The organism is Comamonas kerstersii, from assembly GCF_002056725.1.
Taxonomy (GTDB): Bacteria; Pseudomonadota; Gammaproteobacteria; order Burkholderiales; family Burkholderiaceae_C; genus Comamonas; species Comamonas kerstersii.
Genome location: NZ_CP020121.1, coordinates 1,733,984 through 1,849,326, shown reverse-complemented (window position 1 = coordinate 1,849,326; position 115,343 = coordinate 1,733,984). Strand labels below are relative to the sequence as shown.

The window sequence follows — 115,343 nt, the reverse complement described above, 5'->3', positions numbered from 1 at the left end:
ACGCAAGGCAGGTCTGGCTCCGCTGGGTCTGGCCATGGATGGCCTGCAGCAGCTGTTCACCCGTACCGAAGCGCCCTTGCAGACACTGCGTAACTGGGGCATGCGCAACTTTGAACGCAGCGGCCTGCTCAAGGACTGGGCTGCCCGTCAGGCCATGGGGCTCATGCGCTGACCTGCAAAGCTTCTTTCAGGAACCTTTTGCACGCTTCGAGCCCCAACCACCATTTACTTCTTTTTTGCATTGGAATCTTTGCCATGAAATTCTTTGTGACGGCTTTGATGGCGACCGCAGCCTGGGGTTGTGCCATGGCTGCTCAGCCTCAGGACACAATTGCCAAAACCCTGGCAGAGCGTATTCCGCAGCTGCAGACCGTGGACGAAATCACTGCAACCCCCATGAAGGGGCTGTATGAAGTGCGTATTGGCAATGACGTGTTCTATTCCAATGCCACCGGTGACTACCTGATTCAGGGCGAGTTGATTGACACCAAGGCACAGCGCAACCTGACCGAAGACCGTATCAACCAGCTCACAGCCATTGATTTCAAGCAGCTGCCGCTGGAAGACTCCATCAAGATCGTGCGCGGCAATGGCGAGCGCCAAATCGCCGTGTTCGAAGACCCCAACTGCGGCTACTGCAAGCGCTTTGAGCGTGATCTGCAGAATGTGGACAACGTTACCATCCACATGTTCCTCTACCCCATCCTGAGCCGTGACTCCGTCGAGAAGTCGCGCAACATCTGGTGTGCCAAGGACCAGAACCAGGCCTGGCATGACTACATGCTCAAGGACAAGGCCCCCGCTGCCGCCAGCTGTGACATTGATGCCATCCAGCGCAATCTGGCACTGGGCCGCAAGCACAAGATCACTGGCACACCGACCCTGATCTTTGCCGACAACACACGTGTGCCCGGCGCCATTCCCGCGACCGAGGTCGAAAAATACCTCGCCGCAGCGCACAAACAATAAACCCGCAACAGGCTGCCCAGGCAGCCTGTTTTGCTTTCAATACCTCTGTTTTGTTCTGACTTCAGACCTTCATGCCCACACTGACCGCCAGCCTGCACTACCACGTTGAACTGCACCACCTGCATGCCCACCAGTACCGCGTCACGCTGCGCATTGCTACACCTGCCGCGCAACAGCTGGTGTCACTGCCCGTCTGGATTCCCGGCAGCTATCTGGTGCGTGAATTTGCCAAGAACCTGCAGGAGCTGAACGCCCGCCAAAACGGCCAGCCCATTGCCGTGCAGCAACTGAGCAAGCACCAGTGGCAGCTGGACTGCAGCGCAAATGCGCCTGTGGAGCTGAGCTATCTGGTCAATGCCTACGACACTTCCGTGCGTACCGCCTGGCTGGACCAGCGCCGTGGTTTTTTCAACGGCACCAGCCTGCTGCTGCGCGTGCATGGCCAGGAGGCACAACCCCACCAGCTGCGCATCAGCCCATCGGCCCAGGTGCCGGACTGGAAGCTGGCTACCGGCCTGAGCGCTGTGGAGGTCGATGCACAGGGCTTTGGCACCTACACCGCAGGAAACTACGACGAGCTGGTGGACTGCCCCGTAGAGATGGGCAACTTCTGGAGCAGCAGCTTCACCGCACGCGGAGTGCCGCACCGCTTCGTGGTTGCTGGTGCCCCTGCATCCTTTGACGGCGAGCGCCTGCTGCGTGATGCCCAGAAGGTCTGTGAGGCAGAAATCGACTTCTGGGGTGTAGCGCCACACAGCAGCTATGTCTTCATGCTCAATGTCACGCATGATGGCTACGGAGGTCTGGAGCACTGCAATTCCACCGCCCTGATCTGCAGCCGCAGCGATCTGCCGCGCCAGGGCGTGGACAAAGCCAGCGACGGCTACGTACAGCTGCTGGGCCTGATCAGCCACGAGTATTTCCACACCTGGAACGTCAAGCGCCTGCGCCCTGCAGAGCTGGTGCCCTACAACTACGATCAGGAGAACTACACCGAGCTGCTGTGGTTCTTCGAAGGCTTTACCAGCTACTACGACGACCTGCTACTGCGCCGCGCAGGGCTGATCGACAACGCCACCTACCTCAAGCTCATCACCAAGACGCTCAACCAGGTACAGCAGACCCCGGGCCGTAAGGTGCAGTCCGTCGCCCAGTCCAGCTTTGATGCCTGGGTGAAGTATTACCGCCAGGACGAAAATACGGCCAATGCCACGGTGAGCTACTACACCAAGGGCGCACTGGTCGCCATGAGTCTGGACCTGAAGCTGCGCCAGGAAGGTCAGACCACGCTGGACGCCGTGATGCGTGCCCTGTGGCAGCGCTGCCAGGGCAGTGCCATGAGCGAGGCCGATGTGCTGACCGTGCTGCAGGCACTGACTGGCCGCAGCTGGGAAACCGAACTCCAAGCCTGGGTGCACGGCACGCAGGAGCTGCCTGTCACCGAGCTGCTGGCTGCCCACGGCGTAGCCGCAGATGCCGACCAGCCCGTGCCGGCACAGGCGCTGGGCCTGCGTGTTCAGGAGAGCCATAGCGTGCTGATCAAGCAGGTGCTGCGCGGCGGCCTGGCCGAGCAGGCCGGCATGATGGCAGGCGACGAATGGTACGGCATCGAGATCGCAGGCCAGGGCTGGCGTCTGGGCAAGCTCGAAGAGCTGGCCATGTATGCGCCCCAGGGCACGACCTCCATCACGGCGCTGGTCGCACGCGACAGACAGCTGCTGCGTCTGACGCTGCCCCTGCCGCAGGCCAGTGCACCGCTGTCCAATTACAAACTCCGTGTGCAGGACGAAGCGGCTGTGAACCGCTGGCTGTCAGCGTAAACCGTAAGCCAGTCTGCGGGCTTGCTTGGGTATAGTCATGTGCTGGTTTTGCACACACAAGACGACAAGGAGAACAAGCCCATGGCATACGAAACCATCGAAGTCCGCGTGGAGGCGGACAAGGTCGGCATCATCACCCTAAACCGCCCCAAGCAGCTCAATGCGCTGAATGACCAGCTCATGAACGAGCTGGGCGAGGCACTCAAGGCCTTTGATGCCGACGAAAACATTGGCTGCATGATCATCACCGGCAGCGAGCGCGCCTTTGCTGCGGGTGCTGACATCGGTGCCATGGCCAAGTACAGCTTTGCTGATGCCTACAAGGGCGACTACATCACCCGCAACTGGGAAGCCATCCGCAGCATCCGCAAGCCCGTGATTGCAGCTGTCAGCGGTTTTGCACTGGGTGGTGGCTGCGAACTGGCCATGATGTGCGACTTCATCATTGCGGCGGACAACGCCAGATTTGGCCAGCCCGAAATCAAGTTGGGCGTGATTCCCGGCGCTGGTGGCACACAGCGCCTGCCCCGCGCTGTGGGCAAGGCCAAGGCCATGGACATGGCACTGACTGCGCGCATGATGGACGCCACCGAGGCCGAGCGCGCTGGCCTGGTCAGCCGCGTCGTGCCCTACGACAAGATGATGGAAGAAGCCCTTGGTGCAGCCATCACCATCTGTGGCTTCTCGCAGATTGCCGTCATGGCGGCCAAGGAATCGGTCAACCGTGCCTTTGAGGGCAGCCTGAGCGATGGCGTCATGTTCGAGCGCCGCCTGTTCCATGCGCTGTTCGCCACCCAGGACCAGAAGGAAGGCATGGACGCCTTCATCAACAAACGTCCTGCAGTTTTTTCCAACCAGTAAAAAAATTGATATACAATATCGGTCTCTTGGTCGTATAGCTCAGTTGGTTAGAGCGCAGCATTCATAATGCTGATGTCGTAGGTTCAAGTCCCACTACGACCACCAGAGTTAGGTCGTATAGCTCAGTTGGTTAGAGCGCAGCATTCATAATGCTGATGTCGTAGGTTCAAGTCCCACTACGACCACCAAAATTCAAAACCCCGCAGCACGCAAGTGCTACGGGGTTTTTCTTTGGTGCATCAAGGCCTGCACTTCTGCAACTACTGGGACTTTCCGCCATCGAGCTGATTTTTCTCTCCATCACCTTGCGCACTGGTAATGCCCTGTGCCATACCCGACGCTGGGTTGGCTCCGCCCTGGGTTTCTGCTGCCTCGCCCGTACTGGCATCAGGCTGAATCACCTCGATATTGGCCTGTACCACGGTCAAGGGCACGGCAGGCGGCAAGGGCTCACCCAGATCGGGTTTGGACGGCGGCATGACATCATGACTGCGCAGGTACTGATCGGAGCCAAACAGCGGCTGCTTGGGAGGAGGCTGGTCAAAGCGTGAGATTTCAGCCATAGGAAACGCATTACTCTGCGGACTGCCATCACAGCCAGCCAGCAGCAGCAAAGCCGCTGCAGCACCACACAGAGACAGACGAAACGCTGGTTGCACAGACATGGCAATGTCCTCCATCAAAACATGCCGCCATGGTGCGTGACACTTCTGGCTGTGTCTATCAGGCAAAACCTACAGCACACGCAAGCACTGAAACGCGCACGCTCTAGGCAAAAATGCTGCGCGCCTCGGTAAAGCGTTTGGCGAAATATGGGTTGTCCATGCGCACGCGCTGCACGGTGCCGCCCTTGGATGGCGCATGCACAAACTGGCCATTGCCCACAAAAATGCCCATGTGCGAATAGCGCCCGCCCATGGTGTTGAAGAACACAAAGTCTCCGCGCTCCAGCCTGCGGCCTTTGACAGGCACGCTGGACTGCGCCCACTGCGCCGTGGTGCGCGGCAGGCGCCCTTCATGAATGCCACGCACGGCCCACTGGATCAGCCCACTGCAGTCAAAACCGCCTTCAGGCGTATTGCCACCATAGGTATAAGGTGTATTGACCACCAGCATGGCGCGCGCCAGCAGGGCTTCGCGCAAGTCGCCTTGCAGGCGCAAGGGCTGAACCGGTGCCACGCTGCCTCCCCCACCACCACTGCCGCGTGGCGCACTGACTGCACTGCTGCGTGAACTGGAAGCAGAGCGCGGTGCACTGGAGCAGCCAGCCAGCACGACGGCAGCAGCGGCAGCGACCGCCAGCCCCAGCCAGGCCCGGCGCGCCTGCAGTTCAGAAGAAAACGAAGAAGTGGTGGTAGATGCACGCATAGGCCGGATTATGTGCATGTTGTGCGCGCTCACAAAAAGATGAGCTGCCTGTGCTCATCAATGCTTGATTTGAAGGTGATTTATATTTGAAATGCTTATAAATCAAGCGCAGAAAGCTATATTTTTCATAGTTTCAGAACATAAAAAACCGCATGGCCTGAGGCGCATGCGGTGGTTTCATGCACTGCAGCGCAGACTTCAGAACGGCAGCTTGGGCATGCCACCGCCACCCATCATGCCCTTCATGGCTTTCATGCCGCCCATGCGCTTCATCATCTTCATCAGACCGCCGCCCTTCATCTTCTTCATCATGGTCTGCATCTGCTCAAACTCCTTGAGCAGGCGGTTCACGTCCTGCACCTGCACACCTGCGCCGTCGGCAATACGCTTTTTGCGCGTCGCCTTGATGAGGGCGGGGTGCTTGCGCTCCTTGAGCGTCATGGAGCAGATGATGCCCTCCTTGCGGCGGATTTCGCGCTCGGCCTTGTCCATGTCCACCTGACCGGCCTTGGCCGTCAGCTCAGTAGGCAGCTTGTCCATCAGCGTGGACAGCCCGCCCATTTGCTTCATCTGCTGCAGCTGGGCCAGGAAGTCATTCAGGTCAAAGCCGTCACCGCTCTTGAGCTTTTCAGCCATCTTCTGCGCGGCTTCCATGTCCACGCCCTTGGTGACCTGCTCCACCAGCGCCACGATGTCCCCCATACCCAGCACGCGCTGTGCGTGGCGGTTGGCATCGAATACCTCCAGGCCATCGAGCTTTTCGGAAACACCGGCAAACTTGATGGGCGCGCCCGTGATCTGGCGCACGGACAGTGCCGCACCACCGCGCGAGTCACCGTCGAGCTTGGTCAGCACGATACCCGTGAGCGGCAGTGCTTCCTTGAAGGCCTTGGCCGTATTGATCGCGTCCTGACCCTGCATGGCATCGACCACAAACAGGGTTTCCACCGGATTGAGCGTGGCGTGCAGGTCTTTGATTTCCTGCATCAGCACTTCGTCAATCGCCAGACGACCGGCCGTGTCCACCAGCAGCACGTCAAAGTAGTGCTTCTTGGCATAGTCCAGTGCCGCCAGCGCGATATCGCGTGGCTTCTGGTCTGGGGTGGATGGGAACCACTCCGCACCTGCTTGCGCGGTCACGGTTTTGAGCTGCTCAATCGCCGCAGGGCGGTACACGTCACCCGATACGGTCAGCACCTTCTTCTTGCGCTTTTCAATCAGGTGTTTGGCCAGCTTGGCAGTGGTGGTGGTTTTACCCGCACCTTGCAGACCAGCCATCAGGATGATCGCTGGGGGCTGCGCATTCAGATTGATGTCTGCTACGCCTTCGCCCATGGTGGCGGCCAGCTCCGCATTCACAATGCCGACCAGCGCCTGACCGGGCTTGAGGCTGCCCAGTACCTCCTGGCCCAGCGCCTTTTCCTTCACCCGCGCGATGAAGTCACGCACAACGGGCAGGGCCACGTCGGCTTCCAGCAATGCCATGCGCACTTCGCGCAGCATGTCCTGCACATTGGATTCAGTGATGCGGGCCTGGCCACGCATCTCCTTGACGAGTCGCGAGAGTTTGTCGGTAAGTGCGGATGCCATAAGCAGGTGTGTCCGATGAGAGAAGCTGCGCCGATTGCGGCTTGGCCTGTACAGGCCCGGCGCTTGGATCAGGGGGCGGCACTGCTGCCTGCCCGTGCTGCGTGCCGCGTGCAGCCCTGTACAAACGAGGCGTTCATTCTACCTGCTGTGCACATGCTGCGCCCCTTCAACGCCAAGAGCACACAAGCACTGACAAGGCGCAAGGATGGACGGCCGCAGCGCCGCCATGCCACAGGGCAGACCGCTATGATTGCGGACATGGAGTCTTCCACCCATTTTTTTGCAGGCACACCGGTCTGGACCTTGGCGCTGGCCCTGGCTGCCATCGTGGCCTATCTCATTCCCGCCTTGGGCGCGCATCGGCTCAGCGATGCACGCATTCGCCTGGCCATGCGCGCTGCATGGTTCCTGCATCTGCTGACGCTGGCCGATGGTCTGCTGGCCGAGCCCGCACGCTTTGGTTTTGCGCCTGCCCTATCCATGACGGCATGGCTGATGCTGACCGTCTATGCCATCGAGCAGCAGCTCTACCCCAAGATGCGCGTGGTGGGCGTGCTGTCCATGCTGGGGGCACTGGCCGTACTGCTGGCACAGCTGTTTCCGGGCAAGCCCATGGCCGTCTCGGCATCGGCATGGCTGCCGCTGCACCTGGCGCTGGGTATTGCCTCTTACGGCCTGTGTGCGGCAGCCGTGGTGCATGCCGGACTGATGTCACGCGCAGAGCGCCGCATGCGCAGCGCCAGCCAGGAGGAAAACGGCATGCCGCTGCTGATGCTCGAGCGCCTGACTTTCCGCTTTGTCACCGCCAGCTTTGTGCTGCTGACGGCCACCTTGCTCGCCGGCTGGTTCTTTGGCGAAGTCCTCTATGGCCGCGCCTGGCACTGGGACCATAAAACCGTGTTCTCGCTGCTGGCCTGGTTTGCCTTTGCGGGCCTGCTGATTGCACGCTCACGCTTTGGTCTGCGTGGCCGCCATGCCGTGCACCTGATCTATGCAGGTGCAGCTCTGCTGCTGCTGGCTTATGCAGGTTCCCGTTTTGTGCTCGAAGTGGTGTTGCTGGGTCGTCATCTATGAAGTATTTGCTCGTCGCCCTGGTCGTCATGATTGCCATTGGCATCTGGCGCAACAACCGCCGCAAGGAAGAGGATGTACCACCACCACGCCGCAGCAAGCAGCGCCAGGTGGAGCAGATGGTGACCTGCGCACACTGTGGCCTGCACCTGCCAGCCAGCGATGCCGTCGCCAGCAAGGATCAGCTGCACTACTGCTGCAGCGAGCACCGCCGCCTCGGTCCCCACTAGAGATCCACTCCATGCTCCCTGCCTGACGTGACCACACTTCCCCATCACAGTGCACGCCGGCTCTGGCAGGCCTTTCTTTCGATCCGCATTCTGGTGGCAGTGTTCTTTATTGCACTGCTGGCCACACAGACCTGGAAGTCCAACGGGCTGCAGCCCAACTCCTACTGGCTGTGGCTGTGCCTGGGCTGCTATCTGCTGGTTGCATTCTTTGGCTGGGTGCTGCTGCACAACAAGACACCGGACAAGTTCTGGCACCAGCCATGGCTGCTGCTACTGGCTTCTGACGTCTTTGTCGTCTGTTTTCTGCAGGAAGCACAGACCGGCAAGATGCAGTTCACACCATTGCTGGCGCTGCCGATTCTCACGGTCTCCGTGCTTGGCACCATGCGACTGGCGCTGGCCACCACAGCCAGCATCACCTTGATTTTGCTCGGCATCGATGTGGTCCACGCCTGGTACGGCCACCCCATTCCCAGTGACGACTTTGTGCAGACCGCACTGGTGTGCGTCGTGTTCTTTGTGGTGGCCTACCTGACGCACCAGCTGTCACTACGCCTGGCACAGCAGGAACTGCAGGCCCAGCAGCACCGGCAGGCAGCGCGCATGCAGGCGCTGGTCAACAGCCTGATCATTGATCACCTGTCCGAAGGCGTGGTTGTGGTCGGCCAGGACTATCAGGTACGCATGACCAACCCAGCAGCCTGCGAGCTGCTGGGCCTGCCCCAGCCTCTGGGCCTGTACGACCTGCACCATCCAGACTGGCAGGCGCTGCGGGACCTGGTCGACCAGACCTATGCCAGCGGTCAGCCTCAGTGCCAGCAGCTGCAGATCATGACCCTGAACCAGAGCAGCGCAGGGCTGCATGTACGCACCTGTCTGGCCTCGCACCAGGAGCAGGATGCCGCCGCGGCACTGGCCCACAAGCTGGCTGAGCAACAGCCCACCGACACCTGGCTGTGCGTGATGTTTCTGCATGATCTGCGCGAAGAAGAAGCACGTATCCGCACCGAAAAAATGGCGGCCATGGGGCGCATGTCTGCCGCTGTGGCCCATGAAATCCGCAACCCGCTGGCTGCCATCATGCAGGCCAATGCCCTGCTGGCAGAAGACCTCAGCCACCCGGCCCAGCAACGTCTGAGCCAGATGGTGGAGCAGAACGCCCAGCGCCTGGCACGCATTGCCGAAGATGTGCTGGACATTGCCCGTGCACAGCAGCAGCAGCTCTCACACGGTGAGGCACGCCTGCTGCCACTGGATGCAGAGCTGCAGCACATCTGGCACGAATGGCGTGCGCAGAACGCCACCGTGCAGCAAGGCTGCTTCCAGCCTGACTGCGCGCACATGCATATTGCGTTTGACAGCGAACACCTGCGCCGCATCGTCATCAATCTGCTGGACAATGCCGCGCGCCACTGCCAGGGCTGCCATGAAGATGCGCTGCAACTGCTGTCGGGCGTCGACGCGCAGCAGCAGGCCTGGTTGCAAGTATGGAATGAAGGCCCGCCGCTGGAAGCTTCTGTGCACAAGCACCTGTTCGAGCCATTTTTCTCTTCCCAAAGCCGCTCTACAGGGCTTGGCCTTTATATCTGCCGTGAACTCTGCCAGCGTCATGGGGCCACCATCGAGTACTCGCGCTGCGAACGCTGGACCGCACGCGGCATGCAGATGGGCCATGCCTTCACCGTGCGTTTTCGCAGCCAGCAGCTGCCATCCAGCCCTTCCTTGTTCTAGCCAATTGTGATCTGATCACGCCTATGGGAACCTCTGTTGCATCTATTTTGGTGGTCGATGACGAGCCAGATCTGCGCATGCTCTACGAGCTGACCTTGCTGCGCGAAGGTCACCGCGTGGAGACTGCTGGCTCGCTGGCCGAAGCACGCGCGCATCTGCAAGTCTGCCGTTTTGATGTGCTGATCACCGACATGCGCCTGCCCGACGGGCTGGGCATGGAGCTGCTGCATGATCTGCGCAGTCAGCAGCGCAAGGAACGCGCCATTGTCATGACCGCCTATGGCTCTGCAGAAAATGCGGTGGAAGCCTTGCGCTACGGGGCTTTTGACTATTTGACCAAGCCAGTGGACCTCAAGCAGTTCCGCGCCGTGGTGGCTTCTGCGATGGAGCAGCAGCCCTCGTCTGCCGCCCCCGGACTGCGCAGCGCAGCGCCTGCCTCCCTCGGCGGTAGTTCCCAGCTGCTCAATGCGTCTGCTGCACTGGATCGACTGGTGGGCACATCCGCCGTCATGCAGCAGGTCAAGCAGCGTATCCAGAAAGTAGCCCCCAGCATGGCGCCTGTGCTCATCACAGGCGAATCCGGCACAGGCAAGGAACTGGTGGCACGCGCGCTGCATGCCTGCAGCCATCGCGCCAATGCCCCTTGGGTCGCAGTGAACTGTGGCGCCATTCCTGAGCACCTGCTCGAAGCCGAATTCTTTGGCGCCCGCAAAGGTGCCTACACCGGCGCTACAGCAGACCGCGAAGGTTTTTTCAGTGCTGCACGCGGCGGCACGCTGTTTCTGGATGAAATTGGTGAGTTGCCGCTGTCCATGCAAGCCAAGCTGCTGCGAGCCATTCAGGAGCGCTGCATCCGCCCCCTCGGTGCTACACAGGAAGAGGCTGTAGATGTGCGCATCGTCAGCGCCACACACCGTAATCTGGCGGTGGATGTACAAAGCGGCCGTTTCCGCCAGGATCTGTACTACCGCCTCAATGTGATCGACATTCCCATTCCTCCGCTGCGTGAACGCAGGGAAGATATTCCCGCGCTCTGTCATGCCCTGCTCCAGCGTATTGCAGGGGAAAGCATGAGCAGCGTGCCTGCCCTGTCGCCACACGTGCTGCAGCAGCTGCAGCAGCACCCACTGCATGGCAATGTACGTGAACTGGAAAATCTGCTGCACCGTGCGATTGCACTGAATGACGAGCTGGAACTCACACCTGCTGCATGCTGTGACGACAGCGATCCCGCCCATGCGCAGCTGAGCAACGATGAGCTGCCGCATGACCTGCAGGCCTGGCTGGACCAGCAGGAGCGCTGCATGCTGATTCGCGCCCTGCAAGCTTATGGCTACAACCGCACCGCAGCCGCCGCGCGTCTGGGCATCAGCTTGCGCCAGATGCGCTACCGCATCGAACGCCTGCAGATTCCTCTGTCACCCGAAGAGATACACAGCCACAGCGACAATGTGCTGTATGACGCACAGCACTGATTTTTCCGCAGCTACCTGGCATCAGGGCTGGCTGTCCTGCGCACGCCAGCAGCCCTCCCCCAACTTTGGCCCACGCCCAGCTGATACGCCCATCACGCTGGCCGTGGTGCACTCCATCAGTCTGCCTCCCGGCCAATACGGCACTGGCTGCGTGCAGCAGCTGTTCGCCAACCAGCTCAACTGGGATGCGCACCCCTACTTTCAAGGCATTCGCGGGCTTGAAGTTTCCTCGCACTTTTTCATCACCCGCGAAGGTGAGCTCTGGCAGTTTGTCAGCTGTGACGACCGTGCCTGGCATGCCGGCAAATCGCAATGGTGTGGCCGTGAAAACTGCAATGACTATTCCATCGGCATCGAGCTGGAAGGGCTTGAAGGCCTGCACTTTGAAGCTCCGCAATACCAGACCCTGAGCCAGCTTTGCATGCAGCTTGCAGCACACTATCCACTCACGCACATCGCAGGGCATGAACACATTGCACCGGGCCGCAAACAAGACCCCGGTGCAGGCTTTGCCTGGGAGTTGCTGCATGCACAGCTGCAGCACCTGCCATTGCAGTTTCCATAGATGGTTTTTCTGCATGCACAGACATGGCACCGCAACTGCATCACACAGCATGCACGGACCATGAATGAGAAAGAACGTAACTTCTTGGAGACAAGGGTGATCGAATACCCATGCAACGGCTTACTTTCTGGGGGTTAGTCACCACAAAGCCTCGCAAACTCTCTCAATGGAATTCATAATGCGCCCCATGCCATCACAAATATTTTTCTGTGCTGGCATGGGGCGTTTGTATGTCCATGCGTCGAACTACTCCACGTCGCAATGGCCAGTGATCGCACTTCGGTGAGAACACGAAAACGCTGTGTACAAACCGATAAAGGAGAAAACGATGGCAACTGCAAAAAAAGCGGCTGATAAAAAAGCCACCCCAGCAAGCAAGGCTGATACCGCCAAGACCGAAACAACCAAAAAAGTAGCTGCAGCCACCAAGACTGCAACTGCTGCCAAGAAGACAAGCACAGCCACCGCCAAGAAGGCTGCTGCTCCTGCCAAGAAAGCTGCAGCAAGCACTGCCAAGGCTGCAACTACTGCTGCCAAGAAGCCAGCAAGCACCACCGCCAAGAAGGCTGCCGCTCCTGCCAAGAAGGCTGAGGCAAGCACCGCCAAGGCTGCAACCACTGCGGCCAAGAAGCCAGCAAGCACCACCGCCAAGAAGGCTGCCGCTCCTGCCAAAAAGGCTGAGGCAAGCACCGCCAAGGCTGCAACCACTGCGGCCAAGAAGCCAGCAAGCACCACCGCCAAGAAGGCTGCTGCTCCTGCCAAGAAGGCTGCAGCAAGCACTGCCAAGGCTGCGACCACTACAGCCAAGAAGGCTGCTGCTCCCGCCAAGAAGGCCGCTGCTCCTGCGAAGAAAGCTGCAGCCCCTGCCAAGAAGGCCGCTGCCCCTGCAAAGAAAGCCGCTGCCCCCGCCAAGAAGGCCGCTGCCCCTGCAAAGCAAGCTGCTGCTCCCGCCAAGAAGGCCGCTGCCCCTGCAAAGCAAGCTGCTGCTCCCGCCAAGAAGGCCGCTGCTCCTGCGAAGAAAGCTGCAGCCCCCGCCAAGAAGGCCGCTGCTCCTGCAAAGAAAGCTGCGGTTCCCGCCAAGAAGACCGCTGCAACCACTGCACCTGTCGCACAAACTGTGCTGGCACCTCAAGCGGCATGGCCATTCCCTACCGGCAACAAGCCCTGAACAGGCCTGGTCTGCTGACATAAAAAAACCGGCTGCGTGCCGGTTTTTTTATGTGCGCTGCGCAGCCGGAGGCTGGGGCTTGTTCCACGGCCAATCATCACGCAGCACGATGGCATCGGCATAGACCGCATCCTGCTTTCTGACCCACAGCCCCACAGGGCTTTGCTTGAGTACCTCCAGCTGAGCCTCTTCCCAGCGCATGGGAGCTATCACCTGTTCACTGCTGGGCAAGTGCGGGCTGGCTGTGGCGTCATCTGTCTGGGTATCAGGCGCAGGCAAACCTGTGTCTATCCACGTCACGCCTTGCTGTGCATTCCAGGATTGCAGCACTGGCAGATAGGCACGCAGCTCCAACGTCAGCACCTCATGTTTTTTGGGCCGCAGCCAGTGCACCTTCCAGTGATTGGCTTCATCATTCTGACCGCGAGCCAGCCACTCCAGCACCAGCCAGCCATCACCCGCATAGTGCGGGCAAATGCTAGGACCAACCCCACAGAGCACGGCCCCGGACTGCGTCACCAGCACACCTTCACAACGCGGTGCCTTAGGGCGCCACTGGCTGCTCATGGTGTTATGCAAGCCACCCCACCACCACACGGCATCACGCACTGCTGGATAGCGCCAGACATAGTCTCCGTCTGCGCTGGGGTGCTGAATCTGCTGCACCTCACGCCAGCGAGGCAGCAGCTGCCAGATGCCCTGTGCATTGACAGCCAGATCGCGCCACTCATAGGCCGGCATCCAGCCCTGTTTGCTCAGATTGGTGGCATCGGCCAACTGCAGGGGCCAGCGCCACAGACCACTGCTGCTCAGATTGCTGTTGTCGGGGCCACACCCCACAATCACCAGCGCCTGTGCATGCCCTGGCTTGACATGTGGGCGCATGCGCAGCACAGGCCAGTTCATTTCAATGGTGTTGAGCTGTTTGCCATCCCAGACCCAGGGCACAGGCTTGCCACCCCTGAGGGGTGACTCCCCCCATGGGCACAGCAGCGCCCAGCGGCCATCCACCACCACATGTTCCAGCTCCCACAGGCCTGGCAGCTGCTGCTCTCCCCACTGCACGGTATAGGCCGCCGTCGCACCCCGTTCATCCTGCGCGTCGTGCACCAGCGTCCACAGCAGCGGCAAGCCTGCGACGGGCTCACTCTGCGCTACCCAGTTATTCGGGTGATGCAGATCCCTGCGCCAGAGAAACTGGCGTGCAGGAATGGGCTTGAGCCTGACACGCCCGTCATCAAGGTGTCTGGACGTTGCATACAGCTGAGACATGACACAGCTCAGATGCCTGCCGTCATGCAGCCGCTCCAGTTCCGGCGTATCCATTTCCACGCGCTGCAGCAGCTCGCCGACATCCCACATCAGGGCAGGCAATGCCTGCTCGGTTTCCGTTTCTGCTGGCAGGCATGGCATCACAGCCCAGGGCTTGCGATCCTGAGGTAGCCATTCCGACCATTGCTGCCCACCAAATGCCTGGCTCCACACCCCCAGACGCAGACTGGGTTTTCGCCCATCCTTGGTGATGGGATAGCCATAGCAGGCAAAGGCCTGACCATCGGGACGCCATACACAGGGGCTCTTGCAGTCAATCACCCACGATTGCGTCTCGCCATTGATCTGCAGTTGCCAGTAAGGAGTAAACAAGGGCTCCAGCGGATGCTCCAGCTCGCGCAGGGAAGCAGGCCAGAATCGCTGTACCGTCACCTGCACCACGGCATTGTCTGGCTGTGGAATCTGCAGTGCGGGGGCCTGTGCCTCGTCAGGGATGTATTCCACAGGCACCCACAGATCACACACTGGCACCAGTGCCTGAGCTTTCTGACTGACATGCTTGCTCAGCCATGCTTCAAAGGCGGTATCCGTCAGCACACTGTGCGTATCTGCAGCAATGCCATTGCCCCCTTCGCTTTCTCCACTCCAGCGCGGCAGGCGCCAGTGCAGATCGTCCACCAGCGCAGCTTCTGCCACACTGAGCTGCCAGGAACGACGGCTTTTGCGATCGAGCAGGCGCGGCGTTGCCCCGCCGTACGAGCCTGTACGAATCCAGCGTCCATCAAAGGAAGTGTGGAAATCAGACTCCCAAACCTGTGGCAGATACACCCCATCGCTGCACAGCACATCACCATAGACAGGGCCACCCATACCGCGCTCACCCTGCATGCGAAACTTCACATCGGCAGGCATGCTGCTGGGCTCTTCAGGCTCCGGCGCCGAGGCTGCAGCGTCCTCAGTCTCTGATTTCTGGATTAGAGGCTGTTTTGCCTGGGTCTGAGCTGTGCCCTGCTTGCTGTGGCGACGAAGTTGCCTCCAGCCCCACAGCAGCAAAACAATGATCGCCAGAACAATAAACAAAACTTGCATCCCTGCATGCTAACCAAGCTGGACCTTTGTGCACGATAAGCTGTTGCACAAATAGGCCATTACCCATACCAGTGCCCATGCACACCACGAAGGTGGCGGGACGCTGCCATAAAAAAATGCCGCTCACCCCGCGGAGTGAACGGCATGTCATGTCTGCGCATTGCGCACATCTGCTGCTTATGAGGCTGTCAGGTTGAAGAAAGCTACCGACCGCTGCAGGCTTTGTGCCCGTGCATTCAGTGCTTCCGCCGAGCTGGTGGACTCTTCCACCAGCGCCGTGTTCTGCTGTGTCATCACCTCGAGCGAAGCCACAGCCTCATTCACATGCGAAATACCCAGTGACTGCTCGCGCGTGGCCAGGCTGATCTGGTGCACCAGTTCCCCCACACGCTCCACCGCTTCGACCATGCCTTCAATGGTCTTGCCCGCAGCCTGCATGCGTGCATTGCCGTCATTGATGCCGTCTACCGTATGGTTGATCAGCGCCCCAATTTCCTTGGCTGCGCTGGCGCTGCGCTGCGCCAGTGCGCGCACTTCCCCGGCCACCACGGCAAAGCCACGGCCTTGCTCGCCAGCACGCGCCGCTTCCACCGCGGCGTTGAGCGCCAGCAGATTGGTCTGGAAGGCAATGCTTTCAATCACACCAATGATTTCGCGCATGCGGGTCGAGGACTGGCGAATACGCTCCATGGCCACGCCCACTTCCTGAATGGCTTCGCCGCTGCGGCTGACCACTTCTTTGCTCTGGTTACTTTCCTGCTCCATCTGCTGCGCCATGTCAGCCGTATGCAGCACGGTGCCAGCAATCTGTTCCATCGAGGCAGCGGTTTCTTCCAGATCAGAGGCCTGCGCTTCCGTGCGCTTGGCCAGGTCCTGGTTGCTGCTACTCATCTCATGGGACATGGCCGTAAAGCCACGCACTTCGGAGAGCACATCCCCCACCACGGCCAGCAGGTTGATCTGAATCTGCTGCAGGCGCGCCATCAAGGTGCCTACCGCGCCGGTGTAGTTATGGTCGTAGCTGCTCGTCAGATTACAGCTGGCCATCTGTGCGGCCCAGGCATTGGCCTTTTCAATGCCATCTACACAGCGGGACTTGAAGCGCCATGCAATCCATGCGCTGCCCAGCACCAGTGCCGCTAGGCGCAGCCCCCATGCCTGCACACCCTGCCAGCCCAGCAGGTCTGGCAGCATGGTCACCAGCGCCATGATGGCCAGCATGAGCACCATGCGTGGCAACAGATCGATATCGCTGAGCTGTGCGCCCAGCCCCGCCAGCCCCAGTCGCCGCACCTTGCCAGCACGCAGGCGCATGGTCAGATGGCCGGACTTGGCCTCTTCATTCATATGTGCATACAGCGCCTGCGCGGCCTGCACTTCCTCTGCCGCAGGCTTGGTTCGCACCGACAGATAGCCCTTGGGCTTGCCGTTTTCCATGATGGGGGTGACATTGGCCTTGACCCAGTAGTGATCACCGTTTTTGCGACGGTTCTTCACAATGCCCGACCAGGGATAGCCATGCGCAATGGTGCGCCACATGTCCTTGAAGGCAGCCTCCGGCATGTCTGGATGCCGGATCATGTTATGGGGCTGCCCGATCAGCTCTTCATACTGATAGCCGCTGACGCGAATGAACGCGGGGTTGCAGTGGGTAATTTCGCCTTTGGTGTTTGTCACGGACACCAGCAATTCATCGCCCGGGAAATCGTAATTATTTTGGGTTACGGGGAGGTTCAAACGCACACACATCTCCAAGCTAACGGCGTTCATGCATCGCAAAGATGCAATCGGCAAGGCCGCAGATCATCCCATAAACAAAGACACATTCGCTCACAAGCCTTTATTCCCAGATACCTCACCAGCTTTCTGCACAAACCAGCAGGAAATACCCACAAACCACACTAAGAGCAATGGAGGTGAGGAGGCGATCGCCAAGCCCTGTGCAGACTGGCCCAGCGCCATCTGCCAGCATCAATGCTCGTCAAACAGCGGCAAAGTCAGCGGATCGGTTTTTCCTGCAGTTCTGCGGCTTGCGGTGGCCACTTCGCCCTCTGCCTGCTGCGTGTGCGCATTCCAGTGCACGAGGCTGCCTACGCGCACGCCCAGCAGCCGGATGCTTTGCTCCAGTGGCACACGCTTGAGACACTGGCCTGCCACCTGGCGGATCAGGCGCGCATCCTGCGTGAAGGTATCGATGCTGATCTCCCGCGTCACACTCTTGAAGCTGGCATAGCGCAGCTTCACACCAATGGTGCGCCCGGCATAGCCCTTGCGCTGTAAGTCTTCGGCCACGCGTTCGCACAGGTGGGTAAAGATGGTGCCCAACTCTGCCCTGTCGTGCACGGCATGCAAGTTCCGCGCAAACGTGGTTTCACGACTCATGCTGACGGGCTCGCTCTCCGTCACCACGGGGCGCGCATCCTGGCCATGGGCTGCCGCATGCAACCAGGCACCGTAGGACTTGCCAAAGTGCTGCACCAGCCAGGGCAGGCTGCACTGGGCCAGCTGCCCAATGGTGCCAATGCCCAGCGCCTGCAGCTTGGCCCCGGCCTTGGGGCCTATGCCGTTGATCTTGCGGCACGGCAGCGGCCAGATCAGCGTTTCCAGATCCTGCGGCTGCACGATGGAAATACCGCGCGGCTTGTTGAACTCGCTGGCCATTTTGGCCAGCAGCTTGTTTGGTGCAACACCGACGGAGCAGGTCAACTGGGTACGCGCATGAATGGCCTGCTGGATACGCGCTGCCAGCACGCGGCCGCCTTCCTCTTGCCCGCCGGGTACATGGGTGAAGTCGATATAGACCTCATCAATGCCGCGATCTTCCATGAGCGGTGCCATGGACAGAATCACGTCCTTGAACGCGCGTGAATACTGGCGGTAGCGCACAAAGTCGATGGGCAGCAGGATGGCCTGCGGGCACAGGTGTGCTGCCTTCATCATGCCCATGGCCGAGCCCACACCAAACTGGCGGGCGGCATAGGTGGCGGTGGTGATGACGCCGCGCCCCACATAGCTGCCCAGCTTTGGAAAGGCTTGCACCGGAATGCGATCCAGCGCCCCCCAGCGCGCTATCAACTCCGCTTCGTGCTCAGGCGTGTGGCGGCTGCCGCCAATGACCACGGGCAGGCCCTGCAGCTGCGGATAGCGCAGTAGTTCCACGGATGCAAAAAAAGCATCCATGTCCAGATGGGCAATGCGGCGGGGCAGATCAGGCAGGGTCACGCTGCCTATTGTCTTGCCTTAGCCCCAGCCCTGCAGGCAGATGAGCACCAGGCCCAGCACCATCAGCCCCATGCCCAGCTTTTCGGCCAGGCTGAAGCTTTCGCTGAAGATGCGCCGCGACACGATGTAGCTGAACAGCACTTCCACCATGCCCAGTGTGCGCACCACGGCGGCATCCTGCATGGCATAGGCCGTAAACCAGGCGAGCGACGCCGCTGCGCCCATGGAGCCAGCGAGCAGCGACACCTTCCAGGCACGCAGCACGGGGCGTATGCCCTGCGGCGTCTTCCACGCAACCCACACGCCCAGCACCACACTTTGCATGGCCTGCGCCACCGTCACGCCCCAAGCGCCAGACAGCCAGGGCGTTTCGGCCTGCAGCGCCAGCGCTGCACCGCGAAAACCAATCACGGCAATGGCAAAGCAGGCCCCGCACACCAGACCATACAGGGCCGATTTGCTCAGCCACGCCTGCAGCGAAAGCAGCTGGCCACGTGGCGGCAGTGACAGCAGCAACACGCCCACGGTGGCGACGACCATGGCCAGCAATGCCAGTTGGCTGGGCAGCTCACCCAGAAAGACCGCGCCGAACAGAGCCACCTGCAGGATTTCGGTCTTGGAAAAGGTCACGGCCACGGCAAAGTTGCGCTCTTTCATGGCCAGCAGCAGGGCTGCCGTGGCCGCCACCTGAAACAGCGCACCTATGCTGATCCACCACGCATAAGCCAGGCTGAAATGCGGCACAGCCGGAGGCTGATCCGGCACGGCATACAGCAGCACCAGCACCAGTGCCGCAAACGGCAGACCAAAGAGAAAACGTACCCAGGTGGCAGAGAGCGTGCCCACCTCCGCCGTCAGCGAACGCTGCGCGGTGTTGCGCACCGTCTGCGCCAGCGCCGCAAATACGGTGAAGGGCACCCACAGCCATGCCCACGAAACCATTGCATCAGTCATGTCCAGCAGCATACGAAGCCCGTGCGCCAGCGTCTCGCGCTGAATGGCGAAGATAGGGGCTCTGGCTGACGATACAAACAAAACAATAGCTGCCAGCGCTTGAATTTCAATGAATTCAGATAGAAAACTATCTGAAATCCATATATTTCAAGCGCTGGCAGCTATAAAAAAAAGCCACAGCCTTGACGGACTGTGGCTTGCTGCATGCAGCGATCAGACGTCCAATCCGTTCACAGCAGACGCTTGCGGATTTGCAGCACCACGATTTCCGCCAGTGCCACCACGGCAAAAATCGAAATCAGCACCAGTGCCACGCGGTCCCACTGGAACAGGTCGATGCAGGTGTTGAGCACCACACCGATACCACCCGCACCGACCAGACCCAGCACGCCGGACTCACGCACATTGATGTCCCAGCGCAGCAGCGTGACCGACCAGAAGGCGGGTTTGATCTGGGGCCAGTAGCCATACCACAGCTGCGAGAACTTGCTGGCACCGGCGGCCTGCAGGGCTTCGATAGGGCCCTTGGGCATTTGCTCCAGCGCCTCACCGACCAGCTTGCCCACAAAGCCCACAGAGCGCAGCGCGATGGCAAACATGCCGGCCAGAGGACCGGGGCCGAAAATAGCCACAAACAGCATGGCCCAGACCAGCGAATTCACCGAGCGGCTGGTCACCAGAATCACGCGGGCAATCACGTTCAGCAGCTTGCTGCGCGTGACATTGGGAGCCACCATCACGCCCAGCGGCAGCGCCATGACCAGCGACAAAATCGTGCCCAGCGTGGCCATCTGGATGGTTTCCATCAGGCCGATATGCACGTCCGGCTGGTAGTACGCCCAGTCCACGGGCCACATGCGGCTGAGCATGTCCGCCATCTGTTCCGGCGCGTCGTACAGGAACTCTGGGATGATTTCGATCGAAGCGGCCGACTGCACGATGGCCCAGACGCAGAAGATCCATAGCGCATAACGCAACATGCGCTGACCGAAGGTAAACCGCTCCCACTTCACGGGAGCGGTGGCAGCAGCCAAAGTGGGCATCTCAGACATTGAGGGCCTTTCGCACAGCGCCCACCACCAGTTCGCCCACCACAATGATGGCGATCACGGTGAACAAAATGGTGAACACAAAGTTGTATTCGTAACGCAGGAAGGCGGCAAACAGCACGCCACCAATACCACCGGCACCCACGATGCCGACCATGGTGGAGTTGCGCAGGTTGGAGTCGAGCTGGTAGGTAGAGAAACCCACAAAGCGGCTGATCACCTGGGGCAGCACACCAAACAGCACCACGTTCATGAAGGAAGCGCCCGTCGCACGGATGGCTTCAATGGGCTTGGGCGAGATTTCCTCAATGGCATCCGCAAACAGCTTGCCCACAAAACCCACGGTCGCCACCACCAGCGCCAGAATGCCGGCCAGCGGACCAAAGCCCACGGCCTTCACAAACAGAATGGCGCTGATCACAGGGTGCAGCGCGCGGCACACGGCAATGATGGTGCGGCCCACGGCACGCACAGGGGCGGGAGCCATATTCGAGGCTGACATCAGGCCCACAGGCAGACTCAGCAGCAGACCGATGACGGTGGCCAGCACAGCAATCTGCAGGGTTTCCTTGATGCCCTGCCACAGCTCCTCCATCTTGCCCATCTCAGGCGGAAACATCTGCGCGATAAAACGCGCACCCTGCACCCAGCCTGCAGACAGACGTTCTGCCGACACGCCCATGGTGGACAGCGACCACAGCACATAGACCACAGTCAGCGCAATCAGCGCCTTCTGGCTCCAGCCCAGCGTAAAGGCCTTGCGGCCGGTGTCGTGACGACTTACTCCAGCCATGCTTTGCCACCGTAAATGGTTGTCAGGTGATCTTCGGTCAGACCTTCTGGTGCACCGTCATAGACCACATGGCCGCCTGTCATGCCGACAATGCGGTCCGAGTACTTGCGTGCCAATTCCACGTCGTGGATATTGACCATGACGGGGATGTTGCGCTGCACGCCCTGCTCACGCAGCAGCTGGATGATTTCGATGGAAGTCTTGGGGTCCAGCGACGAAGTAGGCTCGTCCGCCAGCAGCACGGAGGGGCGTTGCATCAGCGCACGGGCAATGCCCACGCGCTGGCGCTGGCCGCCACTCAGGGCATCGGCACGGCGGTTGATGAAGTCGCCCAGGCCCACTTCCTGGAGCAGCTGCTCGGCATCGGCAAAGTCCTGCTCGTCAAATTTGCGGCGCCATGCGCGCCAGGCCGACAGATAGCCCAGGCGGCCGGTCAGCACGTTTTCCATCACCGTAAGGCGGTCCACCAGGTTGTACTCCTGGAACACCATGCCGATATGGCGGCGTGCCTGGCGCAGTTCCTTGCCCCTGAGCTGAGCCATATCTACGCGCTGGCCATTGAGGTTCAGCCAGATGCTGCCCGAGGTGGGATCCACCAGGCGGTTGATACAGCGCAGCATGGTGGACTTACCCGTGCCCGAGGGGCCAATGATGCTGGTCAGGCCGGTGTTGGGAATGGTCAGGTCAATGGACTTGAGCACGGGCTGGCCGCTGCGGTATTCCTTGACCAGGCGCTGGATTTCAATCGCGCCGGAAGCTTGGGAGGGGGACATAGCAATTTTCTCTGGGGCAGGTGCTCACAGGCACCCTGACAAAAACGACAAAGCGGGCCGACGCGCTGGAGACGTCGGCCCGCTGACAAGCTGTCAAAAATTATTTTTTCTTGGCCGACTTGTCGAAGGCTTCACGGGTGAAAGATTCGCCCGAAGCTTGCGCCACGGTACGCACCAGTTCCCAGTCCTTCTGGTAGGTAATAGGCAGGAAGCGGTCGCCACCCAGGCCCTTGGCCATCTCGGCGGGTACCTTGTATTCAAAGAAGCAGGACTTGATCTTGTCCTGCAGCTCAGGCGCCAGGTTGTGGGCGTAAGCGTAGGCGTCGGTCGGGAACATCTCGCTGGTGTAGAGCACGCGGAACTCGTCCTTGCCCACCACGCCGCGCTCGGTCATGTGGCCCAGCACGTCGCTGGCCACAGGAGCGGCGTCGTAGTCACCGGTCTTCACACCCAGAATGGACTGATCGTGCTTGCCCGAGTACACCACCTTGTAGTCGGTATCAGGTGTCAGGCCCAGCTTGGGGAACAGCGCACGAGGTGCCAGGTTGCCGGAGTTGGACGAAGGCGATGTGTGCGCAATGCGCTTGCCCTTCAGGTCTTCCAGCGACTGGTAGGGGCTGTCCTTCTTGACGATCATCTTCAGGTGCATGCCCACGGGGCCTTGCTCATTGCCACGGATGGCAAAAGGCACAGCGCCAGACAGGTTCACGGCAAAGTTCACGGGGCCGGGCGAGAAAGCCGCAATGTGCAGACGGCCCGAGCGCATGGCTTCAATCTGCGCAGCATTGGACTGCACAGGGAAGAACACGACCTTCTTGCCCACACACTGCGACAGGTGGCTCATGAAGGGGCGGAACAGCTTTTCGTAGATCGCGGGGTCTTCCACGGGGGTGAAAGCAAACACCAGCGTGCTGGGGTTCTTGAGCTTCTTGGGATCGGTAGGGGTGTCGGCAACCAGATCCTTGTTGGCGTCGCAATACTGCGCGTCCAGATCACCACGGTTGGGGCAGGCATCCTCGGCCGCGTAGGCCGCGAAAGAAGCCAGCACAGCTGCTGCGGCCAGAGCACCACGTGTCGTAGATTTGAGGGTCATCACTATGCGCTTTGAGCGGGTGGTTTTGAAACTGCCGCAACTATAAAAAGGACAAACCGCACTGAAATGGGCTTTCTTTCCTGCTGCCTTCACCTAACTTTCAGATTACTTTCAAAATACCTGTTTTCACCTTTTTGGGCGGCTTTCCCGGTAACTTCTCTGTAACTACGCAACGGGAACGATACAGTCTCTGCCCAGCCCTCTGTGCCCCCCATGAAAGTTTTACTGGCCGAAGATGATCTGGACCTCAGCACAGCCTTGCTGCGCGTGCTCACCCGCCGAGGCATGGTAGTTGAGCACTGCAGCGACGGTGCCCAGGCGCTGGAACGGCTGGCCACCGAACAGTTCGATGTGCTCATGCTGGATCTGGGGCTCCCTGTCGTTGATGGTTTGCACTTACTCCTGCGCATTCGTGCGCGGGGATTGAATCTTCCCGTGCTGGTAGTGACCGCACGCGGTGGTGTGGGTGACAAGGTAGCAGGCCTGAATGCAGGCGCTGATGACTACCTGGCCAAGCCCTTTGACCTGGATGAACTGGAAGCGCGCCTGCGTGCCCTGTGCCGCCGCGCGGGCTCTGGCTCGGCCCATGCCAACTGCGGCCCCCTGCGCCTGGACCGTGCCACGGGTGTGTGCTATGTGAACGATTTGCCCCTGCAGCTGACCCCGCGCGAGAACGCTTTGCTCTGCGCCCTGATGGAGCGCCCCGGTTACGCAGTTACCAAGGAGCGCCTGACTGCCCTGGTCTTTCCCGCAGGCCACTACCCACAGACCGATGCCGTCGAAGTCGTCGTCCACCGGCTGCGCAAAAAGCTGGACGGCACCGGCGTGCAGCTGACCACCTTGCGCGGCCTGGGCTATCTGCTGCAAGCCACCACACCAGGCGCCGCTGTCCATGCCTGAGCGCACGCCCAGCATGCGCCAGCGCCTGCTGGTGTGGGTGGCCATTCCTTTGCTGGCGCTGGTACTGATCAATGCCTGGGCCTCATACCGCGCAGCCTTGCAAACAGCCCAGACAGCGTATGACCGCCTGCTGGTGACAGCCGCCCATGCGCTGGCAGACCTGATCTGGCTCGAAGATGGAGAACTGCAAGTCACCCTGCCCCATGCCGCGCTGGAGATGTATGCCGATGCCCTGCCCGGCAACACGGCCGCTGCGGAGCGCAGCCCGCTGATCTACCGCGTGAGTTTTCTGGATGGCAGTTTTCTGGCCGGTGAAGCCGCCATTCCGCCCTATCAGGGACTGCCTGCGTTTGACAATGGCCACGCCGCACGCCTGAAGCTGTACGACACCGAGCTGCATGAGCAGCCCATGCGCATGGCCGCACTGTGGCAACCGGTGGAATCGGCACAAGGCCTGCAATACGTGGTGGTGCAAGTGGGCGAGTACGCGGCACACCGCTATGCCATCGGGCGGCAAATTCTCTGGCAGAACCTGTGGCAGCAAAGCGCATTGCTGCTGCTGGTGCTGCTGACGCTGTGGGTGGGTAGCACCATGACGCTGCGCCCCCTGCACCAGCTGGCGCGTCGGCTAGAGCAGCGCAAGGCCGATGACATCACCCCGCTGCCCGAGCAGCAAGCCCCACGGGAAATGCAGCCCATGGTGCAGGCTTTCAATGGCCTGATTGCCCGCATCGGGCTGGCGCGCCAGCAGCAGCAGCGCTTTGTGGCCGATGCCTCGCACCAGATGCGTACACCGCTGGCCGTGCTGCAGCTGCATGCGGAAGCAGGCCTTAAGGGCGATATTTCCGCCCAGGAAGCCCTGCAGGACATTGCCAGAACCACACAGCGCACCACCCGCCTGATTCACCAGCTGCTGATGTGGAACCGCGCCCAGCAAACCGCGCACGCGGCAGCCGACACCGTGGATCTGTGCGCCCTGCTGCAGGATGTGGTGGTGGAACAATCCCCGCTGCTGGCCCAGAAAGGACTGGACTTTGCGCTCGATGCACAGCCCCTCACCTGGTATGGCGAAGCCTGGATGCTGCAGGAGATTGTGATGAACCTGCTGCGCAATGCCATCACGCACACCCCTGCACAGGGTGCGCTGGGCATACGCCTGACCCTGCAGGAAAAGGCCGTTGCAATTTGCGTGTGGGACAGTGGCCCCGGCCTGTCCCCTCAGATGCAGCAGGAACTGTTCACACCCTTTGTGAGCGAAAGCCACCAAGGCGTGGGGCTGGGCCTGACCATCAGCCGTGATCTGGCGCAGGCCTGCGGCGGCAGCCTGGTGATTCGCAACCGCGTGGTGCAGGGCAAGATCGCAGGCGTCGATGCCATGCTCTGGCTGCCCCATACCGCACGGGCTTAACGTGCTTCAAACGGGGTGGGGTAGGTACCCGGCACCAAGATGTTCTTATCTACCGTATTGATGTTGGTATGGCCACAGAAAGCCATGGAGGTATCAAGCTCCTTCTGGATGATCTGCAGCGCCTTGCTCACGCCCGCCTGACCAAAGGCACCGAGGCCGTAGAGGAAACTGCGCCCGATCAGCACCCCCTGCGCACCCAGTGCACGGGCCTTGAGCACATCCTGCCCGCTGCGAACGCCGCCATCCATCCAGACTTCCAGATGCTCGCCGGCCGCTTCCACCATGCTGGGCAGGGCATCAATCGAAGCCGGTGCGCCATCCAGCTGGCGACCACCATGGTTGCTCACCACCATCGCATCCGCTCCGCTCTGCGCGGCCAGGCGTGCGTCCTCAGCATCCATCAACCCCTTGAGGATAAGCTTGCCGCCCCAGCGCTGCTTGATCCACTCCACATCGTTCCAGTTAAGGGTGGGGTCGAACTGATCCGCCGTCCAGGACGAGAGTGAGCTCATGTCTTCCACACCGTCTACGTGACCCACGATGTTCCCGAAGCTGCGACGCTTGGTGCCCAGCATGCCCAGACACCAGCGGGGCTTGGTGGCCAGGTTGATGAGGTTTTTCAGTGTGGGCTTAGGCGGCGTGGACAGGCCGTTCTTGATGTCCTTGTGGCGCTGCCCCAGGATCTGCAGGTCCAGCGTCAACTGCAGTGCCGAGCAGTTCGCAGCCTTGGCACGGTCAATCAGGCGCTCCATGAAAGCCTTGTCGCGCATCACGTACAACTGAAACCAGAAGGGGTGGCGGTCTGTGTGCTCGGCAATATCTTCCAGCGAGCAAATGCTCATGGTGGACAGGGTGAAAGGAATGCCAAATTCCTTGGCCGCTTTGGCCGCCAGAATCTCTCCATCCGCATGCTGCATGCCGGTCAGCCCTGTGGGCGCTATGGCCACGGGCATGGCCACGTCTTGACCAATCATGGTGGTGCGTGTGCTGCGCCCTTCCATGTTCACGGCCACACGCTGGCGCAGCTTGATCTTCTGGAAGTCCTGCTCATTGGCGCGGTAAGTGCCTTCGGTGTAGGAGCCGGAGTCTGCATAGTCATAAAACATGCGCGGCACGCGCCGCCTGGCGATCACGCGCAGGTCTTCGATACAGGTGATTTGGGAGAGGTTGACCATGGCATGCATTGTTTCAAAAAAAAGCCTGGGGCTAGGCATTTGGCAAATTGGTCACACCAATAACCCAGGGAAAACCACATATTCAGGCACAAAACCCTACTTCTACAATCCAAACCGCCTGGAAATCGTGTAATTGATCCTACCAATTTCTGTGGTGCGGGTTTTATGCGCCGCATCCCTGCGCCCCAAATGCCACCGCGGCTTTGGGGCGCTCTGTTTGCGCACATCCTGCCCGGGTCTGTTGAAACCCATTGCGGGAAGACGCTTGGAAGGCCGGGCCGTTTTCCCATCTACGCCATCCAGCTCAGGAGATTCAAGGTAATGCAAGAAATATGGTCACAGAACTATGACCCCGCAGGGAATGTGTGGGTCTCGGCGCTGGTTGCGCTGATCCCCATCATTTTCTTTTTCCTCGCGCTGACCAAGCTGCGCATGAAGGGTTACATCGCAGGCACCATCACGGTGGCGCTGGCACTGGCGGTGGCGCTGCTGTTTTACCGCATGCCTGTGGCAAGTGCGCTGGCATCGGCGGTCTATGGCTTCTTCTACGGTCTGTGGCCGATTGCCTGGATCATCGTGGCCGCAGTGTTCCTGTACAAGGTATCGGTCAAGACCGGGCAGTTCGACATCATCCGCTCGTCCATCCTGTCAGTGACGGAAGACCAGCGGCTGCAGTTGATCCTGGTGGGCTTTTGCTTCGGCGCTTTCTTGGAAGGCGCAGCCGGTTTCGGCGCACCCGTGGCCATCACGGCGGCGCTGCTGGTGGGCCTGGGCTTCAAGCCGCTGTATGCCGCCGGGCTGTGCCTGATCGGCAATACCGCGCCCGTGGCATTTGGCGCCATGGGCATTCCGATCATCGTGGCGGGCCAGGTGTCGGGCGTCGATACCATGGAGATCAGCCAGATGGCGGGCCGCCAGCTGCCTTTCATGACCATCATCGTGCTGTTCTGGCTGATGGCCATCATGGATGGCTGGCGCGGCGTGAAGGAAACCTGGCCCGCCGTGCTGGTGGGCGGCGGCAGCTTCGCGGTGGTGCAGTTCCTGACGGCCAACTACGTCGGCCCCGAGCTGCCGGACATCACCTCGGCCATCGTCGCACTGGTGGCGCTGACCGCTTTCCTGAAGTTCTGGCAGCCCAAGACCATCTTCCGTTTTGCGCCTGAAGCTGGCACCAACCCCGTGGCCGATGCCGCCAAGGCAAACCTGGCCGCGCCTGCCGTCAAGCTGACAACCGGCGTGGTGCTCAAAGCCTGGTCGCCCTTCATCATCCTGACGGCCATGGTGACGCTGTGGAGCATTCCGCCCTTCAAGGCGCTGTTCGCCGCTGGCGGCCCCTTGGCCGACACCATCATCAGCATCCCCGTACCCATGCTGCACAACCTGGTGGAAAAAATGCCGCCTGCTGTGGCCAACCCCACAGCTTATGGCGCGGTCTATGCCTTCAATTGGCTCTCGGCCACCGGCACGGCCATTCTGATTGCTACGGTGCTGACCATCGTCTATCTACGCATGAAACCCGCCGAGGCCATCAAAACCCTGGGCGAGACGTTCAAGGAACTGGCCCTGCCCATCTACTCCATCGGCATGGTGCTGGCCTTCGCCTTCATCGCCAACTACTCGGGCCTGTCCACCACGCTGGCGATTGCGCTGGCGCACACCGGCAAGGCGTTTGTGTTCTTCTCGCCCTTCCTGGGCTGGATCGGCGTGTTCCTGACAGGGTCTGACACCTCGGCCAATGCCTTGTTCGCCGCACTGCAAGCCACGACGGCAGCGCAGCTGGGCCTGCCCGAAGTGCTGGCCGTGGCCGCCAATACCACCGGCGGCGTTACGGGCAAGATGATCTCGCCCCAGTCGATCGCCATCGCCTGCGCGGCAGTGGGCCTGGCGGGCAAGGAGTCGGACCTGTTCCGCTTCACCGTCAAGCACAGCCTGGCTTTCCTGGTCATCATCGGCATCATTTGCACATTGCAGGCCTATGTGTTCCCGTGGATGATTCCGGGTTTGTAACCAACATCCCGGGAAATTCCATGTCCACCCTACGCCTGTCCGATCGCGTCGCCTGCCAACTGCTGGAGCTGGTTCAAGAGCGCCAGCTCCAGCCGGGCGCGCGATTGCCGACCGAACGCGCACTGGCCGAGCAGATGGGCGTTTCGCGCACCGCGCTGCGCGAGGCCATCCAGCGGCTTTCCAGCCGGGGCGTGCTGGAAAGCCGTGTGGGCGCAGGCACCTTTGTCTGCGCCCACGCGCCGTTGTGGCACGAGCAGGCCGTCGCGCCGCTGGCCTCTTTGCTGCGCGACGACCCCCAGTACCGCTACGACGTGCTGGAGGCGCGCCAGGCGCTGGAGCTGAGTACCGCCTGGTACGCCGCCCAGCGCGCCACCGATCAGGACCGGGACCGCATCCGGCGCTGCTTTGACGACATGCTGCGCCACCAGCAGGCCCAGGACGCGGTCAACGCCGCCCGGGCCGATGCGCAGTTCCATCTGGCGATTGCCGAAGCGTCACACAATGCCGTGCTGGTGCAGATGATGGGCAGCCTGTTCGAGCTGGTGCTGGGCACCGTGGCGCAAAACCGGCGGCTGATGTTCGTGCACAGCGAACCCGGCACCCTGGACCGGCTGACGCAGCAGCATCACGCGCTCATGCAGGCCATCATCGACGGCGAACCGGAGCAGGCCAGAGCCGCCATCAGCGATCACCTGTCCTACGTCCACCAACGCCTGACCCAGGCCGACGCCGATGCCGCCCGCCGCCAGCGGCTGCAGCGCTTTTCCTCTACCGCAGAGAGTTTTTCATGATCATCTCCTCCACCACCGATTACCGCGCGGCCGCCCAAAAGCGCCTGCCGCCTTTTCTTTTCCACTACATCGACGGCGGTGCTTACGCTGAAAAAACGCTGGCACGCAATGTGGATGACTTGGCGGACGTGGCCTTGCGCCAGCGCGTGCTCAAAGACATGAGCCAGCTAGACACCAGCATTGAGCTGTTTGGCGAAAAGCTGGCCCTGCCCGTGGCGCTCTCGCCCGTGGGTTTGACGGGCATGTACGCCCGCCGCGGTGAAGTGCAAGCCGCCACGGCAGCGGATGCCAAGGGCATTCCGTTCACCATGTCCAGCGTCTCGGTCTGCCCGATTGAAGAAGTGGCGCCCAAGCTAGGCCGCCCCATGTGGTTTCAGCTGTACGTGCTCAAAGACCGCGGCTTTATGAAAAACGCCTTGGAGCGTGCGCAGGCAGCGGGCGTCTCGACCTTGGTGTTCACCGTCGATATGCCGGTGCCCGGCGCGCGCTACCGCGATGCGCATTCGGGCATGAGCGGCCCCAACGCTGCCATGCGCCGCTACCTGCAATCGGTCACGCACCCGCAGTGGGCTTTGGATGTGGGCCTGCTGGGCCGCCCCCACACGCTGGGCAATATCTCGACCTATCTGAGTAAAAACGTGAGCCTCGAAGACTACATGGGCTATCTGGGCGCGAACTTTGACCCTTCCATTTCTTGGAAAGACTTGGAGTGGATTCGCGACTTCTGGAAAGGGCCCATGGTCATCAAAGGCATTCTCGACCCTGAAGACGCCAAAGACGCGGTGCGCTTTGGCGCGGACGGCATCATCGTCTCCAACCACGGCGGCCGCCAGCTCGATGGCGTTCTATCCTCGGCCCGCGCGCTGCCAGCGATTGCCGATGCGGTCAAAGGCCAGATCAAAATCTTGGCAGACTCCGGCATTCGCAATGGTTTGGACATCGTGCGCATGCTGGCCTTGGGGGCAGACTGCACCATGATTGGCCGCGCCTACATCTACGCCTTGGCAGCAGAAGGCGGCGCTGGCGTGACCAACCTGTTAAACCTGCTGGAAAAAGAAATGCGCGTGGCCATGACGCTGACCAGTGTGAAAAACGTGGCTGAAATTACTGGCGACCTGTTGGTGCGCGAGGGCTAACAAGCTGCAGCCTTTACGGTGCTGCACGGGCTGCAGCACCGCGCACTTCCAGCTCTACGCTGTCAAGCACGCGGCCTGCAGCATCTTGCAACTCTAAACGATGCCGCCCCGGCCACGGCAACCAATCGACGGAGTTGCCGCGCCCAATCTCTTGGCGCGCAGGCTGCGGCTGGCGCGTCACCAGCACCCAACGCACACGTTGGCTCCCCGTCTGCGGTGCTTGGGCAGCGCCCAACCAACGCAGCTGCAATGGCACGCGCTGGTGCTGCGGTGGAATGTCTGGGTCCAGCGCCAAAATCGTGCCGCTCACAGGTTGCGTGATCTGCGCGCGCAAGAGGCTACTATCTTTTTTAATAGCTACTATGGCTGACACATGCTGGTTTTCAGCTACAAAACCATTTGAATTCCTTGCTGATGCAGCGCTAGCAGCTTTTTTATTAATAGCAAATACCGACTGCTGTGTACCGTCAATGAACCACTCTTGGCGCGCTGGCTCCAGTGCTTGGGCATGGCTGTCACTGACAAAACGCACCGCTTCGCGGCGCACGCTTTGCGGCGCTTGAGGCGCGTGGCTGCCCTGCTTGGCATGCAGCCCGGCCATGATGTCGGCCCAAATGGGCGCTGCGCCGCTGCTGCCACTCACGCCATGCATGGCTGCGCCCGAGGCATTGCCCACCCACACGCCCACCGTGTAGCGCTGCGACCAACCTACCGCCCAGTTGTCGCGCATGTCTTTGCTGGTGCCCGTCTTCACGGCAGTCCAAAAGCGCGTTGCCAGCACACTGTCCAGACCAAACGTCGGCGCGCGTGCGTGCGGGTCCGACAAGATATCGGCGACGATAAATGCTGCTTGTGGCGACACAGCTTTCACCGCTGGTGCCTGCGTACCCAGCCCTTGCAACGCTGGCGCTACCGCAGAAAACTGCCCGCCATTGGCCAGCGCCCGGTAGGCATTGGTCAGGTGCAACAGCGGCACCTCGGCACTGCCCAGCGCCAAGCTGTAGCCATAAAAACCCGCGCTCTCGCGCAGCGGCAGCCCCAGCGCTTGCAGTTGCTCAAAGAAAGCATCGGGCGTCACCATCACCAGCGTGCGCACGGCAGGCACATTCAACGACGATGCCAGCGCCATGCGCACCGACACCCAGCCCTTGAAGCGCCGGTCATAGTTCTGCGGGATATACAGCCCCGCGCCTGTTGCAATCTGGGCTGCCGAGTCTTCCAACAAAGAGGCGGCGGTCAGCCGCTGCTCATCGAGCGCCTGTGCGTACAGAAAGGGCTTGAGCGTTGAGCCAGGCTGACGCCAGGCCAGTACACCATCAACTTCCATTGCCTGACTCAGGCCGCCCGAAGAGCCCACCCATGCCAGCACTTCGCCACTGCGGTTGTCCAGCACCACCGCCGCTGCATCTTCCACATTGCGGCCCTGCAGCTCACGCAGATGGCGCTGCACACTCTCCAGCGCCAGGCGCTGTACCGCGGCACTGACTGTGGTGCGCATGCCCGATGCGGGCGGCGGCGCTGCTGAATCACGCGCCGCCCAAACGCGTTGCGCCCAGTGCGCAGCCATGCCTTCGCTGGCAGGCCAGCGCCTGGCCTGCAGCAGCTGTGGTGTGCGCCACTGCAAGGCGGCACAGTCTGCCTGAGACACGATCAGCTTTTGCGTCACCAGCTCCTGCCACACCTGGCAGGCACGCTGTGCCACCACCTGTGCACTGGCATTGGGGCCTCGCACCAGTGCTGCGGCGATGGACGCTTCCATGGCATCCAGCCCATGCACGGCCTTGCCAAACAGGGTACGACTCAGCGCATCAATTCCCACCAGCTCACCACGAAACGGCAGCAGATTGAGATAGGCCTCCAGAATTTCATCCTTGCGCCACTGGCGCTCCAGCTGCGTGGCTCCCCAGGCCTGGCTGATTTTTTGTCCTACGCTGCGCCCTTGATTGCGCGCACGCAAGTCCTCTTGCAGCAGCCCGACCAGCTGCATGGTGATGGTGCTCGCCCCCCGCGTTTTCTGGTGCCAGACATTGGCCCACGCAGCAGCGGATACCGACTTCCAGTCCACCCCGCTGTGGGCATAAAAACGCTGGTCTTCACTCACCAGCAGTGCCAGCAGCAAGGCTGGAGATACATCCTGGAGTGCGATCCACTGTCCACGGCGCACACTGAAGTCCGTGCGCTGTCGCTGCAGCACCTCGCCTTCTCGCGAAAGAAACAGTGTTTCGGAGGACTGATGGCTGCTGCGAACCTCTTGGAACGATGGCAGCGCACTCACCAGCAAAGGCCAGCACAGGCCAATGACCAGAGCAAGGCGGCGCATTGCCATCCCCCCCATTCAGCCGCCGATCACCACGCGAATAGGCTGATGGTCCGAAGCCTGTGTCTGCGTATCGACCTGCATGCTGCGAATCTGGCTGCGCAGGCTGTCGCTGAGCCAGACAAAATCACAGGCCATGGGCTCAGGTGCATACGTGTTGTCATACACACCAAAAGTCGGTGCATGAGGCTGCTGCGCATGCAGCACCGTCCATGCATCGTGCCAGCGTGCGCCCACCACGCGCTCCGGCCAGCCTGCTTCCAGACACTCCATGGGCTGCGCCTTGGCCATGAGCGCTTCGTATTCAGCTTGACCCACCCCAAAGTTAAAGTCACCGCACAGTACGGCATGACTGGTATGCGCCTTGGCCTGATAGGGCGAGCCATCCTGCGCAAACTGCGGCTGGGAATCAGTGTGTGACAGCGCTTCAAAATGCATGCGTCGCAGGTAGCGAGCCTGAGCCAGACGCTGGCACTGCGAGTGGTATTCCAGATGCGTGGTCATCACCCGCACCGGGCCAAGTTTGGGGTCTTGTACGGTCACCACCGTGCACATGCGCGGCATGCTGCGAATGTTTTCGTCCGCGGGATACGGCAGAGGATAGTGCTGCACCTGCAGTACGGGCAACTGCGTCGCAATCAGATTGCCGAACTGCTGCTCGCCTGCGGCAGTCCACTCATGTACGGAGGGACCAAAGCAGAACGACCAGCCGGGCAGCAAGTCCTGCAACTGCTGCAGCTGGTGCTCAGGACCGCCTTGCAGCTTGGGGTAGTTGACAGCTATCTCCTGCAAGCACAGCACATCAAACGCACCCATTGCCTGTGCGGTTTGCACAATACGCTCTGGGCTGACGACTCCGTCCACTCCACAGCACCATTGCGTATTCCATGTGACCAGTTGCATGAAAAGAGCTTTCTAGAAAAGATTCCTACATAACGTCAGCAATTTCTGACAAGAGCGCCAAAGATAGCGGCTCTTTTGCGCAATCCCAAGTGTTAAGCCTTTATCTGCATAATTTTTCACAATTTACCTACAGGCCATAAATATAGAGCCACCAACCCTCACATAATCAAAAGTTTGCCTGCATCTTCAGCAAGCACCAAATATTGCTGAAGTGCAAACATTTACACACAAGCTTACTGTGCGTCCTCAACTTTCCAGCGTGCATTGGGCAACTCGCCAAACATCTCCGGGGCATACAGCGCTTCTGCACGCGTAGGCGGCAGCACAAAATCGCCCGCATTATTCAGACGCATGGTGTATTGCGCCACTGTCGTGCCTTGTGGCAGATAGTCCCAGTACACGCGATAGCCATCCTGCGCACGCTCCACAAATGTGGGACTCACCCCTTGCCCATCGCTGCGTTCCTGCGCCTGCAATGCGATGGCGGAATCCCGCCCCAGGCCGCCGCCCAGAATGCTGGCTCCTGCCGGGATGGGGTCATTGAGCACCACCCAGGTCATGTCAGCGCTGGCCTGCAGCTCCAGGCGTACATGCACGATATCGCCGCGCTGCCAGCGCCCTGCTTGCGCCCCCGGCCCCGCCGTCAAAGTCTTTCGGATGGCATAGCCCGCCTGCACAGGCTGTGTGCGAGGAACAGCCGCTACAGACTGGAAAGCCATCCAAGGCTGACCTGCCCCACGGTGCTGCACGCTCAATGACGCGGTGCGTCCTTCACCCCACGGAAAGAACAGACTGCGCTGCGGCTCTATGGGCTGCGGCAGTGCACTGCTACTGGCAGATCCCTCCTGCGTGGACACCTCTGCCCAGTGCACGGTCTGTGTTGCAGTTTCCAGCAATGCCGTGGTGTTACCAGTCACGGCATCACGCTCATAGCGCTGCGAGAACTGCCGCAATGCCAACCCTGCCCAGGTGTTGGCCACCGTGGTCTGCCAGCTGCCCTGTTTTTGGCGTGCCAGCAGGCCTGTGACCAGACGTGCCCGCTCGGCCGCCCACTCCGGCTCCTCCATGGTGGTCAGCAGCAGCCTGGCCACATTCACATCCGTGCCCTGCATCAGCCACCACCAGTGGTCGCTGGCATCAGTGCGAAAACCTACTTGTGAGCCGGTATAGAAAAGGCGCGTCTTGAGCACCTGCTGCGCTTGCGCCAGATGCTCTGCCTGTCCGGGCAATTGCGGCATGCGCTGCAGGATGCGCAGCCAGTCAATCACCGCATGGGTCGGCCAGTCCTGAGGGGCAATACGGATGCTCTCCAGCATGGCAGGGCGGGCCTTGCCGCTGTCAGCCAGTGCGGCAATGGCGGCGAGCTTGCGTACATCCAGATCCTGACGCGGGCTCCAGAAATCGCGCTCAATACGGCCTTGCACAAAAGCCACCAGCCCAGCCTCCATACGGTCTCGCTCGGCCTGCGGCAACTGGAACCGCGGGTCTATGGACTGCAGACTGCGATCCACTGCCAGCAAGTAGGCGGTGAGACTGTCGCTACCCCGCGCCTGATGCGCACGCTGCGGCGGGAAGTACATGGCCAGCCCGTCATCGTCCAGATAGGTGGGCAGCGCAGCCATGGTGCGCTCCCACAGCGCCATATCCCCCAGACCAATGGCCTTGCCCACGGTCTGCTCCAGACACACATAGGGGTAAGCTGCCCACCAGTCACGCAAACCGGGCACGCCCTGCACAGGGTCGGCCAGCTTGTCGCTGAAGGTCAGGCGCACGCCACCCTGCCTGGGCAGTGCCTCTCTGGGCCACTCGAGCTGCTGCATCCAGTGCCCGTCAATCTGCACCAACGCCGCCTGTTGCACGCCCAGCGGCACGGCAGGCAACAGACGCAGGCTCAGGGCCAGGCTGTCCTGTGCACCAGAGACGGTATCTCTGGCATCCAGCTGCCACGACCATTCAACCTGCGCAGCCTGCTCCAGCAGCGTAGGCACGGTCACTTCCCAGTTCAGCGCACGCGCTGCATGCGGGGGAATCTCCACCGTCTGTTCCGTCAGGCTCACACCTGTGGCCTTGGGCTGCAGCTGCACACGCATGAGGGCGTCCGTGCTGTTGCGCAGCGTCAACATGGCCTGGAACTGATCGCCCTCGCGCACCACAGGCGGCAGACCGCTGATGAGCTGCAGATCTTGGGTGGTTGCAATGTCTACACTGCCGGTGCCAAAGCGCTGTACGCCATCGTCGGCCACCGCCACGATGGTGAAACTGCTCAGTGCGTCATTCAGTGGCACTTCGATCTCTGCTCGCCCCTGGGCATCAAGCTGCACACGCGGCTGCCACAGCAGCAAGGTGTCCAGCAGCTCACGCGTAGGAGCACCAACCCCACCACCACCGCCCGGCGCTGCCGCCTTGCGCCCGTAGTGGCGACGGCCCACCACTTCCATCTGCGCAGTGGCCGTTTCCACGCCCCAGTCGCGGCGCTGCCACATGGCATCACGCAGCTGCCAGCTCAGATTGGGCGACAGTTCCAGCAAAGCCTTGTCCACCGCCGCCACCACCACTTCGGCGTGCGCAGCAGGCTGGCCACCCGGCAGCGTGGCACGGATGGTGACCTTGGCCTTGTCCCGGATCTGGTAGCGCGGCTTGTCTGCTTCTACGCTGACCACCAGCTGCTGCGACTTGTCTTGCACCTGCAGCTCTGCCACGCCAAAGCGGAACGAAGGCTTGCTCAGATCCACCATGGCCGTAGGCGCCACATATTCCTTGCCGCCATGCCAGAAGGCATTCCACCACTGGCGCGGTGCCTTGTAGCCCCAGGTGAAGAAGCTGTACCACGGCACTTCATAGAGCCGCCCACGCAGCGCCAGCACACTCACATAGACGTTTGGCCCCCAGCCAGGCTGCACTTTCAGCTCGATGGTGGGGTCCTTGCCCTCCAGCTGCACCACTTCCGTGTGCAGCACGCCTTCGCGCTCCACGCTCACCAGCGCCGTAGCTTCACGGAAAGGCATGCGCACCTGCAGCCTGGCGATGTCGCCCGGTGCATAGCTGGGCTTTTCTGCCAGCACATCCATGCGGTCATGGTCCTGACCACCAAACCACAACTCGCCCTGACCGGTCACCCAGACCGTATCGGATGCCTGCGATGTGCGGCCCTTGCTGTCTTCGGCAGAGACAATCAGTTCGACCTCTCCAGCCTCCAGCACCTGCACTTCGCACAGCAACAGGCCGCGCGCATCGCTCTTGCCGCTGCACACCTGGCCCAGCGATTTGCTGCTGCGCTGGTTGTCATAGCTGTAAAAACCGCCTACCAGGCGCTTGCGTGTGCTGGTGGTGGTGTGGTGAATCGCCTCCACCTTCAGTGGCACATGGGCCTGCGGATTGCCAGCCACGTCCACGGCCAGCGCCTGCATGCGCATCTTGCGTCCCACAGACATCCAGCCCTCCGTGCGCAAGCCTGCCACCACCGCCGCAGGCCAGACGGTGTGCGTGCTGCGCAGGGTCTGAATTTCACCGTTAGGATCCGAAAAACTCGCCTCCAGCAGCAATTGCTGTGCGGCTTTGATGGCGGGAAAGTGCTGCAGCACCACCTGGCCCTGCCCCTGCTTGTCCAGCGTCAGTGGCAGCTTGTCGGCAATCAGGCGGGAGCTGTCGCTGGCAGCTTCTGCCTCACGGTCTGCCTGCTCGGGTGCACGCGGTGCGCTGAAGCTGTAGCCACTCCAGCGTGCAAAAGACACGTCCTGCGTGCGCAGCAAGGCACTGAGCTGCACCGGCGTACCGCTGGCTGCACCGCCGTTGATAAAGCTCAGGTGCACATCCACAGCGAGCTTCTGCGGTGCAATCAATGCACCCTTGCTGAGCGGCTGCACGCTGCCCTGGAACACGGGCAGGCGGAAAGCCTCTACGCGGAAGCTGCCGGACTGCTGCACACGCTGGCCGCCATCGGCCGACTCAGGCCAGCGCAGCTCCACCGTGTACTGTCCCAGCTTCGCCGCAGGCGGTACGTCAAAACTGCTGGTGGCATTGCGGCCACCGTTGTGGGTATCGCTCCACTGCAGGCGCTGCTTGTACTGCTGGTTGCTGCCCACGTGGGTGATCAGCACTTCCACCGGCCAGTCTTCAGGGAGCGCCAGCCCCTGCAAAGTCTGGGCACGCACAAAATGCTTCATGGACACGGTCTCGCCCGCACGCACCAGATTGCGGTCCAGCACGGTGTGTGCCACCAGCTCCGGCCCACTGCCCCAGGATGTGGGCAGATTGAAGCGCCAGGGCTCAATGCCACGCTGCCAGTCGCTCCACACAAAAGCCACATCCTGCACGCCGTCATCGGTGTGGCGCGCGCTCACAAACCACTGGCCGCTGCCTTCATGGCCATCACAGCGCGGCGCTTCCTTGTCCAGATTGGGCAACAGCAGCACACCATCAGCACCCGTGATGCCAGAAGCGTGCACACGCCCTCTGCAGTCCGACACCTGTACTTTGGCACCTGCCACAGGCTGGCCTTTGTCCAGCGACGTCACCCACACGGCCGAACCTTCGCGCCCGAGCTTCAGATGCACCGCCAGATTGGTCACCAGCGCAGAGGTACGTACAAACATGCTGCGTGGCGAGCCCAGTCGCTCGTCCAGCAGCGCTGCCCCCAGCCGGGGAGACTCAGCCTCCACCACATAAAAGCCCGGCGCAGCCAGCGGAATGCCTACCACCTCAAAAGGACGTGGATCACCAGCATCCGCCCTGGGCAGCTGCTGATCCTGAACCTGAGGCTTGCCTTTGAGCAGCGACAGCATGCGCGTTTCCACGGAACTGCTGTCCTGCTCCAGCCGGGGTGGCAGTGCCGCGGACAGTTCTCGCTGCGCCTGCTTGCGGCCGATCCAGCCACGGTCATAGCGCTGCACCAGATCCCACCAGTGGATGATGTCGGCGTCACTCTCCAGCCGCAATGTGCGCAGCTTTGCCTTGCCATCCTGCGCCTGATGCTGACCGTCCATGGCCTCCACCTTGCGCACCGTCACAGGCAGGACGGCCACACCATCCTCCCCTTCAGCAAAGCGTTCCAGCACGCCAAAGGGGGCTGCAGCAAATTTGAACAGTGGCGGTGTGTCACCCATCTTTACCTGCAAGGGGAAAGAAGCCGCATTGGCCAGGCGCCGCTGCGCGTCGTCTTCCAGGTCTGCAGGAAGCACCAGCTGGTAGGTGGCCAAAGGCACAAAAGGCTGCTTGAAGCGCAGTTCGCTGACGGCGTCTGCCGTCTCCTGCGTCAGGTCTGGTGCAATCTTTTTGCCATCGTGCTGCAGATACACCTGCGCTGCCTGCGCCTTGGGCACAGGTGCGGTGAAAGACAACAGCACGTCGCGGATGGGCAGACAGCCCGCATTCGCACGCTCGCGCTGGCATTGCAGCTGGGCGGTAAAGGCTTCGCGCACCTGGAAGTCAAAGGTCTGCGTGCTGCCATTGCGCACGCCATTGGCCATGGCCACACCTTCGCCGTAGACCAGCTGCATGTCTGTGCCTGCCGTCAGGCGGCGGTTGCAGCTCAGTGCGATGTAGTGGCCGCGCTCCTCGATCTGCAGCGCCTGAAGCAGCTGCTGGGTCTGTGCGGCATCCTGCACCCGCACGGGGATGCGCTCACCCACATCCTGCGCGCGGCAGTAGACATGCTGCTGCAGGCTTTCTGTCGTCGGCTGACCATTGAGCTGCAGCACAAAGGTCTGCACCTCATCAATGGCGGCATATGTGCCAGGCCAGGTGTTGAGCACCGCAGGCCCAGGCACAAAAAACTGATAGCTGCCAGCGCCCGTCAATGCTGCGCCAGAGGGCAATTTAAAGCCTGAATTACGCGCTACGGTACAGCGCGAACCCGCAGGCAGCGGCTGCGCAAACTGCCAGACCCACTCCCGCGCATCATTCCAGCGGCCACTGCCTTGGGCAGCAGCTTCTGGCATGCACTGGATCTGCACGGGCGCGGTGGCTTGCGGGTTGCCCAGGCGCACGGCATCTGCACTGGTCTGTACCACCACCTGCTGCACATCCGGACTCGCCCCCTGGGGTGTCACTTGCGAGATGCTGGCTGCATGCACAGCGCAGGCTCCCACCATCCCCCCGAGACCCAGCCACCACGATCGAGATAAAGAAAACTGCGCCACGCTGCAACCTCACGTCTGATGCGAATGCCACAAGCCTAACACTGCCTGCCAGCAGGCCTGTCATCAGGCAGGCGACACCCACCGCCAGATACCGCAGGCCGCCGTGCCGGTTTCTGCATCATTTGCGTGCGCAGCACCTACACTGCGCACGCCAGCGTCTGTCGCGCTGGCGCATGGCTTGATGTTTTGACGCAATCGGAGGTTTTTGCATGCAGCACCATACTGGCAGTTTTTGTGACCAAGCCTGGGAACGCAATCTGCTCCTGTTCCAGGCCACACTGGATCTGCCCTTTAACCGCGAACTGGCCGCTGGCACGCTGCCGCGCGATGTCTTTCGCCACTACATGATTCAGGATGCGCACTACCTGGTGGCCTTTGGCCGTGCGCTGGCTGCCGCTGCCGCCAAGGCCGATGATGCCGACGGCGTGGTGCAGTTTGCCGCTGCTGCCCAGGAAGCCGTGGTGGCCGAACGCGAACTGCATCACAGCTTCATGCGTGAATACGCCATCACGCCCGAGGAATTTGCCAGCACGCCGCTGTCACCCACCTGCCACCACTACTGCCACTTTCTGCAGTCCGTCGCCTGGAGCCGCTCCTACCCCGTCGCACTGGCTGCCCTGCTGCCCTGCTTCTGGATTTATGCCGAAGTCGGCGTTGACCTGCAAAAGCGCACGGCCGCTGCCAACCCGTACCAGAGCTGGATTGATACCTATGGCGGCGAAGACTTCCATGCCCATGTGCGCGCCGTGCGCAACACCATTGACGCTGTCGCCGCACAGGCCGATACGCGCACCCTGGCGGAAATGCATGCCGCCTACACCGATGCTGCGCGGCTGGAGTGGATGTTCTGGGACAGCGCCTACCGCATGCAGACCTGGTCCTGCTAAATAATTCATAGCTGCTAGCGCATATATATAAAGGACTTCAGATAGTTTTCTATCTGAAGTCCTTATTTTTCAAGCGCTAACAGCTATTGTTTTTTAATCGATGCTTACTGAGGCTGGAAACCACTTTCGACAATGATGCGCTTCCACACTGCCGTGTAATCACGCTCACGCTGGTGCAGCTGTGCAGGCGTCATGGGGTCGACGACCAGCCCGATGGCTTCGAGCTGCTCACGGATATGGGGTTCCTGCACGCTGTCTGCCAGCGCGTGCGCAAAGCGCTGCTGAAACGCTGCAGGCACACCCTTGGGCGCGTAAATACCGTAGTACGGCATGTCTTCCAGCCCCTTCATACCCAGTTCGGCAAAGGTAGGCACTTCGGGCAGCAGGGGCTGGCGCTTGCCGCCCAGCACGGCCAGTACGCGCACCTTGCCTTCCTTGTGGTAGTTCACAAAGTCCTGCACCGAGCCAATGCCCGCCTCGATCTGGCGGCCCAGCATGTCACCAATCATGGGGCCACTGCCCTTGTAAGGCGCAGAGATCAGATCCAGCTGGTAACGCTGCGCCAGCTGCTTGACCAGAAACTCGGGCGTCGATGCAGGTGCAGGAATGCCCACGGCGCTGCGGCCCTCCGCGTCTTTGCGCACCCATTGCAGATACTCCTCAAAGGTCTTGGCGGGGTGCATGCCGGAGACGGCAAAGGTGTTCACGAACGAGGCAAAACCGCCCATGGGCGTGAAGTCCTGCTCGGGGTCAAAACCTGCATGGCGCACCACCTGCGGCAGGATGGAAATGCTGTGGTCGTGCGTCAAAAACAGCGTTGTGCCATCGGCCGGAGAACTTTTAAGCAACTGGGCAGCAATCTGGCCACCAGCGCCGGGTTTGTTTTCGATGATGACCGTGCGGCCCAGGCGCTGGCTCAGCGGCTCCTGCAGCAGGCGCGCAATCACGTCCGTGCCACCACCGGGAGGAAAGCCCACCAGAATGCGAATCGGGCGCTCCGACGCCCACGACCAGCGCCAGCCTGCCACGCTGGCGGTAGCCAGCACTGCTGCTTGGGAGGCAGTTTGGGCGAGGAAGCGACGGCGGGAGGGATGGGTCACAAATTACTCCGGTAGTGAAATAAAGAAAAAGCCATACACGGCCATCTGCCAGCCTACCGGACGAAATGCATCGAAAAATGAATAAACACCAAGCATATGGCGATGCATCACATCGTGAACACCGCAGAAAGACAAAGAAAAAGGGACGCCGAGGCGTCCCTTGATGGCGTGCAGCACAAGCTGCCAGAAGCACTTTAGGCCAGGCGTGTGCGGTGCTTGGCCAGCTGGATACGCACCTGCGCAGGCGCAGTACCACCCAGCGTATTGCGCGCGTTCAGCGAGCCTTCCAGGCTCAGCACCTCAAACACATCGGCCTCTACATTGGGGTTGAACGATTGCAGCTCTTCCAGTGGCAGCTCGCTCAGGTCCACGCCCTTTTGGGTTGCCAGCTTCACGGCGTGCGCCACGGTTTCGTGGGCATCGCGGAAAGGCAAGCCCTTCTTGACCAGGTAGTCAGCCAGGTCGGTGGCCGTGGCATAGCCCTTGAGCGCAGCAGCGCGCATATTGGCGGCGTTGACGGTGATGCCGCCTTCCTTCTGGCCGGTGACAGGGTTGAACTGGCCGCCAATCATTTCCGCAAAGATGCGCAGGGTGTCCTTGAGCGTATCGACGGTGTCGAACAGCGGCTCTTTGTCTTCCTGGTTGTCCTTGTTGTAGGCCAGCGGCTGGCCCTTCATCAGGGTGATCAGGCCCATCAGGTGACCCACCACACGGCCGGTCTTGCCGCGCGCCAGTTCAGGCACGTCGGGGTTCTTCTTCTGGGGCATGATGGACGAGCCGGTGGTGAAGCGGTCGGCAATCTTGATGAAGCCAAAGTTCTGGCTCATCCACACGATCAGCTCTTCCGACAGGCGCGAGATGTGCACCATGCACAGCGAGGCAGCCGAGGTGAATTCGATCGCAAAGTCGCGGTCGGACACACCGTCCAGCGAGTTCTGGCACACGCCTTCCATGCCCAGCGTCCTGGCTACACGCTCACGGTCCAGCGGGTAGGTGGTGCCTGCCAGCGCCGCAGAGCCCAGCGGCAGCACATTCACGCGCTTGCGCACGTCCAGCATGCGCTCGGCATCGCGCTTGAACATTTCCACATAGGCCAGCAGGTGGTGGGCAAAGCTCACGGGCTGCGCCACTTGCAGGTGGGTGAAGCCAGGCAGGATCACGTCCACGTTCTTTTCGGCCACTTCCACCAGCGACAGCTGCAGCTCCTTGAGCAGGCCTTCGATCAGGTCGATCTCATCACGCAGCCACAGGCGCACGTCGGTAGCCACCTGGTCGTTGCGGCTGCGGCCGGTGTGCAGACGTTTGCCAGCATCGCCCACCAGCTGGGTCAGGCGTGCCTCGATGTTCAGGTGCACGTCTTCCAGATCCAGCTTCCAGTCAAAGGCGCCGGATTCAATTTCCTGCTTGATCTGCGCCATGCCCTTCTGGATGGCTGCGTAGTCGTCCTGGCTGATGACGCCCTGGGCAGCCAGCATTTCAGCGTGGGCCAGAGAGCCTGTGATGTCGGCCTTCCACATGCGCTTGTCAAAAAAGACGCTGGAGGTGTAGCGCTTGACCAAGTCGCTCATGGGCTCGGAAAACAACGCAGACCATGCCTGCGCCTTGGCATCGAGTTGGTTGTGGGAAGGCTGGGTGGTGTTATCAGACATGGGAGGGCAAAATTTCCAGAAATGACAGACACCCGGAATAGCCGGATGCCCTATGCACAATCCGCAAATTCTATCGAGCCAATCCACTTCCCCCGCATCTTCCGAGCAGACGACCCCTCAGACTGCTTCAGCGCCCCCGGTGCTGATCTTCGATGCCTGCCATCTGGGCGTGGTCTTGCGCGCCGTGCTCGGGGTGGAATTGACGCTGGCCATTGCCGCCCTGTACACCAGTGCAGACGCACAGGACTGGCTGCTGCACATGGCCTGGCTCACCAGTGGCGGCCTGCCCGGCACACTCGTCTGGCTGCTGCTGGCCTGCAGCCTCAAGCGCGTGCTGCACCGCATGGATGCCCACCTGCAATACGCCAGCGGCGTGGGGCTCGGGGTGGGGGCCGGGCTGTATGCCAGTGCCATGCTGGCCATCTCCGGCGAGATCACAGCCTTGCACTGGCTGGCCAATGCCATCGTCGGCGGCCTGTTTGCCGCCGTGCTGGTCGGCTACCTGGTGCTGCGCGCCGAAGGCAGGACTCCTGCTGCCACCACCGCGCAACTCACGGCGCTGCAGGCACACATCCGCCCACACTTTCTGTTCAACGCCCTCAACAGCGCGGTGGCACTGGTGCGCGAGCAGCCCTCCAAGGCCGAGCAGCTGCTCACCGATCTGAGCGACCTGTTTCGTGCCACCTTGCGCAATCCACGCAGCACCATTTCCCTGCAGGAAGAGATCGAGCTGGCCCAGCGCTATCTGGATATTGAGCAGGTACGGTTTGGCGACCGGCTGCAGGTGGAATGGCTGCTCGACCCGGCTGCTCTGCACGCCCGTCTGCCCCCACTTCTGCTGCAGCCCTTGGTGGAAAATGCGGTCAAACACGGGTTAGAACCCTCAGAAATTGGCACAAAAGTAACAATTTCAGCGCAGTTAACGCGAAAAAAATTCATTTTGCTCACGGTCACCAATACACTGCCCCAGGAGGAGCACCGAGGAGACAGAGCCGCCAGCCGCCTTGGCCAGGGCATGGCGCTTGCGAACGTCGAGCGGCGTTTGCGCTTGTTACATGATGTCCAGGCCACTTTCAGCGCAGGCCCCAAAGACCGTGTCTTCGAGGTCAAGATTTTGCTTCCATCCAGTTAACAGACCACTCGGAGATAAGCCATGCATGTGCTGATTGTCGATGATGAATTGTTGGCTCGAAACCGCCTGCGCGTCCTTTTGAGCGAATGTGAAGATCCCGCATCACCCTTTGTCATTGAAGAGGCTGCGAGCACCGCTCAGGCGCTGGAATTCCTGCAGCGCAGCCCCATTCCAGTAAACATTCTCTTTCTCGACGTGCAGATGCCTGGCCCCAACGGCCTGGTGCTGGCACAGACCGTGCGCAGCATGAGCAAGCCACCTGCCGTCGTCTTCGTCACTGCCCATGCCATGTATGCAGCCAACGCCTTTGAGCTGGAGGCAACGGACTACCTCACCAAGCCCGTGCGACTGGAGCGCCTGCAGCAGACGCTGGCCAAGATACGCCGCATTCGCGCACTGGAAGGGCTGGGTGATGCTACGGATCACCTGCCAGCGCTGGTCATACGCGACCGTGGCCGTGCCGAGCGCGTGCCGCTGCACCAGATCATTTATTTCAAGGCCGAACAGAAATACGTCACGGTGCGTACTGCCTCTCGCACCTACATCTACGACAACTCACTGAGCGAGCTGGAAAACCGCTTCCCCAGCCAGTTCGTGCGCATTCACCGCAATGCACTGGTGGCGCCATCACAGATGCGCGCGCTGGACAAGCACTACACCGATGACGACATGGAATGCTGGGTGCTGCGCCTGCACAGCGTGCCAGAGACGCTGCAGGTGTCGCGCCGCCAGCTCGCATCTGTGCGCCATGTGCTGCACAGCATGAGCCACTGCGCAGCCACGCCCCAGGCCGAGCCAGCCTGAGACCTGGACATAAAAAACGGCACCGTTTTCTGGTGCCGTTTTTTTTGTGCCTTCAGCCTTCAGTGCGCATGCCCGCCATGGGCCAGCCCACTGACTACGGTGACCAGGACAATGCCCATCACCAGCCAGGCGATCTGCACCAGACTTTCACGCGCAGACAGTCGCTTTTGCAGTTGCGGAATCAGGTCTGACAGCGCCACATAGACAAAGCTGCTGGATGCCACGGTCAGAAAGTAAGGCTGCCAGTCTTCCAGGTGGCCGACGAGGAAGTAACCTGTCACGCCGCCCAGCGCCGTCACCGCACCTGCCAGCGAAACTTTGAGCACCGCCAGACTGCGGTGGCTGCTGTTGCGCAGCACCACCAGATCGCCAATGTGGTGAGGCACTTCGTGGGCCAGCACAGACACGGCGGCAATCATGCCCAGACGCATGTCTGCCATGAATGCCGAGGCGATCAGAATCCCGTCGCCAAAGCAGTGCACGCTGTCGCCCGTCAGCAGCGACCAGCCCTTGCTGTGTACGTGGTGATCATGATCATGGCCGTGCCCATGTGCGTGTACATGGTGGTGATGCCCATGTGCCTCATGGCTGTGCTCATGGCCGTGGTGCCACAGCTCCGCCTTGGTCAGCAGAAAGAAGAACACCACACCGATCAGCAGCGTCATGAACAGGTCATGTGCGCTGGCCTCGCTGTTAAAGGCTTCGGGCAAGAGGTGCATGAAGGCCGTGGCCAGCAGCGCACCTGCGGCCAGACTCAGCAGTCCCTGCTGCCCACTGCCTGTGTGGCCCTTGCCAAAACCAAGCTGCAAAAGAAAGTTAGCCACCCAGACGCTGCCGATACCAGCAGCAAGGGTGGCCAGAATGATGGCGACCAATGTCATAGCTCACTACGATGTTCTGTGGTCAGACAGGGCTGACCGATGCCTGATTGTCCATGAAAGCCCATGCGCGCTTTGCGAGCTTTTCGGACAAACTGCATTGCCTGCATGGGTGCTTGCGGGCTTTCAAGAACGCCCTTATCAAAACACGCTACACCACCTGTCAAGCCCCTGGGGATCCCCCAGCGCATCAGTGCTTGACCGAAGCCTTGCGCCGCCAGGCGTCAACCACATGCTCATCCAGCAAAAACTGCTCGACCATCGCCCAGCCGCTCACAAAGCGCTCAAGGTAGATGCGAGATGCACCGGGAGATAAATCAGCGGGCTCAAAACCCGCCAACTTGAGCTCATCGCGCATCTTTGAAGTGCTAGCAATGCGCTGCAAAGCCTGCTCCATCACGGATCGTTCTTGCTCAGGCACCGCTTTCGGAACAAACAAAGCCGTCCAGCCATGCTCAAACGGTAGCCAGCCTGCCTCTTCAAATGTCGGCGTCTCCGGCTGCTCCGCGAATGGCTTTCTGCCACTTTGCACCAGTGCTCGCACCTGTGTGCTTGAGGCACCTATGCGATCACAGCGCGCCAATGCCAGGTCTGCGCCTTGCTCCAGCACCGCTGCAAAATCGCCGTTGACACTGTAGGGCTGCACCTGCCATGCATGATTGGTGGCATGTTCCATGCCATGCACCCACAGCTGCATACGCCCTTCAGAAAACGGCAATGCAATGCGAACAGGACGGTCCAGCTGCGCTACCCAGCTGTGCAATTGCCCAGCAGCTTGCAAGGGCGATTCCGAAGGCACAAACGCGCACCAGCGCTTAAACCCAAGCAACAGCAAAGGCTCAAAATTGGCAATATGGGCAGGGTGTGCCAAGCTGGACGTACTCACTCGCAGAGATTCCTCGGGAGCAACCAGTACAGCGTACTGTTGCGCTGCAACTGACAAGCTCCAGCGAAAAGCTGCATCACCCTGGCCACGAGTTGCAGCATCCACCACGATCTGCCGCCCCAACATGCGTGAAAGCTCATGAGCCAAAGCTTGTGCTGTATCAAACCGGAAGCCCTGAGCAAACGCGGGTTGCACGATCACCCAGTTTGCTTGGCTCTGCAGGGGCTGTCCGATGCTGAGCTTCTCCTCTGCACAGACATGTGAAGCAAGCGCTGCAATGGATAGACATGCGGCCCTCGCACGCCAACGCGTCCATACATTCATGGAACTGAACATGTATCCCCCCTTGCAGACACTCAGCTTTATAAGCAAAAACCCTTACTGCCTATCAGCGCAAGCGTAATTTTGAAGAAATTGTTATATCCGAACCCATCGCCATAATGCAGCAGTTACGCCCCCCAGCACCACAACCAGCAAAAATGGTGCACGCAGCAGCAAAGCGATGGCGGCCACCACCAAGGCAGCCAGACGTGCATCCAGCGCCAGCGCCTGCCCTGCGGCAAAGGTATTCATCACTGTCAAGGATGTCAGCAAGGCCACCGTCATGCAGGCTGCAATATGCGCCATGCGCGGGTTCTGCAGATAGCTCGCCGGAATCGCATAGCCCAGAAACTTGGTGGCAAAGGCTACGGCGCAGGCCAGCAAAATCCAGTGCCACATGCTCATGCCTGCTCCCTGATCAGGCGCGCGCTGCGCCACCAGCCCCATGCTGCCCCCACAACGGCCGCCACCAGAATGGGCAGCCCCGGTGGCAGCAGCGGAACGGCGAGCATGGTCACAACGCCGCACAGCACGGCCAGCGCCACCGGCTCACGCTGCCTCAGGCGTGGCCACAGCAGGCCCAGGAATGCCGCCACAGCAGCACCATCCAGTCCCCATTTGCGCGGATCACCCAGCGCATCGCCCAGCAAGGCTCCCAGCAGGGTGAAAACATTCCACAGCACAAACACCCCCAGCCCTGCCGTCCAGAAGCCGCGCTGCTGCTCCTGCGGCTCCAGCTGGCCAGATGCCGTGGCGGCAGACTCATCAATCGTCAGTTGCGCCGCCGCAGCCTTGCGCCAACCATGTGGCTGCAGCATGCGGTTCATCTGCATGCCATAGACGGCATTGCGCACGCCCAGCAAACTGGCGGCCCCCAGTGCCGCAGCACCTGTACCGCCACCGGCGATGACGCCAATAAAAGCAAACTGCGAGCCGCCGGTGAACATCAGTGCGCTCAGCGCCATGGTCTGCCAGAGATTCAGCCCGGCCCCCACTGACAGCGCCCCAAAGGAGATGCCATACAGACCGGTGGCAATCGAAATGGACAGCCCCATGCGCATGGCAGGCGTCCAGGATGATGGTGCGATCACTTGTCCCTCTATGTTTTTTCTATAGCTTCCAGCGCTGATAAAACAAAGGTTTCAAATAGAAAACTATCTGAAACCTATGTAAATCAAGCGCTAGCAGCTATTTTTTCAATAGCCATGATTAATGGGCTTCTTCCCAATTGTTGCCTATGCCTACCTCCGCCAGCAAAGGCACAGACAGCTGGGCCACGCTGGCCATGACCGCCGGGATGCGCGCACGCAGCCAGTCGGCATCCCCTGCGGGCAGCTCAAACACCAGTTCGTCATGCACCTGCATGATGACTTGGATCTCAGGCTTTTCGGCATCGAGCATGGACTGCACGGCCACCATGGCCTTTTTGATCAGATCTGCTGCCGTGCCCTGCATAGGCGCGTTGATCGCTGCGCGCTCTGCCGCCTTCTTGCGCGGGCCGTTGCCGCCGTTGATTTCCGGCAGATACAGGCGGCGGCCAAACACGGTTTCCACATAGCCTTGGCTATGTGCCAGCTCCACGGTTTCGTCCATGTAGCGCTTCACGCCGGGGTAACGCTGGAAGTACTTGTCGATATAAGCCGCTGCGGCCTTGGTCTCAATGCCCAGATTCTTGGCCAAACCAAAGCTGCTCATGCCGTAGATCAGGCCAAAGTTGATGACCTTGGCATAGCGACGCTGCTCGCTCGTCACGTCTTCCACGCTCACGCCAAACACTTCGGCGGCTGTGGCCTTGTGTACGTCCAGCCCTTCGCGGAAGGCCTTGAGCAGCGCCTCATCGCCCGAGAGGTGGGCCATGATGCGCAGCTCAATCTGTGAGTAGTCGGCGCTGGCAATCAGCCGGCCTTCCGGTGCCACAAAGGCTTCGCGGATGCGACGGCCTTCGGGCGTGCGCACGGGAATGTTCTGCAGATTGGGATCGTTGCTCGACAGCCGCCCCGTCACGGCCACAGCCTGCGCATAGTGCGTGTGCACACGGCCGGTGCGCGGCAGCGCCATCTGCGCCAGCTTGTCGGTGTAGGTGCCCTTGAGCTTGGAAAGGCTGCGGTGCTCCAGAATCTTGGCAGGCAGCGGATAGTCTTCGGCCAGCTTTTCCAGCACTTCTTCGTCCGTGCTGCGCGCGCCGGTGGCGGTTTTCTTCACCACGGGCAGGCCCAGCTTGTCGAAAAAGATTTCGCCCAGCTGTTTGGGAGAAGCCAGATTAAAGGGCTGGCCTGCAATCTCATAAGCCTCGTTTTCCAGCTGCAGAATGCGCGCCCCCAGATCATTGCTCTGGCGAGCCAGCTCACCGGCATCAATGCGCACACCATTGCGCTCAATACGGAACAGGGCTTCGCTGGTGGCGATCTCCAGTTCATAGATATGGCGCAGCTTGGCGTCTGCCTCAATCTGCGGCCACAGCACCTCGTGCACGTTCAGCGTCTGGTCCGAGTCTTCGCAGGAGTAGGCTGCCGCCTTGTCCACCGGCACCTGGGCAAAGGGGATCTGGTTCTTGCCCTTGCCACAGAGGTCTTCGTAGCTGATGCCGGTGCGGCCCGTATGGCGCAGTGCAAGACTCGTCAGGTTGTGCGGGCGATGCACTTCCAGCACATAGGACTGCAGCATGGTGTCGTGCGCATAGCCGCGCACGGTGATGCCGTGGTTGGCAAACACGTGCTGGTCGTACTTCACATGCTGGCCCAGCTTTTTCTTGGAAGCGTCTTCCAGCCAGGGCTTGAGCTGCGCCAGCACCCAGTCCATGGGCAGCTGCTGGGGCACCTCCATGCCTTCGTGGCGCAGCGGGATATAAGCTGCTTCGCCGACCTTGACGCTCAGCGAAATGCCAACAATCTGCGCGCGCATTTCGTCCAGCGAATCGGTCTCGGTGTCAATGGCCGTCAGCCTGGCCGCGTGGATCTTGTCCAGCCAGCTGTGGAACTGCTCTTCGGTCAGGATGGTGGTGTAGACCACATCGCGCTGCTGGGCAGCCACGGCCACTTCCGTGCTGGCCGCATCATCCAGATCAAACATATCACCCTGGGCGGACGCAGGCTTGGCTGCGGTCGACGGCGTCTCTGCGGCTGGCACAGCATGGCTGGCCAGAGCGCGCGCCAGGCCCTTGAAGCCATATTGCTCATAAAACGACTGCAGTCTGGCGTTATCTGGCTCGTCCAGTGTGATGTCATCAAAGGCAGGGAGACCAGGAATGTAGTCAGCCAAGTCGCAATCGGTTTTCATCGTGACCAGCTGGCGGCTCAGCGCCAGCTGGCCCGAGGCAATCGCCTCGCGCAGGTTGTTGCCAGCCACGCCCTTGATGGCTGCGGCGTTGGCAATCAGATTGTCCAGCGTGCCGTATTCTTCCAGCCACTTGGCAGCGGTCTTGGGGCCGACCTTGGTCACACCAGGCACGTTGTCCACGGTGTCACCAATCAAGGCCTGGTAATCAATCATCTTCTCGGGCGGCACACCAAACTCGGCGGTGACACCAGCCACGTCACGGCGCTTGCCGTTCATGGTGTCGATGATGGTGATGCGCTCGTTCACCAGCTGCGACAAATCCTTGTCACCGCTGGAGACGATCACCTCCATGCCCTGCGCTGCGGCCATGTGTGCCAGCGTGGCAATGACATCGTCGGCTTCGACCCCGGGCACGGCCACCACCTTCCAGCCCAGCATGTCCACCACGGCGTGGATGGGTTCAATCTGGCTGCGCAGGTCATCCGGCATGGGCGAGCGCGTGGCCTTGTACTGGTCGTACATGGCATCACGGAACGTGGGGCCGGAGGCATCAAACACACACACGGCGTAGTCTGCCGTGATGTCCTTGCGCAGCGACTGCAGCATATTGATCATGCCGCGAATGGCCCCGGTCGCAGGGCTGGAAGGATCTCCGGGCACGGCACGCAGATCGGGCATGGCGTGGTAGGCGCGGTACAGGTAACTGGAGCCGTCTACCAGCACCAATGTCTTGGAATTCGTCATAGCTGCTGATTGTGCCTGCACGCTCCGCTGCAGGAACAGACATGGTTTTGCAGGTGTCACAAATTCGCCTGCTGTGCGTAACAGAAATACAATGCAGCCATGCGCGCAGCCACCCTCCTCCTCACCGCCCTGTTCATCTCTGCCCCTGTGCTTGCACAGGAGGGCAGCGACGCAGCTTCTTCACCCTCTGCGGCCCAGCCCGAAACAGCTGCAACGCAAGAGCCTGCCAAGCAAGGCGACCGCCACAACCAGCGCATTGAGCGCATTCAGCACGAAGACGGTGGCAGCCGCGTAGACGAACTGCGCGTAGGTGGTGAAACCAAGAACATCACGGTGCAGCCCAAGGTGGGCAACCTGCCCGCCTATGAGGTTCAGCCCCAGAATATCGAAGGTGCTGACGGCACCAATGGCCGCCGCGTCTGGCGCGCCATCCAGTTCTGATACCGCATCCCTTTCTCTGACTGCTGCATGACTGCAGCAGCTGGACTTTTTTAGCCCAAGCATGGCCGTTTTTACCGAAGTCTCCGACAAAGACGCGCGCGAGTTGCTGCGTCGTGTTCCCCTGGGTCAGCTGACCGAACTACGTGGCATTCAGGGTGGTATTGAAAACACCAACTACTTTCTGACCACCGACCAGGGCGAATGGGTGCTGACCCTGTTCGAGCGCCTGCGCGCCGAGCAGCTGCCCTTTTACCTGTATCTAATGCAGCATCTGGCCCACAAAGGCATTCCTGTGCCTGCACCCCAGGCCGATGCCAAAACGGGCGACATCCTGCACAAGGTCTGCGGCAAGCCAGCAGCCATCGTGCAAAAGCTGCGCGGCAAGAGCCAGCTGCAGCCCGGGCCCGTGCACTGCGCTGCCGTAGGCGACATGCTGGCCCGCATGCATCTGGCAGGGCGTGACTATGAACGCGAGCAGCCCAATCTGCGTGGTCTGGCCTGGTGGAATGAGACCGTGCCCACCGTGCTGCCCCATCTGAATGCCGAACAGGCTGACCTGCTGCAGGCCGAGCTGGCCTTCCAGAACCACACGGCAGCATCCAGTGCCTACAAGGCCCTGCCACGCGGCCCCGTGCATGCCGATCTGTTCCGCGACAACGTCATGTTTGACGACGAAGAGCTCACAGGCTTTTTCGACTTCTACTTTGCAGGCTGCGACACCTTTTTGTTTGACCTGTGCGTCTGCCTGAATGACTGGTGTATCGATCACGCAACCGGCGCTCACCACGCGGCCAAGGCACAGGCCATGCTCGATGCCTACCAGGCCGTGCGGCCGCTGGAGGCGGCCGAGCGCCAGCTGCTGAACGCCATGCTGCGCGCCGGTGCACTTCGCTTCTGGATCTCGCGCCTGTGGGACTACTACCTGCCGCGCGAGGCCTCCATGCTCGTGCCTCACGACCCCGCCCACTTTGAACGTGTGCTGCGTCAGCGCCTGCACCACCCCATCAGCCTGGACTGAGTCATCAGCCCCCTGCAAGCCATGCCGCTCACATGCATGGCTTGCCTCCACGCTCTCTGCCCCTGCCCGCAGCTGGACGAGCGGATGCAAATACCCCGGTGATACCACCCTTCTCCGGGCAGCATCACCCCCAGCCCTGGGGTACAGTGGAGCCTCCTGCAAGCGCTGCGCCCTGCAGCTTTTTTCTTGCGTTTTCACCACTATGAAACTTCATATCGTTCCCGCCAGCACTGGAATACACTGGGTCAAGCTGGGAATACAGACGTTCTGGCGCCAGCCCATGGCGCTGACGGCCCTGCTTTTTCTGAGCATGGCAGCCGTATCGCTGATTGGTCTGTTTCCCTTCATTGGCACCTATGTTGCGCTGGTGTTCATGCCCACCGTGTTCCTGGTGATGATGCTCGGTGCTGCCGAAGCCCATCAGGGCCGCACGCCCCATCCCGGGCTGGTGCTCGCCCCCTTCAAGGCTGGCAAGTCACGCATCCAGGCACTGGCCATTCTGGGTGTGTTCTACACGGCAGGCATCTTGCTGATTGCCGCGCTGACCTCGCTGTTTGATGACGGCACACTGGCCAAGCTCTCACTGGGCAATGAGCCCATGACACCCGAGCTGGCGGAGCAAATCGTGCAGCAGCCCGGCTTTCAGATTGCGCTGTGGGGGGGCTTTGTGCTCTACAACCTGCTGGCCATGCTGATGTGGCATGCCCCTGCGCTGGTGCAGTGGCACGGCGTGTCTCCCGTCAAGGCCATTTTCTTCAGCATCGTGGCCTGTCTGCGCAACTTCCGCGCCTTTCTGATGTATGCCCTGGGCTGGTTTGGCCTGACCATTGCGGCAGGTCTTGCGCTGTCTTTGCTCACCCTGCTGCTCTCCGGCCTGATCGGCAGCTCCGCCGCCATTGCGGCCAACATTCTGACCATCATGCTGGGCATGGCCCTGGTGACCATGTTCCTGAGTTCTGCGGTGTTTACCTTCCGCGACTGCTTCTCGCCACCGGATCAGGAGCGCAAGCTGCATGTAGACGATGTGACGTACGACTACAAATAAGCCGTAAGCTGTATCAAAAAAAAGGGACGCTATCTGCGTCCCTTTTTTGTTGAAGTGCCTCACTCCACAATGGTCAGCTTGGCAATCGCCAGCGCCAGCCACTTGGTGCCATGGCGTGGGAAGTTGATCTGGGCGCGCGCATCATCGCCCGTGCCTTCCACGGCCAGTACCTTGCCTTCACCAAACTTGGTGTGAAACACCGTCTTGCCTTTGGTGATGCCATGCGCAGGCGCAGCCTTTTGCACCGGCACTTCCGGGCTCTTGAAGACTTCTGGCCCTTTGGGCGAATATGAGCCAAATTGACCTCTGGCGCCCGTCCCCCAAGCGCTGGAAGCTTCACTCTTAGGCGCAAAACTACCAAAACCGCCCTTGGCGCTGAGCCACTTGAGTGCGCCTTCCGGCAATTCATCAATAAAGCGGCTGGGCAGGTTAAAGGTGGTGCGCCCGTGCAGCATGCGGCTTTGCGCATGGCTCAGGTACAGGCGCTTACGGGCACGGGTGATGGCCACATACATCAGGCGGCGCTCTTCCTCCAGCCCCCCCCGGTCGCTCATGGAGTTCTCATGGGGGAACAGGCCTTCTTCCAGACCGCCAATAAAGACGCAGTCAAACTCCAGCCCCTTGGAGGCGTGCACGGTCATGAGCTGCACGGCGTCCTGCCCGGCCTGCGCCTGGTTGTCACCGGCTTCCAGTGCGGCATGCACCAGGAAGGCCTGCAAGGGCGACAGCGTCTCACCCGTTTCAGCATCGGTGCCATTGAGCGGGGCATCCAGCACGGGCAGCGAAAAATCCAGCCCCTGGCTGGCTGGGCTCTGGGTCAGCGCCTGGCCGGTTTCATCCACGGGCAGCGCCACGGCATCCTTACCAAAGCCTTCCTGCGTGACAAAGCTCTCGGCTGCGTTGATCAGCTCCTTCAAGTTTTCAATACGGTCCTGGCCTTCTTTTTCCGAGCTGTAGTGGTCGATCAGACCGCTGACTTCCAGCATGCGCTCAATGGTCTGGCGCAACGTCTTGCCCTCGGTCTCTTCGCGCAGTACCTGGATCTTGGCCACAAAGCCCTGCAGCTTGGCACCAGCCGCGCCGCTCACCGCCGTGACCGCATCGCTGAGCGAGCAGCCTGCGGCACGCGCGGTTTCCTGCAGTGTCTCCACACTGCGTGCACCAATGCCACGTGCGGGGAAGTTCACCACGCGCAGGAAGCTGGTGTCGTCGTGCGGGTTCTCAATCAGGCGCAGATAGGCCAGTGCATGCTTGATTTCCGCACGCTCAAAAAAGCGCATGCCGCCATACACACGGTACGGAATGCCTGCGTTGAACAGCTTGGACTCAATCACCCGGCTTTGCGCATTGCTGCGGTAGAGCACGGCAATTTCCTGGCGGCTAAAGCCGTCGTTCTTCACCAGATCCTTGATCTCGCCGACGATCCAGCTCGCTTCGTCCAGATCCGTGGGCGACTCCATCACGCGCACAGGCTCGCCCGCGCCCTGGCTGGTGCGCAGGTTCTTGCCCAGACGCTGGTTGTTGTGCTCAATCAGCGCATTGGCACAGTCGAGGATGTTGCCGTAGCTGCGGTAGTTCTGCTCCAGCTTGATCTGGTGCTGCACATCAAACTCGTGCACAAAGTCGCTCATATTGCCCACGCGCGCACCGCGGAAGGCGTAGATGCTCTGGTCATCATCGCCCACGGCCAGCACGCTCGATGTGGACTGCAGCTTGCTGCCCACCACCTCACCGGCCAGCTGCTTGAGCCAGGCGTACTGCAGCTTGTTGGTGTCCTGAAACTCGTCCACCAGAATGAAGCGAAAACGCCGCTGGTAGTGGGCACGCAGTGCGGCATCGTCACGCAGCAGCTCAAAGCTGCGCAGCATCAACTCGCCAAAGTCCACCACGCCTTCGCGCTGGCACTGGTCTTCGTAGAGCTGGTAGAGCTCGACCTTCTTCTTGGTATCCGGGTCTGTGACCGGCACATCCTTGGGGCGCATACCCTCTTCCTTGCAGCCGGCGATAAACCAGGTCAGCTGCTTGGGCGGGAAGCGCTCCTCATCCACATTGAACTGCTTGCACAGGCGCTTGACGGCCGAGAGCTGGTCCTGCGTGTCTAGGATCTGAAAAGTCGCTGGCAGCCCCGCTGCCACATGGTGCGCCCGCAGCAGGCGGTTGCACAGGCCGTGGAAGGTTCCAATCCACATGCCACGCACGTTGTAAGGCAGCATGGCAGACAGGCGTGCCGTCATTTCCTTGGCAGCCTTGTTGGTGAAAGTCACGGCCATGATGCCGCCGGGCGAGACCTGCCCGGTCTGCAGCAGCCAGGCAATGCGCGTGGTCAGCACCCGCGTCTTGCCCGAACCAGCGCCCGCCAGCACCAGCGCATGGCCCTGCGGCAAGGTCACAGCCACGCGCTGTTCGTCATTCAGGCCTTGCAGCAAGGGAGAGTTCTGGGAGGGCGGTGTGCCAGCATCGGCACCATCGAGCAGGTCAATTGGAAACATGGTGGCATTGTAGAAAGTCACCTGCATGCCAGCGGCTTGCAGGTGCATCATGCGGCAGGCCCGCCGTGCTGGAGAGGCAGCGCAAGAGCAAGGGGGTGCCCCGTGGTGAAGCCTAAGAACAAGCACAGCCTCAGCCACGTCCGGCACGACCCGGCGCACTGTCTGGCCCCCGGCCTGTTCCGTGCCCTCAAGCGGGGCGAGCGCAAGCGCAGCAAGCTGGACGTGACGTATGACTACGGCGACGGCAAGCGGATCGAGTTCAGCGGCCCGGAGCCGCTGGGCGCTGATGATCTGCGCATCCTGCAAGGGCTGGTGGCCATGGCTGGGCCTAATGGCCTAGTGCTTGGCCCGGAACCCAAGACCGAAGGCGGACGGCAGCTCCGGCTGTTCCTGGAACCCAAGTGGGAGGCCGTCACCGCTGATGCCATGGTGGTCAAAGGTAGCTATCGGGCGCTGGCAAAGGAAATCGGGGCAGAGGTCGATAGTGGTGGGGCGCTCAAGCACATACAGGACTGCATCGAGCGCCTTTGGAAGGTATCCATCATCGCCCAGAATGGCCGCAAGCGGCAGGGGTTTCGGCTGCTGTCGGAGTACGCCAGCGACGAGGCGGACGGGCGCCTGTACGTGGCCCTGAACCCCTTGATCGCGCAGGCCGTCATGGGTGGCGGCCAGCATGTGCGCATCAGCATGGACGAGGTGCGGGCGCTGGACAGCGAAACCGCCCGCCTGCTGCACCAGCGGCTGTGTGGCTGGATCGACCCCGGCAAAACCGGCAAGGCTTCCATAGATACCTTGTGCGGCTATGTCTGGCCGTCAGAGGCCAGTGGTTCGACCATGCGCAAGCGCCGCCAGCGGGTGCGCGAGGCGTTGCCGGAGCTGGTCGCGCTGGGCTGGACGGTAACCGAGTTCGCGGCGGGCAAGTACGACATCACCCGGCCCAAGGCGGCAGGCTGACCCCCCCCACTCTATTGTAAACAAGACATTTTTATCTTTTATATTCAATGGCTTATTTTCCTGCTAATTGGTAATACCATGAAAAATACCATGCTCAGAAAAGGCTTAACAATATTTTGAAAAATTGCCTACTGAGCGCTGCCGCACAGCTCCATAGGCCGCTTTCCTGGCTTTGCTTCCAGATGTATGCTCTTCTGCTCCTGCAGCTAATGGATCACCGCAAACAGGTTACTCGCCTGGGGATTCCCTTTCGACCCGAGCATCCGTATGATACTCATGCTCGATTATTATTATTATAGAAGCCCCCATGAATAAATCGCTCATCATTTTCGGCATCGTCAACATAACCTCGGACAGTTTCTCCGATGGAGGCCGGTATCTGGCGCCAGACGCAGCCATTGCGCAGGCGCGTAAGCTGATGGCCGAGGGGGCAGATGTGATCGACCTCGGTCCGGCATCCAGCAATCCCGACGCCGCGCCTGTTTCGTCCGACACAGAAATCGCGCGTATCGCGCCGGTGCTGGACGCGCTCAAGGCAGATGGCATTCCCGTCTCGCTCGACAGTTATCAACCCGCGACGCAAGCCTATGCCTTGTCGCGTGGTGTGGCCTATCTCAATGATATTCGCGGTTTTCCAGACGCTGCGTTCTATCCGCAATTGGCGAAATCATCTGCCAAACTCGTCGTTATGCATTCGGTGCAAGACGGGCAGGCAGATCGGCGCGAGGCACCCGCTGGCGACATCATGGATCACATTGCGGCGTTCTTTGACGCGCGCATCGCGGCGCTGACGGGTGCCGGTATCAAACGCAACCGCCTTGTCCTTGATCCCGGCATGGGGTTTTTTCTGGGGGCTGCTCCCGAAACCTCGCTCTCGGTGCTGGCGCGGTTCGATGAATTGCGGCTGCGCTTCGATTTGCCGGTGCTTCTGTCTGTTTCGCGCAAATCCTTTCTGCGCGCGCTCACAGGCCGTGGTCCGGGGGATGTCGGGGCCGCGACACTCGCTGCAGAGCTTGCCGCCGCCGCAGGTGGAGCTGACTTCATCCGCACACACGAGCCGCGCCCCTTGCGCGACGGGCTGGCGGTATTGGCGGCGCTGAAAGAAACCGCAAGAATTCGTTAACTGCACATTCGGGATATTTCTCTATATTCGCGCTTCATCAGAAAACTGAAGGAACCTCCATTGAATCGAACTAATATTTTTTTTGGTGAATCGCATTCTGACTGGTTGCCTGTCAGAGGCGGAGAATCTGGTGATTTTGTTTTTCGACGTGGTGACGGGCATGCCTTCGCGAAAATCGCACCTGCTTCCCGCCGCGGTGAGCTCGCTGGAGAGCGTGACCGCCTCATTTGGCTCAAAGGTCGAGGTGTGGCTTGCCCCGAGGTCATCAACTGGCAGGAGGAACAGGAGGGTGCATGCTTGGTGATAACGGCAATTCCGGGAGTACCGGCGGCTGATCTGTCTGGAGCGGATTTGCTCAAAGCGTGGCCGTCAATGGGGCAGCAACTTGGCGCTGTTCACAGCCTATCGGTTGATCAATGTCCGTTTGAGCGCAGGCTGTCGCGAATGTTCGGACGCGCCGTTGATGTGGTGTCCCGCAATGCCGTCAATCCCGACTTCTTACCGGACGAGGACAAGAGTACGCCGCAGCTCGATCTTTTGGCTCGTGTCGAACGAGAGCTACCGGTGCGGCTCGACCAAGAGCGCACCGATATGGTTGTTTGCCATGGTGATCCCTGCATGCCGAACTTCATGGTGGACCCTAAAACTCTTCAATGCACGGGTCTGATCGACCTTGGGCGGCTCGGAACAGCAGATCGCTATGCCGATTTGGCACTCATGATTGCTAACGCCGAAGAGAACTGGGCAGCGCCAGATGAAGCAGAGCGCGCCTTCGCTGTCCTATTCAATGTATTGGGGATCGAAGCCCCCGACCGCGAACGCCTTGCCTTCTATCTGCGATTGGACCCTCTGACTTGGGGTTGATGTTCATGCCGCCTGTTTTTCCTGCTCATTGGCACGTTTCGCAACCTGTTCTCATTGCGGACACCTTTTCCAGCCTCGTTTGGAAAGTTTCATTGCCAGACGGGACTCCTGCAATCGTCAAGGGATTGAAACCTATAGAAGACATTGCTGATGAACTGCGCGGGGCCGACTATCTGGTATGGCGCAATGGGAGGGGAGCAGTCCGGTTGCTCGGTCGTGAGAACAATCTGATGTTGCTCGAATATGCCGGGGAGCGAATGCTCTCTCACATCGTTGCCGAGCACGGCGACTACCAGGCGACCGAAATTGCAGCGGAACTAATGGCGAAGCTGTATGCCGCATCTGAGGAACCCCTGCCTTCTGCCCTTCTCCCGATCCGGGATCGCTTTGCAGCTTTGTTTCAGCGGGCGCGCGATGATCAAAACGCAGGTTGTCAAACTGACTACGTCCACGCGGCGATTATAGCCGATCAAATGATGAGCAATGCCTCGGAACTGCGTGGGCTACATGGCGATCTGCATCATGAAAACATCATGTTCTCCAGTCGCGGCTGGCTGGTGATAGATCCCGTCGGTCTGGTCGGTGAAGTGGGCTTTGGCGCCGCCAATATGTTCTACGATCCGGCTGACAGAGACGACCTTTGTCTCGATCCTAGACGCATTGCACAGATGGCGGACGCATTCTCTCGTGCGCTGGACGTCGATCCGCGTCGCCTGCTCGACCAGGCGTACGCTTATGGGTGCCTTTCCGCAGCTTGGAACGCGGATGGAGAAGAGGAGCAACGCGATCTAGCTATCGCGGCCGCGATCAAGCAGGTGCGACAGACGTCATACTAGATATCAAGCGACTTCTCCTATCCCCTGGGAACACATCAATCTCACCGGAGAATATCGCTGGCCAAAGCCTTAGCGTAGGATTCCGCCCCTTCCCGCAAACGACCCCAGCTCGGCCGTGAGGTCATGGGCATCGTGCAAAGCGGATCGGTGTCGTGGCAGTTGGGGCGGCAAAGGGGCATAAGCCTCTAATCTGTTGTAGATGAACGCAGCCGCTCGAAACCAGCGATGAGGCTGTCGAGTCCGAAGTTGAACGCAGCATCCATGCCGTCTGTTTCCAACTCGTGAAACAGATCGTGCAGGAAGGACGACGGTGCTTGCTCGGACACATCTGGCCTGTCCGGAACTCTCTCATCGGCATCAGATGCCTGCTGCTCGAGAACGGAACCGACCACATAGTGACTGACCGCCCGGAGCGCCCAAACGGCGCGCTTCGGACAAAAGCCCTCCGCGCAGAGAAAGCGTATTTGCGTCTCGGCGGTGCCAAAATTCGGTTCTGTCGGTCGAGTGCCGGCATGGATACGCGCGCCGTCCCGATAAGAGAGCAACGCCGTTCTGAAGCTCAGGGCATTCTCTTTCAGGAACACCCGCCAGTCCTCATTCTCTTCGGGTAGCGAGCGGGTATGGCGTTCCGCCAGCATCGCCTCGGCGAGCGCATCAAGCAGCGCTCGCTTGTTCTGGAAATGCCAGTAAAGCGCAGGCTGCTGAACCTTGAGGCGTTCAGCGAGCTTCCGCGTCGTCAGGCTGTCCATGCCAACCTCGTTCAACAGCTCTAGCGCCGCCGCGATCACGGTGCCCTTGTCCAGTTTGGTCATTCACGTTCCTTCGCCAGTGCTTGACAATTTATCACCGATAAGTTATATTTCCATCTCCTTATCGTTGATAAAGTCGCTCCATTGAGCGGCGCTGGAGTTTCAGGTGCGCAGCTCTGCCATCATTGCCCTGCTGATCGTGGGTCTTGACGCCATGGGTCTCGGCCTCATCATGCCCGTCCTTCCGACGCTTCTGCGTGAGCTTGTGCCAGCAGAGCAGGTCGCTGGACACTATGGTGCCTTGCTGTCGCTCTATGCATTGATGCAGGTCGTCTTCGCGCCCATGCTTGGACAGCTTTCGGATTCTTACGGTCGGCGTCCGGTACTTCTGGCTTCTCTTGCAGGAGCCGCAGTCGATTACACGATTATGGCATCAGCGCCGGTCTTATGGGTGCTCTATATCGGCCGACTCGTGTCCGGCGTCACGGGCGCAACCGGAGCTGTAGCAGCCTCAACCATTGCCGATTCGACGGGGGAAGGTTCTCGCGCACGCTGGTTCGGCTACATGGGGGCCTGTTATGGGGCGGGCATGATTGCCGGGCCAGCACTTGGTGGCATGCTCGGTGGTATCTCTGCTCATGCCCCGTTTATCGCCGCCGCCCTTCTCAACGGGTTCGCGTTCCTGCTTGCCTGCATTTTCCTCAAGGAGACTCATCACAGCCATGGCGGGACCGGAAAGCCGGTTCGCATCAAACCATTCGTTCTGTTACGGCTGGATGATGCATTGCGCGGGCTAGGTGCGCTTTTCGCAGTTTTCTTAAATGATAGACTCGCTTCCCCACCGGGAAAGTCGGCGCCTTTCCCCACCACGGCCCCCTGCGGCCACACCACGACAATTTTAAAAATGAAGCAAAGAGTCTCTCTACGCACGCTCGCCCTTTTATCCGTAGTAGTTCTTATTACTGGTTGCTCGAAGCCGGAAGCCCAGCAAGCCGCCCAGGAACCCGCCGAGGTCGGCGTCATCGTCGCGGCGGCCACGCCCACCAGCGTCGCCACCGAACTGCCGGGCCGGCTGGAACCCTATCGCGAGGCCGAGGTGCGCGCCCGCGTGGCGGGCATCGTCACCGCGCGCCTGTACGAGGAAGGCCAGGACGTGGCGCGCGGCGCCGCCCTGTTCCAGATCGATCCCGCCCCCTTGCAGGCCGCCTACGATTCCGAAGCCGCCAACCTGGCGCGGGCGCAGGCGAACCTGTCCGCCGCCGCCGACAAGCTGCGCCGCTACGCGGACCTGGTGTCGGACCGCGCCATCAGCGAACGCGACCACGCCGAAAGCGTGGCACAGGAACGCCAGGCCCGGGCCGAGGTCGCCCTGGCCCGCGCCAACCTGCAAAGCGCCAAGCTGAAGCTGGACTACGCCCGCGTCACCTCGCCCATCGACGGGCGGGCGCGGCGCGCGCTGGTGACGGAAGGCGCGCTGGTCGGCGAAGGCCAGGCCACGCCGCTGACGGTGGTGCAGCAGATCGATCCCATCTACGTGAACTTCGCGCAGCCCGCCGCCGAGGTGATGCAGCTGCAGAAGCAGATCCGCGCCGGCGCCCTGGAAAGCGTGGCGCCGGACCAGGTTCGGGTGCGGCTGCTGCTGCCTGACGGTTCCGAGTACGCGCGCGGCGGCACGCTGTCGTTTGCCGACCTGGCGGTCGATCCGGGCACGGACAACGTCACCATGCGGGCGCTGTTCGAGAACCCGGGCCGCGACCTGCTGCCGGGCATGTACGTGCGGGTGCGGCTGGAGCAGGCGATCAATCGCGACACCTACCTGGTTCCGCGCAACGCCCTGCTGCGCAACGCCGAAGGCGCGCACGTGCTGGCCGCCGGGCCGGACGGCGAACTGAAGAAGATCGCCGTCACGGCGCATCGGCTGCAGGGCGCCAACTGGATCGTCACGCAGGGACTGGCGGGCGGCGAGCGCATCGTCGTCGAGAACGCCGCGCACCTGGCCGCGGGCCAGAAAATCAAACCGGTGGAACGGGCCGCGCCCAGCGCGCAGGCCGCCGCCGCAGAAAATCCCGAGGCCGGCGTCCAGGCAAGGACGGCCGCCGAGGGCAAAAAAGGATAAACCGCAATGGCGCGTTTTTTTATCGATCGCCCGGTCTTCGCCTGGGTGATCTCGCTACTGATCGTGCTGGTCGGCATCCTGTCGATCCGCGCGTTGCCGGTGGCTCAGTATCCCGACATCGCTCCGCCGGTGGTCAACGTCGGCGCCAGCTATCCCGGCGCCTCGGCCAAGGTGGTCGAAGAGGCCGTCACCGCCATCATCGAACGCGAGATGAACGGCGCCCCGGGGCTGATGTACACCTCGTCCAGCAGCGATTCGACGGGCTGGGCCAGCATCAACCTGACCTTCAAGCAAGGCACCAATCCGGACCTGGCGGCCGTGGAAGTGCAGAACCGCCTGAAGGCGGTGGAGCCGCGCCTGCCCGAATCGGTGCGTCGCGACGGCGTGCGCGTGGAGAAGGCGGCCGACAACATCCAGCTGGTGGTGTCGCTGAAATCGGACGGCAGCCTGGACGACATCCAGCTGGGCGAGCTGGCCGCCTCCAACGTGCTGCAGGCCCTGCGCCGCGTGGAAGGCGTGGGCAAGGTGCAATCCTTCGGCGCCGAAGCCGCCATGCGCATCTGGCCCGATCCGGCCAAGCTGACGGCCATGTCCCTGACCCCGGGCGACATCGTCACGGCCCTGCGCAGCCATAACGCGCGGGTCACCATCGGCGAACTCGGCAACCAGGCCGTGCCCAAGGACGCCCCGCTGAACGCCAGCATCGTCGCCGGCGAATCCCTGCGCACGCCCGAGCAGTTCGGCAACATCCCGCTGCGCGCGCAGCCGGACGGCGCCACGCTGCGCCTGAAGGACGTGGCCCGGGTCGAGCTGGGCGGCACCGACTATATGTACCTGTCGCGCGTCAACGGCATGACCGGCACCGGCCTGGGCATCAAGCTGGCGCCCGGGTCGAACGCGGTGGAAACCACCAAGCGCATCCGCGCCACGATGCAGGAGCTGGCCCAGTACTTCCCGCCGGGGGTGACCTGGGACATTCCGTACGAGACCTCCACCTTCGTGGAGATCTCCATCAAGAAGGTGCTGATGACGCTGCTGGAAGCCGTGGCCCTGGTGTTCTGCGTGATGTACCTGTTCATGCAGAACTTCCGCGCCACGCTCATTCCGACGCTGGTCGTGCCCGTGGCCCTGCTGGGCACGCTGGGCGTGATGCTGGGCCTGGGCTATTCCATCAACGTGCTGACGATGTTCGGCATGGTGCTGGCCATCGGCATCCTGGTGGACGACGCCATCGTCGTGGTGGAGAACGTCGAGCGCATCATGGCCGAGGAAGGCCTGCCGCCGCGCGAGGCCACGGTGAAGGCCATGGGCCAGATCAGCGGCGCCATCGTGGGCATCACGGTGGTGCTGGTGTCGGTGTTCGTGCCCATGGCCTTCTTCGACGGCGCGGTGGGCAACATCTACCGCCAGTTCGCGGTGACGCTGGCCGTGTCGATCGCGTTCTCGGCCTTCCTGGCGCTGTCGCTGACGCCGGCGCTGTGCGCCAGCATGCTCAAGCCCATCGCCGCGGGCCACCACGAGAAGCGCGGCTTCTTCGGCTGGTTCAACCGGGCCTTCGCGCGCCTGACCACGCGCTATACGGCGCGGGTCTCGGGCGTGCTGGCGCGGCCAGTGCGCTTCGGCCTGGCCTACCTGGCGGTGATCGCCGCGGTGGCGCTGCTGTTCGCGCGCCTGCCCTCCTCCTTCCTGCCGGACGAGGACCAGGGCAGCTTCATGGCCATGGTCATCCTGCCCCAGGGCTCGCCGCAGGCCGAGACCATGGCGATGGTGAAGGAGGTCGAGCGCTACATGATGGAGCACGAGCCCGTCGCATACGTTTATTCGGTCAACGGCTTCAGCAACTACGGCAGCGGACCGAACTCGGCCATGTTCTTCGTCACGCTGAAGGACTGGAAGCAGCGCGGCGCCGCCGACCTGCACGTGAATGCGGTGGTCGAACGCATCAACGCCGCCTTCGCCGACCGCAAGAACGTCATGGTGCACGCGCTGAACTCGCCGCCGCTGCCCGACCTGGGCTCCACCTCCGGCTTCGACTTCCGCCTGCAGGACCGCGGCGGCCTGGGCTACGAGGCCCTGACCCAGGCCCGCCAGCAGCTGCTGGCGGCGGCGGCCAAGCATCCCGCGCTCACCGAGGTCGTCTTCGCCGGCCAGGAAGACGCCCCCCAGCTGCAGCTGTTCGTCGACCGCGACAAGGCCCAGGCCATGGGCGTGACGATCGACGAGATCAACACGGCGCTGGCGGTGATGTATGGATCGGACTACATCGGCGACTTCATGCTCAACGGCCAGGTGCGGCGCGTGACCGTGCAGGCCGACGGCAAGAGCCGCGTCAAGGTGGACGACGTGTCGCGCCTGCACGTGCGCAACCTGCAGGGCCAGATGGTGCCGCTGTCCGCCTTCGCCACCCTGACGTGGTCGATGGGGCCGCCGCAGCTCAACCGCTACAACGGCTTCCCTTCGTTCACGATCAACGGCTCGGCGGCGCCGGGTCACAGCAGCGGCGAAGCCATGCGCGCCATGGAAGCCCTGGCGGCCGACCTGCCGCGCGGCATCGGCTTCGACTGGTCGGGCCAGTCCTACGAGGAACGGCTGTCCGGCAACCAGGCGCCCGTGCTGTTCGCGCTGTCGGTGCTGGTGGTGTTCCTGGCGCTGGCCGCGCTGTATGAAAGCTGGTCCATCCCGCTGGCGGTGATCCTGGTGGTGCCGCTGGGCGTGATCGGCGCGGTGCTGGGGGTGACGTTGCGCGGCATGCCCAACGACATCTACTTCAAGGTCGGCCTCATCGCCACCATCGGGCTGTCGGCCAAGAACGCGATCCTGATCGTGGAAGTGGCCAAGGACCTGGTGCGCGACGGCCAGGGCATCGTGTCCGCCACCCTGGAGGCGGCAAGGCTGCGGCTGCGCCCCATCGTGATGACCTCGCTGGCCTTCGGCGTGGGCGTGCTGCCCCTGGCGCTGGCCACCGGCGCGGCCTCGGGCGCCCAGGCCGCGATCGGCACGGGCGTGCTGGGCGGCATCATCACCGCGACGGTGCTGGCCATCTTCCTGGTGCCGCTGTTCTTTCTCATCGTGGGCCGCGTGCTGGGCACGCGCGTCCGCCCCTTGCGTCCGCAAGGCCGCGAAACGCTGGAGACCTCGCCATGAAGGCTATGGCAATGACCCTGCTTGCGCTGGCCCTGGCCGGCTGCTCGCTGGCCCCCAAGTACGAACGCCCGGCCGCGCCGGTCCCGCAGGCCTATGACACGCCCGCCGCCGAAGGCCTGGCGGCCATGCCGCAGGATTGGCGCGGCTACTTCAACGACCCGGCGCTGCAAGCCTGGATCGAAGCCGCGCTGAAGAACAACCGCAACCTGCGGGTGGCGGCGCTCCGCATCCAGGAAGCGCGCGCGCTCTATGGCGTGCAACAGGCCGACCGCCTGCCGTCCATCGACGGCGTGGGCGAGTACAGCCGCGGCCGCGACGCCGAACCCGGCCAGCCGCGCATGCCCGTGGCGGACCGCTACCGCGCCGCCGTCGGCATTTCCGCGTTCGAGCTGGATTTCTTCGGCCGCGTGAAAAGCCTGAGCGACGCCGCCTTGTCGCGCTACCTGGCCAGCGAGGAGGCGCACCGCGCCGCCACGCTGTCGCTGGTCTCGGAAACGGCGACGGCCTATTTCAACCAGCGCTCGCTGGCCGAGCAGTTGCGCCTGACCGAGAGCACCCTGGCGGTGCGCGAGGCCTCGCTCAAACTCACGCAGCGCCGCTATGACGCTGGATTGGAAACGGCCGTGGGACTGCGCACCGCGCAGATGCTGGTGGAGTCGTCGCGCGCCACGCACGCCGAGCTGAGCCGCGAGTACCGCCAGGCCGTGCATACGCTGGGCCTGCTGGCGGGCGACTTTTCCCTGCCGCCCGACGCCGACGCCGTCACGCTGGAAAGCCAAAGCCTGACGCCGCTGGCGGCCGGCCTGCCGTCCACGCTGCTGGTCCGGCGCCCGGACCTGCGCCAAGCCGAAGACACGCTGCGCGCCGCCAACGCCGACATCGGCGCGGCGCGCGCGGCGTTCTTTCCGTCGGTGCAGCTGACGACGGACATCGGCACCACCGCCGGCAGCTTCTCGGACCTGTTCGGTTCAGGCACGGGCACCTGGAGCTTCGTGCCCAAGCTGACGCTGCCCATCTTCAACGCCGGGCGCAACAGCGCCAACCTGTCGCTGGCCGAAACGCGCAAGGACATCGCGGTGGCGCAGTACGAAGGCAGCATCCAGCAAGCCTTCCGCGAAGTGGCCGACGCCCTGTCCGCGCGCGACACGCTGCGCGCCCAGATCGACGCCCAGCGCAAGGTCCGCGACGCCGACCGCGACCGCCAGCGCCTGACCGAAAGACGCTACGAACGCGGCGTGGCCAGCTACCTGGAAATGCTGGAAGCGCAGCGCAGCCTGTTCGAATCCGAGCAGGAGTTCATCCGGCTGCAACAGCGCCGGCTGGTCAATGCGGTGGAGTTGTACAAGGCCTTGGGAGGCTGGGAACAGGCGGACCCGCCGGGCATTTCCGGTTGATGCGCTGGCGGGCTACGCGCGCCGCAGGCCGGAATTCCTGTTCCGGCCTTTCGACGCGGCCCCATCCCGCCGTCAGCTTTTCTCGATGCGATAGGCGCAGCGGCGCGCGCCCGCAAGGATATGCTCTTCGCGCCGCACCTGGACCTCGTCGCCCAGCACCTTGTGGAAGAGTTCCAGCTCGCTGCGGCAAAAGCCCATACAGGCTTTGGCCGCGGAGCAGATCGGGCAATGGTTCTCGATGAAGAGATAGTCCTTGCCGTCCTTGCGCAGCTCGGCCATGTAGCCTTCCGCGGACCGCACTTCCACCAGCCGCTCCAGCCTTTCCTTGAGGCTGCGGGCGCCTTGCATGGCCTGGCGGTAGCCGTTCAGCATGGCCGTCTCGCGCGCCTGGATCAGCTTTTCGACGCCATCCTCGCCGAACACCTGGCGGATGGCGCCTATCATCTGCACCGTCATTTCGGCATGCGTGTCCGGAAAGCGCCCATGCCCCGCTTCCGTCAGGAACCAGATCTGCGTAGGCCGGCCCCGGCCCGCGCTCTGGCTTTCCGAATCTACCAATCCCTCGGCATGCAGGCGGGCCATCTGCTGGCGCACGGCCTCGGCCGTCACGTCCATGGCCTTGGCGATGACCGCGACCGATTGCGGGCCGCGCGTCTTCAGGGTCATGAGCACGCGGTCCGCCGGTTGATGCTGCCAGGCGACGGGATGGGACGGGCTGTCGGACATGGATGTGGGGTCTCCGGATAGGTGCCTATGGTGCCACGAACCGCGCCTGGCGGTCAGCCGGCGGCCGCTTGCGGCGCCGCCTCGGGCGCTTCCCAGCCGCCGCCCAGCGCCTTGTACAGCGCGATCAGGCGGGTATAGGACTCGGTCTCGGCGACGGCCACGGCGTCCTGGGCGCGCAAAAGCGTACGCTGCGCGTCCAGCACCGTCAAATACGGCGCGCTGCCTTCGCGGTAGCGCAGCTGCGCCAGCTCCGCCGCCCTGCCGCTATGCACGGCGGCCTGCGCCAGGCTGCCCAACCGCTGCTGCGTCTGACCGTATTCCGTCAGCGCCGACTCCAGCTCCTCGACCGCGCGCAGCACGGTCTGCTCGTAGCTGGCGACGGCGCCATCGGAGCGCGCCACCGCGCCGCGCTTGCGCGCCAGTGCCGTCGGCAGGTGGAAGGCGGGCCAATTGGCATTGGCCGCGACGCTGAAGGCGCGGCTGGCCGACGAACCGAAATCCGCGCCGCGCAAGGCGACGAAGCCCAGGAAGCCGCCCAGGTCTATGCGCGGGTACAGCTCGGCGGTCGCCACCCCCACGTCGGCGTTGGCGGCGGCCATGTTGCGTTCGGCCGCCAGCACGTCGGGGCGGCGCGACAGCAAGGCGCTCACGTCGCCGATCGGCAGACGGGTGTCCAGCGGCGGCAGCACCCTGTCCCCGTCCAGTTCGCCCAGCTCCACCGGCCGCAGGCCCGCCAGCACCGCGATCCGGTACTGCGCCAGCCGCCGGGCGGCGATCTGCACCGGCACGCTGGCCTGCACGGTCTCCAGCTCGGCGCGCGCGCTGGCCAGATCGCCCTCGTCACCGCGGCCGGCCGTCACCATGGCCTGGATCACGCGCAGGCTGTCGCGCTGGCTGTCCAGGTTGGCGCGCGCCACCGCCAGGCGCTGCTCCGCGCCGCGCAGTTCGAAATAGTTGCGCGCCACTTCTGCGGCCACCACGATGCGGGTCTGGGCCAGGTCGGCGGCCTGCGCTTCGCTGCGCGCGGCCGCGCCTTCCGCCGCCCGGCGCAGCCGGCCGAACAGGTCCAGCTCCCAGGTGGCGTCGAAGCCCGCCCGGTAGCTCTGCGCCAGGTTGCGCTGGCCGGCGCCGGCGTTGGCCTGGGACAGACTGCGCTCATAGCCTCCGCCCAAAGTGACCGCCGGCAGCTGGTCCAGCTGCTTCTCGTCCAGCGCCGCGCGCGATTCGGCCAGCCGCGCCTGCGCGATGCGTATGTCCAGATTGCGGGCCAGCGCCAGTTCGATCAGGCGGTCCAGCTGCGGGTCCTGCAATTGCTTCCACCAGTCGCGCTGCAGCCGGTCGGCGGAGAAGCGGGCCTGCTCGGGGCTGGCCAGCGTCACCGGCGCGGATTGGGGCTTGTGGTAGTCGGGGCCGACGGCGCAGCCCGCGGCGGCCAGCGCCGCCAGCAGTACCACGGCGCCGCGGCGCAGACGTTGGGATAGTTGGGAATTCTTCATGATCGTTTCCTTCGGCTAGGCGGCGGCGCCCGGCACGGCGGCGTCCTCTGCCTGGGCCAGCGCCAACTCCTTGGCGCGTGGCGTGTCGTGCGCCGCGCGGTGGTCGCGGGCGAACACGGTGTAGACGGTGGGCAGCACGAACAGCGTGAACAGCGTGCCGACCAGCAGCCCCACCACAATGACGAGGCCCAGGCTGTAGCGGCTGTGCGCGCCCGCGCCGCTGGCGAACAGCAACGGGATCAGGCCCATGACCATGGCGGCGGTCGTCATCAGGATGGGGCGCAGGCGGATGCGGGCGGCCTGCTCCATCGCGGCGCGCCGGTCCAGCCCGTGGCTGACCTGCATCTCGTTGGCGAACTCCACCATCAGGATGCCGTGCTTGCTGATCAGGCCGATCAGCGTCACCAGCCCGATCTGGGTATAGATGTTGACGGTCGCCATGCCCAGCGCCAGCGGGATCAGCGCGCCGCAGATCGACATGGGCACGCTCACCAGGATGATGAAGGGATCGCGCAGGCTCTCGTACTGCGCGGCCAGCACCAGGTAGATCACGATGATGGCGAAGATGAAGGTGATCATCAGCGCCGAGCCTTCCTGGCTGTACTGGCGCGCATCGGACTGCCAGTCGTAGCTGAAGCCGGCGGGCAGGAACCTGGCCTGTTTGGTCAGAAACTGCACCGCGTCGCCCATGGTGACGCCCGGCATGGGGATGGCCTGGAAGGTGGCGGCGTTGAGCTGGTTGAACTGGGTCAGCTTGTTCGGCTCCACGCCCATGGACACCGTCACGATGTTCGACAGAGGCACCTGCTCGCCGCTGGCGCTCTTGACGTAGTAGCGCGCCAGCGATTCGGGCGAGATGCGCTGTTGGCGCAGGCTTTGCGGAATCACGTCATAGGAGCGCCCGTCCATGCCGAAGCGGTTGACGTAGTTTTCGCCCACCAGCACCGCCAGGGTGTCGCCGATGGCCTTCATGGTGACGCCCAGGCTGTTGGCCTTGGCGCGGTCCACCTTCAGCTGCACCACCGGGTTGTTGTAGTCCAGGTCGCTGTCGACCACCATGAACAGCCCGCTTTCGCGCGCCGCCTTCTTCAAGCCTTCCATGGCCTCGTAGACCACGGGGTAGTCCGACGCGCTCATGATGACCATCTGCACCGGCAGCCCGCCGGTGGAACCCGGCAGGGACGGCAGCTGGAAGGCGAAGATGTTGCTGCCTTCGACCTGGTTCACCATGGATTGCATGTCGGCCTGGATCTGGTCGGCCGAACGCTGGCGCTTTTCCCAGGGCACGAAGTCCACGCCGCCGATGCTGTTGGACACGCCGTCGGAGCCGTTGATCAGCCAGCGCCCCTGCTGCTCGGGCAGGGTCTTCATCACGTCGTCCCACTTGCGGCCGAACTTCTCCACATAGTCGATATTGGCGTGCTGCGGCGACTTGATCGCGGTCAGCACGGTGGACTGGTCTTCCACCGGCGCCAGTTCGCGCTGCGCGGCGTTGTACAGGAACGGCACGCTGGCCAGCACCGCCACGGCGAGCAGGCCGGTGACCCAGCGGTGATGCAGCGAAACATCCAGCAAGCGGCCATAGGCATCGCCCAGACGTCCGAAGAAATGCTCGGCGCGGCGCGCCATCCAGCCTTCGGAGACGCGGCTGTTCAGCAGGAAGGAACTCATCACCGGCGACAGGGTCAGCGCGATGACGCCGGACACGACCACCGCCCCGGCCAGGGTGAAGGCGAATTCCTTGAACAGCGAACCGGTAAGCCCGCCCATCAGGCCGATGGGCGCATAGACGGCCGCCAGCGTGATCGTCATGGCGATCACCGGTCCCGCCACCTCGCGCGCGCCGATGAGGGCCGCGCGCACGGGCGATTTGCCCTCTTCGATGTGCCGGTGCACGTTTTCCACCACGACGATGGCGTCGTCCACCACCAGGCCGATGGCCAGCACCATGGCCAGCAGGGTCAGCAGGTTCACGCTGAAGCCGAACAAGGCCATGATGGCCGCGCCGCCCAGCATGGACAGCGGTATGGTCAGCACCGGAATGAGCACGGCGCGCAACGACCCCAGGCACAGGAAGATCACCGCCACCACGATGACGATGGCTTCGATCAGCGTATGCACCACGCCGTCGATGGAGGCGCTGATGAAGCGCGCCAGCTCGAACGGCACCTGCACGCTAGTGCCCGGCGGCAGGTTCTGCTTGATGTTGGGCAGCAGCTCGTTCAGGCGCTTGACGATGACCAGCGGATTGCCCACCGGCGTGGCGTTCAGCCCGAAGTGCGTATAGGAAGTTCAAACGCCCTTTTCGGGCAGTCTGCTGGGTAGGCGGCGGTCGCGCAAGCCCCGTTTTGGGCACGGATCGGACGTCTGTGAGTGGGATTTCGGCATCGCGGGGCCACGCAGCGGCGTTGTCAGCAGCCATGCTTCGCTGATTCCCGACAGCGGGCCGAGCGCCGCCCTGCGGATCGTGGCCGCATCGGCTCGGATTCCGGTTTCGCCGTCGGCTGTGCAGCCGGCAGATCGTCACGCGGCTTGCACTGGCGGCGCGCGCGCTGCGGGCCTGTAGTGCGCTTCTTCCCGCGCGCCGTGCTTCTCGAAGTGGGCGAGGATGGCGCGGATGGCGGTGGGTTCCTCGATGCTGGCGACGATCCGCACGGTGCCACCGCAGTGGACGCAGGCGGTGACGTCGATGGAAAAGACCCGCTTGAGAGGGACCAGCGCCGCCAGCTTGGCGATGAAATCCACCGGATCCCATTCCACATGCGTGGTGCCATTGCGCCACGGGGTCTTGAGCTGGTAACGCACCCTGCCCTGGAGCGCTATCGACAGCCGCTTCTCGCTGATCGCCGGGCGCGTGATGTAGCGGCACAGCTTTTCCAGCTTGTGGCTTTCGTGTGCTTCGGCCGCCACGCCGGCATGCAGTGAGAAGCCGCCGACCTTGCCGGCTTCGCCCTCCAGCGAACCGGCGTCACCGGGCAGCGTTTGCAGCGTGACGACCTTGCAGCCAGCGTCGCGGCCGGTGGCGATGCGGTAGGTGATCGAACTCATCCGCAGCCCATCCATGCTGTCGTCGCCTGCAGCGCTGTCTGCCAGGAAGGCCGATTCGCCCTCCCCTTCGAGCCAGCCTTTGCGCGTCAGGTGCCGACACACCCGGTGCGCGATGGTAGCTGCCAGCTGGGTCAACTGCGCGGTGGTGGGCGCACGGGCGCGGTGCAGGCGCAGTTCGCGCCGCGGCAGCTCGGTGGCTTCCACGTACACGCCGTCGAGCCACAGCATGTGGAAGTGGATGTTCAGGTTCAGCGCGCTGCCGAAACGCTGGATCAGCGTCACCGCGCCGCACTGGGCGCTGGCGCGGTCGATGCCGGCTTGATCGGCCAACCAGCCGGCGATCACGCGCTGCACGATGCCCAGCACCGGGCCAATGGCTTCTGGCTTGCTGGCGAACAGGAAACGCAAGGGGTACGGAAAGCTCAGCACCCATTGCCGCACAGGCCGCGGGCCGAACACCTCCTCGACCAGGTGCCGCGCACTCTCGGCCATGCGTCGCGCGCCGCAACTCGGGCAGAACCCGCGCTTCTTGCAGGAGAAGGCCACCAGCCTCTCTGCACGGCAGTGCTCGCACACCACCCGCAGGAAGCCGTGCTCGAGTACGCCGCAACGCAGGTAGGCATCGAACGCCTCGCGGACATACCCGGGCAGCGAGCGGCCCTCCGCTTCGATCCGTGCAATGAAGTCCGGGTAGTGCGCCTCTACCAACGCGTACAGCAGCGTGCGCTCGGGCGCGTGGCGCGCGTACCGCGAACCGGTGTGGGCGGACGGCAGTGGCGCGCATCCCGCGGCTTGCCGCCGGGATGTGGCGAGGCGCGGCACGCAGCGCTCCGGTGCGGGGACGGCTGCTCAGTGTTGCGCCTGTGTTCGCACGTTCGTATCGGTGCGTTCTGATCTTCGCGTCAGACATTGCCGCGGCGCGGGCACAACAAAAAGCCCGGCATCGCTGCCGGGCTCCGGCCCCGTCCTTGGGGCCTTGATGTCGGGTCGTTGCCGGGATCGGACCGCGCTGGCGCGGTCCGGTTCCCTGACGACCGGGCCAACCGGATCAGAAATCCATGCCGCCCATGCCGCCCATACCGCCAGCACCCGGCATGGCCGGCTCTTCCTTCTTCGGCACTTCGGCCACGACCACTTCGGTCGTGATCGCAAGGCCGGCGACGGAAGCGGCGTGCTGCAGGGCCGAGCGGGTCACCTTGGTCGGGTCCAGGATGCCCATGGCGATCATGTCGCCGAACTCGCCGGTGGCGGCGTTGTAGCCGTAGCTGCCTTCGCCGGCCTTGACGTTGGCCACGATCACGCTCGGTTCTTCACCGGCGTTGGCCACGATGGCGCGCAGCGGGGCTTCCAGCGCACGGCGGGTGATGGCGATGCCCAGGTTCTGGTCTTCGTTGATGCCCTGCCAGGGCAGATCCGTGCACAGCACCTTGCCGTAGAAGAACAGCAAGGCCGCCAATGCCTGACGATGCGTGGAGACCGAAACCTTGCGCTCGTTCGCCAGCCAGGACAGAAATGCCTCGACTTCGCTGCTGCCCAAGGTTGCCGGGTGACGCACACCGTGGAAACGGATGAAGGCACGAACCCAGTGGACATAAGCCTGTTCGGTTGGTAAGCTGTAATGCAAGTAGCGTATGCGCTCACGCAACTGGTCCAGAACCTTGACCGAACGCAGCGGTGGTAACGGCGCAGTGGCGGTTTTCATGGCTTGTTATGACTGTTTTTTTGTACAGTCTATGCCTCGGGCATCCAAGCAGCAAGCGCGTTACGCCGTGGGTCGATGTTTGATGTTATGGAGCAGCAACGATGTTACGCAGCAGGGCAGTCGCCCTAAAACAAAGTTAGGCATCACAAAGTACAGCATCGTGACCAACAGCAACGATTCCGTCACACTGCGCCTCATGACTGAGCATGACCTTGCGATGCTCTATGAGTGGCTAAATCGATCTCATATCGTCGAGTGGTGGGGCGGAGAAGAAGCACGCCCGACACTTGCTGACGTACAGGAACAGTACTTGCCAAGCGTTTTAGCGCAAGAGTCCGTCACTCCATACATTGCAATGCTGAATGGAGAGCCGATTGGGTATGCCCAGTCGTACGTTGCTCTTGGAAGCGGGGACGGATGGTGGGAAGAAGAAACCGATCCAGGAGTACGCGGAATAGACCAGTCACTGGCGAATGCATCACAACTGGGCAAAGGCTTGGGAACCAAGCTGGTTCGAGCTCTGGTTGAGTTGCTGTTCAATGATCCCGAGGTCACCAAGATCCAAACGGACCCGTCGCCGAGCAACTTGCGAGCGATCCGATGCTACGAGAAAGCGGGGTTTGAGAGGCAAGGTACCGTAACCACCCCAGATGGTCCAGCCGTGTACATGGTTCAAACACGCCAGGCATTCGAGCGAACACGCAGTGATGCCTAACCCTTCCATCGAGGGGGACGTCCAAGGGCTGGCGCCCTTGGCCGCCCCTCATGTCAAACGTTAGCCATTAAGGGAGTTAAATTGAAAATATCATTGATTTCTGCAGTGTCAGAAAATGGCGTAATCGGTAGTGGTCCTGATATCCCGTGGTCAGTAAAAGGTGAGCAACTACTCTTTAAAGCGCTCACATATAATCAATGGCTCCTTGTCGGAAGAAAAACATTTGACTCTATGGGTGTTCTTCCAAATCGCAAATATGCAGTAGTGTCAAAGAACGGAATTTCAAGCTCAAATGAAAACGTCCTAGTTTTTCCTTCAATAGAAAATGCTTTGAAAGAGCTATCAAAAGTTACAGATCATGTATATGTCTCTGGCGGGGGTCAAATCTATAATAGCCTTATTGAAAAAGCAGATATAATTCATTTGTCTACTGTTCACGTTGAAGTCGAAGGTGATATCAAATTCCCTATAATGCCTGAGAATTTCAATTTGGTTTTTGAACAGTTTTTTATGTCTAATATAAATTATACATACCAGATTTGGAAAAAAGGCTAACAATGCGTTGCAGCACCAGTCGCTTCGCTCCTTGGACAGCTTTTAAGTCGCGTCTTTGTGGTTTTGCTGCGCAAAAGTATTCCACAAAGCCGCAACTTAAAAGCTGCCGCTGAACTTAACGTTAGGCATCACAAAGTACAGCATCGTGACCAACAGCAACGATTCCGTCACACTGCGCCTCATGACTGAGCATGACCTTGCGATGCTCTATGAGTGGCTAAATCGATCTCATATCGTCGAGTGGTGGGGCGGAGAAGAAGCACGCCCGACACTTGCTGACGTACAGGAACAGTACTTGCCAAGCGTTTTAGCGCAAGAGTCCGTCACTCCATACATTGCAATGCTGAATGGAGAGCCGATTGGGTATGCCCAGTCGTACGTTGCTCTTGGAAGCGGGGACGGATGGTGGGAAGAAGAAACCGATCCAGGAGTACGCGGAATAGACCAGTCACTGGCGAATGCATCACAACTGGGCAAAGGCTTGGGAACCAAGCTGGTTCGAGCTCTGGTTGAGTTGCTGTTCAATGATCCCGAGGTCACCAAGATCCAAACGGACCCGTCGCCGAGCAACTTGCGAGCGATCCGATGCTACGAGAAAGCGGGGTTTGAGAGGCAAGGTACCGTAACCACCCCAGATGGTCCAGCCGTGTACATGGTTCAAACACGCCAGGCATTCGAGCGAACACGCAGTGATGCCTAACCCTTCCATCGAGGGGGACGTCCAAGGGCTGGCGCCCTTGGCCGCCCCTCATGTCAAACGTTGGGCGTCTTTTCAGTAGTGGTACTTGAGTTGAACGATCCAAAGGGCATCATCCGCCACTTTGTAAACCATTCGGTGCTCATCCGTAATTCGACGAGACCAATAACCGGCCAAAGCATGTTTTAATGGCTCTGGCTTGCCCACTCCAGAGAAAGGCTCTCGGGTGGTTTCTTTAATTAGCTTGTTAATTCGATCAACCATGCGGCGGTCTTGTTTTTGCCAGAACAGATAATCTTCCCATGCATCATCGGAAAAAATTAATCTCATTCGGCCAACTCCCGCGCCTGTCCTCGGCCCGCTTCAAGTTGCTCGATCGACTTGAAAAGCCGCTTGGCGTTGGCGGGGCTGCGCAGCAGATACGCAGTTTCTTCCAGCGCCTGGAAATCTTCCAGCGAGAGAATCACAACCGATTGGTCGCCGTTACGTGTGATGATCACCGGCTCATGATCGTTGCAAACACGATCCATGGTTCCAGCCAGGTTGGCGCGGGCGTGTGTGTAAGTGATAGCGTCCATAACATCCTCCGTACATGTACAGAAAATTGTACAACAAGAGCAACTCGAAGGCGAGGCAAAAAAACGCCCAACCCTTCAATCAAGTCGGGACGGCCAAAAGCAAGCTTTTGGCTCCCCTCGCTGGCGCTCGGCGCCCCTTATTTCAAACGTTAGACGGCAAAGTCACAGACCGCGGGATCTCTTATGACCAACTACTTTGATAGCCCCTTCAAAGGCAAGCTGCTTTCTGAGCAAGTGAAGAACCCCAATATCAAAGTTGGGCGGTACAGCTATTACTCTGGCTACTATCATGGGCACTCATTCGATGACTGCGCACGGTATCTGTTTCCGGACCGTGATGACGTTGATAAGTTGATCATCGGTAGTTTCTGCTCTATCGGGAGTGGGGCTTCCTTTATCATGGCTGGCAATCAGGGGCATCGGTACGACTGGGCATCATCTTTCCCGTTCTTTTATATGCAGGAAGAACCTGCATTCTCAAGCGCACTCGATGCCTTCCAAAAAGCAGGTAATACTGTCATTGGCAATGACGTTTGGATCGGCTCTGAGGCAATGGTCATGCCCGGAATCAAGATCGGGCACGGTGCGGTGATAGGCAGCCGCTCGTTGGTGACAAAAGATGTGGAGCCTTACGCTATCGTTGGCGGCAATCCCGCTAAGAAGATTAAGAAACGCTTCACCGATGAGGAAATTTCATTGCTTCTGGAGATGGAGTGGTGGAATTGGTCACTGGAGAAGATCAAAGCGGCAATGCCCATGCTGTGCTCGTCTAATATTGTTGGCCTGCACAAGTATTGGCTCGAGTTTGCCGTCTAACAATTCAATCAAGCCGATGCCGCTTCGCGGCACGGCTTATTTCAGGCGTTGGGCGAACCCGGAGCCTCATTAATTGTTAGCCGTTAAAATTAAGCCCTTTACCAAACCAATACTTATTATGAAAAACACAATACATATCAACTTCGCTATTTTTTTAATAATTGCAAATATTATCTACAGCAGCGCCAGTGCATCAACAGATATCTCTACTGTTGCATCTCCATTATTTGAAGGAACTGAAGGTTGTTTTTTACTTTACGATGCATCCACAAACGCTGAAATTGCTCAATTCAATAAAGCAAAGTGTGCAACGCAAATGGCACCAGATTCAACTTTCAAGATCGCATTATCACTTATGGCATTTGATGCGGAAATAATAGATCAGAAAACCATATTCAAATGGGATAAAACCCCCAAAGGAATGGAGATCTGGAACAGCAATCATACACCAAAGACGTGGATGCAATTTTCTGTTGTTTGGGTTTCGCAAGAAATAACCCAAAAAATTGGATTAAATAAAATCAAGAATTATCTCAAAGATTTTGATTATGGAAATCAAGACTTCTCTGGAGATAAAGAAAGAAACAACGGATTAACAGAAGCATGGCTCGAAAGTAGCTTAAAAATTTCACCAGAAGAACAAATTCAATTCCTGCGTAAAATTATTAATCACAATCTCCCAGTTAAAAACTCAGCCATAGAAAACACCATAGAGAACATGTATCTACAAGATCTGGATAATAGTACAAAACTGTATGGGAAAACTGGTGCAGGATTCACAGCAAATAGAACCTTACAAAACGGATGGTTTGAAGGGTTTATTATAAGCAAATCAGGACATAAATATGTTTTTGTGTCCGCACTTACAGGAAACTTGGGGTCGAATTTAACATCAAGCATAAAAGCCAAGAAAAATGCGATCACCATTCTAAACACACTAAATTTATAAAAAATCTAATGGCAAAATCGCCCAACCCTTCAATCAAGTCGGGACGGCCAAAAGCAAGCTTTTGGCTCCCCTCGCTGGCGCTCGGCGCCCCTTATTTCAAACGTTAAACATCATGAGGGAAGCGGTGATCGCCGAAGTATCGACTCAACTATCAGAGGTAGTTGGCGTCATCGAGCGCCATCTCGAACCGACGTTGCTGGCCGTACATTTGTACGGCTCCGCAGTGGATGGCGGCCTGAAGCCACACAGTGATATTGATTTGCTGGTTACGGTGACCGTAAGGCTTGATGAAACAACGCGGCGAGCTTTGATCAACGACCTTTTGGAAACTTCGGCTTCCCCTGGAGAGAGCGAGATTCTCCGCGCTGTAGAAGTCACCATTGTTGTGCACGACGACATCATTCCGTGGCGTTATCCAGCTAAGCGCGAACTGCAATTTGGAGAATGGCAGCGCAATGACATTCTTGCAGGTATCTTCGAGCCAGCCACGATCGACATTGATCTGGCTATCTTGCTGACAAAAGCAAGAGAACATAGCGTTGCCTTGGTAGGTCCAGCGGCGGAGGAACTCTTTGATCCGGTTCCTGAACAGGATCTATTTGAGGCGCTAAATGAAACCTTAACGCTATGGAACTCGCCGCCCGACTGGGCTGGCGATGAGCGAAATGTAGTGCTTACGTTGTCCCGCATTTGGTACAGCGCAGTAACCGGCAAAATCGCGCCGAAGGATGTCGCTGCCGACTGGGCAATGGAGCGCCTGCCGGCCCAGTATCAGCCCGTCATACTTGAAGCTAGACAGGCTTATCTTGGACAAGAAGAAGATCGCTTGGCCTCCCGCGCAGATCAGTTGGAAGAATTTGTTCACTACGTGAAAGGCGAGATCACCAAGGTAGTCGGCAAATAATGTCTAACAATTCGTTCAAGCCGACGCCGCTTCGCGGCGCGGCTTAACTCAAGCGTTAGATGCACTAAGCACATAATTGCTCACAGCCAAACTATCAGGTCAAGTCTGCTTTTATTATTTTTAAGCGTGCATAATAAGCCCTACACAAATTGGGAGATATATCATGAAAGGCTGGCTTTTTCTTGTTATCGCAATAGTTGGCGAAGTAATCGCAACATCCGCATTAAAATCTAGCGAGGGCTTTACTAAGCTTGCCCCTTCCGCCGTTGTCATAATCGGTTATGGCATCGCATTTTATTTTCTTTCTCTGGTTCTGAAATCCATCCCTGTCGGTGTTGCTTATGCAGTCTGGTCGGGACTCGGCGTCGTCATAATTACAGCCATTGCCTGGTTGCTTCATGGGCAAAAGCTTGATGCGTGGGGCTTTGTAGGTATGGGGCTCATAATTGCTGCCTTTTTGCTCGCCCGATCCCCATCGTGGAAGTCGCTGCGGAGGCCGACGCCATGGTGACGGTGTTCGGCATTCTGAATCTCACCGAGGACTCCTTCTTCGATGAGAGCCGGCGGCTAGACCCCGCCGGCGCTGTCACCGCGGCGATCGAAATGCTGCGAGTCGGATCAGACGTCGTGGATGTCGGACCGGCCGCCAGCCATCCGGACGCGAGGCCTGTATCGCCGGCCGATGAGATCAGACGTATTGCGCCGCTCTTAGACGCCCTGTCCGATCAGATGCACCGTGTTTCAATCGACAGCTTCCAACCGGAAACCCAGCGCTATGCGCTCAAGCGCGGCGTGGGCTACCTGAACGATATCCAAGGATTTCCTGACCCTGCGCTCTATCCCGATATTGCTGAGGCGGACTGCAGGCTGGTGGTTATGCACTCAGCGCAGCGGGATGGCATCGCCACCCGCACCGGTCACCTTCGACCCGAAGACGCGCTCGACGAGATTGTGCGGTTCTTCGAGGCGCGGGTTTCCGCCTTGCGACGGAGCGGGGTCGCTGCCGACCGGCTCATCCTCGATCCGGGGATGGACCGGCGATTGGTCCATGGCGAGACGGCCGACCTTGCGCCAACCGGCTTCGGGCAACAAGTCCGCGAAGCCATGGACCAGCGCCGCGAGCACCATATCGAACAGGGCGACGCCACCCGCAGCCGGGACAGCCGCGTCTTCTACCGGCGCAACCTTCTCGCCATCCTGCGGGAGCGCGAGGTAGCCGGCGTCGGATCGGATATGGCTTTGAGTAAGGGCCTGCCGTTCCGCGCCGCCACGGACGGCGAGAGCGTCAGCGGCAAGTTTACCGGAACCGTGCATCTATCGAGCGGCAAGTTCGCCGTGGTCGAGAAATCCCATGAGTTCACCCTTGTCCCGTGGCGGCCGATCATCGACCGCCAACTCGGCCGCGAGGTTATGGGCATCGTGCAGGGCGGGTCGGTGTCGTGGCAGTTAGGGCGGCAGAGGGGGCTGGAACGCTGAGTGCGCCCATGCCGCATTGCGAAGCAAAAGATAATCGGATAAAATGTAGCAATTCATATTCGTAAGCGTGGAGTAATCAGATGGGAAATTCCAAGTCAGCAGACAAGTAAGCCGCAACAACCAGTATTGTTGTTGCGGCGCTCTGTAAGGCTAGTCTCATCTGATTGCTGACGAGCAGACGTCGCCCGGTATTCCTTAATCGAGGGTTGATTCGTCATGACCACCACACGCCCCGCGTGGGCCTATACGCTGCCGGCAGCACTGCTGCTGATGGCTCCTTTCGACATCCTCGCTTCACTGGCGATGGATATTTATCTCCCTGTCGTTCCAGCGATGCCCGGCATCCTGAACACGACGCCCGCTATGATCCAACTCACGTTGAGCCTCTATATGGTGATGCTCGGCGTGGGCCAGGTGATTTTTGGTCCGCTCTCAGACAGAATCGGGCGACGGCCAATTCTACTTGCGGGCGCAACGGCTTTCGTCATTGCGTCTCTGGGAGCAGCTTGGTCTTCAACTGCACCGGCCTTTGTCGCTTTCCGTCTACTTCAAGCAGTGGGCGCGTCGGCCATGCTGGTGGCGACGTTCGCGACGGTTCGCGACGTTTATGCCAACCGTCCTGAGGGTGTCGTCATCTACGGCCTTTTCAGTTCGATGCTGGCGTTCGTGCCTGCGCTCGGCCCTATCGCCGGAGCATTGATCGGCGAGTTCTTGGGATGGCAGGCGATATTCATTACTTTGGCTATACTGGCGATGCTCGCACTCCTAAATGCGGGTTTCAGGTGGCACGAAACCCGCCCTCTGGATCAAGTCAAGACGCGCCGATCTGTCTTGCCGATCTTCGCGAGTCCGGCTTTTTGGGTTTACACTGTCGGCTTTAGCGCCGGTATGGGCACCTACTTCGTCTTCTTCTCGACGGCTCCCGGTGTGCTCATAGGCCAAGCGGAATATTCCGAGATCGGATTCAGCTTTGCCTTCGCCACTGTCGCGCTTGTAATGATCGTGACAACCCGTTTCGCGAAGTCCTTTGTCGCCAGATGGGGCATCGCAGGATGCGTGGCGCGTGGGATGGCGTTGCTTGTTTGCGGAGCGGTCCTGTTGGGGATCGGCGAACTTTACGGCTCGCCGTCATTCCTCACCTTCATCCTACCGATGTGGGTTGTCGCGGTCGGCATTGTCTTCACGGTGTCCGTTACCGCCAACGGCGCACTTGCGCAGTTCGACGACATCGCTGGATCAGCGGTTGCGTTCTACTTCTGCATCCAAAGCCTGATAGTCAGTATCGTCGGGACATTGGCGGTGACGCTGTTAAACGGCGATACAGCGTGGCCCGTGATTTGTTACGCCACGGCAATGGCAGTGCTGGTGTCGTTGGGGCTGGCGCTCCTTCGATCCCGTGATGCTGCCACCGAGAAGTCGCCAGTCGTCTAGCCGACGACTGGAAGCAAGCCCGCTCCGATGCGGCGCAATAATCTTCGAAACCTCGTGAATGGCGGTATCCTGTCTGGCAAGATACCGCTCATTTCCCTTGTCCCGTGGCGGCCGGTCATCGACCGCCAGCTCGGGGTCGTTTGCGGGAGGGGGCGGAATCCTACGCTAAGGCTTTGGCCAGCGATATTCTCCGGTGAGATTGATGTGTTCCCATCCGAGCGGCGAAACATGGGCCAAGAGATCGGGCGATAGCAGCTTTCCATCGCGTTTCTGGTTTGCAACGACCTCGCCGAGCTTCATGGTGTTCCAGAAGATGATGATGGCGGCGAGCAGATTCATGCCGGCGATGCGGTAATGCTGGCCTTCGGCGGAACGGTCGCGGATTTCACCGCGGCGGTGGAAGCTGATTGCCCGCTTCAGCGCATGATGAGCTTCGCCTTTGTTGAGCCCGATCTGGGCACGCCGTTGGAGTTCGGCATCCAGAATCCAGTCGATCATGAACAGGGTGCGCTCGACGCGACCGACTTCCCGCAGGGCTGTCGCGAGCTCGTTCTGCCGCGGATAGGAGGCGAGTTTCCGCAGAATCTGGCTTGGCGCGACGGTCCCGGCAGCAATGGTGGCGGCGATGCGCAGGGTGTCGGGCCAATTGCGCTCGATCATGGCTTGGTTGACCTTTCCGCCGATCAACGCTCGCAGGTGCGCCGGGGCGGCCGACGGATTGAACGCGTAGAGCCGTTTGGATGGCAGGTCGCGGATGCGCGGAGCGAACCGGTAGCCGAGAATGGCACATGCGGCAAAGACGTGATCGGTGAAGCCGCCCGTGTCGGTGAACTGCTCGCGGATATGGCGTCCAGCATCGTTCATCAGCAGGCCATCGAGGATGTAAGGCGCTTCGCTTGCCGTTGCAGGAATCACCTGGGTTGCGAACGGCGCATATTGGTCGGAGACGTGGCTATAGGCTTTCAGGCCCGGGGTATTGCCATATTTCGCGTTGACCAGGTTCATGGCCTCACCTTGCTCTGTAGCGACGAAGAACTGTCCGTCGCTCGAAGCCGACGTGCCCATGCCCCAGAACCGGGCCATGGGTAACGCTGCCTGTGCCTCGACCACCATGGCCAGCGCCCGGTCATAGGCTTCGCCCTCGACATGCCACCGTCCAATGCGGATCAATTCCCAGAAGGTGTGGGTGTTTGTCGCATCCGCCATTTTGCGCAAGCCGAGGTTGATCCCTTCCGCCAAGATAACGTTCATTAGCCCGATCCGGTCAGCGCAGGGTGCTCCTGTGCGCAGATGGGTGAACGCTTCGGTGAAGCCGGTCGCCGCATCCACCTCCAGCAGGAGATCGGTGATGCGCGTGGGCGGGATCTGCTTGTAGAGATCGAGCACCAGATCTTCGGCGCCTGTCGGCGCGGCGGCTTCGAGTTTCTCGATATGCAGAACGCCGTTTTCAATCGACCCGCCCGGGATCGTGCCTGCGCGAGCGGCACGGCCAAGCTCGCGCAACCGCATGTCGAGGCGAGCTTGCCGGTCTGCCAGCCATTCCTCCGGCCGCAATGGCACAGCGAGACGACCGCCTTCCGCGATGGCTTGTGCCGGAACGAGTGCGTGTTTCAGATCGCCATAGCGCCGGGACCTAGTAAGCCAGACATCTCCGGAGCGGAACGCATCGCGCAGATGGAACAGCACCGCGATCTCCCATAGGCGAGCGTCGCCAGCCCTCTGGGCCCGAAGGTGGCGATGCCATTTCGAGCTGGGCCGCAAGAAGCTGGTCATCGCGGCATCGTTCAAACCGGTACGAAGGGCCGTCACCGCTTCCAGAAGCGGCAGTGCAACGGGCGCAGCTCGCAGATCGAGCAGGCGCAACATGCGTGGAGCGTATCGGCGGAAGCGGTGATAACCGTCGAGCACATGGTTGAGCGGATCGTCGGCCATGGTGGCGGTGAGCCTGGTTGCCATTGCAACAAGGGTTTTGAAGCCGTCCCACCCTGATCCGCTCGCGATGACGTCGCCCAGCGGCTGGCCATCATCCTGTGCATCGACCAGGGCGCCCCCGATCTCGGCGAAGGATTTCAGGGTGTCACGCACCACCCCCGCTTCGTCTGCGACCTTTGCATGGCAAATACGCTCCGAAGCACGGTAGAGACGGCCGACGATCCGGTCGTGGGTTTCGACCACTGCGTCGGCCAACATCGCCTGCCATTCCGAGACGCAAACAGCCAAGATCGCAAGCCGCCTGTCCTCCGGGAGATCGCGCATGCCGTCGGCATAATACCGTTCACCCTGCCTGCGCAGACGAGTCACCCGATGGGCAGGAACGCCGGCAAGCAGATCCTCGGGGAGATCGACGCGTTGCAGATATTCGAGCCGGTCGAGCAGCCGGTTGGCCGACGAAGAGTTCGAGCCAGGCTCGAACTGGCGCAGCCACACAAAACGGGTCACCCGATCATCAGCCGTCTCCTCGAGCAATGCCAGCAACTGTTCTCGGATCGACATAGGCAGACGAATGGCGATCCTCGTCTCGATGCGTCGCTCGGCATCGACGAGAGCCGCGGCACAAAGCCGCTCGATCGTGGATGTCGCGGGAAGGACAGTGCGGGTGCGTCGGCACTCGGCTACGAAGCGACGGGCGATATCCTCGTTCGACACCGCCATCTCGGCTTCTCGGAACAACCATTCCTTCAGCTCGCTCGCACCACGTCCGGAGAAGGTGCGGAAGCCGTAGAGCCCCCGTAACTCGGCAAGATGCTCGTGCCGTGTTTCCTCGCGGGCAGCATAGTCTACGAGATCGTCGGCACCCAGGCCAAGCTGCGCTCCGATAAATTCGATGACCTCTGCAGGGATCAGTTCGCCTGGAGCCAGCACCCGGCCGGGATAGCGCAGGACACACAATTGCAGGGCGAAGCCGAACCTGTTGTGAGCGCGCCGACGCAGCCTGATATGCCCAAGGTCTTCATCACTCAGCGTATAGTGCTTGAGCAAATCCGTCTGTGAAGTCGGCAAGCGCAACAGCGCGTCTTTCTGCCGATCGGTTAGAGTGACGCGACGCGGCATACATGTTCCTTTTTCAAAATCTGATAGCGTTCAAGACGCTTTGTTTATGAAGCTGGTTGAGATACATTTCCAGAGGTCAATGCAATCGTGGCCGAAGCGCCGCCTCAAACCAACGTTTGTGATACATGCTGATCGGATATGCCCGCGTCTCCAAAGCCGATGGCTCGCAGTCTCTCGACCTGCAGCACGACACCTTGCGCGCCGCAGGTGTCGAACGGGACAATATCTATGATGATCTTGCTTCCGGCGGTCGTGATGATCGCCCTGGCTTGACTGCCTGCCTCAAGTCATTGCGTGACGGCGATGTGCTGGTGGTCTGGAAGCTCGATCGCCTCGGACGATCGCTTGCCCATCTGGTCAACACGGTGAAGGAGCTGTCAGACCGCAAGATCGGCCTGCGGGTTCTGACTGGAAAGGGCGCTCAGATCGACACCACGACTGCGTCCGGTCGCATGGTGTTCGGAATCTTCGCCACCTTGGCCGAGTTCGAGCGGGATCTGATCCGAGAGCGCACCATGGCGGGTCTCGCCTCCGCGAGAGCGCGCGGTCGCAAGGGCGGACGAAAATTCGCGCTCACCAAAGCTCAGGTGCGTCTCGCGCAAGCCGCCATGGCCCAGCGCGATACTTCAGTTTCCGATCTCTGCAAGGAACTCGGCATCGAGCGCGTCACTCTCTACCGATATGTCGGTCCCAAAGGCGAGCTCAGAGACCATGGAAAGCATGTTCTCGGACTTACGTCGCAACTCGTTTCTTTTCGCAAGTTGAGCCACCTCCGCGCTTCATCAGAAAACTGAAGGAACCTCCATTGAATCGAACTAATATTTTTTTTGGTGAATCGCATTCTGACTGGTTGCCTGTCAGAGGCGGAGAATCTGGTGATTTTGTTTTTCGACGTGGTGACGGGCATGCCTTCGCGAAAATCGCACCTGCTTCCCGCCGCGGTGAGCTCGCTGGAGAGCGTGACCGCCTCATTTGGCTCAAAGGTCGAGGTGTGGCTTGCCCCGAGGTCATCAACTGGCAGGAGGAACAGGAGGGTGCATGCTTGGTGATAACGGCAATTCCGGGAGTACCGGCGGCTGATCTGTCTGGAGCGGATTTGCTCAAAGCGTGGCCGTCAATGGGGCAGCAACTTGGCGCTGTTCACAGCCTATCGGTTGATCAATGTCCGTTTGAGCGCAGGCTGTCGCGAATGTTCGGACGCGCCGTTGATGTGGTGTCCCGCAATGCCGTCAATCCCGACTTCTTACCGGACGAGGACAAGAGTACGCCGCAGCTCGATCTTTTGGCTCGTGTCGAACGAGAGCTACCGGTGCGGCTCGACCAAGAGCGCACCGATATGGTTGTTTGCCATGGTGATCCCTGCATGCCGAACTTCATGGTGGACCCTAAAACTCTTCAATGCACGGGTCTGATCGACCTTGGGCGGCTCGGAACAGCAGATCGCTATGCCGATTTGGCACTCATGATTGCTAACGCCGAAGAGAACTGGGCAGCGCCAGATGAAGCAGAGCGCGCCTTCGCTGTCCTATTCAATGTATTGGGGATCGAAGCCCCCGACCGCGAACGCCTTGCCTTCTATCTGCGATTGGACCCTCTGACTTGGGGTTGATGTTCATGCCGCCTGTTTTTCCTGCTCATTGGCACGTTTCGCAACCTGTTCTCATTGCGGACACCTTTTCCAGCCTCGTTTGGAAAGTTTCATTGCCAGACGGGACTCCTGCAATCGTCAAGGGATTGAAACCTATAGAAGACATTGCTGATGAACTGCGCGGGGCCGACTATCTGGTATGGCGCAATGGGAGGGGAGCAGTCCGGTTGCTCGGTCGTGAGAACAATCTGATGTTGCTCGAATATGCCGGGGAGCGAATGCTCTCTCACATCGTTGCCGAGCACGGCGACTACCAGGCGACCGAAATTGCAGCGGAACTAATGGCGAAGCTGTATGCCGCATCTGAGGAACCCCTGCCTTCTGCCCTTCTCCCGATCCGGGATCGCTTTGCAGCTTTGTTTCAGCGGGCGCGCGATGATCAAAACGCAGGTTGTCAAACTGACTACGTCCACGCGGCGATTATAGCCGATCAAATGATGAGCAATGCCTCGGAACTGCGTGGGCTACATGGCGATCTGCATCATGAAAACATCATGTTCTCCAGTCGCGGCTGGCTGGTGATAGATCCCGTCGGTCTGGTCGGTGAAGTGGGCTTTGGCGCCGCCAATATGTTCTACGATCCGGCTGACAGAGACGACCTTTGTCTCGATCCTAGACGCATTGCACAGATGGCGGACGCATTCTCTCGTGCGCTGGACGTCGATCCGCGTCGCCTGCTCGACCAGGCGTACGCTTATGGGTGCCTTTCCGCAGCTTGGAACGCGGATGGAGAAGAGGAGCAACGCGATCTAGCTATCGCGGCCGCGATCAAGCAGGTGCGACAGACGTCATACTAGATATCAAGCGACTTCTCCTATCCCCTGGGAACACATCAATCTCACCGGAGAATATCGCTGGCCAAAGCCTTAGCGTAGGATTCCGCCCCTTCCCGCAAACGACCCCGACCCGCGCCACGGCCCACGAGCGGACGCCGCAGCAGGAGCGCCAGAAGGCCGCCAGAGAGGCCGAGCGCGGCCGTGAGGCTTGGACGCTAGGGCAGGGCATGAAAAAGCCCGTAGCGGGCTGCTACGGGCGTCTGACGCGGTGGAAAGGGGGAGGGGATGTTGTCTACATGGCTCTGCTGTAGTGAGTGGGTTGCGCTCCGGCAGCGGTCCTGATCAATCGTCACCCTTTCTCGGTCCTTCAACGTTCCTGACAACGAGCCTCCTTTTCGCCAATCCATCGACAATCACCGCGAGTCCCTGCTCGAACGCTGCGTCCGGACCGGCTTCGTCGAAGGCGTCTATCGCGGCCCGCAACAGCGGCGAGAGCGGAGCCTGTTCAACGGTGCCGCCGCGCTCGCCGGCATCGCTGTCGCCGGCCTGCTCCTCAAGCACGGCCCCAACAGTGAAGTAGCTGATTGTCATCAGCGCATTGACGGCGTCCCCGGCCGAAAAACCCGCCTCGCAGAGGAAGCGAAGCTGCGCGTCGGCCGTTTCCATCTGCGGTGCGCCCGGTCGCGTGCCGGCATGGATGCGCGCGCCATCGCGGTAGGCGAGCAGCGCCTGCCTGAAGCTGCGGGCATTCCCGATCAGAAATGAGCGCCAGTCGTCGTCGGCTCTCGGCACCGAATGCGTATGATTCTCCGCCAGCATGGCTTCGGCCAGTGCGTCGAGCAGCGCCCGCTTGTTCCTGAAGTGCCAGTAAAGCGCCGGCTGCTGAACCCCCAACCGTTCCGCCAGTTTGCGTGTCGTCAGACCGTCTACGCCGACCTCGTTCAACAGGTCCAGGGCGGCACGGATCACTGTATTCGGCTGCAACTTTGTCATGCTTGACACTTTATCACTGATAAACATAATATGTCCACCAACTTATCAGTGATAAAGAATCCGCGCGTTCAATCGGACCAGCGGAGGCTGGTCCGGAGGCCAGACGTGAAACCCAACAGACCCCTGATCGTAATTCTGAGCACTGTCGCGCTCGACGCTGTCGGCATCGGCCTGATTATGCCGGTGCTGCCGGGCCTCCTGCGCGATCTGGTTCACTCGAACGACGTCACCGCCCACTATGGCATTCTGCTGGCGCTGTATGCGTTGATGCAATTTGCCTGCGCACCTGTGCTGGGCGCGCTGTCGGATCGTTTCGGGCGGCGGCCGGTCTTGCTCGTCTCGCTGGCCGGCGCTGCTGTCGACTACGCCATCATGGCGACGGCGCCTTTCCTTTGGGTTCTCTATATCGGGCGGATCGTGGCCGGCATCACCGGGGCGACTGGGGCGGTAGCCGGCGCTTATATTGCCGATATCACTGATGGCGATGAGCGCGCGCGGCACTTCGGCTTCATGAGCGCCTGTTTCGGGTTCGGGATGGTCGCGGGACCTGTGCTCGGTGGGCTGATGGGCGGTTTCTCCCCCCACGCTCCGTTCTTCGCCGCGGCAGCCTTGAACGGCCTCAATTTCCTGACGGGCTGTTTCCTTTTGCCGGAGTCGCACAAAGGCGAACGCCGGCCGTTACGCCGGGAGGCTCTCAACCCGCTCGCTTCGTTCCGGTGGGCCCGGGGCATGACCGTCGTCGCCGCCCTGATGGCGGTCTTCTTCATCATGCAACTTGTCGGACAGGTGCCGGCCGCGCTTTGGGTCATTTTCGGCGAGGATCGCTTTCACTGGGACGCGACCACGATCGGCATTTCGCTTGCCGCATTTGGCATTCTGCATTCACTCGCCCAGGCAATGATCACCGGCCCTGTAGCCGCCCGGCTCGGCGAAAGGCGGGCACTCATGCTCGGAATGATTGCCGACGGCACAGGCTACATCCTGCTTGCCTTCGCGACACGGGGATGGATGGCGTTCCCGATCATGGTCCTGCTTGCTTCGGGTGGCATCGGAATGCCGGCGCTGCAAGCAATGTTGTCCAGGCAGGTGGATGAGGAACGTCAGGGGCAGCTGCAAGGCTCACTGGCGGCGCTCACCAGCCTGACCTCGATCGTCGGACCCCTCCTCTTCACGGCGATCTATGCGGCTTCTATAACAACGTGGAACGGGTGGGCATGGATTGCAGGCGCTGCCCTCTACTTGCTCTGCCTGCCGGCGCTGCGTCGCGGGCTTTGGAGCGGCGCAGGGCAACGAGCCGATCGCTGATAGAGGTTTATAGCGGCTTCGTTCCCTTCCGCAACCGTCAGCATGATCTGCTCCACATGCTCGCGGCCATAGTCTATCACCGCCCGCAGCAGCATACCGGCGACCCCTCGGCCTCGCTGTTGGTATACGCCCAAGCATATACCCCTCATTCCATATCTACACCTGTACCCCATGGGCTGGCCGTATAGAATCAATCACCGGGCCCAAGTTTTTGTGGTCCGGTTTTTTTTTGGCCAAAATCTGCCAAGCCTGAAACCGGCAACAAGCCAAGCGCCTTTCTGTTGAAAAAAAATGGAGGTGGGTGAGATTCCCACCCATGACCTTTTCTGGAGCTTGGAACATCATGGAAATCTTCGACTACGACAACATTCTGCTGCTGCCCCGCAAGTGCCGTGTGGAAAGCCGTTCTGAATGTGACACCAGCGTCGAGCTGGGTGGCCGTACCTTCAAGCTGCCTGTCGTACCTGCCAACATGAAGACGGTGTTGGATGAGAAGATCTGCACTTTCCTGGCCGAAAACGGCTACTTCTATGTGATGCACCGTTTCGACATCGACAACGTGGCATTCACCAAGGAAATGCAAGCCAAGGGCTTGTTCGCCTCGATCTCGCTGGGCGTGAAGCAACCCGACTACGACACCGTAGACCGCTTTGTGGCCGAAGGCATCTGCCCTGAATACATCACCATCGACATCGCCCACGGCCATGCCGACAGCGTGCGCAACATGATCCAGTACCTGAAGGCCAAGATCCCTGCGGCCTTCGTCATCGCCGGCAATGTGGGCACGCCCGAAGCCGTGATCGATCTGGAAAACTGGGGCGCAGACGCCACCAAGGTGGGCATTGGCCCCGGCAAGGTGTGCATTACCAAGCTCAAGACTGGCTTTGGCACGGGCGGCTGGCAGCTGTCGGCCCTGAAGTGGTGTGCCCGCGTGGCGACCAAGCCCATCATTGCCGACGGCGGCATCCGCAGCCATGGCGACATTGCCAAGAGCATCCGCTTTGGCGCCACCATGGTGATGATTGGTTCGCTGTTTGCTGGCCATGAAGAGTCTCCCGGCAAGACCGTGGAAGTGGACGGCCAGCTGTACAAGGAGTACTACGGCTCGGCTTCGGACTTCAACAAGGGCGAATACAAGCACGTGGAAGGCAAGCGCATTCTGGAACCCGTCAAGGGCAAGCTGGCCGATACGCTGATCGAAATGCAGCAGGACGTGCAGTCTTCCATCAGCTACTCCGGTGGCAAGAAGCTCATGGACATCCGCAAGGTCAACTACGTCATCCTCGGCGGTGACAATGCTGGCGAACATCTGCTGATGTAATTCAGCGGCACGGTTTGTCAACTTAGAGCAGGCTGCCCTTGAGGCAGCCTTTTTTACGCCTGCTGCCCAGAGAAAGTTCCACAAAGCTGTGTAAAGCTATGCAAACAAAATGCAAGCTCGAGCAACAGTTTGTAGCTATGGCGAACTTCATATCGAAAGCAAGTACTAACCCTATGTAAGTACATTTCCCTTTGATTGGAGTTCCTACATGAAGAAAAAAATCATCGCTTCGCTGCCTTTGATCGCGATGGCTTCCACCGGTGCCGTGTTTGCACAGTCGTCCGTCAACCTCTACGGTAATCTGGACGAAGCTGTGACCGTGATCGATGGCAAGAAGACATGGTCGGGTCTGAACTCCGGCGGCAGCTCTGACAGCTACTTCGGTCTGCGCGGTCAGGAAGATCTGGGCAACGGCCTGAAGGCCCAGTTTGTGCTGGAATCCGGCATCAATGCTGACACTGGCACTGGCGAAAACGGCAGCGGCCTGGATTTCAAGCGCCGCGCTACCGTGGGCGTGCTGGGGAACTTCGGTGAAGTCCACCTGGGCCGTGACGAAACTGCTGCCTACAAGGCCATGGATCGCTACGACGTGTTCAACCACGCCGGCATTGGCGGCTCGCGCGCCTGGACGCTGCATAACGACCGTGACGACGAGCGCAAGGACAACATGATTGCCTACGTCTCGCCCAACTTCGGCGGTCTGACGTTTGCAGCCAACTACGCCTTTGGTGAGCAGGGCAACAGCACCTGGAAGACCAAGGCCTACTACAACGCGGCCGTGTCCTATGAGAACGGCCCATGGTCGGCTGCTTTTGCCGCTGAGCAGCAAAACAACATCGACTATGGCACCAGCGACATCCGCCAGCGCGCTTACTCGCTGGGTGGTTCCTATGACTTTGGGGTAGCCAAGGTGGCTGCGGCCTATCGCCAGGCCAATAACCAGCCTGCCGGCCAGTCTGACTACAAGGACAAGACTTACACCCTGGGTGCCTCCGCTCCCGTGGGCGCAGCAGGTCTGGTGAAAGCCTCGTACAACCGCTACGAGTACCACACCCCAGGCGCTGCCACCGAGTTCAAGGCGGACCAGATTGCGCTGGGCTACGAGCACAACCTGTCCAAGCGCACTGCGCTGTACGGTACCTACTCATACCTGAAGAACAAGAATGGCGGCACCATGAGCCTGGTGGCTGACGCTGGCGCTACCCCTGATGACAACGGCAAGCAGCATGGCGTGCAGATTGGTCTGCGCCACGCTTTCTAAGGTCGGTTGACCTCCTGGTGGGGAAAGGAGCCTTTCACAAGGCTCCTTTTTCTCGCCTGTCACAGCCAGCTCCACTTCGGTCGTGCTGGCTGTTTTTCTGCTGGGTGCGATCGCCATGCTGGGCGCTTGCCGCAGACATAAAAAAAGGAGCTTTTTCAAGCTCCTTTTTCATGGGCAAGAGGCCAGTGCTTAGACGGCAGAGCCCTGGTAATGCATGACCTGTGCCTGCGTATTGCGCATCCACTGGGGCAGCAGAGAACCGAACACCATACCCGTGGTCGCACCAATCAGACCTGCCAGCTGCTGCGGGAAGGCATCCGACCAGCCGGGCACGATGATGAACAGCAGCCAGGTCCCCAGGCCCATGACCACGGCAGCAATAGCGCCCTGGGTGGTTGCGCCCTTCCAGTACAGACCAAACACCAGTGGAATGAACGCACCCACCAGCGGCACCTGATAGGCGCCAGAAACCATTTCATAGATGGAGCTGTCCTGCATGGTGATGGCGTAGACCAGCACGCACAGCGTGAATACCACCACAGAAATACGCATAGCCTTCAGGGTTTGCGCATCGGTCAAGCCAGGCTTGAAGTTACGCAGAATGTTTTCCACAAACGAGGTAGAAGGCGCCAGCATGGTGGCAGAAGCAGTCGAGGTAATGGCAGACAGCAGCGCACCAAAGAAGGCAATCTGCACGGCAAAAGGCATGCGCTCCATGACCAGCGTAGGCAGAATCTTCTGGGGGTCATCGTCCATCAGCGCCGCCGTCACTTCAGGCATGACCAGCACTGCCGCTGTCACCGTGAACATGGGGATAAACGCAAACAGAATGTAGAGCGCACCGCCAATGATGGGGCCCAGACGCGCCACATTGCTGTCCTTGGAAGACATCACGCGCTGGAACACGTCCTGCTGCGGGATGGAACCCAACATCATGGTGATGGCCGAGGCAATGAAGAACAGCCAGGTCTTGCTATCCGCATCCTTGGGCAGGAACTGCATCTTGCCTTCGGTCACGGCGTAGTCGATCACCTTGTCGGCACCGCCAGCCAGATCGGCAGCGAACCAGGCAATCACGATCAGGCCGCCGCAGATCACCACCATCTGGATCAGATCGGTCAGCGCGACCGACCACATGCCACCAAACAAGGTGTAGATCAGCACGATGAAGGTACCCAGAATCATGCCCTGCGTGATGGACAGCCCGCCAGCGGTGAGCATGTTGAACACAATGCCCAGCGCAGCGATTTGCGCCGCCACCCAGCCCAGATAGCTGAAGATGATGATGAAGGAGCACAGCATCTCCACCGCCTTGCCATAGCGCAGGCGGTAGTAGTCACCGATGGTGATCAGGTTCTTCTTGTAGAGCTTGTAGGCAAAGAACAGGCCCACCAGGATCAGACAGAACCCCGCGCCGAACGGGTCTTCCACCACACCGCCCAGCCCTTCCTGCACAAACTGCGCAGACACCCCCAGCACCAGTTCCGATCCGAACCAGGTCGCGAACGTGGTCGCCACCACGATGTACAGCGGCAGGTTACGGCCTGCCACGGCGTAGTCCGCCGTATTGTTTACGCGACGCGCTGCGTACAGTCCAATGGCGACAGACACCAGCAGGTACACGGCGATAAAGGTAATCAGCATGGTTGCTGCCCCTCCGGAGATGAAAAAAGTGTGAATGGAAAAAAATTGAGGCGCGATTATGGACACGTCACAGCGCCTGCATGGAAAAAAATGCGGCGCTGTCTGCTTCAGGCCACAAAAATAACAGAGCACCTAGCGCAAGCACTGCCTTACTTTGAAAGCGAAAACTCACTCAAAGTAAGGAAGTACAAGCGCTAGGCGCTCTCTTTATTGATACGCCAGCCCCTTGCTGAACGCCAGGGCTGCAGGCCAAATCCTCAGAAAAACCTTATGTGAGCAAGGATTTGCATCGCCAGCATGCCGAATACAAAACCCAGCCCACCATAGACCAGCCCCTGCAGCAGACGATTGGTGCGCCGCTGCTCACGCAGCAGCTCTTGTACCACCTGCTGGTCCGAAGTGTTTTTCTGCTGCAGAAACTGATGCACCAGACGTGGCAGTTCAGGAATGAGCTTGGCATAGCGCGGCGCTTCTTCGCGCAGCTCATGCCAGAAGCGCTGCGGCCCCATCTGCTCGAGCATCCACTTTTCCAGAAACGGCTTGGCCGTGCTCCACAGGTCCAGATTGGGGTCGAGCTGACGGCCCAGGCCTTCGATGTTGAGCAGGGTCTTTTGCAGCAGCACCAGCTGCGGCTGAATTTCCACCTGAAAGCGGCGTGAGGTCTGGAACAGGCGCATCAGCACCATGCCCAGCGAAATCTCGGCCAGCGGGCGGTCAAAGTAAGGCTCACAGACGGCACGAATGGCGGCCTCCAGCTCTTCCACACGCGTGGTAGAGGGTACCCAGCCACTTTCAATGTGCAGGGCTGCCACGCGCTTGTAGTCGCGACGGAAAAACGCCAGGAAGTTCTGCGCCAGATATTCCTTGTCAAATTCCGTCAGCGTGCCAACGATGCCAAAGTCCAGCGAGATATAGCGGCCAAAGCTCTCTGGCTCCAGGCTCACCATGATGTTGCCCGGGTGCATGTCGGCGTGGAAAAAGCCGTCACGGAAGACCTGGGTGAAGAACAGCGTCACACCATCGCGGGCCAGCTGCGGAATGTCCACCCCTGCTTCGCGCAGACGCTCGACCTGGCTGATGGGCACGCCCTTCATGCGCTCCATGACCATGACTTCGGCATGGCAGTAGTCCCAGAAGATCTCCGGGATCAGCACCAGGTCCAGCCCTTCCATGTTGCGGCGCAGCTGCGCTGCGTTCGAGGCTTCGCGGATCAGGTCCAGCTCATCGTGCAGGTAGTTGTCAAACTCTGCCACCACCTGGCGGGGCTTGAGGCGCTTGCCATCGTGCGAGAGCTTTTCTACCCAGCCCGCCATCATGTGCATGAGGGCCAGATCCTTGTCGATCACGTTCTTCATGCCGGGGCGCAGCACCTTCACGGCCACTTCCCGCTCGTTACCCTCGCGGTCACGGATCACGGCAAAGTGCACCTGCGCAATCGATGCACTGGCTACGGGCGTGCGGTCAAAATGCACAAAGACTTCATCGACCGGGCGGCGGAAGTTGCGCTCAATGGTGTCAATGGCAATCTGGGTGTCAAACGGCGGCACACGGTCCTGCAGCCGCGCCAGCTCTGCGGCCACATCCGGCGGCAGCAAGTCGCTGCGCGTAGACAGCACCTGGCCAAACTTGACGAAGATGGGGCCCAGCTGCTCCAGCGCTTCGCGCAGGCGCTGACCACGCGGTGCATCGAGCTTGCGACCAATGGTCAGCACGCGGCGCAAGGCGTTCAGCGTAGGGTGCTTGAAGCTGGAGAGCACCAGCTCATCCAGCCCGTAGCGCAGCACCACCCAGACAATGGTGAAGCCTCGAAAGAAGCGGCTCATGGCTGCAGACGATCTGTGTCGCTGGCAGGTTTACGACCGCCGACGAACTGACGCACAGCACCGGCCACCGTACGGCCCATGCTGGCAATGGTGTGGGCTGGCACGTCACCGACGATGCGGGCCAGGTCTTCTTCCACATCCCACTCCACGTTGTCGACCAGCCAGTTGATGTCTGCGGCCAGCTGCACATCACCCTCTATGCGCAGCGAGGGCTTGTCGCCACGCAGCGCCAGCTGTGCCAGGGCCAGCGGATTGCTGTCCATGATTTCCAGCTGCAGGTCGGGCTGTGCACCTTCTGCCGCCAGATTCAGCAGACCAGCAGGAGTGATGACCAGCGCCATGTCGAAGTTGCGCCACTGCACGCGTGCCACACGCCCCTTCTGACGCACCAGCCGCTCCATGGCTTCACGCTCCTGCATCAACACATGGTTGAGAAACAGGACGATGCGCTGTTGGGTTTCGTGGACAAACCAGCCTGGTGGCTGTACAGCCTGCGCTGCACGTTCAACCAAACCGTTCAGAAATGAAAAAGGGGACTGTGATGCCATAGTCCCCTGATTATTCCTGAAGTCGAGCGTTTATTAACCTAAAGCCTGTAAACCCGCTACCAGCCACCCGGTGGAGTTGTCCTTGGGCTTGGTCATGTTCCACACTTCACGGAAGGGATTGGGGCCTGCAGAGGGCTCCTCGCGGATGAGGCCAGAGAATTCCACACTGGCCATGTAGGCATTGCCCAGGTCTTCGATACCCAGCAGCTTGCCATCAATCATGACCACATCGGTCTGGTTAGGCTGGCCCTGGCTTTCCGCCTCACGCGCTTCCAGCTGCTGGCGAATTTCAGCCAGCATTTCGTCCGTCATCATGGCGCGCAGGGTATTCACATCGCCCTTGTCCCATGCTGCCTGCAGGGTGATGAAGTTGCGCTTGGCAGCCTCCACAAAGCCATTGGCGTCAAAGTCTGCGGGCACATCCCAGTGCGACGCAGTATCTGCGCCCAGCGAAGCGCCAATCATGGAACCGCTGGCAGCGCCAGGGATTTGCTCCCAGGGACGTGCCGATGCGTCGTTACCGACTTTCTCGGGCTTGTACTGAGGAGGAGTTACCACGCGGTCTGTGGAGGCCTCTGCACCTGCACCCTGGAAGGCGAAGGGCGAAGCTGCTGCGGCAGCAGGCTTTTTCTGGCTGCGGGCACGCATGATCATGCCGACCACCACCATGATGACCAAGGCCAGCAGGCCAAACATCAGCATGTTGGCAAAGGCTTCACCAAAGCCCAGTGCATTGGCCAGCCAGGCCAGGCCCAGACCCGCCGCCAGGCCGCCGAGCATGGCACCCCAGGGCTTCTTGGCAGGCGCAGCTGCAGGAGCAGCGGGTTTGGCTGCAGCATTGTTTTGCTGCGCATTTTGCTGTTGAGCAGGACGGGCAGGCGCTGCAGGTGGTGTTGCCTGGCGCTGCGTCACATTGCTGGACTGTTTGCCTATGGAGCTGCCACTGCCCATACGCCTAGCTTCTGCCAGAGGATGCATGACGACCAAAGCCGCCGCCAATGTCAAAACCCACACCTTTTTCATCGCTTGATCTCCAACTCAATTACAACAATCTTGACCTAGCCAAATCCCACAAACACTGTTTGCATGCGTCACACCTCAACTGCTTAGCACTTGATACCTACATGCAGCGCCACAATGCCGGCTGACATGTTGTGATAGTCCACGTGGCCAAAGCCTGCTTCCTGCATCATGGCCTTGAGCGCTTCCTGGCCAGGGTGCATGCGAATGGATTCGGCCAGATAGCGGTAGCTGTCAGGGTCACCCGCCACCATCGAACCCATTTTGGGCAGGATGTTGAAGGAGTACCAGTCGTAAGCCTTTTCCAGCGGCTTGGCTACCTTGGAAAACTCCAGCACCAGCAGCTTGCCACCGGGCTTGAGCACACGGTTCATTTCCTTGAGTGCCACATCCTTGTGCGTCATATTGCGCAGACCGAAAGCCACACTCACCAGATTGAAGTGGTTGTCGGGGAAGGGCAGCTTTTCGGCATCGCACACCAGTGTGGGCAGCACAATGCCTTTGTTGATCAGACGATCACGGCCCACGCGCAGCATGGCCTCGTTGATGTCGGTGTGCACCACGGTGCCGCTGGTGCCGACCTTCTTGGAAAAGGCCATGGACAGGTCACCCGTGCCACCGGCGATATCCAGCACCTGGTCGCCTTCCTTGAGGTTGGCCACCATGACGGTGTAAGCCTTCCAGGCGCGGTGCAAACCGGCCGACATCAGGTCGTTCATGACGTCGTACTTGGAGGCCACGGAATCAAACACACCGCGTACGCGTTTGGCTTTTTCGCTTTCGTCGACCGTCTGGAATCCAAAGTGTGTGCTGCTCATAAGCTTCAAATGTAAACAGAGCGCAGCGCTGTCACCAGCGACAACCCCGCAGGAACGCAGGGCATACCGACTCTGCAATCAAAATTTTTTAGCAGGCAAAGCAGCCTCGAATATGCTTTGCAAGCTACGTTAAATATAGCACCCAGCACTGCCATGCCCCAACACTGGGATTTCAGCTGTGACAGCAATACATCAGTGCAGATAGCCAAGACCTCACGCAGCGCAACCAAGCGCTGCGCTGTGTGGGCAGTGCTTAGCTGCCGCAGCCGCAGGAGCCACTGCCGCAACCACCGCCGCTGCTGCCTGTGCCGCAGCTGCCACCAGCCTTTTCGGGCATGGGCGTGTCACGGTCTACGCCGGCTGCCTGCAGGCGTGCGAAATAGTCGTTCCACAGCGCATCCTGCTTGCTGCCCAGTTCGTACAGGTAGTTCCAGGTGTAGAGGCCGCTTTCGTGGCCATCGCTGAAGAAGGGCTTGATGGCGTAGTTACCAACCTGCTCGATGTTGACGATGGTCACATCGCGTTTGCCGGTCTGCAGCACTTCCTGGCCCGGGCCATGGCCCTGCACTTCAGCAGAGGGCGAGTACACGCGCATCAGCTCAAAGGGGATGCGAAAGGTCTGTCCGTCGGAGTAGCCGATTTCCAGCACACGAGAAGCCTCGTGCACCGTCAGCGACTGGGGGATGGGCATATCTGCCATAGTGGGGATTACCTAGAAAACAATAGCTGCCAGCGCTGGTATTTCCTTGATTTCAGATAAAAAACACTCTGAAACCCAGGAAAGATCAGCGCAAGCAGCTCATATTTTTAAGACCAGCGTACCAGAGCCTGGGCAATGGCAGCGTCCGTGGCGACAAGCGCTTGCTCCAATTGTGCTTCGCGTTGCAAATCGCGTTCACGCAAGGGGTTTGCCCAGACGGAGGCCGGGAAGTGGCTGTCCCAGTCATAGCGGGCAATCACGTGCCAGTGCAGGTGCGGCACCATATTGCCCAGCGCCGCCAGATTGATCTTGGTCGGCTGCAGCTGCGCGCGGATGACGCGCTCCACCTCAGCCACCACCGCCATGCAGGTGTTGCGATCGTGCTCAGACAGGTCCGACAGCTCGGCCACATGCGCATTCCAGATCACGCGATAAAAGGCAGGAAAGCCCGCCTCCTGCGCACGGATCACGCGCAGCTGCTGGCCCTGCCAGACGGACAGACCGCCCGCCTCGCGGCACAGCACGCAATCTGCGTTGTGGTCCAGAGCCATTACAGCAGCACCCGCTCAATGCCGCCCTGGTTGGCGCGCTGCACGTATTCGGGCAGCCAGTTTTCACCCAGGATCTGCTTGGCCATCTCGACCACGATGTAGTCGGCCTCCAGCAGGCCGTTTTGCAGGTCATTGCCGTAGCGGCTCAGGCCTTGCAGGCAGCTGGGGCAGCTGGTCAGGATCTTGACGTTGTCCTTTTCGCCCACGGCGCCCTTGGCGCGCAATTCGGCTTCACCCTTGCGCAGTTCGCCTTCCTTGCGGAAGCGGATCTGCGTGGAGATGTCAGGACGTGTCACGCCCAATGTGCCGGACTCACCGCAGCAGCGGTCGCTCTTGAGCACCTGATCGCCCACCAGGGCCTTGACAGTCTTCATGGGGTCCTGCAGCTTCATGGGGCTGTGACAGGGGTCGTGGTACAGATAGCCTCCCTGACCTTCTGGCAAGGTGATGCCCTTTTCCAGCAGGAACTCATGGATGTCGATGATGCGGCAACCCGGGAAGATCTTGTCGAAGTGGTAACCCTGCAGCTGGTCATAGCAGGTACCGCAGCTCACGACCACGGTCTTGATGTCCAGGTAGTTCAGCGTCGTGGCTACGCGGTGGAAGAGCACACGGTTGTCCGTGATCATCTTGTCCGCCACGTCGTACTGGCCCGAGCCGCGCTGGGGGTAGCCGCAGCACAGATAACCCGGAGGCAGCACTGTCTGTACACCCGCATGCCACAGCATGGCCTGCGTAGCCAGACCCACCTGGCTGTACAGGCGCTCAGAGCCGCAGCCGGGGAAATAGAACACCGCTTCCGTATCCGCATGGGTGGACTGCGGGTTGCGGATGATGGGCACGTAGTCCTTGTTCTCGATATCCAGCAGTGCACGCGCCGTCTTGCTGGGCAGACCACCGGGCAGCTTTTTGTTCACGAAGTGAATCACCTGCTCCTTGATCGGAGGCTTGCCCACGGTGGCAGGAGGACGCTTCATCTGGGGCTTGGCCACGGCGTGCAGCAGGTCCGACGCCAGGCGCTGTGCCTTGAAGCCCACGCCCACCATGCCCTTGCGCAGCAGGTTGATGGTGTCGGGGTTCGTGGCGTTGAGCATGGCCATGGCCATCTTGTTGCCGGGGTTGAAGCTCTTCTTGCCCATCTTGCGCAGCAGGTTGCGCATGTTCATGGTCACATCGCCAAAGTCGATCTTGACCGGGCAAGGCGTGAAGCACTTGTGGCAGACGGTGCAGTGGTCGGCCACGTCTTCAAACTCCTGCCAGTGCTTGATGGACACACCACGGCGTGTCTGCTCTTCGTACAGGAAGGCCTCAACCAGCAGCGAGGTGGCCAGAATCTTGTTACGGGGCGAATACAGCATGTTCGCGCCGGGCACGTGCGTGTTGCACACGGGCTTGCACTTGCCGCAGCGCAGGCAGTCCTTGACGGAGTTGGCAATCTCGCCAATGTCCGACTGCTGCATGATCAGCGATTCATAGCCCATCAGGCCAAACGATGGCGTGTAGGCATTGGTCAGGTCGGCATACATCAGCGCTTCGCGGGGCGACTCGGCTGGCACCAGACCATTCTTTTCACGAATCAGCTTGCCGCGGTTGAAGCGGCCGTGGGGGTCCACGCGCTTTTTGTAGTCCGCAAAGGGCTGCAGCTCTTCGTCGCTCAGGAATTCCAGCTTGGTAATGCCAATGCCGTGCTCACCCGAGATCACACCATCCAGACTGCGCGCCAGTTCCATGATACGCGCCACGGTTTCGTGGGCCGTCTGCAGCATCTCGTAGTCGTCGGAGTTGACGGGGATGTTGGTGTGCACATTGCCGTCACCGGCGTGCATGTGCAGCGCCACCCACACGCGGCCCTTGAGCACGCGTTGGTGGATATTCACCACTTCCGCCAGGATGGGCTTGAAGGCCTCACCGCTGAAGATCTGCGCCAGCGGCTGGCGAATCTGCGTCTTCCAGCTGGCGCGCAGGCTGTGGTCCTGCAGCTGCGGGAACAGGGTGGCCACATCGGCCAGCCAGCCCGCCCACTGGGCGCGCACATCACGGATCAGGTCCATGGCCTGGTGCACGCGGTCTTCCAGCAGCTCGGCCGAAGGAATTTCAGCCGCGCCATCCTGCTTGCCCAGCGGCAGATTGTTCTTCTCAAAGAATTCCAGCAGGGCATCGCACAGCTTGAGCTTGTTGCGCAGGCTCAGCTCGATGTTGATGCGCTCGATGCCATCCGTGTACTCCCACATGCGGGGCAGCGGAATCACCACGTCTTCATTGATCTTGAAGGCATTGGTGTGGCGCGAGATCGCTGCCGTGCGCTTGCGGTCCAGCCAGAACTTCTTGCGAGCTTCTGCGCTGATGGCCACAAAGCCTTCGCCGTTGCGCGAATTGGCAATGCGCACCACTTCGCTGGTCACGCGCGCCACTTCGTCGGCGTTATCGCCCACGATGTCGCCAATCAGCACCATCTTGGGCAGGCCGCCATTGCCCTTCTTGGACTTGGTGGCATAACCCACGGCCTTCAGATAGCGGTCATCCAGGTGCTCAAGGCCCGCCAGCAGCACGCCGCTGCGCTTTTGCTCCTCGAACATGTAGTCCTTGATTTCCACGATCGAAGGCACGGCATCCTTGGCGTTGCCAAAGAACTCCATGCACACGGTGCGGGTGTGCTCAGGCATGCGGTGCACCACCCAGCGTGCGCTGGTGATGAGGCCGTCTGTGCCTTCTTTCTGCACACCGGGCAGACCGGACAGGAACTTGTCGGTCACGTCCTTGCCCAGGCCTTCCTTGCGGAACTTGTGGCCGGGAATGTCCAGACGTTCCGTGCGCAGCAACTGCTTGCCCGAAGCATCGAAATACTTCAGCTCAAAGCTGGCCATCTCGGCGTCGTGAATCTTGCCGAGGTTGTGGCCCACGCGCACCACCTCCAGCCATTCGGCATCAGGTGTCACCATGCGCCAGCTGGCCAGGTTGTCCAGAGCGGTACCCCACAGCACGGCCTTCTTGCCGCCGGCATTCATGGCGATATTGCCGCCAATGCAGGATGCCTCGATCGAGGTGGGGTCCACGGCAAACACAAAGCCTGCGCGCTCTGCAGCCTCGGCCACGCGCTGCGTGACCACGCCAGCCTCGGTCCAGACCGTAGGCACGGCCTTGTCCACGCCGGGTAGCTGCACCATTTCCACTTCGGTAATGGCCTGCAGCTTTTCGGTATTGATGACCACCGAGCGCCAGGTCAGCGGAATGGCACCGCCGGTGTAGCCTGTGCCACCCCCTCGGGGAATGATGGTCAGACCCAGCTCGATACAACCCTTGACCAGGCCGGCCATCTCGGCTTCGGTATCAGGGGTCAGTACGACGAAGGGGTATTCCACGCGCCAGTCGGTCGCGTCCGTCACATGGCTGACGCGCGAGAGGCCGTCGAACTTGATGTTGTCCTTGTGGGTGAGCTTGCCCAGCGTCTTGCGCACACGCTGGCGCAGCTCGGCCGCTTCCTCGAACATGCGGTCAAACTCACGCACGGCGCGGTTGGCGGCTTCAATCAGCTGGCCGACCAGCTGGTCGCGGTGCGGGTCTTCCTGGGGAATGCGGCGCTTTTGCACTTCCGCCATGCGGTGCTGCAAGGCTTCGACCAGCAGCTTGCGGCGGTCGGGGTTGTGCAGCAGGTCATCCTGCAGGTAGGGGTTGCGCTGCACCACCCACATATCGCCCAGCACTTCGTAGAGCATGCGGGCAGAGCGGCCGGTCTGGCGCTCCTGACGCAACTGGTTGAGCACATCCCAAGCGGATGAGCCCAACAAACGGATCACGATTTCCCTGTCGGAAAACGATGTGTAGTTGTACGGGATCTCTCGGAGTCGGGCAGGTTCGGCAACCTTGGCTTCAAGCATTGCCTGCTCAATCGGTGCATTCATGGATATAGACCGGGTTAGGCGCGGAGGGCGCACCGTAAGTCATGGGGATGATGATTTTATGCCAGCCCCTCTGGCGCGCAGACGGAGCATCCAGAGAGACCTGACATCGCAATGCGCAAAATCGTTTTGCTATGGTTTTGTTCTCTTTTCGCCACTACGCAGAATCCACAATTTCGCGCAACAAATAACAAAAAAGAAAAAGAATCCCATCGCCATTGATTCGTTTTTTTTCGTTCCTTCTAGAATGAATGGACTGTCCAAGGTCCATATCGCATGCGCAAAACATGCCGTGGCTGGCGGCCATCCGCACTCGTTTTCCCGAGGCAGATGTCATTCATGTCATAAAACTGACACATCCATCTATAGGATGCAAACACCCGTTCCACACGTAGAGGAGTCTTTCCATGCAATTCAAGCGAATCGCCCTGGCTGCAGCACTGGCTGCAACCACTGCCGGTGCTGCCAACGCTGCTACTGAAATTCAGTGGTGGCATTCCATGACCGCCGTGAACAACGAGTGGGTCAATGATCTGGCCAAACAGTTCAACGAAAGCCAAAGCGAATACAAGATCGTCCCCACCTTCAAGGGTGCCTACGACGAGTCCATGACCGCCGCCATCGCTGCCTTCCGCTCTGGCAACGCTCCCCACATCCTGCAGGTGTTTGAAGTGGGCACCGCCACCATGATGGCCTCCAAGGGTGCGACCGTGCCTGTGGGCAAGGTCATGTCTGACGCTGGCGCCAAGTTCGATCCCAGCGCCTACATCCCTGCCGTGGCTGGTTACTACACCGCCCCCAACGGCCAGATGCTGAGCTTCCCCTTCAACAGCTCCACCACCGTCTTCTACTACAACAAGGACGCCTTCAAGAAGGCAGGTCTGGACCCCGAAAAGGCTCCCAAGACATGGCCTGAAGTGTTTGCTGCAGCCAAGAAGCTCAAGGAATCCGGCCACAGCTGCCCCATGACACTGGGCTGGCAGGGCTGGACCCAGCTGGAGTCTTTCTCTGCCTGGCATAACGTAGAGTTCGCCACCCACCAGAATGGTCTGGGCCAGGACGGCCACAAGGCACGCCTGAAGATCAACTCGCCCCTGCACGTCAAGCACATCGACAACCTGGCCCAGGCAGCCAAGAACGGCGAGTTTGTGTACAAGGGCCGTGGCTCTACCGCACAGGCTTCCTTTGTGGCTGGCGAGTGCGCCATGATCCAGACATCGTCCGGCTTCTACGGTGACGTGTCCAAGAACGCCAAGTTTGCCTACGGCCTGGCACCTCTGCCCTACTACGATGACGTGTCTGGCGCTCCTCAGAACACCGTGATCGGCGGCGCTTCGCTGTGGGTGATGTCTGGCAAGAAGCCCGAAGAGTACAAGGGCGTGGCCAAGTTCTTCGAATTCCTGTCTCAGCCTGAAATCCAGGCCGCTTCGCACCAGCGCACCGGCTACCTGCCTGTGACCATGGAAGCCTTCAAGATGACGGAAGACTCCGGCTTCTACAAGAAGAACCCCGGCACCGACGTCGCTGTGAACCAGATGGTCCGCAAGGTGACCGACAACTCGCGCGGCATCCGCCTGGGCAACTATGTGCAGATCCGTACCATCGAGGATGAAGAACTCGAACAGGTATGGGCAGGCAAGAAAACTTCGCAGGAAGCTCTGGACAGCATCGTCAAGCGTGGTAACGAGCTGCTGGCTCGCTTCGAACGCGCTAACGCGGGCAAGTAATCCGCTTCAGCAGAAGGGCTAATACCCTTCTGAGTTACACGGTACAGGGGCTGCGCACTTGGCGCAGCCCCTGTCTGCTAGGCACAATACGCGCACATTCGCTGAGACATAGTGTTTCGCCTCTTTTCGTTTTGACGCGATTTGTCGCAAAACACCATGCGATGACTTTCACTCCGCCCCCGAGGTCACTCACCCCGGTGGTTTTTTATTTTGTGATCCATCATGGAAAAACGCGTACTTTTCCGCTCCGGATGGCTACCTTGGGTGCTGATTGCGCCCCAGCTGCTCATCATCGGCATCTTCTTTTTCTGGCCTGCCGGCCAAGCCGTGCTCCAGTCTTTCCAAATGGAAGATGCGTTCGGCCTGTCGACCGAATGGGTCGGACTGGACAACTTCCGCAACCTGCTGGATGACCCGAGCTATCTGACCTCCTTCCAGCGCACTGCCGTGTTCTCCGTGCTGGTCGCAGGTGCCGGGATTGCAATTTCTCTGGTGCTGGCCATTTTTGCAGACCGCATCGTGCGCTTTGCCATGGTGTACAAGACGCTGCTGATCGTGCCCTACGCGGTGGCACCCGTGATCGCAGGTGTGCTGTGGGTGTTCATCTTCTCGCCTTCGATTGGCGTGGCGACCTACTACCTGGGCAAGCTGGGCTACGACTGGAACTACCTGATGAATGACAACCAGGCCATGGCGCTGGTGGTGATTGCATCGGTGTGGAAGCAGATCTCCTACAACTTCCTGTTCTTCCTGGCGGGCCTGCAGTCGATTCCCAAGGCCCTGATCGAAGCTGCTTCGATTGACGGTGCTGGCCCATGGCGCCGCTTCTGGAACATCCAGCTGCCGCTGCTGTCGCCCACGACCTTCTTCCTGCTGGTGATCAACATCGTCTACGCCTTCTTTGACACCTTCGGCATCATCGATGCGGCGACCCAGGGTGGCCCCGGCCAGTCGACCTCGATTCTGGTCTACAAGGTGTACCAGGACGGCTTCAGAGGCCTGGACCTTGGCAGCTCCGCCGCCCAGTCCGTGATCCTGATGTTTATCGTGGTGGTGCTCACTGTGATCCAGTTCCGCTACGTCGAGAAGAAAGTGCAGTACTGATCATGGTTGACCGTAATCCCTGGCTCAATATCCTGTCCCACGCCGTACTGATCATCGGCGTGGCCATCGTGGCCTTCCCGCTGTATCTGGCGCTGATTGCTTCCACGCACACGGCCGATGCCGTGGTGCAGTCGCCCATGCCGCTGCTGCCTGGCGCTGAAATGTGGGAGAACTACAAGGCAGCGCTCTTTGGCTCCGGCAAGCTGGGCTCCAACACCAACGTCGTGCACATGATGTGGGTGAGCTTTGTGGTGGCCATTGTCATCACCGTGGGCAAGATCGCGATCTCGCTGCTGTCGGCGTTTGCCATCGTGTACTTCCGCTTTCCCTTCAAGATGCTGTGCTTCTGGGCCATCTTCCTGACGCTGATGCTGCCCGTGGAAGTGCGTATCCTGCCTACCTACAAGGTGGTGGCGGATCTGGGCCTGCTCAACAGCTATGCGGGTCTGACCCTGCCCCTGATCGCTTCGGCGACCGCCACCTTCCTGTTCCGCCAGTTCTTCCTGACGGTGCCGGATGAGCTGGTGGAAGCCGCCCGCATTGACGGTGCTGGCCCCATGCGCTTCTTCAAGGACATTCTGGTGCCCCTGTCCAAGACCTCGATCGCGGCGCTGTTCGTGATCCAGTTCATCTATGGCTGGAACCAGTACCTGTGGCCCCTGCTCATGACCACTTCGGAAGACATGTACCCCGTGGTGATCGGCATCAAGCGCATGCTGGCCGGTGGTGAAGCAGCGGTGGACTGGAACATTGTGATGGCAACTGCCATTTTGGCTATGCTGCCTCCCACGGCAGTGGTGATCCTGATGCAAAAGTGGTTCGTCAAAGGCTTGGTGGATACCGAGAAGTAACCCCCACGGCCACATCCTCCCGCTTTTGACCAATTACTAGATACGAACGAGATACTGTTATGGCATCCATCTCCTTAAATAACATCGTTAAGCGCTACGGCACAGGCAAGACCGCTGTCCCCGTGATTCACGGCATCAACGTCGAAATCAAAGACGGCGAATTCGTGGTGCTCGTGGGCCCCTCGGGCTGCGGCAAATCCACGCTGCTGCGCATGATTGCTGGCCTGGAAGAAATCACCGGCGGCGACCTGCTGATCGGCGACAAGCGCGTCAACGATCTGGAACCTGCCAAGCGCAACATCGCCATGGTGTTCCAGAACTACGCGCTCTACCCCCACATGACCAACTACGAGAACATGGCCTATGGCCTGAAGCTCGCCAAGGTCCCTGAAGACGAAATCAAGCGCCGCGTGGACAAAGCCGCCAAGATTCTGGAACTGAGCCATCTGCTCGAGCGCACTCCGCGCCAGCTGTCTGGTGGTCAGCGCCAGCGCGTGGCCATGGGCCGTGCCATCGTGCGCCAGCCCCAGGTGTTCCTGTTTGACGAACCCCTGTCCAACCTGGATGCCAAGCTGCGTGGCCAGACCCGTCTGGAAATTCAGAAGCTGCACGCAGAACTGGGCATTACCTCCATCTTCGTGACCCACGACCAGGTGGAAGCCATGACGCTGGCACAGCGCATGGTGGTGATGAATGGCGGCCATGTGGAGCAATTCGGTACCCCCGAAGAGGTCTACCACACCCCTGCTTCGACCTTTGTGGCCAGCTTCATCGGCTCGCCCCCCATGAACCTGCTCAAGAACTCCCCCAGTGGCAAGCCCGGTCTGATTCTGGGCATCCGCCCCGAGCACATCGACCTGGTCGAAACCGGTGGCGTGGCATTCCGCGTGGAAACCGTGGAACTGCTGGGTGCCGAGCGCCTGCTGTACGGCAAGGTGGGCGACGAAAGCGTGACCGTGCGCGTGGAAGAAGGCAAGCCTTATCCCAAGCCCGGCGAGACTGCGCAGATCTGGGCCCGTCAGGATCGTCTGCACTGGTTTGACGCTGAAACCGGCAAGCGCGTGTAAGTTGGATGTGTCTACGCTGCTGCATACTTCGTTGCTCAGCCTTGCCGTAGCGCTGCTACTGTCTGCGGCTGAGCGCCTCGTCTGGACCGCTTCGCTGCACCGTAGACCCCTCCTTAGCGCATAGAAATCCCAAGCGCCCCAGCTTTGCTGGCGGCGCTTTTTTCATGACTGCATCATTGATCACAATGACTACTGCTTTGAAACCCTGGCCCTACCCCCGCTGGGTGGCCCACCGCGGTGCTGGCAAGCTGGCACCAGAGAACACCATGAGCGCCTTCCGCCTGGGCGCACACTACGGCTACCGCATGTTCGAGTGCGACGCCAAGCTCTCCAAGGACGGCGTGCTGTTCCTGATGCACGACGCCACGCTCAACCGCACGACCAATGCACAGGGCACAGGCAGCGACCTGACCATGGGTGAGATCGCCCAGCTGGACGCAGGCAGCTGGCACTCGCGTGCTTTTGCTGGCGAAGCCCTGCCTACGCTGGAAGCGCTGAGCCGCTGGTGTCTGGCCAACCACTACTTCCTGAACGTGGAGATCAAACCCACGCCCGGCCAGGAACTGGAAACCGGCCGCGCCTGCGGTGCGCTGATGAACAAGATCTGGCCACAGACAGAAGTGCAGCCGCTGTTCACCTCGTTCAAGCCTGATGCACTCCAGGGTGCCAAGGAAGTCGCGCCCCATATCCCCCGCGGCCTGCTGGTGGACAAGTTGGCCGATAGCTCGGGCGATGCCGACCTGCAGATCGCCCTGGATCTGGGCTGCCAGGTCATGGTGCTCAACCACGCGCTGTGGACACCCGAGCTGGTGGCCAAGGTGCATGGTGCAGGCCTGCGCTGCAGCAGCTACACGGTAAACGACGAATGGGCGGCACAGCGCCTGATCGATCTGGGCACCGACGCCATCATCACCGACCGTGTGGACCTGTTCAGCCCTGCACAAAGCGGTGCAAACATCTAAAACAATAGCTGCCAGCGCTTGCAAAAAGCCAATTTCAGAATCAAAACCATCTGAAATGATTGTTTGACAAGCGCAAGCCGCTATAAAAACAAAGACCTCTCCGACTGGAGAGGTCTTTTTTCATGCCCGTCTGTCTGGTGATCAGCTACGGGGCAGATACTGCATCTGCTCACGCACATGCTGCGCCACCACACGCATTACTTCCTGCAGATGCTGCTGCACCTGCGCAAAGTTGGCACTGGGCTCACGCGTGTCTTCATCCAGATAGATACGGCGGTTGATCTCAATCTGCAGGCTATGGCGCTGGTACTCAGGCTGCCCAATGCGGCCAATCAGCGCCACGCCCTTGTACGGGTCGTTGTAGGCCACGCTGTAGCCCTGGCTTTGCAGCGTCTCGCCAATCAGGCGGATAAAGGCCGGGTCGCAGGTGGTGCCATCACGGTCCCCCAGCACAAAGTCCGCCAGCTGGCGCTCGGGCTGGCCCAGACGCACAAAGACATCGCTGGGCATGGAGTGCAGATTGATGTGCCACACACCACCAAAGCGGTCCACACTCCAGCGGATAGCCTGTGCCAGCGCCGCATGGTAGGGGCGCCAGTAGCGCTCAATGCGCTGCTGCACCTCCGCCACACTGAGCTTGCGGTCGTACATGGGGGTTGCCTTGCCCGCCTGGCTGATCTTTTCCCAGATCAGCCCCAGCCCCTGCTGCGTCTTCACGCTGGGTGTCAAAGGCTCGGGCCATACCCCATCCAGCATGGCGGGGTTGATGTCGCCTTCCTCGCGGTTGGGGTCAATGTAGGTGCGAGGAAAAGTGGCCTCAATCAGCGTCGCACCGTGCTCGGGAAAGGTTTCCCACAGCTGCTGCACCAGCGAGTCTTCACCACGGCGCAGCAGTTGCAAGGGCACGCAGCTGCCAAAGTCAGCCGGGTAGGCCGTGCCGCTGTGCGGAGAGTCACACACCAGCGGCAGTACTTCACCCTGCGGCGGATGCACCAGTACAGGCGCATCCGGGCGGGGCTTCAAAAATTCAGGCAAGTCTTGCATCAGTCAATTCTGATGTTGGCACGCTTGGCCACAGCGGTGTAGCGCTCAATAGCCGCATCAATTTGCTTGGCAAACTCTTCGGGGGAGTTGCCCATGCCCTCACCCGCGATTTCCTTTTGCTTCTTCTGGAAGTCGGGGTCCTGCATCACTTGGTGCGCAGCAGCGTTGAGCTTGTCAATGATGGGCTTGGGTGTGCCAGCAGGCGCGACCAGACCAAACCAGCCGCCATCACCCATCTCGGGGAAGCCCAGCTCGGTGTAGGTGGGCACATCAGGCAATACCTCTGCACGCTTGAGACCCAGCACCGCCAAGGGACGCAGCTTGCCAGCCTTGATGTTGGTCAGCGAAGAAGACAGGTTATCGGTCATGGCATTGACCTGCCCACCCAGCGCATCATTCAGGGCCTGGCCAGCGCCCTTGTAAGGCACATGCAGCAGCTCAATGCCAGCCAGGTTCATGAAGTTCTCGATATTGGCGTGGCCCAGCGAACCCGTGCCGGGGGAGGCAAAGCTGTACTTGCCGGGTTCTTTCTTGGCCAGCGCAATGAATTCCTGCATGGTGTTGGCAGGCACGCTGGGGTGCACCACAAACACGCTGGGCACAGCCATCACATTGGTGATGGGCGCAAAGTCCTTGCGCGCGTCATAAGGCAGCTTGCTCATGATGGCAGGGTTGGAGCCGTGGGTAGATACGGTCGCCATGCCGATGGTGTAGCCATCAGGGGCCGATTTGGCAATTTCCGCAGCGCCAATGGAGCCACCTGCACCGCCCTTGTTTTCAATCACCACCGCCTGACCCAGGATGGGGCCCATCTTGTCAGCCAGCAGACGGGCGACGATGTCGGTAGAGCCACCTGCCCCAAAAGGCACGATCAGCTTGATGGGGCGGCTAGGATAGTTATCAGCGGCCCAGACAGCAGGTGCAATGGCAGCCATGGTGGCAGCAGCGGCAACAGTCTTCAGCAGAGTGCGGCGCAGATTCATGGGGTTTCTCCTAGGTTGGGGAACAGGTATGAGAAGAATGCACACATTCTTTTCTGCTTGTAAAAAAGTGAAAAGAGACAAAAAAACAAGCATGCATTACCAAAGGTAATAATTCAGGCATGAGACTGCAGTCCCCTTCGATTTCCGAACTCCATGCCTTTGCGCAGGCCGCACGCCTGGGCAGCTACACGCAGGCAGCCGAATCGCTGCAGGTCACACAGGGCGCCATCAGCCGTGCGATTGCGCGCCTGGAAGAGCATCTGGGCTTTGCCGTGTTCGAGCGCCAGGGCAAGCGCAATGTGCTGACCACGGCAGGCCGCCAGTATCTGGATGCGATTGCACCGGCCATCTTCACCATCGAATCCACCACCCAGGCCATGCGCCGCAAACGCGAAGGCCGCCGCGTGCGCCTGTCCATGCCACCCACGCTGTTCAGCCACTGGCTGATTCCGCGCCTGCCGGACTTCAATGCACGCCATCCGGATACCGTGCTGTCCTTCGCTCCCTATCGGCGCGATGATCCGCTGACCGCCCCTGACATTGACGCCTGGATTCGCATTGGCAGCATGCCCTTTCCTGACACCGTAGAGGCTGACTACCTCATAGGCCGCGATCTGGTGCCAATCTGCCTGCCGCAGGATGCGCTGAGCATCTGCCGCCCCCAGGATTTACTGCGACGCCCGCTGCTGGCCCACACCAATTACCCGGATAACTGGTCACGCTGGTTTGAAAAAATGGGCTGTGACGGCCCCTGCCCTGCCCCTGTGGCGGACTTTGAGCAGGTCGGCATGCTGGTGCAGGCAGTGATTGCAGGCATGGGCGTGGCCGTGGTGCAACGCTGCCTGATAGAAGATGATCTGCTGGCCGGGCGCATCGCCATTCCCATACATCGGCCGTTTCAGCTGGAGCGTGGCTACTTTCTGTGCCAGCCTGCGGGACGCCCCGCTTCGCATGCCATGGAAGATTTTCGCCAGTGGCTGCTGGCACAGGCAGCCACAGACAACCAGCGCTATGCCGTGGAGCAGTAAACCATACAGAAGCGGCGTGACTCAGCGCCCCTTGCGCCAGCCGCCCGACATCAGCCACTGGCAACTGCCCAGCGCCAGCACCAGGGCAGCGTAGGTCATCATGCGCCCGTCCTGCCCGCTGAGCACCAGCCCCATGGCCAGCACCACAATGCCCAGCAAGGCATTGATGCCTGCCATCCAATACCATGGCAGCAAGTGTTCTTTTTTGCGCCATACCAGACGGGCTCCGGCAGCCAGCACTGCCGCGACAAACACCGCGGGTGCAACAAAGCTCAACAGATGAATAAGAAAGTCAAGGGCAGACATGAAATGACACAGATCAAGGCTTTGAACACATGGGCAGCGCAAAACAGCAGCAAATTTTATAATCACGCCCTATGGCAGTCTGGGCTTTAGGCATCAACCACAACACGGCACCGTTGGATCTACGGGGCCGTTTTGCATTTGCGATCGACCAAATCGCACCCACGCTGCATGGGCTGCGCAGTGCATTGACCAGTGCAACGCAGCATCCTGAGGTGGAAACCGCCATCCTCTCCACCTGCAACCGCACTGAAATCTACTGCGCTGCAGGCGCGCCAGCGCTGGATCACACCCTGCAATGGCTGGCCCAGTCCGGTGGCGTCAGCCCCAATGTGCTGCGCTCGCACTCCTACCTGCTCGAAGATGGCTCCGTAGCCCGCCACGCCTTCCGCGTGGCCTCGGGTCTGGACTCCATGGTACTGGGCGAAACCCAGATTCTGGGCCAGATGAAAAACGCCGTGCGTGCCGCAGAAGAAGCTGGTGCGCTGGGCTCTACGCTGAGCCAGCTGTTTCAGCGCAGCTTTGCAGTGGCCAAGGAAGTGCGCTCCTCCACCGAAATTGGCGAACACTCGATTTCCATGGCCGCCGCCGCCGTGCGCCTGGCCGGTCAGCTGTTTGAAGACCTGAGCCAGATCCGCATTCTGTTCGTGGGCGCTGGCGAAATGATTGAGCTGGCCACCACCCACTTTGCCGCCAAGCGCCCCGCCCAGATCACGATTGCCAACCGCACCATGGAGCGCGGCGAAAAGCTGGCCGAGCGCTTTGGCGCCAGCGTCATGCCGCTGGCCGAGATTCCCAACCACCTGCACGAATACGACGCCATCATCAGCTGCACAGCATCCACCCTGCCCATCATTGGCCTGGGTGCGATTGAAAGCGCGCTGAAGAAACGCAAGCACCGCCCCATGTTCATGGTGGACCTTGCTGTGCCCCGCGACATCGAACCCCAGGTGAAGAACCTGCGCGACGTGTATCTGTACACCGTGGACGATCTGGCCAGCGTAGTGCGCACAGCCCAGGCCCAGCGCCAGGCCACCGTGGCACAGGCCGAGGTCATCATCGACGCCGGTGTGCGCAACTTTGTGCAATGGATGCAGCAGCGCGCCCAGGGCGGCGTGGTGCCTCTGATCCAGCAGCTCAACGCCCAGACCGACGAATGGCGGGCGCTGGAAATTGCCCGAGCCAAGAAGCTGCTGGCCAAGGGTGAAGACATTGACGCCGTGCTCGACGCCCTGTCGCGCGGCCTGACCCAGAAAATGCTGCACGGCACATTGGCTGCCCTGCACAAGGGCTCGCCCGACGAGCGCGCCCAGACGGTGGACACCGTCTCCAGACTGTTCCTGCGCTCCGGCAAGGCCGGCAAGCGTTAGCGCCCCTGTCTGCTCCGGCTTAGCGCCAAATCACCTGACAGCGCCTGCCACACAGGCGCTTCCAGCTACCTTTTGTGTAGCATTCCCCCCTCTCAGACTGACCATGAAACCATTCCTGCGCACCCAGCTGGAGCGCTATGCCCAGCGCCTTGAAGAACTGGACTTTCTGCTCTCGCGCGAAGACATCATGGGCGACATGCAGCAGTACAACCGCATCTCGCGTGAACATGCCGATGTCACCGCCGTCGCAGGCCGCTACAGGCGCTACCAGCAGGTCGAAGCCGATATCGCCACGGCCCGTGAGATGCTGGATGACCCCGACATGGCTGACATGGCGCAGGAAGAAATCACCGCCGGTGAAGCCGAACTGATCAGGCTCGAAGACGAGCTGCAGCGCCTGCTGCTGCCCAAGGACCCGGACGACCAGCGCCCCGCCTATGTGGAAATCCGCGCCGGTACGGGCGGTGATGAGTCCGCCCTGTTCGCCGGCGATCTGGCCCGCATGTACACCCGCTACGCCGCCAACATGGGCTGGAAGGTGGAAATCATGAGCGCCAACGAAAGCGAGCTGGGCGGCTACAAGGAAGTGGTGCTGCGCATCGAGGGCGACAACGTCTACGGCCTGCTGCGCTTTGAATCTGGCGGCCACCGCGTGCAGCGCGTACCTGCCACCGAAACCCAGGGCCGCATCCACACCAGTGCCTGCACGGTGGCCGTGATGCCCGAGCCCGATGCACAG

The 115,343-nt window shown here is 60.6% G+C and carries 96 protein-coding genes, 2 tRNA genes and 5 pseudogenes (2 of these 103 running past the window's edge); 56 read left to right on the top strand and 47 right to left on the bottom strand.

Going from position 1 to position 115,343, the window contains the following annotated elements:
* The 6 genes from B5M06_RS08630 to B5M06_RS08605 form a co-directional block, all read left to right on the top strand.
* On the top strand, nt 1–172 hold the 3' portion of the coding sequence (locus tag B5M06_RS08630; protein ID WP_054065115.1) for an FAD-dependent monooxygenase. Its footprint begins 968 nt before the window's first position; only the last 172 of its 1,140 coding nucleotides appear in the window; its start codon lies beyond the left edge, outside the window; the stop codon is at nt 170–172.
* A gap of 83 nt (nt 173–255) precedes the next feature.
* Nucleotides 256–969 (top strand): DsbC family protein, encoded by a 714-nt coding sequence (locus tag B5M06_RS08625; RefSeq protein ID WP_054065065.1) that lies wholly within the window; start codon nt 256–258, stop codon nt 967–969.
* A 71-nt stretch (nt 970–1,040) separates the two neighbouring features.
* On the top strand, nt 1,041–2,789 hold the full coding sequence (locus B5M06_RS08620) for a M61 family metallopeptidase (protein WP_054065064.1): 1,749 nt from the start codon (nt 1,041–1,043) through the stop codon (nt 2,787–2,789).
* A gap of 81 nt (nt 2,790–2,870) precedes the next feature.
* Entirely contained in the window at nt 2,871–3,650 is a 780-nt protein-coding gene (locus tag B5M06_RS08615) for an enoyl-CoA hydratase (RefSeq protein WP_054065114.1), read from the top strand.
* Nucleotides 3,651–3,678: 28 nt separating this feature from the next.
* A tRNA-Met gene (locus B5M06_RS08610) sits at nt 3,679–3,755 on the top strand.
* 6 nt (nt 3,756–3,761) lie between these two features.
* Nucleotides 3,762–3,838 (top strand) — tRNA-Met (locus B5M06_RS08605).
* A 72-nt stretch (nt 3,839–3,910) separates the two neighbouring features.
* On the opposite strand, the gene B5M06_RS08600 is transcribed toward B5M06_RS08605, so the two are convergent.
* The 3 genes from B5M06_RS08600 to ffh form a co-directional block, all read right to left on the bottom strand.
* A complete protein-coding gene (locus tag B5M06_RS08600) occupies nt 3,911–4,315 on the bottom strand; it encodes a hypothetical protein (protein WP_133936507.1) in 405 nt (134 codons plus the stop codon).
* A gap of 103 nt (nt 4,316–4,418) precedes the next feature.
* Nucleotides 4,419–5,018 (bottom strand): C40 family peptidase, encoded by a 600-nt coding sequence (locus B5M06_RS08595; protein ID WP_054065062.1) that lies wholly within the window; start codon nt 5,016–5,018, stop codon nt 4,419–4,421.
* A 198-nt stretch (nt 5,019–5,216) separates the two neighbouring features.
* Nucleotides 5,217–6,608 (bottom strand): signal recognition particle protein, encoded by a 1,392-nt coding sequence (gene ffh / locus B5M06_RS08590; protein WP_054065061.1) that lies wholly within the window; start codon nt 6,606–6,608, stop codon nt 5,217–5,219.
* Between the two features lie 258 nt (nt 6,609–6,866).
* Between ffh and B5M06_RS08585 the strand changes: the two genes are divergently transcribed.
* From B5M06_RS08585 to B5M06_RS08560, 6 genes are all read left to right on the top strand, one after another.
* Entirely contained in the window at nt 6,867–7,682 is an 816-nt protein-coding gene (locus tag B5M06_RS08585; RefSeq protein ID WP_054065113.1) for a cytochrome C assembly family protein, read from the top strand.
* On the top strand, nt 7,679–7,909 hold the full coding sequence (locus tag B5M06_RS08580; RefSeq protein WP_054065060.1) for a PP0621 family protein: 231 nt from the start codon (nt 7,679–7,681) through the stop codon (nt 7,907–7,909). The genes B5M06_RS08585 and B5M06_RS08580 overlap by 4 nt, the downstream gene beginning before the upstream one ends.
* 27 nt (nt 7,910–7,936) lie before the next feature.
* Entirely contained in the window at nt 7,937–9,640 is a 1,704-nt protein-coding gene (locus B5M06_RS08575) for a sensor histidine kinase (protein WP_240183896.1), read from the top strand.
* Nucleotides 9,641–9,663: 23 nt separating this feature from the next.
* On the top strand, nt 9,664–11,115 hold the full coding sequence (locus tag B5M06_RS08570; protein ID WP_054065058.1) for a sigma-54-dependent transcriptional regulator: 1,452 nt from the start codon (nt 9,664–9,666) through the stop codon (nt 11,113–11,115).
* Entirely contained in the window at nt 11,099–11,680 is a 582-nt protein-coding gene (gene ampD, locus B5M06_RS08565; protein ID WP_054065057.1) for a 1,6-anhydro-N-acetylmuramyl-L-alanine amidase AmpD, read from the top strand. Before B5M06_RS08570 ends, ampD begins: the two co-directional genes overlap by 17 nt.
* 328 nt (nt 11,681–12,008) lie before the next feature.
* Nucleotides 12,009–12,848: a hypothetical protein gene (locus tag B5M06_RS08560; RefSeq protein ID WP_080025204.1), complete on the top strand. Its 840-nt coding sequence runs from the start codon at nt 12,009–12,011 to the stop codon at nt 12,846–12,848.
* Between the two features lie 48 nt (nt 12,849–12,896).
* Here B5M06_RS08560 and B5M06_RS08555 read toward each other — a convergent pair whose 3' ends face one another.
* The 8 genes from B5M06_RS08555 to phnD all read right to left on the bottom strand — a co-directional run bounded on the left by B5M06_RS08555 (nt 12,897) and on the right by phnD (nt 23,093).
* Nucleotides 12,897–15,032, bottom strand: coding sequence for a hypothetical protein (locus tag B5M06_RS08555; RefSeq protein ID WP_162777371.1), 2,136 nt, complete (start codon nt 15,030–15,032; stop codon nt 12,897–12,899).
* A gap of 354 nt (nt 15,033–15,386) precedes the next feature.
* On the bottom strand, nt 15,387–16,952 hold the full coding sequence (locus B5M06_RS08550; protein WP_054065501.1) for a methyl-accepting chemotaxis protein: 1,566 nt from the start codon (nt 16,950–16,952) through the stop codon (nt 15,387–15,389).
* A 228-nt stretch (nt 16,953–17,180) separates the two neighbouring features.
* Nucleotides 17,181–18,389: a DNA polymerase IV gene (gene dinB / locus B5M06_RS08545; protein WP_054065500.1), complete on the bottom strand. Its 1,209-nt coding sequence runs from the start codon at nt 18,387–18,389 to the stop codon at nt 17,181–17,183.
* A gap of 60 nt (nt 18,390–18,449) precedes the next feature.
* Nucleotides 18,450–19,385, bottom strand: coding sequence for a DMT family transporter (locus B5M06_RS08540; RefSeq protein WP_054065499.1), 936 nt, complete (start codon nt 19,383–19,385; stop codon nt 18,450–18,452).
* A 230-nt stretch (nt 19,386–19,615) separates the two neighbouring features.
* On the bottom strand, nt 19,616–20,428 hold the full coding sequence (phnE, locus tag B5M06_RS08535; RefSeq protein ID WP_420809965.1) for a phosphonate ABC transporter, permease protein PhnE: 813 nt from the start codon (nt 20,426–20,428) through the stop codon (nt 19,616–19,618).
* Between the two features lies 1 nt (nt 20,429).
* Nucleotides 20,430–21,227: a phosphonate ABC transporter, permease protein PhnE gene (gene phnE, locus B5M06_RS08530; RefSeq protein ID WP_054065493.1), complete on the bottom strand. Its 798-nt coding sequence runs from the start codon at nt 21,225–21,227 to the stop codon at nt 20,430–20,432.
* Nucleotides 21,215–22,000 carry a phosphonate ABC transporter ATP-binding protein gene (gene phnC, locus B5M06_RS08525; RefSeq protein ID WP_054065492.1) on the bottom strand — a complete coding sequence of 262 codons (786 nt, stop codon included), beginning with the start codon at nt 21,998–22,000 and terminating at the stop codon, nt 21,215–21,217. The genes phnE (B5M06_RS08530) and phnC overlap by 13 nt, the downstream gene beginning before the upstream one ends.
* 100 nt (nt 22,001–22,100) lie before the next feature.
* Nucleotides 22,101–23,093, bottom strand: coding sequence for a phosphate/phosphite/phosphonate ABC transporter substrate-binding protein (phnD, locus tag B5M06_RS08520; protein ID WP_054065491.1), 993 nt, complete (start codon nt 23,091–23,093; stop codon nt 22,101–22,103).
* A 213-nt stretch (nt 23,094–23,306) separates the two neighbouring features.
* Here phnD and B5M06_RS08515 point away from each other — a divergent pair, with 213 nt between their 5' ends.
* Both B5M06_RS08515 and B5M06_RS08510 read left to right on the top strand, forming a co-directional pair.
* Nucleotides 23,307–23,993 carry a response regulator transcription factor gene (locus tag B5M06_RS08515; RefSeq protein WP_054065490.1) on the top strand — a complete coding sequence of 229 codons (687 nt, stop codon included), beginning with the start codon at nt 23,307–23,309 and terminating at the stop codon, nt 23,991–23,993.
* Complete coding sequence (locus B5M06_RS08510; RefSeq protein ID WP_054065489.1) at nt 23,986–25,401, top strand: sensor histidine kinase; 1,416 nt, start codon at nt 23,986–23,988, stop codon at nt 25,399–25,401. Before B5M06_RS08515 ends, B5M06_RS08510 begins: the two co-directional genes overlap by 8 nt.
* Here B5M06_RS08510 and B5M06_RS08505 read toward each other — a convergent pair.
* Nucleotides 25,398–26,576 (bottom strand): alpha-hydroxy acid oxidase, encoded by a 1,179-nt coding sequence (locus tag B5M06_RS08505; protein WP_054065498.1) that lies wholly within the window; start codon nt 26,574–26,576, stop codon nt 25,398–25,400. The two genes, B5M06_RS08510 and B5M06_RS08505, sit on opposite strands and share 4 nt — an antisense overlap.
* On the opposite strand from B5M06_RS08505, the gene B5M06_RS17655 reads away from it, so the two are divergent.
* From B5M06_RS17655 to lldD, 4 genes are all read left to right on the top strand, one after another.
* Nucleotides 26,575–26,709: a hypothetical protein gene (locus B5M06_RS17655; protein WP_275886661.1), complete on the top strand. Its 135-nt coding sequence runs from the start codon at nt 26,575–26,577 to the stop codon at nt 26,707–26,709. The two genes, B5M06_RS08505 and B5M06_RS17655, sit on opposite strands and share 2 nt — an antisense overlap.
* 188 nt (nt 26,710–26,897) lie before the next feature.
* Nucleotides 26,898–28,583 (top strand): L-lactate permease, encoded by a 1,686-nt coding sequence (gene lldP / locus B5M06_RS08500; protein ID WP_054065488.1) that lies wholly within the window; start codon nt 26,898–26,900, stop codon nt 28,581–28,583.
* Nucleotides 28,584–28,603: 20 nt separating this feature from the next.
* A complete protein-coding gene (gene lldR / locus B5M06_RS08495; protein ID WP_054065487.1) occupies nt 28,604–29,374 on the top strand; it encodes a transcriptional regulator LldR in 771 nt (256 codons plus the stop codon).
* Entirely contained in the window at nt 29,371–30,510 is a 1,140-nt protein-coding gene (lldD, locus tag B5M06_RS08490) for an FMN-dependent L-lactate dehydrogenase LldD (RefSeq protein ID WP_054065486.1), read from the top strand. Before lldR ends, lldD begins: the two co-directional genes overlap by 4 nt.
* Before the next feature lie 13 nt (nt 30,511–30,523).
* On the opposite strand, the gene pbpC is transcribed toward lldD, so the two are convergent.
* From pbpC to B5M06_RS08475, 3 genes are all read right to left on the bottom strand, one after another.
* Nucleotides 30,524–32,836, bottom strand: coding sequence for a penicillin-binding protein 1C (gene pbpC, locus B5M06_RS08485; protein ID WP_054065485.1), 2,313 nt, complete (start codon nt 32,834–32,836; stop codon nt 30,524–30,526).
* Between the two features lie 9 nt (nt 32,837–32,845).
* On the bottom strand, nt 32,846–33,730 hold the full coding sequence (locus B5M06_RS08480) for an endonuclease/exonuclease/phosphatase family protein (protein ID WP_054065484.1): 885 nt from the start codon (nt 33,728–33,730) through the stop codon (nt 32,846–32,848).
* 233 nt (nt 33,731–33,963) lie between these two features.
* Nucleotides 33,964–39,801 carry an alpha-2-macroglobulin family protein gene (locus tag B5M06_RS08475; RefSeq protein WP_338028311.1) on the bottom strand — a complete coding sequence of 1,946 codons (5,838 nt, stop codon included), beginning with the start codon at nt 39,799–39,801 and terminating at the stop codon, nt 33,964–33,966.
* A 275-nt stretch (nt 39,802–40,076) separates the two neighbouring features.
* On the opposite strand from B5M06_RS08475, the gene tenA reads away from it, so the two are divergent.
* Entirely contained in the window at nt 40,077–40,754 is a 678-nt protein-coding gene (tenA, locus tag B5M06_RS08470) for a thiaminase II (RefSeq protein ID WP_054065482.1), read from the top strand.
* A gap of 104 nt (nt 40,755–40,858) precedes the next feature.
* On the opposite strand, the gene B5M06_RS08465 is transcribed toward tenA, so the two are convergent.
* The 3 genes from B5M06_RS08465 to argH are packed head-to-tail and all read right to left on the bottom strand — an operon-like array spanning nt 40,859 to nt 43,503.
* Nucleotides 40,859–41,854 carry a Bug family tripartite tricarboxylate transporter substrate binding protein gene (locus tag B5M06_RS08465; protein WP_054065481.1) on the bottom strand — a complete coding sequence of 332 codons (996 nt, stop codon included), beginning with the start codon at nt 41,852–41,854 and terminating at the stop codon, nt 40,859–40,861.
* A 3-nt stretch (nt 41,855–41,857) separates the two neighbouring features.
* Nucleotides 41,858–42,031 carry a hypothetical protein gene (locus tag B5M06_RS16985; RefSeq protein WP_162777370.1) on the bottom strand — a complete coding sequence of 58 codons (174 nt, stop codon included), beginning with the start codon at nt 42,029–42,031 and terminating at the stop codon, nt 41,858–41,860.
* A 17-nt stretch (nt 42,032–42,048) separates the two neighbouring features.
* Complete coding sequence (argH, locus tag B5M06_RS08460; RefSeq protein WP_054065480.1) at nt 42,049–43,503, bottom strand: argininosuccinate lyase; 1,455 nt, start codon at nt 43,501–43,503, stop codon at nt 42,049–42,051.
* Nucleotides 43,504–43,555: 52 nt separating this feature from the next.
* On the opposite strand from argH, the gene B5M06_RS08455 reads away from it, so the two are divergent.
* On the top strand, nt 43,556–44,635 hold the full coding sequence (locus B5M06_RS08455) for a sensor histidine kinase (protein WP_054065479.1): 1,080 nt from the start codon (nt 43,556–43,558) through the stop codon (nt 44,633–44,635).
* A 21-nt stretch (nt 44,636–44,656) separates the two neighbouring features.
* A complete protein-coding gene (locus B5M06_RS08450; protein WP_054065478.1) occupies nt 44,657–45,439 on the top strand; it encodes a LytR/AlgR family response regulator transcription factor in 783 nt (260 codons plus the stop codon).
* A gap of 59 nt (nt 45,440–45,498) precedes the next feature.
* On the opposite strand, the gene B5M06_RS08445 is transcribed toward B5M06_RS08450, so the two are convergent.
* From B5M06_RS08445 to polA, 5 genes are all read right to left on the bottom strand, one after another.
* A complete protein-coding gene (locus B5M06_RS08445) occupies nt 45,499–46,320 on the bottom strand; it encodes a ZIP family metal transporter (protein WP_054065477.1) in 822 nt (273 codons plus the stop codon).
* 187 nt (nt 46,321–46,507) lie between these two features.
* Nucleotides 46,508–47,203 (bottom strand): type 2 periplasmic-binding domain-containing protein, encoded by a 696-nt coding sequence (locus B5M06_RS08440; RefSeq protein ID WP_205245340.1) that lies wholly within the window; start codon nt 47,201–47,203, stop codon nt 46,508–46,510.
* Nucleotides 47,204–47,620: 417 nt separating this feature from the next.
* The gene (locus tag B5M06_RS08435) at nt 47,621–47,929 is read right to left on the bottom strand and encodes an AzlD domain-containing protein (protein WP_054065497.1); all 309 of its coding nucleotides are present in this window, start codon (nt 47,927–47,929) and stop codon (nt 47,621–47,623) included.
* Nucleotides 47,926–48,615 (bottom strand): AzlC family ABC transporter permease, encoded by a 690-nt coding sequence (locus B5M06_RS08430; RefSeq protein WP_240183894.1) that lies wholly within the window; start codon nt 48,613–48,615, stop codon nt 47,926–47,928. Before B5M06_RS08430 ends, B5M06_RS08435 begins: the two co-directional genes overlap by 4 nt.
* Nucleotides 48,616–48,733: 118 nt before the next feature.
* A complete protein-coding gene (gene polA, locus B5M06_RS08425) occupies nt 48,734–51,544 on the bottom strand; it encodes a DNA polymerase I (protein WP_054065474.1) in 2,811 nt (936 codons plus the stop codon).
* A gap of 99 nt (nt 51,545–51,643) precedes the next feature.
* Between polA and B5M06_RS08420 the strand changes: the two genes are divergently transcribed.
* From B5M06_RS08420 to B5M06_RS08410, 3 genes are all read left to right on the top strand, one after another.
* Nucleotides 51,644–51,985, top strand: coding sequence for a hypothetical protein (locus tag B5M06_RS08420; RefSeq protein ID WP_054065473.1), 342 nt, complete (start codon nt 51,644–51,646; stop codon nt 51,983–51,985).
* A gap of 61 nt (nt 51,986–52,046) precedes the next feature.
* On the top strand, nt 52,047–53,003 hold the full coding sequence (locus tag B5M06_RS08415; RefSeq protein ID WP_054065472.1) for a homoserine kinase: 957 nt from the start codon (nt 52,047–52,049) through the stop codon (nt 53,001–53,003).
* 202 nt (nt 53,004–53,205) lie between these two features.
* Entirely contained in the window at nt 53,206–54,048 is an 843-nt protein-coding gene (locus B5M06_RS08410) for a BPSS1780 family membrane protein (RefSeq protein WP_054065471.1), read from the top strand.
* A gap of 59 nt (nt 54,049–54,107) precedes the next feature.
* On the opposite strand, the gene B5M06_RS08405 is transcribed toward B5M06_RS08410, so the two are convergent.
* A complete protein-coding gene (locus tag B5M06_RS08405) occupies nt 54,108–56,537 on the bottom strand; it encodes a UvrD-helicase domain-containing protein (RefSeq protein WP_054065496.1) in 2,430 nt (809 codons plus the stop codon).
* Between the two features lie 102 nt (nt 56,538–56,639).
* Between B5M06_RS08405 and repC the strand changes: the two genes are divergently transcribed.
* From repC to B5M06_RS17725, 5 genes and pseudogenes are all read left to right on the top strand, one after another.
* Entirely contained in the window at nt 56,640–57,491 is an 852-nt protein-coding gene (gene repC / locus B5M06_RS08400; protein WP_000240536.1) for a replication protein C, IncQ-type, read from the top strand.
* 307 nt (nt 57,492–57,798) lie between these two features.
* On the top strand, nt 57,799–58,614 hold the full coding sequence (gene sul2 / locus B5M06_RS08390) for a sulfonamide-resistant dihydropteroate synthase Sul2 (protein ID WP_001043260.1): 816 nt from the start codon (nt 57,799–57,801) through the stop codon (nt 58,612–58,614).
* A gap of 60 nt (nt 58,615–58,674) precedes the next feature.
* Nucleotides 58,675–59,478 carry an aminoglycoside O-phosphotransferase APH(3'')-Ib gene (gene aph(3'')-Ib / locus B5M06_RS08385; protein WP_001082319.1) on the top strand — a complete coding sequence of 268 codons (804 nt, stop codon included), beginning with the start codon at nt 58,675–58,677 and terminating at the stop codon, nt 59,476–59,478.
* A complete protein-coding gene (locus B5M06_RS08380) occupies nt 59,478–60,314 on the top strand; it encodes an aminoglycoside O-phosphotransferase APH(6)-Id (protein WP_000480968.1) in 837 nt (278 codons plus the stop codon). Before aph(3'')-Ib (B5M06_RS08385) ends, B5M06_RS08380 begins: the two co-directional genes overlap by 1 nt.
* A gap of 105 nt (nt 60,315–60,419) precedes the next feature.
* A pseudogene (locus tag B5M06_RS17725) lies at nt 60,420–60,503 on the top strand (DUF3363 domain-containing protein); the annotation flags it as partial.
* Here the strand turns inward: B5M06_RS17725 and tetR(G) are convergent.
* On the bottom strand, nt 60,500–61,126 hold the full coding sequence (gene tetR(G) / locus B5M06_RS08365; RefSeq protein WP_000163574.1) for a tetracycline resistance transcriptional repressor TetR(G): 627 nt from the start codon (nt 61,124–61,126) through the stop codon (nt 60,500–60,502). The pseudogene B5M06_RS17725 and the gene tetR(G) overlap by 4 nt on opposite strands.
* 103 nt (nt 61,127–61,229) lie before the next feature.
* Between tetR(G) and B5M06_RS08360 the strand changes: the two are divergent.
* The 4 genes and pseudogenes from B5M06_RS08360 to oprZ form a co-directional block, all read left to right on the top strand.
* Nucleotides 61,230–61,880 (top strand): annotated as a pseudogene (locus B5M06_RS08360) (MFS transporter); the annotation flags it as partial.
* 87 nt (nt 61,881–61,967) lie between these two features.
* A complete protein-coding gene (locus B5M06_RS08355; RefSeq protein WP_054065465.1) occupies nt 61,968–63,179 on the top strand; it encodes a MexX/AxyX family multidrug efflux RND transporter periplasmic adaptor subunit in 1,212 nt (403 codons plus the stop codon).
* A gap of 6 nt (nt 63,180–63,185) precedes the next feature.
* On the top strand, nt 63,186–66,323 hold the full coding sequence (locus tag B5M06_RS08350; protein WP_054065466.1) for a multidrug efflux RND transporter permease subunit: 3,138 nt from the start codon (nt 63,186–63,188) through the stop codon (nt 66,321–66,323).
* Nucleotides 66,320–67,717, top strand: coding sequence for a multidrug efflux RND transporter outer membrane subunit OprZ (gene oprZ / locus B5M06_RS08345; protein WP_054065467.1), 1,398 nt, complete (start codon nt 66,320–66,322; stop codon nt 67,715–67,717). The genes B5M06_RS08350 and oprZ overlap by 4 nt, the downstream gene beginning before the upstream one ends.
* A gap of 72 nt (nt 67,718–67,789) precedes the next feature.
* On the opposite strand, the gene B5M06_RS08340 is transcribed toward oprZ, so the two are convergent.
* From B5M06_RS08340 to intI1, 6 genes and pseudogenes are all read right to left on the bottom strand, one after another.
* Complete coding sequence (locus B5M06_RS08340; protein WP_054065468.1) at nt 67,790–68,443, bottom strand: helix-turn-helix transcriptional regulator; 654 nt, start codon at nt 68,441–68,443, stop codon at nt 67,790–67,792.
* A gap of 53 nt (nt 68,444–68,496) precedes the next feature.
* Complete coding sequence (locus B5M06_RS08335) at nt 68,497–69,939, bottom strand: efflux transporter outer membrane subunit (protein ID WP_054065469.1); 1,443 nt, start codon at nt 69,937–69,939, stop codon at nt 68,497–68,499.
* Nucleotides 69,940–69,954: 15 nt separating this feature from the next.
* Nucleotides 69,955–72,219 (bottom strand): annotated as a pseudogene (locus tag B5M06_RS08330) (efflux RND transporter permease subunit); the annotation flags it as partial.
* A gap of 243 nt (nt 72,220–72,462) precedes the next feature.
* A complete protein-coding gene (locus B5M06_RS08320) occupies nt 72,463–73,809 on the bottom strand; it encodes a transposase (RefSeq protein WP_080025203.1) in 1,347 nt (448 codons plus the stop codon).
* Nucleotides 73,810–74,035: 226 nt separating this feature from the next.
* Nucleotides 74,036–74,389, bottom strand: a pseudogene (locus B5M06_RS08315) (TCP-1/cpn60 chaperonin family protein); the annotation flags it as partial.
* Nucleotides 74,390–74,689: pseudogene (intI1, locus tag B5M06_RS17430) on the bottom strand (class 1 integron integrase IntI1); the annotation flags it as partial.
* A 160-nt stretch (nt 74,690–74,849) separates the two neighbouring features.
* Between intI1 and B5M06_RS08310 the strand changes: the two are divergent.
* The 3 genes from B5M06_RS08310 to B5M06_RS08300 all read left to right on the top strand — a co-directional run bounded on the left by B5M06_RS08310 (nt 74,850) and on the right by B5M06_RS08300 (nt 76,659).
* Complete coding sequence (locus B5M06_RS08310; RefSeq protein ID WP_003159191.1) at nt 74,850–75,404, top strand: aminoglycoside N-acetyltransferase AAC(6')-Ib4; 555 nt, start codon at nt 74,850–74,852, stop codon at nt 75,402–75,404.
* An 81-nt stretch (nt 75,405–75,485) separates the two neighbouring features.
* On the top strand, nt 75,486–75,959 hold the full coding sequence (dfrA17, locus tag B5M06_RS08305; RefSeq protein ID WP_001389366.1) for a trimethoprim-resistant dihydrofolate reductase DfrA17: 474 nt from the start codon (nt 75,486–75,488) through the stop codon (nt 75,957–75,959).
* A 145-nt stretch (nt 75,960–76,104) separates the two neighbouring features.
* Complete coding sequence (locus tag B5M06_RS08300; RefSeq protein WP_003159191.1) at nt 76,105–76,659, top strand: aminoglycoside N-acetyltransferase AAC(6')-Ib4; 555 nt, start codon at nt 76,105–76,107, stop codon at nt 76,657–76,659.
* Between the two features lie 72 nt (nt 76,660–76,731).
* Here B5M06_RS08300 and B5M06_RS08295 read toward each other — a convergent pair whose 3' ends face one another.
* Together B5M06_RS08295 and B5M06_RS08290 are read right to left on the bottom strand one after the other, a co-directional pair.
* Nucleotides 76,732–76,986 (bottom strand): Txe/YoeB family addiction module toxin, encoded by a 255-nt coding sequence (locus B5M06_RS08295; protein ID WP_032492620.1) that lies wholly within the window; start codon nt 76,984–76,986, stop codon nt 76,732–76,734.
* A complete protein-coding gene (locus B5M06_RS08290; protein WP_032492621.1) occupies nt 76,983–77,234 on the bottom strand; it encodes a type II toxin-antitoxin system Phd/YefM family antitoxin in 252 nt (83 codons plus the stop codon). Before B5M06_RS08290 ends, B5M06_RS08295 begins: the two co-directional genes overlap by 4 nt.
* Before the next feature lie 183 nt (nt 77,235–77,417).
* On the opposite strand from B5M06_RS08290, the gene B5M06_RS08285 reads away from it, so the two are divergent.
* From B5M06_RS08285 to floR, 6 genes are all read left to right on the top strand, one after another.
* Nucleotides 77,418–78,050 (top strand): type B-3 chloramphenicol O-acetyltransferase CatB3, encoded by a 633-nt coding sequence (locus B5M06_RS08285; RefSeq protein WP_000186237.1) that lies wholly within the window; start codon nt 77,418–77,420, stop codon nt 78,048–78,050.
* A 118-nt stretch (nt 78,051–78,168) separates the two neighbouring features.
* Nucleotides 78,169–78,999: an oxacillin-hydrolyzing class D beta-lactamase OXA-1 gene (locus B5M06_RS08280; protein WP_001334766.1), complete on the top strand. Its 831-nt coding sequence runs from the start codon at nt 78,169–78,171 to the stop codon at nt 78,997–78,999.
* A gap of 112 nt (nt 79,000–79,111) precedes the next feature.
* On the top strand, nt 79,112–79,903 hold the full coding sequence (gene aadA1 / locus B5M06_RS08275; protein ID WP_001206316.1) for an ANT(3'')-Ia family aminoglycoside nucleotidyltransferase AadA1: 792 nt from the start codon (nt 79,112–79,114) through the stop codon (nt 79,901–79,903).
* A gap of 163 nt (nt 79,904–80,066) precedes the next feature.
* On the top strand, nt 80,067–80,414 hold the full coding sequence (locus B5M06_RS08270; protein WP_000679427.1) for a quaternary ammonium compound efflux SMR transporter QacE delta 1: 348 nt from the start codon (nt 80,067–80,069) through the stop codon (nt 80,412–80,414).
* Entirely contained in the window at nt 80,408–81,379 is a 972-nt protein-coding gene (gene folP / locus B5M06_RS08265) for a dihydropteroate synthase (protein WP_054065446.1), read from the top strand. Before B5M06_RS08270 ends, folP begins: the two co-directional genes overlap by 7 nt.
* A gap of 216 nt (nt 81,380–81,595) precedes the next feature.
* Complete coding sequence (gene floR, locus B5M06_RS08260) at nt 81,596–82,810, top strand: chloramphenicol/florfenicol efflux MFS transporter FloR (protein ID WP_054065445.1); 1,215 nt, start codon at nt 81,596–81,598, stop codon at nt 82,808–82,810.
* 165 nt (nt 82,811–82,975) lie between these two features.
* On the opposite strand, the gene B5M06_RS08250 is transcribed toward floR, so the two are convergent.
* On the bottom strand, nt 82,976–85,861 hold the full coding sequence (locus B5M06_RS08250) for a Tn3 family transposase (RefSeq protein ID WP_006473469.1): 2,886 nt from the start codon (nt 85,859–85,861) through the stop codon (nt 82,976–82,978).
* A gap of 125 nt (nt 85,862–85,986) precedes the next feature.
* Here B5M06_RS08250 and B5M06_RS08245 point away from each other — a divergent pair, with 125 nt between their 5' ends.
* From B5M06_RS08245 to B5M06_RS08235, 3 genes are read left to right on the top strand one after another with little or no spacing between them, the layout of a single operon-like run.
* Nucleotides 85,987–86,655: a recombinase family protein gene (locus B5M06_RS08245; RefSeq protein ID WP_023434504.1), complete on the top strand. Its 669-nt coding sequence runs from the start codon at nt 85,987–85,989 to the stop codon at nt 86,653–86,655.
* Between the two features lie 11 nt (nt 86,656–86,666).
* Nucleotides 86,667–87,470 (top strand): aminoglycoside O-phosphotransferase APH(3'')-Ib, encoded by an 804-nt coding sequence (gene aph(3'')-Ib, locus B5M06_RS08240; RefSeq protein WP_001082319.1) that lies wholly within the window; start codon nt 86,667–86,669, stop codon nt 87,468–87,470.
* Entirely contained in the window at nt 87,470–88,306 is an 837-nt protein-coding gene (locus B5M06_RS08235; protein ID WP_000480968.1) for an aminoglycoside O-phosphotransferase APH(6)-Id, read from the top strand. The genes aph(3'')-Ib (B5M06_RS08240) and B5M06_RS08235 overlap by 1 nt, the downstream gene beginning before the upstream one ends.
* A gap of 321 nt (nt 88,307–88,627) precedes the next feature.
* Here the strand turns inward: B5M06_RS08235 and tetR(A) are convergent, their stop codons facing one another.
* Nucleotides 88,628–89,278, bottom strand: a complete 651-nt coding sequence (gene tetR(A) / locus B5M06_RS08225) for a tetracycline resistance transcriptional repressor TetR(A) (RefSeq protein WP_000164043.1) — start codon at nt 89,276–89,278, stop codon at nt 88,628–88,630.
* 105 nt (nt 89,279–89,383) lie between these two features.
* Here tetR(A) and tet(A) point away from each other — a divergent pair, with 105 nt between their 5' ends.
* Nucleotides 89,384–90,583, top strand: a complete 1,200-nt coding sequence (gene tet(A) / locus B5M06_RS08220; RefSeq protein ID WP_000804064.1) for a tetracycline efflux MFS transporter Tet(A) — start codon at nt 89,384–89,386, stop codon at nt 90,581–90,583.
* On the opposite strand, the gene B5M06_RS08215 is transcribed toward tet(A), so the two are convergent.
* Nucleotides 90,514–90,678, bottom strand: a complete 165-nt coding sequence (locus B5M06_RS08215; protein ID WP_240184021.1) for a GNAT family N-acetyltransferase — start codon at nt 90,676–90,678, stop codon at nt 90,514–90,516. The genes tet(A) and B5M06_RS08215 overlap by 70 nt on opposite strands.
* Nucleotides 90,679–90,926: 248 nt before the next feature.
* On the opposite strand from B5M06_RS08215, the gene B5M06_RS08210 reads away from it, so the two are divergent.
* Together B5M06_RS08210 and B5M06_RS08205 are read left to right on the top strand one after the other, a co-directional pair.
* Nucleotides 90,927–91,904 carry a GMP reductase gene (locus tag B5M06_RS08210; RefSeq protein WP_054067420.1) on the top strand — a complete coding sequence of 326 codons (978 nt, stop codon included), beginning with the start codon at nt 90,927–90,929 and terminating at the stop codon, nt 91,902–91,904.
* Between the two features lie 208 nt (nt 91,905–92,112).
* Nucleotides 92,113–93,165 carry a porin gene (locus B5M06_RS08205; protein ID WP_054067410.1) on the top strand — a complete coding sequence of 351 codons (1,053 nt, stop codon included), beginning with the start codon at nt 92,113–92,115 and terminating at the stop codon, nt 93,163–93,165.
* A 189-nt stretch (nt 93,166–93,354) separates the two neighbouring features.
* Here the strand turns inward: B5M06_RS08205 and B5M06_RS08200 are convergent, their stop codons facing one another.
* The 8 genes from B5M06_RS08200 to B5M06_RS08165 form a co-directional block, all read right to left on the bottom strand.
* Nucleotides 93,355–94,809, bottom strand: a complete 1,455-nt coding sequence (locus tag B5M06_RS08200) for a high affinity choline transporter 1 (protein WP_054067409.1) — start codon at nt 94,807–94,809, stop codon at nt 93,355–93,357.
* Between the two features lie 257 nt (nt 94,810–95,066).
* The gene (gene ubiB, locus B5M06_RS08195) at nt 95,067–96,632 is read right to left on the bottom strand and encodes a ubiquinone biosynthesis regulatory protein kinase UbiB (RefSeq protein ID WP_054067408.1); all 1,566 of its coding nucleotides are present in this window, start codon (nt 96,630–96,632) and stop codon (nt 95,067–95,069) included.
* The gene (locus tag B5M06_RS08190) at nt 96,629–97,180 is read right to left on the bottom strand and encodes a ubiquinone biosynthesis accessory factor UbiJ (RefSeq protein ID WP_054067407.1); all 552 of its coding nucleotides are present in this window, start codon (nt 97,178–97,180) and stop codon (nt 96,629–96,631) included. The genes ubiB and B5M06_RS08190 overlap by 4 nt, the downstream gene beginning before the upstream one ends.
* 33 nt (nt 97,181–97,213) lie before the next feature.
* Nucleotides 97,214–98,203 carry a Tim44 domain-containing protein gene (locus B5M06_RS08185; protein ID WP_054067406.1) on the bottom strand — a complete coding sequence of 330 codons (990 nt, stop codon included), beginning with the start codon at nt 98,201–98,203 and terminating at the stop codon, nt 97,214–97,216.
* An 83-nt stretch (nt 98,204–98,286) separates the two neighbouring features.
* Nucleotides 98,287–99,018 carry a bifunctional demethylmenaquinone methyltransferase/2-methoxy-6-polyprenyl-1,4-benzoquinol methylase UbiE gene (ubiE, locus tag B5M06_RS08180; protein ID WP_054067405.1) on the bottom strand — a complete coding sequence of 244 codons (732 nt, stop codon included), beginning with the start codon at nt 99,016–99,018 and terminating at the stop codon, nt 98,287–98,289.
* Nucleotides 99,019–99,271: 253 nt separating this feature from the next.
* On the bottom strand, nt 99,272–99,718 hold the full coding sequence (locus B5M06_RS08175) for a gamma-butyrobetaine hydroxylase family protein (protein ID WP_054067404.1): 447 nt from the start codon (nt 99,716–99,718) through the stop codon (nt 99,272–99,274).
* A 107-nt stretch (nt 99,719–99,825) separates the two neighbouring features.
* Nucleotides 99,826–100,269 carry an HIT family protein gene (locus B5M06_RS08170; protein WP_054067403.1) on the bottom strand — a complete coding sequence of 148 codons (444 nt, stop codon included), beginning with the start codon at nt 100,267–100,269 and terminating at the stop codon, nt 99,826–99,828.
* On the bottom strand, nt 100,269–104,168 hold the full coding sequence (locus tag B5M06_RS08165) for a DUF3683 domain-containing protein (RefSeq protein ID WP_054067402.1): 3,900 nt from the start codon (nt 104,166–104,168) through the stop codon (nt 100,269–100,271). Before B5M06_RS08165 ends, B5M06_RS08170 begins: the two co-directional genes overlap by 1 nt.
* Nucleotides 104,169–104,572: 404 nt before the next feature.
* Here B5M06_RS08165 and ugpB point away from each other — a divergent pair, with 404 nt between their 5' ends.
* The 5 genes from ugpB to ugpQ all read left to right on the top strand — a co-directional run bounded on the left by ugpB (nt 104,573) and on the right by ugpQ (nt 109,876).
* The gene (gene ugpB, locus B5M06_RS08160) at nt 104,573–105,892 is read left to right on the top strand and encodes a sn-glycerol-3-phosphate ABC transporter substrate-binding protein UgpB (protein WP_054067401.1); all 1,320 of its coding nucleotides are present in this window, start codon (nt 104,573–104,575) and stop codon (nt 105,890–105,892) included.
* Nucleotides 105,893–106,114: 222 nt separating this feature from the next.
* Complete coding sequence (gene ugpA / locus B5M06_RS08155; protein ID WP_054067400.1) at nt 106,115–106,996, top strand: sn-glycerol-3-phosphate ABC transporter permease UgpA; 882 nt, start codon at nt 106,115–106,117, stop codon at nt 106,994–106,996.
* A gap of 2 nt (nt 106,997–106,998) precedes the next feature.
* Nucleotides 106,999–107,847: a sn-glycerol-3-phosphate ABC transporter permease UgpE gene (gene ugpE / locus B5M06_RS08150; protein ID WP_054067399.1), complete on the top strand. Its 849-nt coding sequence runs from the start codon at nt 106,999–107,001 to the stop codon at nt 107,845–107,847.
* A 59-nt stretch (nt 107,848–107,906) separates the two neighbouring features.
* On the top strand, nt 107,907–108,914 hold the full coding sequence (locus B5M06_RS08145; RefSeq protein WP_054067398.1) for a sn-glycerol-3-phosphate import ATP-binding protein UgpC: 1,008 nt from the start codon (nt 107,907–107,909) through the stop codon (nt 108,912–108,914).
* Between the two features lie 185 nt (nt 108,915–109,099).
* The gene (ugpQ, locus tag B5M06_RS08140) at nt 109,100–109,876 is read left to right on the top strand and encodes a glycerophosphodiester phosphodiesterase (RefSeq protein ID WP_054067397.1); all 777 of its coding nucleotides are present in this window, start codon (nt 109,100–109,102) and stop codon (nt 109,874–109,876) included.
* 141 nt (nt 109,877–110,017) lie between these two features.
* On the opposite strand, the gene B5M06_RS08135 is transcribed toward ugpQ, so the two are convergent.
* Nucleotides 110,018–110,920 (bottom strand): N-formylglutamate amidohydrolase, encoded by a 903-nt coding sequence (locus tag B5M06_RS08135; RefSeq protein ID WP_054067396.1) that lies wholly within the window; start codon nt 110,918–110,920, stop codon nt 110,018–110,020.
* On the bottom strand, nt 110,920–111,903 hold the full coding sequence (locus B5M06_RS08130; protein WP_054067395.1) for a tripartite tricarboxylate transporter substrate binding protein BugE: 984 nt from the start codon (nt 111,901–111,903) through the stop codon (nt 110,920–110,922). Before B5M06_RS08130 ends, B5M06_RS08135 begins: the two co-directional genes overlap by 1 nt.
* A 119-nt stretch (nt 111,904–112,022) precedes the next feature.
* Here B5M06_RS08130 and B5M06_RS08125 point away from each other — a divergent pair, with 119 nt between their 5' ends.
* Entirely contained in the window at nt 112,023–112,931 is a 909-nt protein-coding gene (locus tag B5M06_RS08125; protein ID WP_054067394.1) for a LysR substrate-binding domain-containing protein, read from the top strand.
* Between the two features lie 21 nt (nt 112,932–112,952).
* On the opposite strand, the gene B5M06_RS08120 is transcribed toward B5M06_RS08125, so the two are convergent.
* Nucleotides 112,953–113,237, bottom strand: coding sequence for a hypothetical protein (locus tag B5M06_RS08120; RefSeq protein ID WP_054067393.1), 285 nt, complete (start codon nt 113,235–113,237; stop codon nt 112,953–112,955).
* A 71-nt stretch (nt 113,238–113,308) separates the two neighbouring features.
* Between B5M06_RS08120 and hemA the strand changes: the two genes are divergently transcribed.
* A complete protein-coding gene (hemA, locus tag B5M06_RS08115; RefSeq protein ID WP_054067392.1) occupies nt 113,309–114,604 on the top strand; it encodes a glutamyl-tRNA reductase in 1,296 nt (431 codons plus the stop codon).
* Nucleotides 114,605–114,707: 103 nt separating this feature from the next.
* Nucleotides 114,708–115,343, top strand: partial view of a peptide chain release factor 1 gene (gene prfA, locus B5M06_RS08110; protein WP_054067391.1) — the 5' portion only. It continues 447 nt past the right edge of the window; only the first 636 of its 1,083 coding nucleotides appear in the window; its start codon is at nt 114,708–114,710; its stop codon lies off the right edge, out of view.

Bases quoted from the DNA above. Each gene is read 5' to 3' on its own strand.
- B5M06_RS08625 (WP_054065065.1), top strand. From the start codon at position 256: ATGAAATTCTTTGTGACGGCTTTGATGGCGACCGCAGCCTGGGGTTGT.
- B5M06_RS08620 (WP_054065064.1), top strand. From the start codon at position 1,041: ATGCCCACACTGACCGCCAGCCTGCACTACCACGTTGAACTGCACCAC.
- B5M06_RS08615 (WP_054065114.1), top strand. From the start codon at position 2,871: ATGGCATACGAAACCATCGAAGTCCGCGTGGAGGCGGACAAGGTCGGC.
- B5M06_RS08600 (WP_133936507.1), bottom strand. From the start codon at position 4,315: ATGTCTGTGCAACCAGCGTTTCGTCTGTCTCTGTGTGGTGCTGCAGCG.
- B5M06_RS08595 (WP_054065062.1), bottom strand. From the start codon at position 5,018: ATGCGTGCATCTACCACCACTTCTTCGTTTTCTTCTGAACTGCAGGCG.
- ffh (WP_054065061.1), bottom strand. From the start codon at position 6,608: ATGGCATCCGCACTTACCGACAAACTCTCGCGACTCGTCAAGGAGATG.
- B5M06_RS08585 (WP_054065113.1), top strand. From the start codon at position 6,867: ATGGAGTCTTCCACCCATTTTTTTGCAGGCACACCGGTCTGGACCTTG.
- B5M06_RS08580 (WP_054065060.1), top strand. From the start codon at position 7,679: ATGAAGTATTTGCTCGTCGCCCTGGTCGTCATGATTGCCATTGGCATC.
- B5M06_RS08570 (WP_054065058.1), top strand. From the start codon at position 9,664: ATGGGAACCTCTGTTGCATCTATTTTGGTGGTCGATGACGAGCCAGAT.
- ampD (WP_054065057.1), top strand. From the start codon at position 11,099: ATGACGCACAGCACTGATTTTTCCGCAGCTACCTGGCATCAGGGCTGG.
- B5M06_RS08560 (WP_080025204.1), top strand. From the start codon at position 12,009: ATGGCAACTGCAAAAAAAGCGGCTGATAAAAAAGCCACCCCAGCAAGC.
- B5M06_RS08555 (WP_162777371.1), bottom strand. From the start codon at position 15,032: ATGCCTGCCGATGTGAAGTTTCGCATGCAGGGTGAGCGCGGTATGGGT.
- dinB (WP_054065500.1), bottom strand. From the start codon at position 18,389: ATGGATGCTTTTTTTGCATCCGTGGAACTACTGCGCTATCCGCAGCTG.
- B5M06_RS08540 (WP_054065499.1), bottom strand. From the start codon at position 19,385: ATGACTGATGCAATGGTTTCGTGGGCATGGCTGTGGGTGCCCTTCACC.
- phnE (WP_420809965.1), bottom strand. From the start codon at position 20,428: ATGCCCACTTTGGCTGCTGCCACCGCTCCCGTGAAGTGGGAGCGGTTT.
- phnE (WP_054065493.1), bottom strand. From the start codon at position 21,227: ATGGCTGGAGTAAGTCGTCACGACACCGGCCGCAAGGCCTTTACGCTG.
- phnC (WP_054065492.1), bottom strand. From the start codon at position 22,000: ATGTCCCCCTCCCAAGCTTCCGGCGCGATTGAAATCCAGCGCCTGGTC.
- phnD (WP_054065491.1), bottom strand. From the start codon at position 23,093: ATGACCCTCAAATCTACGACACGTGGTGCTCTGGCCGCAGCAGCTGTG.
- B5M06_RS08515 (WP_054065490.1), top strand. From the start codon at position 23,307: ATGAAAGTTTTACTGGCCGAAGATGATCTGGACCTCAGCACAGCCTTG.
- B5M06_RS08510 (WP_054065489.1), top strand. From the start codon at position 23,986: ATGCCTGAGCGCACGCCCAGCATGCGCCAGCGCCTGCTGGTGTGGGTG.
- B5M06_RS17655 (WP_275886661.1), top strand. From the start codon at position 26,575: ATGGCATGCATTGTTTCAAAAAAAAGCCTGGGGCTAGGCATTTGGCAA.
- B5M06_RS08505 (WP_054065498.1), bottom strand. From the start codon at position 26,576: ATGGTCAACCTCTCCCAAATCACCTGTATCGAAGACCTGCGCGTGATC.
- lldP (WP_054065488.1), top strand. From the start codon at position 26,898: ATGCAAGAAATATGGTCACAGAACTATGACCCCGCAGGGAATGTGTGG.
- lldR (WP_054065487.1), top strand. From the start codon at position 28,604: ATGTCCACCCTACGCCTGTCCGATCGCGTCGCCTGCCAACTGCTGGAG.
- lldD (WP_054065486.1), top strand. From the start codon at position 29,371: ATGATCATCTCCTCCACCACCGATTACCGCGCGGCCGCCCAAAAGCGC.
- pbpC (WP_054065485.1), bottom strand. From the start codon at position 32,836: ATGGCAATGCGCCGCCTTGCTCTGGTCATTGGCCTGTGCTGGCCTTTG.
- B5M06_RS08480 (WP_054065484.1), bottom strand. From the start codon at position 33,730: ATGCAACTGGTCACATGGAATACGCAATGGTGCTGTGGAGTGGACGGA.
- tenA (WP_054065482.1), top strand. From the start codon at position 40,077: ATGCAGCACCATACTGGCAGTTTTTGTGACCAAGCCTGGGAACGCAAT.
- argH (WP_054065480.1), bottom strand. From the start codon at position 43,503: ATGTCTGATAACACCACCCAGCCTTCCCACAACCAACTCGATGCCAAG.
- B5M06_RS08455 (WP_054065479.1), top strand. From the start codon at position 43,556: ATGCACAATCCGCAAATTCTATCGAGCCAATCCACTTCCCCCGCATCT.
- B5M06_RS08450 (WP_054065478.1), top strand. From the start codon at position 44,657: ATGCATGTGCTGATTGTCGATGATGAATTGTTGGCTCGAAACCGCCTG.
- B5M06_RS08445 (WP_054065477.1), bottom strand. From the start codon at position 46,320: ATGACATTGGTCGCCATCATTCTGGCCACCCTTGCTGCTGGTATCGGC.
- B5M06_RS08435 (WP_054065497.1), bottom strand. From the start codon at position 47,929: ATGAGCATGTGGCACTGGATTTTGCTGGCCTGCGCCGTAGCCTTTGCC.
- polA (WP_054065474.1), bottom strand. From the start codon at position 51,544: ATGACGAATTCCAAGACATTGGTGCTGGTAGACGGCTCCAGTTACCTG.
- B5M06_RS08420 (WP_054065473.1), top strand. From the start codon at position 51,644: ATGCGCGCAGCCACCCTCCTCCTCACCGCCCTGTTCATCTCTGCCCCT.
- B5M06_RS08415 (WP_054065472.1), top strand. From the start codon at position 52,047: ATGGCCGTTTTTACCGAAGTCTCCGACAAAGACGCGCGCGAGTTGCTG.
- B5M06_RS08410 (WP_054065471.1), top strand. From the start codon at position 53,206: ATGAAACTTCATATCGTTCCCGCCAGCACTGGAATACACTGGGTCAAG.
- B5M06_RS08405 (WP_054065496.1), bottom strand. From the start codon at position 56,537: ATGTTTCCAATTGACCTGCTCGATGGTGCCGATGCTGGCACACCGCCC.
- sul2 (WP_001043260.1), top strand. From the start codon at position 57,799: ATGAATAAATCGCTCATCATTTTCGGCATCGTCAACATAACCTCGGAC.
- B5M06_RS08380 (WP_000480968.1), top strand. From the start codon at position 59,478: ATGTTCATGCCGCCTGTTTTTCCTGCTCATTGGCACGTTTCGCAACCT.
- B5M06_RS08355 (WP_054065465.1), top strand. From the start codon at position 61,968: ATGAAGCAAAGAGTCTCTCTACGCACGCTCGCCCTTTTATCCGTAGTA.
- B5M06_RS08350 (WP_054065466.1), top strand. From the start codon at position 63,186: ATGGCGCGTTTTTTTATCGATCGCCCGGTCTTCGCCTGGGTGATCTCG.
- oprZ (WP_054065467.1), top strand. From the start codon at position 66,320: ATGAAGGCTATGGCAATGACCCTGCTTGCGCTGGCCCTGGCCGGCTGC.
- B5M06_RS08340 (WP_054065468.1), bottom strand. From the start codon at position 68,443: ATGTCCGACAGCCCGTCCCATCCCGTCGCCTGGCAGCATCAACCGGCG.
- B5M06_RS08335 (WP_054065469.1), bottom strand. From the start codon at position 69,939: ATGAAGAATTCCCAACTATCCCAACGTCTGCGCCGCGGCGCCGTGGTA.
- B5M06_RS08295 (WP_032492620.1), bottom strand. From the start codon at position 76,986: ATGAGATTAATTTTTTCCGATGATGCATGGGAAGATTATCTGTTCTGG.
- B5M06_RS08290 (WP_032492621.1), bottom strand. From the start codon at position 77,234: ATGGACGCTATCACTTACACACACGCCCGCGCCAACCTGGCTGGAACC.
- B5M06_RS08285 (WP_000186237.1), top strand. From the start codon at position 77,418: ATGACCAACTACTTTGATAGCCCCTTCAAAGGCAAGCTGCTTTCTGAG.
- B5M06_RS08280 (WP_001334766.1), top strand. From the start codon at position 78,169: ATGAAAAACACAATACATATCAACTTCGCTATTTTTTTAATAATTGCA.
- aadA1 (WP_001206316.1), top strand. From the start codon at position 79,112: ATGAGGGAAGCGGTGATCGCCGAAGTATCGACTCAACTATCAGAGGTA.
- B5M06_RS08270 (WP_000679427.1), top strand. From the start codon at position 80,067: ATGAAAGGCTGGCTTTTTCTTGTTATCGCAATAGTTGGCGAAGTAATC.
- folP (WP_054065446.1), top strand. From the start codon at position 80,408: ATGGTGACGGTGTTCGGCATTCTGAATCTCACCGAGGACTCCTTCTTC.
- floR (WP_054065445.1), top strand. From the start codon at position 81,596: ATGACCACCACACGCCCCGCGTGGGCCTATACGCTGCCGGCAGCACTG.
- B5M06_RS08250 (WP_006473469.1), bottom strand. From the start codon at position 85,861: ATGCCGCGTCGCGTCACTCTAACCGATCGGCAGAAAGACGCGCTGTTG.
- B5M06_RS08245 (WP_023434504.1), top strand. From the start codon at position 85,987: ATGCTGATCGGATATGCCCGCGTCTCCAAAGCCGATGGCTCGCAGTCT.
- B5M06_RS08235 (WP_000480968.1), top strand. From the start codon at position 87,470: ATGTTCATGCCGCCTGTTTTTCCTGCTCATTGGCACGTTTCGCAACCT.
- B5M06_RS08215 (WP_240184021.1), bottom strand. From the start codon at position 90,678: ATGCTGCTGCGGGCGGTGATAGACTATGGCCGCGAGCATGTGGAGCAG.
- B5M06_RS08210 (WP_054067420.1), top strand. From the start codon at position 90,927: ATGGAAATCTTCGACTACGACAACATTCTGCTGCTGCCCCGCAAGTGC.
- B5M06_RS08205 (WP_054067410.1), top strand. From the start codon at position 92,113: ATGAAGAAAAAAATCATCGCTTCGCTGCCTTTGATCGCGATGGCTTCC.
- B5M06_RS08200 (WP_054067409.1), bottom strand. From the start codon at position 94,809: ATGCTGATTACCTTTATCGCCGTGTACCTGCTGGTGTCTGTCGCCATT.
- ubiB (WP_054067408.1), bottom strand. From the start codon at position 96,632: ATGAGCCGCTTCTTTCGAGGCTTCACCATTGTCTGGGTGGTGCTGCGC.
- B5M06_RS08190 (WP_054067407.1), bottom strand. From the start codon at position 97,180: ATGGCATCACAGTCCCCTTTTTCATTTCTGAACGGTTTGGTTGAACGT.
- B5M06_RS08185 (WP_054067406.1), bottom strand. From the start codon at position 98,203: ATGAAAAAGGTGTGGGTTTTGACATTGGCGGCGGCTTTGGTCGTCATG.
- ubiE (WP_054067405.1), bottom strand. From the start codon at position 99,018: ATGAGCAGCACACACTTTGGATTCCAGACGGTCGACGAAAGCGAAAAA.
- B5M06_RS08175 (WP_054067404.1), bottom strand. From the start codon at position 99,718: ATGGCAGATATGCCCATCCCCCAGTCGCTGACGGTGCACGAGGCTTCT.
- B5M06_RS08170 (WP_054067403.1), bottom strand. From the start codon at position 100,269: ATGGCTCTGGACCACAACGCAGATTGCGTGCTGTGCCGCGAGGCGGGC.
- B5M06_RS08165 (WP_054067402.1), bottom strand. From the start codon at position 104,168: ATGAATGCACCGATTGAGCAGGCAATGCTTGAAGCCAAGGTTGCCGAA.
- ugpB (WP_054067401.1), top strand. From the start codon at position 104,573: ATGCAATTCAAGCGAATCGCCCTGGCTGCAGCACTGGCTGCAACCACT.
- ugpA (WP_054067400.1), top strand. From the start codon at position 106,115: ATGGAAAAACGCGTACTTTTCCGCTCCGGATGGCTACCTTGGGTGCTG.
- ugpE (WP_054067399.1), top strand. From the start codon at position 106,999: ATGGTTGACCGTAATCCCTGGCTCAATATCCTGTCCCACGCCGTACTG.
- B5M06_RS08145 (WP_054067398.1), top strand. From the start codon at position 107,907: ATGGCATCCATCTCCTTAAATAACATCGTTAAGCGCTACGGCACAGGC.
- ugpQ (WP_054067397.1), top strand. From the start codon at position 109,100: ATGACTACTGCTTTGAAACCCTGGCCCTACCCCCGCTGGGTGGCCCAC.
- B5M06_RS08135 (WP_054067396.1), bottom strand. From the start codon at position 110,920: ATGCAAGACTTGCCTGAATTTTTGAAGCCCCGCCCGGATGCGCCTGTA.
- B5M06_RS08130 (WP_054067395.1), bottom strand. From the start codon at position 111,903: ATGAATCTGCGCCGCACTCTGCTGAAGACTGTTGCCGCTGCTGCCACC.
- B5M06_RS08125 (WP_054067394.1), top strand. From the start codon at position 112,023: ATGAGACTGCAGTCCCCTTCGATTTCCGAACTCCATGCCTTTGCGCAG.
- B5M06_RS08120 (WP_054067393.1), bottom strand. From the start codon at position 113,237: ATGTCTGCCCTTGACTTTCTTATTCATCTGTTGAGCTTTGTTGCACCC.
- hemA (WP_054067392.1), top strand. From the start codon at position 113,309: ATGGCAGTCTGGGCTTTAGGCATCAACCACAACACGGCACCGTTGGAT.